This is a genomic window from Acinetobacter sp. UBA6571 (assembly GCF_002434085.1).
In the GTDB taxonomy this organism is placed as follows: Bacteria; Pseudomonadota; Gammaproteobacteria; order Pseudomonadales; family Moraxellaceae; genus Acinetobacter; species Acinetobacter radioresistens.
The window spans coordinates 1-115,343 of sequence record NZ_DJJJ01000031.1 but is presented as its reverse complement, the minus strand read 5'-3'; the positions used below and the strand labels follow the sequence as shown (position 1 = coordinate 115,343).

104 protein-coding genes, 2 tRNA genes and 2 pseudogenes are annotated in these 115,343 nt (G+C 42.4%); 54 read left to right on the top strand and 54 right to left on the bottom strand.

Annotation, left to right across the window (positions count from 1 at the left end):
* Positions 1-184: 184 nt before the first annotated feature.
* Entirely contained in the window at positions 185-346 is a 162-nt protein-coding gene (locus tag B3X18_RS05565; protein ID WP_010700325.1) for a hypothetical protein, read from the bottom strand.
* Between the two features lie 39 nt (positions 347-385).
* Positions 386-673, bottom strand: a complete 288-nt coding sequence (locus tag B3X18_RS05560) for a DUF2798 domain-containing protein (protein ID WP_005017339.1) — start codon at positions 671-673, stop codon at positions 386-388.
* A 192-nt stretch (positions 674-865) separates the two neighbouring features.
* On the opposite strand from B3X18_RS05560, the gene argS reads away from it, so the two are divergent.
* Both argS and B3X18_RS05550 read left to right on the top strand, forming a co-directional pair.
* A complete protein-coding gene (gene argS / locus B3X18_RS05555) occupies positions 866-2,656 on the top strand; it encodes an arginine--tRNA ligase (protein WP_005405335.1) in 1,791 nt (596 codons plus the stop codon).
* Positions 2,657-2,677: 21 nt separating this feature from the next.
* Positions 2,678-3,301, top strand: a complete 624-nt coding sequence (locus tag B3X18_RS05550; RefSeq protein WP_005017344.1) for an SPOR domain-containing protein — start codon at positions 2,678-2,680, stop codon at positions 3,299-3,301.
* Positions 3,302-3,369: 68 nt separating this feature from the next.
* Here B3X18_RS05550 and B3X18_RS05545 read toward each other — a convergent pair whose 3' ends face one another.
* From B3X18_RS05545 to guaA, 3 genes and pseudogenes are all read right to left on the bottom strand, one after another.
* Positions 3,370-4,023, bottom strand: a complete 654-nt coding sequence (locus B3X18_RS05545) for a glutathione S-transferase (RefSeq protein ID WP_005405336.1) — start codon at positions 4,021-4,023, stop codon at positions 3,370-3,372.
* Positions 4,024-4,122: 99 nt separating this feature from the next.
* Positions 4,123-5,004, bottom strand: a pseudogene (locus B3X18_RS05540) (pirin family protein); the annotation flags it as partial.
* Between the two features lie 253 nt (positions 5,005-5,257).
* Entirely contained in the window at positions 5,258-6,826 is a 1,569-nt protein-coding gene (gene guaA / locus B3X18_RS05535; protein ID WP_005017353.1) for a glutamine-hydrolyzing GMP synthase, read from the bottom strand.
* A gap of 309 nt (positions 6,827-7,135) precedes the next feature.
* Here guaA and B3X18_RS05530 point away from each other — a divergent pair, with 309 nt between their 5' ends.
* Positions 7,136-7,786 (top strand): DedA family protein, encoded by a 651-nt coding sequence (locus B3X18_RS05530; RefSeq protein ID WP_005017356.1) that lies wholly within the window; start codon positions 7,136-7,138, stop codon positions 7,784-7,786.
* Positions 7,787-8,182: 396 nt separating this feature from the next.
* On the opposite strand, the gene B3X18_RS05525 is transcribed toward B3X18_RS05530, so the two are convergent.
* The 3 genes from B3X18_RS05525 to B3X18_RS05515 form a co-directional block, all read right to left on the bottom strand.
* Positions 8,183-8,575: a hypothetical protein gene (locus B3X18_RS05525; RefSeq protein WP_005017358.1), complete on the bottom strand. Its 393-nt coding sequence runs from the start codon at positions 8,573-8,575 to the stop codon at positions 8,183-8,185.
* 201 nt (positions 8,576-8,776) lie between these two features.
* On the bottom strand, positions 8,777-9,166 hold the full coding sequence (locus B3X18_RS05520) for a SirB2 family protein (RefSeq protein WP_005017360.1): 390 nt from the start codon (positions 9,164-9,166) through the stop codon (positions 8,777-8,779).
* Between the two features lie 18 nt (positions 9,167-9,184).
* Positions 9,185-9,493 carry a BolA family protein gene (locus B3X18_RS05515; protein ID WP_005017362.1) on the bottom strand — a complete coding sequence of 103 codons (309 nt, stop codon included), beginning with the start codon at positions 9,491-9,493 and terminating at the stop codon, positions 9,185-9,187.
* Positions 9,494-9,764: 271 nt separating this feature from the next.
* On the opposite strand from B3X18_RS05515, the gene B3X18_RS05510 reads away from it, so the two are divergent.
* From B3X18_RS05510 to B3X18_RS05500, 3 genes are all read left to right on the top strand, one after another.
* Positions 9,765-9,840: transfer RNA gene (locus B3X18_RS05510), tRNA-Gly, on the top strand.
* A gap of 39 nt (positions 9,841-9,879) precedes the next feature.
* A tRNA-Gly gene (locus B3X18_RS05505) sits at positions 9,880-9,955 on the top strand.
* Between the two features lie 489 nt (positions 9,956-10,444).
* On the top strand, positions 10,445-11,818 hold the full coding sequence (locus B3X18_RS05500; protein WP_005017365.1) for a phosphomannomutase/phosphoglucomutase: 1,374 nt from the start codon (positions 10,445-10,447) through the stop codon (positions 11,816-11,818).
* A 45-nt stretch (positions 11,819-11,863) separates the two neighbouring features.
* On the opposite strand, the gene galE is transcribed toward B3X18_RS05500, so the two are convergent.
* The 15 genes from galE to tviB all read right to left on the bottom strand — a co-directional run bounded on the left by galE (position 11,864) and on the right by tviB (position 29,231).
* Positions 11,864-12,883: a UDP-glucose 4-epimerase GalE gene (gene galE / locus B3X18_RS05495; RefSeq protein ID WP_005404730.1), complete on the bottom strand. Its 1,020-nt coding sequence runs from the start codon at positions 12,881-12,883 to the stop codon at positions 11,864-11,866.
* On the bottom strand, positions 12,876-14,552 hold the full coding sequence (pgi, locus tag B3X18_RS05490; RefSeq protein WP_005404729.1) for a glucose-6-phosphate isomerase: 1,677 nt from the start codon (positions 14,550-14,552) through the stop codon (positions 12,876-12,878). Before pgi ends, galE begins: the two co-directional genes overlap by 8 nt.
* Entirely contained in the window at positions 14,549-15,814 is a 1,266-nt protein-coding gene (locus B3X18_RS05485) for a UDP binding domain-containing protein (protein WP_005017373.1), read from the bottom strand. Before B3X18_RS05485 ends, pgi begins: the two co-directional genes overlap by 4 nt.
* A 13-nt stretch (positions 15,815-15,827) precedes the next feature.
* Positions 15,828-16,706, bottom strand: coding sequence for a UTP--glucose-1-phosphate uridylyltransferase GalU (galU, locus tag B3X18_RS05480; RefSeq protein ID WP_005404728.1), 879 nt, complete (start codon positions 16,704-16,706; stop codon positions 15,828-15,830).
* A gap of 14 nt (positions 16,707-16,720) precedes the next feature.
* Positions 16,721-18,595, bottom strand: coding sequence for a polysaccharide biosynthesis protein (locus B3X18_RS05475; RefSeq protein ID WP_005404727.1), 1,875 nt, complete (start codon positions 18,593-18,595; stop codon positions 16,721-16,723).
* 160 nt (positions 18,596-18,755) lie between these two features.
* On the bottom strand, positions 18,756-19,931 hold the full coding sequence (locus tag B3X18_RS05470) for a DegT/DnrJ/EryC1/StrS family aminotransferase (RefSeq protein ID WP_005404726.1): 1,176 nt from the start codon (positions 19,929-19,931) through the stop codon (positions 18,756-18,758).
* Between the two features lie 42 nt (positions 19,932-19,973).
* Positions 19,974-20,627, bottom strand: a complete 654-nt coding sequence (locus tag B3X18_RS05465; RefSeq protein WP_286935176.1) for an acetyltransferase — start codon at positions 20,625-20,627, stop codon at positions 19,974-19,976.
* On the bottom strand, positions 20,627-21,235 hold the full coding sequence (locus B3X18_RS05460; protein WP_004780503.1) for a sugar transferase: 609 nt from the start codon (positions 21,233-21,235) through the stop codon (positions 20,627-20,629). The genes B3X18_RS05465 and B3X18_RS05460 overlap by 1 nt, the downstream gene beginning before the upstream one ends.
* The gene (locus B3X18_RS05455; protein WP_004780500.1) at positions 21,236-22,378 is read right to left on the bottom strand and encodes a glycosyltransferase family 4 protein; all 1,143 of its coding nucleotides are present in this window, start codon (positions 22,376-22,378) and stop codon (positions 21,236-21,238) included.
* Positions 22,378-23,532, bottom strand: coding sequence for a hypothetical protein (locus B3X18_RS05450; protein WP_004780499.1), 1,155 nt, complete (start codon positions 23,530-23,532; stop codon positions 22,378-22,380). The genes B3X18_RS05455 and B3X18_RS05450 overlap by 1 nt, the downstream gene beginning before the upstream one ends.
* Positions 23,532-24,653, bottom strand: a complete 1,122-nt coding sequence (locus B3X18_RS05445; protein WP_004780496.1) for a glycosyltransferase family 4 protein — start codon at positions 24,651-24,653, stop codon at positions 23,532-23,534. The genes B3X18_RS05450 and B3X18_RS05445 overlap by 1 nt, the downstream gene beginning before the upstream one ends.
* Positions 24,646-25,635 carry an ATP-grasp domain-containing protein gene (locus B3X18_RS05440; RefSeq protein WP_004780494.1) on the bottom strand — a complete coding sequence of 330 codons (990 nt, stop codon included), beginning with the start codon at positions 25,633-25,635 and terminating at the stop codon, positions 24,646-24,648. Before B3X18_RS05440 ends, B3X18_RS05445 begins: the two co-directional genes overlap by 8 nt.
* A 9-nt stretch (positions 25,636-25,644) precedes the next feature.
* Complete coding sequence (locus B3X18_RS05435; protein WP_004780493.1) at positions 25,645-26,904, bottom strand: oligosaccharide flippase family protein; 1,260 nt, start codon at positions 26,902-26,904, stop codon at positions 25,645-25,647.
* A gap of 2 nt (positions 26,905-26,906) precedes the next feature.
* Complete coding sequence (locus tag B3X18_RS05430) at positions 26,907-27,935, bottom strand: NAD-dependent epimerase/dehydratase family protein (protein WP_004780491.1); 1,029 nt, start codon at positions 27,933-27,935, stop codon at positions 26,907-26,909.
* A gap of 18 nt (positions 27,936-27,953) precedes the next feature.
* On the bottom strand, positions 27,954-29,231 hold the full coding sequence (gene tviB, locus B3X18_RS05425) for a Vi polysaccharide biosynthesis UDP-N-acetylglucosamine C-6 dehydrogenase TviB (protein WP_286935175.1): 1,278 nt from the start codon (positions 29,229-29,231) through the stop codon (positions 27,954-27,956).
* A 362-nt stretch (positions 29,232-29,593) separates the two neighbouring features.
* Here tviB and B3X18_RS05420 point away from each other — a divergent pair, with 362 nt between their 5' ends.
* The 5 genes from B3X18_RS05420 (at position 29,594) to B3X18_RS05400 (ending at position 34,954) form a co-directional block, all read left to right on the top strand.
* Positions 29,594-30,673, top strand: coding sequence for a polysaccharide biosynthesis/export family protein (locus B3X18_RS05420; protein ID WP_005017403.1), 1,080 nt, complete (start codon positions 29,594-29,596; stop codon positions 30,671-30,673).
* 2 nt (positions 30,674-30,675) lie between these two features.
* On the top strand, positions 30,676-31,104 hold the full coding sequence (locus B3X18_RS05415; RefSeq protein ID WP_005017405.1) for a low molecular weight protein-tyrosine-phosphatase: 429 nt from the start codon (positions 30,676-30,678) through the stop codon (positions 31,102-31,104).
* A 17-nt stretch (positions 31,105-31,121) separates the two neighbouring features.
* Positions 31,122-33,305 carry a polysaccharide biosynthesis tyrosine autokinase gene (locus B3X18_RS05410; RefSeq protein WP_005017407.1) on the top strand — a complete coding sequence of 728 codons (2,184 nt, stop codon included), beginning with the start codon at positions 31,122-31,124 and terminating at the stop codon, positions 33,303-33,305.
* 208 nt (positions 33,306-33,513) lie between these two features.
* Positions 33,514-34,218: an FKBP-type peptidyl-prolyl cis-trans isomerase gene (locus tag B3X18_RS05405; RefSeq protein ID WP_034685796.1), complete on the top strand. Its 705-nt coding sequence runs from the start codon at positions 33,514-33,516 to the stop codon at positions 34,216-34,218.
* Positions 34,219-34,264: 46 nt separating this feature from the next.
* Entirely contained in the window at positions 34,265-34,954 is a 690-nt protein-coding gene (locus B3X18_RS05400; RefSeq protein WP_005017411.1) for an FKBP-type peptidyl-prolyl cis-trans isomerase, read from the top strand.
* Between the two features lie 27 nt (positions 34,955-34,981).
* On the opposite strand, the gene B3X18_RS05395 is transcribed toward B3X18_RS05400, so the two are convergent.
* Positions 34,982-36,040, bottom strand: coding sequence for an RNA-guided endonuclease InsQ/TnpB family protein (locus B3X18_RS05395; protein WP_034672248.1), 1,059 nt, complete (start codon positions 36,038-36,040; stop codon positions 34,982-34,984).
* A 20-nt stretch (positions 36,041-36,060) separates the two neighbouring features.
* On the opposite strand from B3X18_RS05395, the gene tnpA reads away from it, so the two are divergent.
* Positions 36,061-36,474, top strand: a complete 414-nt coding sequence (gene tnpA, locus B3X18_RS05390) for an IS200/IS605 family transposase (RefSeq protein WP_005023768.1) — start codon at positions 36,061-36,063, stop codon at positions 36,472-36,474.
* A gap of 142 nt (positions 36,475-36,616) precedes the next feature.
* Here the strand turns inward: tnpA and murJ are convergent, their stop codons facing one another.
* The gene (murJ, locus tag B3X18_RS05385; protein WP_286935174.1) at positions 36,617-38,158 is read right to left on the bottom strand and encodes a murein biosynthesis integral membrane protein MurJ; all 1,542 of its coding nucleotides are present in this window, start codon (positions 38,156-38,158) and stop codon (positions 36,617-36,619) included.
* A gap of 69 nt (positions 38,159-38,227) precedes the next feature.
* On the bottom strand, positions 38,228-38,806 hold the full coding sequence (gene ampD, locus B3X18_RS05380) for a 1,6-anhydro-N-acetylmuramyl-L-alanine amidase AmpD (RefSeq protein WP_286935173.1): 579 nt from the start codon (positions 38,804-38,806) through the stop codon (positions 38,228-38,230).
* Positions 38,807-38,951: 145 nt separating this feature from the next.
* Here ampD and nadC point away from each other — a divergent pair, with 145 nt between their 5' ends.
* Entirely contained in the window at positions 38,952-39,797 is an 846-nt protein-coding gene (gene nadC, locus B3X18_RS05375) for a carboxylating nicotinate-nucleotide diphosphorylase (protein WP_034680098.1), read from the top strand.
* 8 nt (positions 39,798-39,805) lie between these two features.
* Here the strand turns inward: nadC and B3X18_RS05370 are convergent, their stop codons facing one another.
* The 5 genes and pseudogenes from B3X18_RS05370 to B3X18_RS05350 form a co-directional block, all read right to left on the bottom strand.
* Entirely contained in the window at positions 39,806-39,949 is a 144-nt protein-coding gene (locus B3X18_RS05370; RefSeq protein ID WP_005404711.1) for a hypothetical protein, read from the bottom strand.
* 356 nt (positions 39,950-40,305) lie between these two features.
* A pseudogene (locus tag B3X18_RS05365) lies at positions 40,306-42,468 on the bottom strand (phosphocholine-specific phospholipase C).
* A 284-nt stretch (positions 42,469-42,752) separates the two neighbouring features.
* The gene (gene rph / locus B3X18_RS05360; RefSeq protein ID WP_005017425.1) at positions 42,753-43,469 is read right to left on the bottom strand and encodes a ribonuclease PH; all 717 of its coding nucleotides are present in this window, start codon (positions 43,467-43,469) and stop codon (positions 42,753-42,755) included.
* A gap of 69 nt (positions 43,470-43,538) precedes the next feature.
* Complete coding sequence (locus B3X18_RS05355) at positions 43,539-44,711, bottom strand: fatty acid desaturase family protein (RefSeq protein ID WP_005017426.1); 1,173 nt, start codon at positions 44,709-44,711, stop codon at positions 43,539-43,541.
* 32 nt (positions 44,712-44,743) lie between these two features.
* Positions 44,744-45,763, bottom strand: a complete 1,020-nt coding sequence (locus tag B3X18_RS05350) for a flavin reductase family protein (protein WP_005017427.1) — start codon at positions 45,761-45,763, stop codon at positions 44,744-44,746.
* Positions 45,764-45,936: 173 nt separating this feature from the next.
* Here B3X18_RS05350 and B3X18_RS05345 point away from each other — a divergent pair, with 173 nt between their 5' ends.
* Both B3X18_RS05345 and B3X18_RS05340 read left to right on the top strand, forming a co-directional pair.
* Complete coding sequence (locus B3X18_RS05345) at positions 45,937-46,572, top strand: TetR family transcriptional regulator (RefSeq protein WP_005017428.1); 636 nt, start codon at positions 45,937-45,939, stop codon at positions 46,570-46,572.
* A gap of 136 nt (positions 46,573-46,708) precedes the next feature.
* Positions 46,709-47,344: a TetR/AcrR family transcriptional regulator gene (locus tag B3X18_RS05340; RefSeq protein WP_005017430.1), complete on the top strand. Its 636-nt coding sequence runs from the start codon at positions 46,709-46,711 to the stop codon at positions 47,342-47,344.
* 79 nt (positions 47,345-47,423) lie between these two features.
* Here B3X18_RS05340 and B3X18_RS05335 read toward each other — a convergent pair whose 3' ends face one another.
* The gene (locus B3X18_RS05335; protein WP_005023783.1) at positions 47,424-48,041 is read right to left on the bottom strand and encodes a thiol:disulfide interchange protein DsbA/DsbL; all 618 of its coding nucleotides are present in this window, start codon (positions 48,039-48,041) and stop codon (positions 47,424-47,426) included.
* 182 nt (positions 48,042-48,223) lie between these two features.
* On the opposite strand from B3X18_RS05335, the gene ubiG reads away from it, so the two are divergent.
* The 12 genes from ubiG (at position 48,224) to B3X18_RS05275 (ending at position 59,360) form a co-directional block, all read left to right on the top strand.
* Positions 48,224-48,943 carry a bifunctional 2-polyprenyl-6-hydroxyphenol methylase/3-demethylubiquinol 3-O-methyltransferase UbiG gene (ubiG, locus tag B3X18_RS05330; protein WP_005023784.1) on the top strand — a complete coding sequence of 240 codons (720 nt, stop codon included), beginning with the start codon at positions 48,224-48,226 and terminating at the stop codon, positions 48,941-48,943.
* Positions 48,940-49,635, top strand: a complete 696-nt coding sequence (locus tag B3X18_RS05325) for an HAD family hydrolase (protein WP_005023791.1) — start codon at positions 48,940-48,942, stop codon at positions 49,633-49,635. The genes ubiG and B3X18_RS05325 overlap by 4 nt, the downstream gene beginning before the upstream one ends.
* Before the next feature lie 29 nt (positions 49,636-49,664).
* Positions 49,665-50,411 carry a YciK family oxidoreductase gene (locus tag B3X18_RS05320; RefSeq protein ID WP_005017438.1) on the top strand — a complete coding sequence of 249 codons (747 nt, stop codon included), beginning with the start codon at positions 49,665-49,667 and terminating at the stop codon, positions 50,409-50,411.
* Between the two features lie 341 nt (positions 50,412-50,752).
* Positions 50,753-51,130 (top strand): RcnB family protein, encoded by a 378-nt coding sequence (locus B3X18_RS05315; RefSeq protein ID WP_005017440.1) that lies wholly within the window; start codon positions 50,753-50,755, stop codon positions 51,128-51,130.
* A 224-nt stretch (positions 51,131-51,354) separates the two neighbouring features.
* Entirely contained in the window at positions 51,355-51,711 is a 357-nt protein-coding gene (locus tag B3X18_RS05310) for an RcnB family protein (RefSeq protein WP_005023794.1), read from the top strand.
* Between the two features lie 126 nt (positions 51,712-51,837).
* Complete coding sequence (gene argA, locus B3X18_RS05305; protein ID WP_005017446.1) at positions 51,838-53,184, top strand: amino-acid N-acetyltransferase; 1,347 nt, start codon at positions 51,838-51,840, stop codon at positions 53,182-53,184.
* 310 nt (positions 53,185-53,494) lie between these two features.
* Positions 53,495-54,460, top strand: a complete 966-nt coding sequence (locus tag B3X18_RS05300) for a sulfonate ABC transporter substrate-binding protein (RefSeq protein WP_034685813.1) — start codon at positions 53,495-53,497, stop codon at positions 54,458-54,460.
* 18 nt (positions 54,461-54,478) lie between these two features.
* Positions 54,479-55,468, top strand: coding sequence for an aliphatic sulfonate ABC transporter substrate-binding protein (locus tag B3X18_RS05295; RefSeq protein WP_034688491.1), 990 nt, complete (start codon positions 54,479-54,481; stop codon positions 55,466-55,468).
* A gap of 23 nt (positions 55,469-55,491) precedes the next feature.
* Complete coding sequence (gene ssuD, locus B3X18_RS05290; RefSeq protein WP_034688489.1) at positions 55,492-56,667, top strand: FMNH2-dependent alkanesulfonate monooxygenase; 1,176 nt, start codon at positions 55,492-55,494, stop codon at positions 56,665-56,667.
* A complete protein-coding gene (ssuC, locus tag B3X18_RS05285; protein WP_005017455.1) occupies positions 56,664-57,470 on the top strand; it encodes an aliphatic sulfonate ABC transporter permease SsuC in 807 nt (268 codons plus the stop codon). The genes ssuD and ssuC overlap by 4 nt, the downstream gene beginning before the upstream one ends.
* 16 nt (positions 57,471-57,486) lie before the next feature.
* The gene (locus tag B3X18_RS05280; protein WP_005023799.1) at positions 57,487-58,281 is read left to right on the top strand and encodes an ATP-binding cassette domain-containing protein; all 795 of its coding nucleotides are present in this window, start codon (positions 57,487-57,489) and stop codon (positions 58,279-58,281) included.
* Positions 58,282-58,694: 413 nt separating this feature from the next.
* On the top strand, positions 58,695-59,360 hold the full coding sequence (locus B3X18_RS05275) for a TetR/AcrR family transcriptional regulator (protein ID WP_005023800.1): 666 nt from the start codon (positions 58,695-58,697) through the stop codon (positions 59,358-59,360).
* A gap of 38 nt (positions 59,361-59,398) precedes the next feature.
* Here B3X18_RS05275 and B3X18_RS05270 read toward each other — a convergent pair whose 3' ends face one another.
* Both B3X18_RS05270 and B3X18_RS05265 read right to left on the bottom strand, forming a co-directional pair.
* Positions 59,399-59,980: a 5'-nucleosidase gene (locus tag B3X18_RS05270; protein ID WP_034688487.1), complete on the bottom strand. Its 582-nt coding sequence runs from the start codon at positions 59,978-59,980 to the stop codon at positions 59,399-59,401.
* An 87-nt stretch (positions 59,981-60,067) separates the two neighbouring features.
* The gene (locus tag B3X18_RS05265; RefSeq protein WP_034688485.1) at positions 60,068-61,198 is read right to left on the bottom strand and encodes a TDT family transporter; all 1,131 of its coding nucleotides are present in this window, start codon (positions 61,196-61,198) and stop codon (positions 60,068-60,070) included.
* A 210-nt stretch (positions 61,199-61,408) separates the two neighbouring features.
* On the opposite strand from B3X18_RS05265, the gene ribF reads away from it, so the two are divergent.
* The 6 genes from ribF to B3X18_RS05235 all read left to right on the top strand — a co-directional run bounded on the left by ribF (position 61,409) and on the right by B3X18_RS05235 (position 67,749).
* Positions 61,409-62,410, top strand: a complete 1,002-nt coding sequence (gene ribF, locus B3X18_RS05260) for a riboflavin biosynthesis protein RibF (protein ID WP_034688533.1) — start codon at positions 61,409-61,411, stop codon at positions 62,408-62,410.
* Between the two features lie 64 nt (positions 62,411-62,474).
* Positions 62,475-65,315: an isoleucine--tRNA ligase gene (gene ileS, locus B3X18_RS05255; protein ID WP_286935171.1), complete on the top strand. Its 2,841-nt coding sequence runs from the start codon at positions 62,475-62,477 to the stop codon at positions 65,313-65,315.
* Positions 65,308-65,844 (top strand): signal peptidase II, encoded by a 537-nt coding sequence (gene lspA / locus B3X18_RS05250; protein ID WP_005017478.1) that lies wholly within the window; start codon positions 65,308-65,310, stop codon positions 65,842-65,844. The genes ileS and lspA overlap by 8 nt, the downstream gene beginning before the upstream one ends.
* Positions 65,841-66,323, top strand: coding sequence for an FKBP-type peptidyl-prolyl cis-trans isomerase (locus tag B3X18_RS05245; protein WP_005017480.1), 483 nt, complete (start codon positions 65,841-65,843; stop codon positions 66,321-66,323). Before lspA ends, B3X18_RS05245 begins: the two co-directional genes overlap by 4 nt.
* 310 nt (positions 66,324-66,633) lie before the next feature.
* Positions 66,634-67,095, top strand: a complete 462-nt coding sequence (locus tag B3X18_RS05240; RefSeq protein ID WP_034688482.1) for a hypothetical protein — start codon at positions 66,634-66,636, stop codon at positions 67,093-67,095.
* Between the two features lie 114 nt (positions 67,096-67,209).
* On the top strand, positions 67,210-67,749 hold the full coding sequence (locus B3X18_RS05235; RefSeq protein WP_034688480.1) for an NADPH-dependent FMN reductase: 540 nt from the start codon (positions 67,210-67,212) through the stop codon (positions 67,747-67,749).
* A gap of 84 nt (positions 67,750-67,833) precedes the next feature.
* Here the strand turns inward: B3X18_RS05235 and tyrS are convergent, their stop codons facing one another.
* The gene (gene tyrS, locus B3X18_RS05230) at positions 67,834-69,066 is read right to left on the bottom strand and encodes a tyrosine--tRNA ligase (protein ID WP_171077264.1); all 1,233 of its coding nucleotides are present in this window, start codon (positions 69,064-69,066) and stop codon (positions 67,834-67,836) included.
* A 63-nt stretch (positions 69,067-69,129) separates the two neighbouring features.
* On the opposite strand from tyrS, the gene B3X18_RS05225 reads away from it, so the two are divergent.
* Both B3X18_RS05225 and B3X18_RS05220 read left to right on the top strand, forming a co-directional pair.
* Entirely contained in the window at positions 69,130-70,260 is a 1,131-nt protein-coding gene (locus B3X18_RS05225) for an anhydro-N-acetylmuramic acid kinase (RefSeq protein ID WP_286935170.1), read from the top strand.
* A gap of 113 nt (positions 70,261-70,373) precedes the next feature.
* Positions 70,374-71,219: an alpha/beta fold hydrolase gene (locus B3X18_RS05220; RefSeq protein WP_034683466.1), complete on the top strand. Its 846-nt coding sequence runs from the start codon at positions 70,374-70,376 to the stop codon at positions 71,217-71,219.
* Between the two features lie 52 nt (positions 71,220-71,271).
* Here B3X18_RS05220 and erpA read toward each other — a convergent pair whose 3' ends face one another.
* From erpA to B3X18_RS05200, 4 genes are all read right to left on the bottom strand, one after another.
* Positions 71,272-71,607, bottom strand: coding sequence for an iron-sulfur cluster insertion protein ErpA (gene erpA, locus B3X18_RS05215; RefSeq protein ID WP_005017496.1), 336 nt, complete (start codon positions 71,605-71,607; stop codon positions 71,272-71,274).
* 124 nt (positions 71,608-71,731) lie between these two features.
* The gene (locus B3X18_RS05210; protein WP_005405778.1) at positions 71,732-72,736 is read right to left on the bottom strand and encodes a putative solute-binding protein; all 1,005 of its coding nucleotides are present in this window, start codon (positions 72,734-72,736) and stop codon (positions 71,732-71,734) included.
* Between the two features lie 132 nt (positions 72,737-72,868).
* A complete protein-coding gene (locus tag B3X18_RS05205) occupies positions 72,869-73,876 on the bottom strand; it encodes a putative solute-binding protein (RefSeq protein ID WP_005017500.1) in 1,008 nt (335 codons plus the stop codon).
* A 197-nt stretch (positions 73,877-74,073) separates the two neighbouring features.
* On the bottom strand, positions 74,074-75,081 hold the full coding sequence (locus B3X18_RS05200; RefSeq protein ID WP_034688474.1) for a putative solute-binding protein: 1,008 nt from the start codon (positions 75,079-75,081) through the stop codon (positions 74,074-74,076).
* Positions 75,082-75,304: 223 nt separating this feature from the next.
* On the opposite strand from B3X18_RS05200, the gene B3X18_RS05195 reads away from it, so the two are divergent.
* The 3 genes from B3X18_RS05195 to B3X18_RS05185 all read left to right on the top strand — a co-directional run bounded on the left by B3X18_RS05195 (position 75,305) and on the right by B3X18_RS05185 (position 79,245).
* Positions 75,305-77,239, top strand: a complete 1,935-nt coding sequence (locus B3X18_RS05195) for an ATP-binding cassette domain-containing protein (RefSeq protein ID WP_034688472.1) — start codon at positions 75,305-75,307, stop codon at positions 77,237-77,239.
* Positions 77,240-77,520: 281 nt separating this feature from the next.
* Entirely contained in the window at positions 77,521-77,766 is a 246-nt protein-coding gene (locus B3X18_RS05190) for a DUF2171 domain-containing protein (protein ID WP_034688470.1), read from the top strand.
* Between the two features lie 315 nt (positions 77,767-78,081).
* Positions 78,082-79,245, top strand: a complete 1,164-nt coding sequence (locus tag B3X18_RS05185) for a zinc-dependent alcohol dehydrogenase (RefSeq protein ID WP_005017515.1) — start codon at positions 78,082-78,084, stop codon at positions 79,243-79,245.
* Between the two features lie 54 nt (positions 79,246-79,299).
* On the opposite strand, the gene gyrB is transcribed toward B3X18_RS05185, so the two are convergent.
* From gyrB to dnaA, 4 genes are all read right to left on the bottom strand, one after another.
* Complete coding sequence (gene gyrB, locus B3X18_RS05180) at positions 79,300-81,768, bottom strand: DNA topoisomerase (ATP-hydrolyzing) subunit B (RefSeq protein WP_034680107.1); 2,469 nt, start codon at positions 81,766-81,768, stop codon at positions 79,300-79,302.
* Between the two features lie 45 nt (positions 81,769-81,813).
* Positions 81,814-82,896 (bottom strand): DNA replication/repair protein RecF, encoded by a 1,083-nt coding sequence (recF, locus tag B3X18_RS05175; protein ID WP_034688468.1) that lies wholly within the window; start codon positions 82,894-82,896, stop codon positions 81,814-81,816.
* 15 nt (positions 82,897-82,911) lie between these two features.
* Positions 82,912-84,060 (bottom strand): DNA polymerase III subunit beta, encoded by a 1,149-nt coding sequence (gene dnaN, locus B3X18_RS05170; protein WP_005017521.1) that lies wholly within the window; start codon positions 84,058-84,060, stop codon positions 82,912-82,914.
* Between the two features lie 95 nt (positions 84,061-84,155).
* Positions 84,156-85,538: a chromosomal replication initiator protein DnaA gene (gene dnaA / locus B3X18_RS05165; RefSeq protein WP_005017523.1), complete on the bottom strand. Its 1,383-nt coding sequence runs from the start codon at positions 85,536-85,538 to the stop codon at positions 84,156-84,158.
* Between the two features lie 662 nt (positions 85,539-86,200).
* On the opposite strand from dnaA, the gene rpmH reads away from it, so the two are divergent.
* The 5 genes from rpmH (at position 86,201) to mnmE (ending at position 90,306) form a co-directional block, all read left to right on the top strand.
* On the top strand, positions 86,201-86,335 hold the full coding sequence (gene rpmH / locus B3X18_RS05160) for a 50S ribosomal protein L34 (RefSeq protein WP_000831329.1): 135 nt from the start codon (positions 86,201-86,203) through the stop codon (positions 86,333-86,335).
* 31 nt (positions 86,336-86,366) lie between these two features.
* Positions 86,367-86,759 (top strand): ribonuclease P protein component, encoded by a 393-nt coding sequence (rnpA, locus tag B3X18_RS05155; protein ID WP_005017526.1) that lies wholly within the window; start codon positions 86,367-86,369, stop codon positions 86,757-86,759.
* Positions 86,760-86,767: 8 nt separating this feature from the next.
* The gene (gene yidD / locus B3X18_RS05150; protein ID WP_017401114.1) at positions 86,768-87,088 is read left to right on the top strand and encodes a membrane protein insertion efficiency factor YidD; all 321 of its coding nucleotides are present in this window, start codon (positions 86,768-86,770) and stop codon (positions 87,086-87,088) included.
* Positions 87,089-87,093: 5 nt separating this feature from the next.
* A complete protein-coding gene (yidC, locus tag B3X18_RS05145) occupies positions 87,094-88,848 on the top strand; it encodes a membrane protein insertase YidC (RefSeq protein ID WP_005023828.1) in 1,755 nt (584 codons plus the stop codon).
* Positions 88,849-88,950: 102 nt separating this feature from the next.
* The gene (mnmE, locus tag B3X18_RS05140) at positions 88,951-90,306 is read left to right on the top strand and encodes a tRNA uridine-5-carboxymethylaminomethyl(34) synthesis GTPase MnmE (protein ID WP_034688462.1); all 1,356 of its coding nucleotides are present in this window, start codon (positions 88,951-88,953) and stop codon (positions 90,304-90,306) included.
* 347 nt (positions 90,307-90,653) lie between these two features.
* On the opposite strand, the gene B3X18_RS05135 is transcribed toward mnmE, so the two are convergent.
* A complete protein-coding gene (locus B3X18_RS05135; protein ID WP_034688460.1) occupies positions 90,654-91,826 on the bottom strand; it encodes an MFS transporter in 1,173 nt (390 codons plus the stop codon).
* Between the two features lie 145 nt (positions 91,827-91,971).
* Entirely contained in the window at positions 91,972-92,235 is a 264-nt protein-coding gene (locus B3X18_RS05130; protein WP_005017539.1) for a metal/formaldehyde-sensitive transcriptional repressor, read from the bottom strand.
* Positions 92,236-92,288: 53 nt separating this feature from the next.
* Here B3X18_RS05130 and dmeF point away from each other — a divergent pair, with 53 nt between their 5' ends.
* Both dmeF and B3X18_RS05120 read left to right on the top strand, forming a co-directional pair.
* Positions 92,289-93,290 carry a CDF family Co(II)/Ni(II) efflux transporter DmeF gene (dmeF, locus tag B3X18_RS05125; RefSeq protein ID WP_286935169.1) on the top strand — a complete coding sequence of 334 codons (1,002 nt, stop codon included), beginning with the start codon at positions 92,289-92,291 and terminating at the stop codon, positions 93,288-93,290.
* A 98-nt stretch (positions 93,291-93,388) separates the two neighbouring features.
* Positions 93,389-94,102, top strand: coding sequence for a DsbC family protein (locus tag B3X18_RS05120; RefSeq protein ID WP_034688456.1), 714 nt, complete (start codon positions 93,389-93,391; stop codon positions 94,100-94,102).
* Positions 94,103-94,160: 58 nt separating this feature from the next.
* Here the strand turns inward: B3X18_RS05120 and B3X18_RS05115 are convergent, their stop codons facing one another.
* From B3X18_RS05115 to B3X18_RS05100, 4 genes are all read right to left on the bottom strand, one after another.
* The gene (locus B3X18_RS05115) at positions 94,161-94,430 is read right to left on the bottom strand and encodes a GlsB/YeaQ/YmgE family stress response membrane protein (RefSeq protein WP_005017546.1); all 270 of its coding nucleotides are present in this window, start codon (positions 94,428-94,430) and stop codon (positions 94,161-94,163) included.
* 206 nt (positions 94,431-94,636) lie between these two features.
* Positions 94,637-95,164: a hypoxanthine phosphoribosyltransferase gene (hpt, locus tag B3X18_RS05110; RefSeq protein WP_005017552.1), complete on the bottom strand. Its 528-nt coding sequence runs from the start codon at positions 95,162-95,164 to the stop codon at positions 94,637-94,639.
* A 216-nt stretch (positions 95,165-95,380) separates the two neighbouring features.
* Positions 95,381-96,706: a guanine deaminase gene (guaD, locus tag B3X18_RS05105; RefSeq protein WP_005023845.1), complete on the bottom strand. Its 1,326-nt coding sequence runs from the start codon at positions 96,704-96,706 to the stop codon at positions 95,381-95,383.
* A gap of 122 nt (positions 96,707-96,828) precedes the next feature.
* Positions 96,829-97,785, bottom strand: a complete 957-nt coding sequence (locus tag B3X18_RS05100) for a TerC family protein (RefSeq protein ID WP_005023847.1) — start codon at positions 97,783-97,785, stop codon at positions 96,829-96,831.
* A gap of 370 nt (positions 97,786-98,155) precedes the next feature.
* Here B3X18_RS05100 and B3X18_RS05095 point away from each other — a divergent pair, with 370 nt between their 5' ends.
* A complete protein-coding gene (locus tag B3X18_RS05095; protein WP_080633063.1) occupies positions 98,156-98,452 on the top strand; it encodes a GNAT family N-acetyltransferase in 297 nt (98 codons plus the stop codon).
* A gap of 57 nt (positions 98,453-98,509) precedes the next feature.
* Here the strand turns inward: B3X18_RS05095 and B3X18_RS05090 are convergent, their stop codons facing one another.
* A complete protein-coding gene (locus B3X18_RS05090) occupies positions 98,510-100,027 on the bottom strand; it encodes a 3-hydroxyacyl-CoA dehydrogenase (protein WP_005023851.1) in 1,518 nt (505 codons plus the stop codon).
* A 15-nt stretch (positions 100,028-100,042) separates the two neighbouring features.
* On the bottom strand, positions 100,043-100,816 hold the full coding sequence (locus B3X18_RS05085; RefSeq protein WP_005023853.1) for an enoyl-CoA hydratase: 774 nt from the start codon (positions 100,814-100,816) through the stop codon (positions 100,043-100,045).
* Positions 100,817-101,274: 458 nt separating this feature from the next.
* On the opposite strand from B3X18_RS05085, the gene B3X18_RS05080 reads away from it, so the two are divergent.
* The 4 genes from B3X18_RS05080 to B3X18_RS05065 all read left to right on the top strand — a co-directional run bounded on the left by B3X18_RS05080 (position 101,275) and on the right by B3X18_RS05065 (position 108,029).
* Positions 101,275-102,552 carry an MFS transporter gene (locus tag B3X18_RS05080; RefSeq protein ID WP_017401120.1) on the top strand — a complete coding sequence of 426 codons (1,278 nt, stop codon included), beginning with the start codon at positions 101,275-101,277 and terminating at the stop codon, positions 102,550-102,552.
* Between the two features lie 146 nt (positions 102,553-102,698).
* Positions 102,699-104,072, top strand: a complete 1,374-nt coding sequence (locus tag B3X18_RS05075) for a long-chain fatty acid transporter (RefSeq protein WP_005023858.1) — start codon at positions 102,699-102,701, stop codon at positions 104,070-104,072.
* Positions 104,073-104,390: 318 nt separating this feature from the next.
* On the top strand, positions 104,391-106,193 hold the full coding sequence (locus tag B3X18_RS05070; protein WP_005023860.1) for an acyl-CoA dehydrogenase C-terminal domain-containing protein: 1,803 nt from the start codon (positions 104,391-104,393) through the stop codon (positions 106,191-106,193).
* Positions 106,194-106,370: 177 nt separating this feature from the next.
* Positions 106,371-108,029 carry an AMP-binding protein gene (locus tag B3X18_RS05065; protein WP_017401121.1) on the top strand — a complete coding sequence of 553 codons (1,659 nt, stop codon included), beginning with the start codon at positions 106,371-106,373 and terminating at the stop codon, positions 108,027-108,029.
* 39 nt (positions 108,030-108,068) lie between these two features.
* Here the strand turns inward: B3X18_RS05065 and mpl are convergent, their stop codons facing one another.
* Complete coding sequence (mpl, locus tag B3X18_RS05060; RefSeq protein ID WP_005023865.1) at positions 108,069-109,433, bottom strand: UDP-N-acetylmuramate:L-alanyl-gamma-D-glutamyl-meso-diaminopimelate ligase; 1,365 nt, start codon at positions 109,431-109,433, stop codon at positions 108,069-108,071.
* A 272-nt stretch (positions 109,434-109,705) separates the two neighbouring features.
* Between mpl and B3X18_RS05055 the strand changes: the two genes are divergently transcribed.
* The 4 genes from B3X18_RS05055 (at position 109,706) to B3X18_RS05040 (ending at position 113,850) form a co-directional block, all read left to right on the top strand.
* Entirely contained in the window at positions 109,706-110,056 is a 351-nt protein-coding gene (locus B3X18_RS05055) for a DMT family protein (RefSeq protein ID WP_016801137.1), read from the top strand.
* A gap of 184 nt (positions 110,057-110,240) precedes the next feature.
* Positions 110,241-110,753, top strand: a complete 513-nt coding sequence (gene purE / locus B3X18_RS05050; RefSeq protein ID WP_005017582.1) for a 5-(carboxyamino)imidazole ribonucleotide mutase — start codon at positions 110,241-110,243, stop codon at positions 110,751-110,753.
* A 15-nt stretch (positions 110,754-110,768) separates the two neighbouring features.
* A complete protein-coding gene (locus tag B3X18_RS05045) occupies positions 110,769-111,890 on the top strand; it encodes a 5-(carboxyamino)imidazole ribonucleotide synthase (RefSeq protein ID WP_005023868.1) in 1,122 nt (373 codons plus the stop codon).
* A gap of 676 nt (positions 111,891-112,566) precedes the next feature.
* Positions 112,567-113,850, top strand: a complete 1,284-nt coding sequence (locus B3X18_RS05040) for a lytic murein transglycosylase (protein ID WP_005023869.1) — start codon at positions 112,567-112,569, stop codon at positions 113,848-113,850.
* Positions 113,851-113,914: 64 nt separating this feature from the next.
* Here the strand turns inward: B3X18_RS05040 and B3X18_RS05035 are convergent, their stop codons facing one another.
* Together B3X18_RS05035 and B3X18_RS05030 are read right to left on the bottom strand one after the other, a co-directional pair.
* Positions 113,915-114,310, bottom strand: a complete 396-nt coding sequence (locus tag B3X18_RS05035) for a hypothetical protein (RefSeq protein ID WP_005023870.1) — start codon at positions 114,308-114,310, stop codon at positions 113,915-113,917.
* Positions 114,311-114,476: 166 nt separating this feature from the next.
* Positions 114,477-115,343, bottom strand: an 867-nt coding sequence (locus B3X18_RS05030) for an Hsp70 family protein (RefSeq protein ID WP_286935167.1), incomplete at its 5' end; no start/stop codon positions are given.

Below are 115,343 nucleotides of genomic sequence, written 5' to 3'. Positions count from 1 at the left end.
CTCAGTGACACATTCTGAAGAATCCAGCAGGTTTATATAAAAAAGAGAAAGTTTAAATTCATCAAAACAAACCTGAGCAAAATTATATTTTATCTTTTGAGTTCAATGGTCAGATAGCTTATCAAAAGCTGGTTTTCTATTTGTATGAGCAGCAGTGAATAAGTCTAGACTAATAAACTAGAGACTAGACAGATCCGGCTCTTCTCTTACCCGACAATAAAAACTGCCAATCCCTTTGCGCTTTATCATCTTCCAGAAGCGGAATATGTTCAAACAAAAGTCCAAAATAATAAAAATTAATAAAGTCTACTATTCCCGCAACTTTTATACCTTTCATCTTAACCACGCTGAACTGCTAGAAAAACCACTGACCGCACGGAATTAATTAACGCTGAGGTGGAGATGGCGGGGTCATATCAACTAACAGGCCGGCTATACGGCGTACCAGTGGCAATAGGATCAGTACCGCTGGAAATGCAGCCAGCCAAGATAACATCCAGGCACTAAACCAGAGATGAAAGAAATTTTCGACCCAACCTAAACTGCGTAAAAGATTGATCATGGAAATTATTCCACTCATCAGGCAGGATAAAATAAGAGGTATTATCCAGGCAGCGCATGCTGCCGGTAGCTTCGGGATACTGCCGATAATGGTCGCACGCGTTTGGTTCATGGCATAACTCTAGGTTTTTAATATGAATTTATAAAATATTTTCCAGATTTCTTGAGGAAAATAAGCAGCATTATAGCATTTCCTGTAATGAAACGGCCAAAGCGCTTTTAATCCCTGTAAATGCACTCCCCCAAGCTGCTGGAAATTTGTTATATTTGCTCTCTTTCCGCGATACTTATTTTTCGACTGATTATGAATACGGCAATACAAGCAGCTCTTGATCATGCAGTACAATCCCTTCAGAACCAAGGGGTATTCCCCACTGAGTGGACCAACAGCAGTAGCCTGACCCGAACCAAAGACCGCAGTCATGGCGATTTCGCATCTAATATTGCCATGATCGGGGCAAAAGCTGCTGGTATGAAGCCGCGTGATCTGGCTGAAAAAATTCTGGCGAACCTGCCTGAAGTGGCTGACATTAGCAAAGCTGAAATTGCTGGTCCGGGCTTTATCAATTTCTTTTTAAATGCTGACCAGCGTTTTGCGGTACTCGACCAGATTCAGGCTCAAAAAGACCAATATGGTCGCACGCAGGTTAATGCTGCGAAAAAAATTCAGGTTGAGTTTGTCTCTGCCAATCCGACATCTAGCCTGCATGTAGGTCATGGCCGTGGTGCTGCTTACGGCATGACCGTCGCTACTTTGCTTGAGGCGACAGGTGCAAAGGTTGATCGCGAATATTATGTCAATGATGCTGGCCGTCAAATGGATATTCTGGCGACCTCTACTTACCTGCGTTATCTTGAACTATTAGGACAAGATTTAGTTTTTCCTAAAAATGCCTACCAAGGTGACTATGTCAAGGAAATCGCACAGGGCATTATCGACCTGAAAGGTGAAGCTTATGTACACCCAGTCGCTGATGTCTATAAAGATGTTCCGGAAGATGTTCAATATGCTGCTGAGCCAGACAGTGAAGGTAATAAAGTCGTTCTCTCTGGTGATAAAGAAAAGCATATTGATGGCCTGATTTTTAATGCCCAGCACTTACTGGGTGAAGGTTATCGAGTGTTTCACCAGGCAGCGCTTAAAGCCATTCTAGATGATATTAAAGATGATCTGGGCGAGTTCGGTGTAACGTTTAATGAATGGTTTAGTGAAGCTTCGCTCACTGAAAAAATTGATGAAGCCCTACAAACCTTGGATCAACGCGGCTTTTTATATGAAAAAGATGGCAATATCTGGTTTAAATCAACCGAATTTGGTGATGAAAAAGACCGTGTGGTAAAACGCCGTAATGGCCAGACCACTTATTTTGCCTCGGATATTGCCTATCATCTGAATAAACTGCAACGCGGTTATACTGACCTGATTGATATCTGGGGTTCAGATCACCATGGCTATATCTCGCGGGTAAAAGCTGCAATTGAGGCAATGGGTTATGACTCAAAGAAACTGACTGTTTTACTGGTACAGTTTGTGAGTTTATGGCGTAGTGGTGAAATGGTTCAGATGTCTTCGCGTTCCGGACAGTTTGTAACCTTGCGTGACCTGCGTAAAGAAGTTGGCAATGACGCAGCGCGTTTTTATTATGTAATGCGTAAATCTGAACAGCATATTGACTTTGACCTTGACCTCGCAGTCTCGCAAAGTAAAGATAATGCCGTATATTATATCCAGTATGCGCATGCACGTATCTGCCGTATGCTAGAAAAAGCCGCGAGTAATGGTATTGTTTTGAATGTCTCTACAGCACGTAGCCATGCACCGCGCCTGGAACTTGATGCAGAAACTGAACTGCTGGCCAAGCTGGCGGCTTACCCGGATATTGTGATTCGTGCAGCCAATGTTTATGAGCCGCATCAGGTCGGTAACTACCTGAAGGAATTGGCAGCGCTTTTCCACGGTTGGTATAATGAACACAAAGTACTTGGTAATGATGCTGAACTGACTCAGGCCCGTCTACTACTTTCTGTAAATGTTCAGCAAGTACTTCGTAATGGCCTGGAACTGCTCGGTGTGTCTGCACCGACTACCATGTAAAATAACAAGAGAGGTTTCCACGTGTTTGGAAAAACGCAACGCGGTGTATCTGAACGGTCAACCAAGCCAAAGCAGCCCCTGATTCCGAAATGGTTGGGGACGCTGGTCGCTATACTGGCTGTACTCTGCCTGGCAGTTATATTGATGCTCTGGAAACCGTGGGAACCGGTTAAACCGAAAAACCAGATTACCTCCGAGCACTACCAGGAAGAAACCAACAAGGATTACCGTTTCTATGACTTGCTGCCACAACAGCAGGTTACACCAATCCCTGAACAGGCTATTCCTGAGACCACTAAAGATACTGCACCTGTAGTAATCGTAGAAGCACCTGAACCAGTACAACCTGCCACGCCGGCAGATGCAGTACCAGCAGATGGTAGCCTAGATGTGACTGAAGCGCCTGTACCACGTCAGCCATCGTTTATTTTACAGGTACGCAGTTTTCCAGATCCTGACAGTGCTGATGCACGCCGTGCTGAAATTATCCTGAATGGTCTTTCTGCTGATGTCATCAAAACCACTGAAAATGGCCAAACCTGGTATCGGGTCATTTCTGGGCCGTATGACTCACAGGAAGCTGCTGTCATTGCACAGCAGACTTTACAACATAGTGGTATTGATTCAATTGTGGTAAAACGTTAGACCTGAAAAAATAGAAAAGGATGCGGCCGCATCCTTTTTTATTTATACCTGATAAATAATAAATACCGTTATACTTGAGCCTGTTCCGGGTCCCGTGCCTTAGCCTGCTGATAAGCGGGACGCACATGAATTCGGGCTAAATATTTCTGTATATTGGGATAATGTCCTTGTAGACGTGTTGCCATCGCTTCAAGCGGAAAACTCATCTGGATATCGGCAAAACTGAATTGGCCCGCGACATACTCATGCTGGCCCAGATACTGCTCTAGAAAAGCAATATGATCTTTCAAGCGTGGCTGAACAAATCCGGCCCGGATACCATCCGTAATCTTATTGGCAAGCGGACGAATCAGAAAAGGGACCCGCTCTCCTACTTTTGAAATCACCAGTTGAAACACCAGTAAAGGCATCAGTGAACCTTCGGCATAATGCATCCAGTAAATATAATCACGCAGAGCAGCAGGATCGGTTGGCTTAAAATGTGATTCTTGATCATACTGGCTTTGCAGGTATTCCAGGATTGCACCAGACTCAGCCAGTACATGACCGTCATCTGTTAAGATAGGGGCTTTACCCAATGGATGAATGGCCTTTAAACTATCTGGGCCGGTATAATCTGGCTGACGGCGATAAAATTCAATCTGATAATCTAGACCTAACTCTTCTAGAGCCCAAAGAATACGGAACGAACGGGATTGTTCCAGATGGTGTAGAGTTAGCATGGTTTTATTCCTGAGTTTATTGTGTTTATAAAAATTAAATTATCAAAACAACAGCAGTTAGCCTATTATTTTATATACTATTACCAGTCATTAGGGGACTTATTTGGCAGGACGCATTTGTCCGGGAACAGGAGGCGCTTCAAGTCGCGGTCCAGCATGACCCTCAACGTTTCCAAAACGGTGATCATGTTTCTCCCATTGCTCACGCGCCTGTCTTATTTCTTCAGAAGTTCGTGCAACCAGATTCCACCACAGGACTATTGGCGTTTCAAATGGTGCGCCGCCTATCAATAAAAGACGGGCATCTTTATTTAATTCAAGTTCAATCTCTTCCAGACCAGGGGGCAATACCAGCATATTTTGTTTATGTAATTCATGGCCGTTCACTTGTGCATTGCCTTCCAGAACAAGAAAACCATATTCAAATTGTGGATTTAAAGTAAAAACCTGCCGACTATCTTCTCTAGCTTTTAAATCAACACCGAGCAACGGACTATAAACCTGTACCGGAGAAGACTGTCCTAGAAATTCACCGACCAGTACAGTACATTGTAGCTGATCCTTTTCGACAACTGGCAACTGAGGATAATGTTCAAATTTAGGTAACATGTTGCGCTGCTCATCAGGTAAGGCAATCCAGAGCTGAGCAGCATGCATCCTGGTTTCTGACTCAGGAGAAACTTCGGTATGGGTAATTCCATATCCTGCTGTCATCAGATTGACTTGTCCCGGCTCAATGAGCTGTTCAGAGCCGATACTGTCCCGGTGCATTACCGTTCCTTCAATCATCCAGGTAAAAGTTTGCAGTCCGATATGAGGATGCGGTCCCACCTTCATGCCCTGCCCCGGTTTAAATGTGGCTGGTCCCGCATGATCCAGGAAACACCATGCACCAATCATACGTTTATAACGGCTGGGCAGAGCCCGCTGAATTACAGTGCCCTGTCCAATTTCAGCGGTACGGGTAGGTATTTCCTGTAATTGAGTTGCATGCGGCAGTATATGCTCTGCCGGCTCTATAGTTCTGGTCCCTGATTTATTCATCTTTATACTCTTATCATGTTTTATATAAAATCTGCTTGATCTGATTCGGTTATAACGTAAATTTTCTGCATAAAAAAGGACGCAAAAGCGTCCTTTTTAATAAGGGATATTTTAAGCCAGCTAACTAGAGCATTTTAAAACTGATTCATAGAAAACCCTAATAAAATGCTTCAACCTGTAAATAGCCTGTTTATTCCCATTCAATCGTAGCAGGTGGTTTAGATGACACATCATATACCACACGTGATACATCTTTAATTTCATTCATGATACGGGTAGATATACGGTCTACCAGGTCATAAGGCAAATGAGCGAAACGTGCTGTCATAAAGTCAACTGTCTCCACAGCACGCAGTGCAATCACCCATGCATAACGACGGCCATCCCCTACTACACCCACAGATTTGACAGGCTGGAATACAGCAAATGCTTGGGCAGTCTTGTCATACCAGCCACTGGCACGTAATTCCTGCATGAAAATATCATCAGCAAGACGCAGAATATCAGCATATTCCTTTTTCACTTCACCCAGAATACGCACACCAAGGCCCGGGCCCGGGAATGGATGACGATAGATCATGCTATGTGGCAAGCCTAAGGTCGTACCCAGTTTACGTACTTCATCCTTAAACAGGTCACGTAACGGTTCAACCAGTTCAAAAGCCAGGTCATCTGGTAAACCGCCTACATTATGATGCGATTTAATCACATGGGCCTTGCCCTGTTTGCTGGCAGCAGATTCAATCACATCTGGATAAATCGTACCTTGTGCCAGGAATTTTACACCGTCGAGCTTACGTGCTTCTTCAGCAAAAACTTCAATAAACTCGCGGCCGATAATTTTACGTTTTTTCTCTGGATCAACTTCGCCTGCCAATGCGCCAAGGAAGCGCTCTTCAGCAGCAGCACGGATTACACGGATTCCCATATTCTGCGCAAACATTTGCATAACCTGATCGCCTTCATTCAGACGTAAAAGGCCATTGTCGACAAATACGCAAGTTAGCTGGTCTCCAATCGCTTTATGCAACAATGCTGCTACAACAGATGAATCTACGCCACCTGAAAGTCCCAGCAATACTTTTTCATTACCAATCTGTTCACGTAACTGTTCTACACGCAAATCGATAATATGTTCTGGAGTCCATAGACCACGACAGCCACAGATCTGATGTACAAAATTGGAAAGTAACTCTGCACCTTTAGAGGTATGTGTTACTTCTGGATGAAACTGGATGCCATAGAAGCGGCGTTCTTCATCAGAAACCATAGCAATTGGACAGCTTGGCGTACTGGCAGTCACGCTAAAACCGGCTGGTAGCTGACTCACTTTGTCACCATGGCTCATCCAGACATGCAGCTGGTTTTCACGGTCTTGCAGCTGTCCGATCAGGCCATCGCGAATCAGAATATCTACTTCGGCATAACCGAATTCATGCACCACACCAGGCTCTACCTTGCCACCCAGCTGTTCGCACATGGTTTGTAGACCATAGCAGATTCCCAATACCGGCACCCCTAGCTCAAAAACCAGTTGTGGTGCACGCGGACTACCTTCTACGTGGACACTTTCAGGACCACCAGATAGAATAATTCCGTTCGGGTTAAAAGCACGAATGTCTTCTTCAGACATGTCATAAGCATACATTTCAGAATATACGCCTGCTTCACGAACACGGCGTGCAATGAGCTGGCTATATTGAGAACCGAAATCCAGAATCAGAATACGGTCTTCAGTAATTTGGGTATTGGTAGTCATGACAAACAACTATGAAAGGCAATCGAAGTAAGCGCGCTATTCTAGCATTTTTTGATGTATTAAGCACATTATTCAGACATATCAATTTTTTAAAATTTTTTGATGATGGGCTTTTTTCATAGCGGAAAAAACAGAAAATAGTCCTTAATCTGTTTTTCAAGGATTTATATTGAATGACTCTTCTCTTTCCTCAAGAGTTTATTGATATTTTTGAACTCCCTATATAAATGTATTTTTTTATATTTTGCTGCTGACTTTCAGCATAGGCACTGCTAGGATTTGGTCACCCCGTATGCTTGTTTTTTCCCCATGGAACTCCTCGATTTTATCTTACACGTTGACCAGCATTTACTCGAATTTGTCCGCGATTATGGCATATGGATTTATGCAATTTTATTCCTGATTATTTTTGTCGAAACAGGTCTGGTCGTCATGCCCTTCCTACCCGGAGATAGCCTGTTATTTGCAGCCGGTGCAATTGCTGCTTCTACCGGCATGATGGATCCATGGGTGCTGGGTATCTTGTTATTTATTGCTGCTGTACTGGGCGATACACTTAATTATCATATTGGTCGGTTGGTGGGCCCCAAAGTCTTTGAAATCAACTCGCGTTTTATCAATAAAGAACATCTGTTTAAAACCCAGCGTTTCTTCGAGCGGCATGGCGGTAAAACTGTAATATTTGCGCGTTTTATTCCTTTTGCCCGGACTTTTGCACCCTTTGTAGCAGGGGCCGGTAGCATGAACTATAAATATTTTCTAAGTTATAATATTGTTGGGGCCTTTTGCTGGGTTGGATCTTTTATTGCATTAGGTTATCTGTTCGGTAACATGCCTATTGTTAAAGATAATTTTACCCATCTGATTTTCGGTATTATTATTTTAAGTATTCTGCCTGGTATTATTGGTTTTATCCGGCAAAAAATTATAAATAGACGAACAGTGGCTGAAAAAAGTTAAGTGCTATTACAACTTTTTTATCATCATTTATACCGTATAAATATAGCCGATCTTTTAAAATGATCGGCTATATTAATTTCAAGAATACATCTGCTTTAATTCAGAAAATTAACATTAACAAGGTATTCAAAAAAAATTATAACGGTTCTATAGTACAATATCCGCCATACATCTTTAGAAGATAGACAACTCTATAACAAGAACCTGAGCTGGATAAATAATATCTAAATTATGACCGATCATAATATTGAGGATCTATCGCTTTCTGCTTCGAAATAGCGAGACCCTAAATTTAATATATGGCCGATAATTTATAGCAGCCATAGAGGCACAGTCAGTTATAACCTTTTTCTCAAATACCCATACTAAAAAGCAGAGTTATATAAATATTTTAGCTTAGGTGGTAGCACGTTTAACCAGCCGGATCGGACAGTTTTTAAACTGGGCAGCTTGTGCAATAGCTTCTTGTTCACCCAAAAGACGTGCGGTTTCAGTCCGCTTTGTATTTGAGGACTCCCCCATATTTACCGAAACAGATGGCCCGATTCCCCAGCCGCCACGGCTGCCCCAACCACCTCCAATTCCTACACCTAAACCTACACCTGTACGTGTAGCAGGTGTTACGCCCTGATCGAGATATTGTTGAATACGGTTATATTCACTCTGCAATTGCTGGCAGTTTAATGCCTGATATTGAGTGGGAGAAACATAGCTGGGTTTTACAGGGGTTGCACAGGCACTTAATAACAAAGCCGATACAGCAGCCACAGATAAATAGATTCTTTTCATTGAGAATTCCGGACTCAAAGCTTGTCTCTTTATTAAACAATCTGTCTACCAACCAGGTCAAATCATATTCAGTAAGAAATTCGTGATGAGATGGGATGGCATATATACGTGCTGATTTAATTACAAAGAAAATCTCTGAAATGAGCTCCTTTAACCGGTCTATAAATTAACCACACCGCTGCTCAAGCTGTATATGACGTGCTAAAAGTTTGGCTTAATGGTCACGAGTAAAATAATGGCAATAAAAGCAAATAAACCAATGGCCAAACCGGCTCGACGCTGTACTAATAACATAGAATCGTCCTTGCGAAAAGCCTTCATGAGCGAGGAAAACAGAACGATAAACAGAATAATCTTGGCATAAAACCAAGGCTGTACCATAAACTGATTCATCACTAATAAAATAATACCTGTTAAAATGATCAGGCTAAAGGATAAGTGCTGTAGTGCGACCAGTATCTTACGTCCGATGGGGTTTGGCTGGTTGCCCTGTGTTCCGATAAATAGGGTCAGGCCACGCAGCACAAAAACAATTAGAGCTAGTGTGGCACTGCTCATATGTATAATTTTTAAGAACAGATGAGTATCCATGTATAATTTATACTCTTGTTAAACTTTAGGTGCATGGGCGCATTCAGGACTTGCAGGTGCAATCCCCGGCCATTCAGTCGGTAAATAAGCATGAATAGCCAAGGCATGGATATTACCAGGACTCATCAAATCTGCCGTCAGAGCATAAATTTTCTGATGACGCTGTACCAATCGTAGGCCAATAAAAGACTCACTGACAATAATAACTTTAAAGTGTGTTTCTTTACCCGGGAAATAACCGCCATGACTTGAAGATTCATTAACTACCTCAAGATGAGTAGGTGACAAAGTCTGTAATCTTTCAATTAGTTGCTGTTCTAGGCTCATAACTAGTCCTCTGAGTGATTATTGGAGTGGAATTGAAGTATACGTGTTCCTCAGCCAGCTTACCTTAGTAAAATCTTTATGTTTTACATCTTTTTATAGTTATACCTCGATATAAAACCAACTACCTTGTGCTGAATGACAAGGCAAGCAGGCTAAAAGATGATAAAAGTTGAATTTAAATAGCTTAAAATGATTTTATTTTATGCAATCAGTTCAATATTCTGTAGAAAAATGTTGACCGGTATCTTCCATAATGTATTATAAGCGGCACGCGGGAATAGCTCAGTTGGTAGAGCACAACCTTGCCAAGGTTGGGGTCGCGAGTTCGAGTCTCGTTTCCCGCTCCAGATTTTTTAGTTCAAGTTTTTATAAAAACTGCTCAATATGCGGGAATAGCTCAGTTGGTAGAGCACAACCTTGCCAAGGTTGGGGTCGCGAGTTCGAGTCTCGTTTCCCGCTCCAGATTCTAAAAAGCCTCAAGTTGAACTTGGGGCTTTTTTAATGCTAATCGAATATATTGTTTTTGAGTTAAAATCAAAAAGCTAAAGCAAAATTTATAAGTTTAAAAATAAGCTATCCTTAAAATCGTATTGTTAATAAAGTCATATATTTGTGGGTATAGAATCATACCAGTCATAAGAACATTTTAGCCAAGGAAGCCGTGCTACTGGTAAAATGAGTAATGTTCACTGGCCCTATAATAAATATATAAAGACTTACCGGATAATAAGAATATAGCTGCAGCAGGTTAACCTATCCGAATTATGGATAAGTAAGATCTTTAATTTTTATATAATGCTTTTTTTATTTAACTGCTAAAGACAGGTTATATATTCAAGTTTAATTTACTTTTATGTTCTTTATTTTTTGTAAGCGTAAGTGATTGATACTTAGAATAACTTTTCGAAGGTCTATAATAAGATCCATCTTTATAAAAATTGATCATCACTCATGACTGTACTTACCTGCTTTAAAGCTTATGACATCCGTGGCAAGCTCGGAACAGAGCTGAATGAAGAGATTGCTTATAAAATTGGCCGTGCCTATGGACAGATTTATCAGCCTCAGACTGTGGTGGTGGGGTGTGATATTCGTCTTAGCAGTGAGTCTCTAAAACAGGCCACTATTCGCGGCTTAAATGATGCCGGCGTTAATGTACTGGATCTGGGTATGACTGGAACCGAAGAAGTTTACTTTGGGGCTTTTCATCTAAATGTACAAGGTGGAATCGAGATTACTGCCAGTCATAATCCGATGGATTATAACGGTATGAAACTGGTCCGTGAAAATGCACGCCCCATCAGTGCAGATACGGGTTTAAAAGATATTCAGGCTTTAGCTGAGAGTGAAAACTTTACACAGATACAAAAACCAGGAACTACCCAGTCTTATAATATTCTGCCAGAGTTTGTTGAACACCTGATGAATTATATCGAACCTGGCAAGATTCGCCTGCTTAAACTGGTCGTTAATGCCGGAAATGGTGCGGCCGGACATGTAATTGATGCTATTGAGACTAAATTCCGGACCTTAGATATACCGGTAGAGTTTATTAAAATTCATCATGAGGCCAATGGGCATTTTCCGAATGGTATTCCCAATCCGATTCTGGTTGAAAACCGTGATGTTACCCGCCAAGCGGTACTGCAACATCAGGCAGACCTAGGTATTGCTTGGGATGGCGACTTTGACCGCTGCTTCCTGTTTGATGAAAAAGGGCAGTTTATTGAAGGATATTATATTGTCGGATTGCTGGCACAGGCATTTTTGATTAAACAGTCGGGTGAAAAAATTGTGCATGATCCGCGTCTGGTATGGAATACCCTAGATATTGTCGAGCAGTACCATGGTGTTGCAGTCCAGTCCAAGTCAGGTCATGCTTTTATTAAAGATGTTATGCGGGAACACAATGCTGTGTATGGCGGCGAAATGAGTGCTCACCATTATTTTCGTGATTTTGCCTACTGTGATAGTGGAATGATTCCATGGTTACTCATTATTGCCCTGCTGTCAGAAACCGGCCAAACACTATCGAGCCTGGTTGAGCGTATGATTGAAAAATTCCCTTGTAGTGGTGAGATCAATTTTAAGGTTGAAGATACTCAAAAGACAATTGAGAATATCTTGGCACATTATCAATCACAACAACCGCAAATTGATAAGACTGACGGGATCAGCCTGAACTTTGGAGAATGGCGTTTCAATGTTCGTGCTTCAAATACTGAACCTTTGCTACGCCTGAATATTGAAATCCAGGCTGAACGGACTGCGCGACCGATGCTGCACTATATTGATGAACTGACCGCACTTATTCAGGGAAGTTAATATAAAAAATTATAAAAAACGGAGTATTGACTCCGTTTTTTCTTTTCAGGAATGATAACCTTGCGGATTTTGCTGCTGCCATTTCCAGCTATCTTTTAACATATCTTCCAAGGTATATCGTGGCTGCCAGCCCAATTCAGCCATTGCACGCGAATTATCTGCAAAGGATATTGCAACATCACCTGTACGGCGAGGAACAAACTCAAATGGAATCTTGACTTGATTCACTGCTTCAAATGCATTTTTTACCTGTAATACCGAAGATCCTTGACCAGTACCGATATTCCAGGCACGACATCCCTGTGAATTTAAACGGTTATTTAAGGCACATAAATGGGCATTTGCCAAGTCAACCACATGTATATAATCACGGATACCCGTTCCATCTACCGTGTCATAATCACTTCCATAGATTGACAATTTTTCACGGCGACCCACTGCTACCTGGGTAATATACGGCATTAAATTGTTTGGAATACCTTGTGGATCCTCACCAATCTGACCACTTTGATGGGCCCCAACCGGGTTAAAATATCTTAATAACGCAATAGACCACCGCTCATCCGCTATAGAAAGTTTCTCTAAGATCTGCTCAACCATTAGCTTGGTGTAGCCATAGTTATTGCTTGGCATACCTGTTGGCATTTCTTCTTTTAAAGGAGAGATATTGGCTTCGTCATAGACTGTAGCAGACGAGCTAAATACCAGCCGATATACCTGAGCTTTCTGCATCGCCTGAACCAGAGCTATACTGCCTGCAATATTGTTATCAAAATACACCAGCGGCACCTGCTGGCTTTCCCCAACTGCTTTCAGCCCAGCAAAATGAATAACGGCATCAATTTTATATTCATCAAATATCTGGTCAAGCACCTGATGGTCTCGTATGTCACCCTGAATAAAAACCAGTGACTTTTGTGTGAGCTGTTGTACTCGATGCAAAGCCTCTTCTGAACTGTTACTTAAATTATCAAGCACAATTACTTCATGTCCGGCTTGGAGTAACTCTACACAGGTATGCGAGCCAATATAGCCGGCTCCACCTGTGACTAAAACTTTAGCCATAATATTGACCTAATAACACTTTAATTAAACCTTGGGTAGAAGCATCCAGCTGAGAAATATTTTCCTGCTGACGATTCAGTATGGGGAGCAGTTCATTCGCAATCTGCTTACCCTTTTCCACTCCCCATTGATCGAATGGGTTAATATTCCAGATAACTGACTGTACAAAAACTTTATGTTCATAAAGTGCGATCAGCATTCCCAGACTAAATGGATTAAGTTCTTGTAACAGCAGGGTACTGCTTGGCTGATTACCTTCATACTGCTTATAGATCGGCAATTGTGCGGACTCTTCCTGATTCAGGGCTGCATTGCCAAATGCCAGTAAACGCGACTGCGCCAGACAGTTAGACAGAGCGAGGTGATGCTGTTCTACCAAGGCTTCAGCATTCTGGATATAGGTAAACTGATTAGCATTATAACGCTTGACTGGAGCAATAAAATCACAACTTACCGCTTGTGTTCCCTGATGCAGCAACTGGTAAAACGCATGTTGTGCATTTGGGCCTACCTCACCCCAGATAATAGGACAGGTATTATAATTTACCCGTTCGCTATTGCGCTGTACAGATTTGCCATTTGACTCCATTTCCAGCTGCTGCAAATAAGAGGCAAAATATTTCAGGCGGCCATCGTAAGGCAAAATGGCATGGGTCTGTATTTCCAGAAAATTACTGTTCCATACCCCGAGTAAAGCCATCAGTACGGGGATGTTTTTATGTAATGGAGCTTCCTGAAAATGCCGGTCTACTGTGTAAGCACCGCCCAAAAATTGTTTGAAGCCTTCAATTCCAATGGTTAGGGCAATCGGTAGACCAATACAGGACCAGAGTGAATAGCGTCCACCGACCCATTCCCATAACAGTAACTGGTTTTCAGGTACGATTCCCCATTCTGTCATTTTTTCAGGCTTGGTAGAGACTCCAATAAAATGACTTTTTAAAATATGGGGATGCTGGCCGAGTTCTTTTTCTAGCCATTGCCGTGCAGTCTGGGCATTTGACAGGGTATCGATGGTACTAAAAGATTTTGATGAAATAATAAAGAGGGTGGTTTCAGGACGTAACTGATGCAGCAGATCTGATAGCTGACTACCATCAATTGTGGAAACAAAGTGGACCCCCAGAGATCTGCGGCTCTGAACCTTGAAATCACCTAATGCATAAGTGGTCATCAGAGGACCAAGATCTGATCCACCTACTCCAATATTTACAACATCCCGTATTACTTCACCAGTCGCGCCGCGGAACTGTCCAGCATGGATTTTCTCGACCAACCCATACATACGTTGTAACTGTTCATGGACCTGTGCTGCCAGATCAGCATGTTTTACTTCATTTTCAGGCAACCGCAAGGCCCAGTGCATAGCTGCACGCTGCTCGGTGTAATTAATTTCCTGCTCAGAAAATAATGCATGAATCCATTCTGGTAACTTCTGCTGTTCAGCCAATGCTACCAGCTGTCCTATGACATCCTGATTTACCCGATGCTTGCTATAATCAAAGGTCAACTGTTCAATATGAATAGAATAATCATTGAAGCGGTCTGGTTCATTCTTAAATAGATCATTTAAATGCTGGGCTTTGAGTGCCTCAGCCAACTGTTCCAGCTTCTGATAGGCCGGCATATTTTTGGGAAACTCTGATGTCTGTTGTATATTCTGGTTCATATGCGCCCCACTCCTTCATAGGCAAAACCTTGGGCTCTGACATAAGCTGGGTCATAAATATTACGGCCATCCAGAATCATAGGATGTGCCATTAACTGTTTTAAACGGGAATAGTCTGGACTCCAGTAGGCTTTCCACGCTGTCATCAGACATAGGGCGTGAGCATCCTGTACTGCTTCATAAGGATTACGGCAGAGAATCAGGTCTTCACGCTTACCATAATAGTTTTCCAGATCTGGTAGAGCAGCCGGGTCATGCAGTTTTACAGTGACCTGCTGCGCCCATAAGGCTTCCAGCATGGTATGCACTGGAGAATTAATGGTACTGCTGGTATTTTCCTTAAAAGCCGCACCCCAGATTGCAACCGTTTTACCTTGCAAGTCACAGCAGTAATAATTCCATAATTTACGGAAAAGTATTTCCTTCTGCTGCTCGTTAATCTCCCAGACCTGCTGTAAAAGGCGACTGTTGGTACCACTACTCGACATAGTTTCTGACAGGGTCAGAATATCCCTGGAGAAATTATCGCCCCCGAATCCGACTCCCGGTTGTAAATAGCTTGAACCAATCCGGCTGTCAGCACCTAGGCCCAAACGTACATTTTCAATATCAATATGCAATTTTTCTGCGACCTGGGCCAAGTCATTCATATAGCTGATGCGGGTGGCGAGCATGCCAGAAATACTCAGCTTGGTAAATTCTGCATCCAGTATGGGCATGAACAGATACTGCTGGCTCAACGGAAAAAATGGTCTCAGCAGCTCACGGGTCTGGGTTTGGGCAAAATCATAATATTTTTCATCAATACCAATTACGACTTCACGTGAGTGAGTAAAACTCTCGGCCGACTTGCCCTCCTGAATCATGTCAGGCAAGTAAACCCAGGCATCTTTAGCCAGAATTTTCTGTAGTGAAGCTGTACCCTTCAAACCAAAAGTAGAACCATTGATCATTAATTTCGGGTGGATAATGGGTTGACGGCTTAAATGCTGGACAATATCTAAGGCTTCCTGAAAACAGGAGGGATTAAAACCAAAAAAATAGACATCAATATCTTCTTTTAAACTGCTTAAACTGGTCTCTTTTAAATTCCCCAAGTGTTTTTGCCGGCTCAGAAGCTCAAGTAGCTGGGTATCTAGGGTAAGACCTGGTGCACAGGTTTCTTCGAGTCCCTGACACCAGTAGACCTGGTGGCCTGTCTCTGCCCATAAAGCACTCATTACCGCGGCTTGTAAGGTTGCGCCAAATACCGCAATTTTCATAGTGCCTCCTGCTTTAAAAATTAAGTTCCTGAATTAATGCCTTAAAGTCTGTACCCAGCTGCGGATGATTAACCCCATAATGTAACACTGCCTTGAGGTAACCCAACTTGCTACCACAATCAAAAGTCTGTCCCTGCATCCGGTAAGCTTCTACTGCCTGTTTCTGCTGTAGAAGCGCAATCGCATCCGTTAACTGAATTTCATTACCGGCACCCTTGGGCGTCTGCTCAAGCAGCTGCATAATCTCTGCCGGTAAAATATAGCGGCCAATCACGGATAGATTAGAGGGCGCTGTACCAACTGCAGGTTTTTCAACAATTCCCTGCATGGCTATACTTTGCCCTGCTTCAGGTAGAAGAGAGACCTCAACAATACCGTACTGATCCACCAGCTCATCCGGTACGGCCTCTACCATGATCTGGGCAGCCTGTGCAGTCTCATAACGCTGCATCATTTGTGCCAGATCATTTATACCTTTCTCATTTTTCACCAGAACATCAGGTAACAGAACAGCAAAAGGTTCATTCCCTACTACTGCTTTGGCACAGAGCACAGCATGACCCAGCCCGAGTGGCTGTGGCTGGCGTACACTAATAACACTAATATGAGAAGGAATAATTTCAGTAATTTCTTTTAGCAGGTCAAACTTCTTTTTTTGTTCTAACGTGGTTTCGAGCTCAAAATTACGGTCAAAGTAATTTTCAATAGCTCCCTTAGACGCATGGGTTACCAGAATAATTTCTTCAATTCCAGCCTCTACTGCTTCACGTACCACATATTCAATCGCCGGGCGGTCAACAACAGTTACCATTTCTTTAGGAATAGACTTACTGGCGGGTAAAAAGCGGGTTCCCAGTCCCGCTACCGGAAGAATCGCTTTTTTAATCTGCATATTATTTCCAAAGTTTAGTTTACTGAAACAAGTCCACTGCGTTTATAACCATCAACATAATATTCAAGCTGGCCAAGTGCCCAGTCAATATCAGTCTGAATAGCTGTCATGTTATTAATACGTTCAAATACAGGTAACAGCTCGCTAAAGGTATAGTGTTTTTCAAATGACCTTAAAATACGGCTATGTTCTGTAATTTGTGTATTGTCATGATCAATCAGCAATTCTTCATATAATTTTTCACCTGGGCGCAGACCACTATAGCGAATCTCTATATCGCCTTCGGTTGTATCTTGTTCACGAACTGTTAAACCACTTAAAGATACCATCTGCCGTGCCAGATCCTGGATCCGTACCGGCTCCCCCATATCAAGTAAAAATACATCGCCACCTGTACCGAGTGCCCCGGCCTGAATTACCAGCTGTGAAGCCTCAGGAATAGTCATAAAATAACGGGTAACCTCAGGATGGGTCACAGTAATCGGACCACCTTTAGCAATCTGCTGTTTAAACAGAGGTACTACTGAACCAGATGAGCCCAATACATTACCGAAGCGCACGATACTGATCTGGGTCTGGGTCTGTTCTTCTGCCATTGCCTGACAGTATAGCTCTGCCATGCGCTTGGATGCCCCCATTACATTTGTCGGGCGGACTGCCTTGTCGGTTGAGATCAGTACAAAGGTTTCTACAGCCTTTTTAATGGCAGCATTCAGACTATTGGCCGTACCAATCGCATTATTTTTAAGACCGGCAATCGGGTTACATTCGACCAGTGGCACATGTTTATAGGCTGCAGCATGGTAAACCGTCTGTACTGCGTACTGTTCAATTACCCGTTCCAATTTCTGCTGGTCGAGCACGGTCCCTAGAATTGGAATAATCTCGCATTGGGTCGCCAGTCGCAGTTCTTTATCAATACTGTACAGGGCAAACTCGGTTAATTCATAAATTACCAGACGTAAAGGCTGGTTTTTAATAATCTGGCGGCATAATTCCGAGCCGATTGACCCACCTGCCCCAGTCACCATAACTACCTTATTATGAATGTTTTTAGCCAGAAGGTGATCAATTGGCGGCACAGGATCGCGGCCAAGCAGGTCAATAATATCTACTTCACGGATATCGGCGATTTTAATATCACCATCTACCAGCTTAGTCAGGCCTGGAAGCTCGGTAATTTTAAGCCGTGCCGGTTCCAGCTGTTTAATAATTTCGCTTTTACGGACCCGGCTAGCCGAAGGAATAGCAATTAAAATCTCTTCTATATGATATTTTTTAAGAAGCTCAAGTGCCTTTTGAATAGAATAGACACACAGGCCTCCAACAATATGACCCTGCAAGTTTGCTTTATCATCTATAAAAAATACAGGTAAGTGTTCATCTGAACGAAATAATGCTGCGGCAATCTGCTGGCCGGCATAACCAGCTCCATAAATCGCAATACGTTTACGTCCCAAACCAGATTGTAAAGCACCTTTAATGACAAAACGGATGATTGCCCGGCTAAACCATACCCAGCCAAACATCATAAAGCCGAACATAAAAGGAATAGACATCGGGATAAAAGCAGGAGAAAAATAGGCCAAGGCATAAAGTGTGCCAATCATTAACAGCATGGCAAGTGCCAGCTTGACCATAAAAAATTCATTGAAGGTACGTACAATAAAACGGTAAATACCGCAGATTGCCAGACAGATGACTCCAATAATGCTTACCAAGAAAGCGCCATGATCTAGGCCAGGTACTACCTCAACACTCAAGTCAAATTGGCGAATGGCATAACAGAGCCACAGGAGTACCGGAAAGACAATTAGATCCAGTAAGACTAGAAAACCCTGTTTAATAAGTCGGGGAGCTGATGCAAGTTTAAAAATAAGTTGTTTCACGATGATCTTCTAGTATGAATTATTTCATCAAATGCAAATCTTTATACGCCTTTGCTTTTGATAAATAAATATTTTTTACCCGAGTACTACAATAAACATGAAATATGAAAACAAAAAAGAGCCAACATGTGCGTTAATTTTATATTAGCTTCAACAACGATCAGGTATTCATCATTTTTATGACTTTTTGAATCACTTCAACTGTTTTAACTAAATTTTCAGTGCTTAAAGTCGGATGCACTAAAAACATTAAGCTGGTCTCGCCCAACTGCTTTGCTTGTGGAAGACGCTCAGCCGGTCGCCATGGTGTATGATCAAATGCATGTTCAAGATACACTTCTGAGCATGAACCACTAAAACACGGAACGCCCAGGGTATTAATTTCCTGCATGATCCGGTTACGGTCCCAGCCTTTTGGCAGGTTTTCTGGCTTCACCTGTACATAGCATTTATAGTAAGCATGTACAAACTCAGGTGGTAGATTCGGTACAGAAAAATACTGACTTTGTGCACAGGTATCTAGAATTTTTTGAGCATGTTCAGTTCGCTTCCTGGTCCATTCTGGCATTCTTTTTAACTGGATCCGGCCAATGACTGCCTGCATTTCCATCATGCGCCAGTTAGTTCCAAATGAATCATGTACCCAGCGAAAGCCTGGTGGATGCTGCTTGTGATAAATACTGTCAAAGTTCTTGCCATGATCTTTATAAGACCACATTTTTTTCCACAGCGCTTCATCATTGGTAGTGACCATACCGCCTTCACCCCCTGTGGACATAATTTTATCCTGACAGAATGACCATGCCGCAATATGACCGATGGAACCGGCTGGCCGGCCTTTATACTGTGCACCATGTGCCTGCGCACAGTCTTCAATTACATATAGTCCTTTATCAGCAGCCAGTTGCATGATAGGGTCCATATCACACATCCAGCCCGCCAGATGCACACAGATAATTGCTTTGGTATCTGGTGTTAAAACAGCTTCAATCGTAGCACGGGAAATATTTTGTGAATCCAGCTCGACATCGGCAAAAACAGGATTAGCACCGGCTGTGACAATTGAACTGGCAGAGGCCAGAAAAGTGCGTGAGGTGACAATCACATCATCCCCCGGTCCGATACCTAAAGCTTTTAATGCCAGATCAAGTGCGACCGTACCATTGGCGAGAGCAATTGCATATTTGGTGCCGGTATAGTGTGCAAATTCTTTTTCAAATTCCCGGCATTCCTGGCCTGTCCAGTAATTGACTTTATTGGAGAGCAAAACTTGAGAGACGGCACTGGCTTCTTCTTGAGTAAAGCTTGGCCATGGTTCAAATGCAGTATTTAGCATGGTACGACCTAAAATTAAATGATAATAAAAAATTAAAAAAAATTATTTCTTTTCAAGTATACGCGCCGGGTTTCCAATGACAGTAACCCCAGGAGGTACACTTTTTGTAACTACTGCCCCCATGCCCACTACAGCACCTTTACCAATGACCAGAGGGCGGTCTGGTGTACCCTGTTTAATCACGGCACCTGTACCAATATAGGCATGGTCTTCGATATGGATATTGCCATTGCATTTCACCCCAGGAGCAAAGGTGACGTAATCACCGATGACACAGTCATGAGCGACATAGCTATAAATATTGGCATGAAAGAATTTTCCAATTTTGATATTGGATGTCAGACAAGTAAAAGGACAAAGTAAACTTCCTTCACCAATATGCACCTCATCTAGAATAACTGTATTGCCTGCATGAACATCTAGATGCTGTATCTGGTCCTCATTTAAACGCTGAACCAGTTTTTCACGAACTTGACTATTCGCGATAGCAATGGTTACAGCCTTATGGGTATTTGGTGTAGCGAGAAAATCCTGATAACTTAGAACAGCATAGCCATTTAAACTATTGCCAGCTTGGCTATCATCGATAAAAACAAAGTTATCTTTGGTTAAGGTTGGAAATTGCTGGCGAACCAATGGCATAACTTCTTTACCAAAACCACTTGCACCGTAAACACCAATATATAAAGCTTTCATTATGTTTCGTCCTTGTGTTGTGAGCCAGTAAAACGTGTCATAGTCGCTTCACCCTCGGCACTGATATCATCTTTTGCTAAAACTTTATGTACCGTTTTAAACATGATTTTGAAGTCGAGCCAGATGGACTGATTTTCGACGTACCAGGTATCCAGCTTGAATTTTTCTTCCCAGCCAATGGCATTACGTCCATTGACCTGCGCGTGACCCGTCATGCCCGGTCTTACATCATGGCGTTTGGCCTGTTCAGGGCTGTAAAGCGGCAGGTATTCCATCAACAATGGGCGTGGGCCGACAATACTCATATCACCTTTGATTACGTTCCACAGTTCCGGCATTTCATCCAGACTGGTGGAGCGCAGCATTTTGCCAAAGGGGGTTAATCGCTCACTGTCTGGTAAGGGGTTGCCTTGAGCATCTACAGCATCTTTCATGCTGCGAAATTTAATCATTTCAAAGGGCTTGCCATGTAACCCGGGACGCACCTGGCGAAACAAGACTGGAGAGCCCAGATTTTTTTTCACTTTGTAAGCAACAAAGGCATAAAGTGGTGAAAGCAGGATCAGGGCGATGGAAGCGATGATAATATCGAGAAGGCGTTTTAGCATTTAGATCAAACCCATTTCTTGCATCATATGTGTGTTTACCTGATGTACATCGTATTTATGAAGTGCGATTTCTCGGGAGCGGCTTCCCATTTTAGCGATAAGCTCTGGCTGAAGAATCAGTTTCTCCATTGCTTTTACTAAACTTTCCACGGATTTTACTTCAACTAGAAAGCCGTTATCGCCATCGGTAACAGTTTCACGACAACCTGGTGCGTCCGTGGTAATAATTGCCCTGCCCATTGCCATGGCTTCTAAAACTGTACGGGGTGTACCCTCACGATACGACGGCAACACATACACCGAACTTTCTGCAATTGCAGGGCGAACATCGGATAGTTTCCCCCAGTAGTTTAATGTGTTACTGGCCACCCATTGATCCAGTTCTTGCTGACCAATGGCCGAAGGATTTTCATCAATCCAGCCCACCAGATTAAATTCTACATGCGGATATTTATGTTTTATGATTTTTGCTGCTTCGGCATATTCACGAACACCTTTATCTACCAGTAAACGTGCAATCAGCAAGAAGGAAATTTTAATTTTTTGATCAGCAGTTAGAGGCAAAGGCAATACATTAAAGTCGGCAACATTGACCCCCGAACCGTTCACTACTACTGTAGGCGTTTGAGTGTTTAAAAGCTTTAAATCCTGAAAAAGTTTTAAGTCATCCGGATTTTGGAAAAATGCCTTATGACTGTGCGACAATGCCTGCTGGTATAAACCATGAACCAGTTTCTGGAAAACACTACGCTTAGTCTGAGTTTCTACATTTTGAAATGCATAGCCCAAACCTGTAATTAAGGCATATCGATTCGGTACTTTTGCTAGCCACGCAGCGAGTGTTCCATAGATCACCGGCTTGATCGTATAAGATAAAACATAATCAGGTTTGATTTTTTTTATAAGCGTATACATGGTCCCTAAGGTTTTTAAGTCTGCTACAGGATTAGCACCTGTACGCTGCATGGAAACTTCATGTACGAAATAACCAAGTTCTAACAGTTTTTCATGCTCGGCAAAAAAATAAGTTAGATCGGGTGCAATAATATGGATTTCATAGCCGTGATTATGGATCGATTCAAGCAATTTTCCACGGAAATTTAATACTGAAGGGAGAAAACTAGAAATAATTAAAAATTTCATTATTTTAAACTCTTATCTAATTCTTTATTTTTAGCACCAATAACACTTAATAATAAAAATATTAAGCAGGGTAAAAACATCCATTTTTGTCTCATAGCAATACCTAAATTCGCTGTAGTAGTAGCTAACATTATCAAACAGATAAAAAAGTATACCCATAAAAAAATACGATTTGACTCAATTGAAGGTTTAGATTTCTCTAAGTAGGCAACGACCCCTAAAATTAATAAATAAATTAAAATAATATTGTCCAATGAAGCAATTAGTGCAAATAGTGTATGAGCTTCAAATGGTAAAGGTCTAAATAGATAGCTTAGCATTTGCATTGGCAAGCTCATTGAGGCTATATCTAAACTACTACCCCCACTTAAATTGGAATTCTGTCTTTTATCTACGTATGCATCTACATCGGACAACTCATCTGCTTCTGACAAACCAATATAATTTACCATTATAGGAATAATAAAAGCTGTAATAATAAGTGATATAGTTCCAAAAAAAACTTTTATATACAATGAGGTTCTTTTGTCGAAAATAATCGAAAAAGCAAATGCAATAGCTAGTGCAGCACCTATGTGAGGTCGTACCATAAACATAGAAAAAATTGAAAAAAATAATAATAATTTGCGATTTTTAAAATCTAGTGCAGACCATAATGCTAAACCTAATGCCATAAATGAAATAGCATCTTTTCCGAGTGCAGTAGTCCAGAAACTTATTGATGGTAAAAAAACAATTACCCAACCTAGTAATTTAATATTTTTACTTTTGTATAATGTTGCTTGCTTTATTGATCCTGCAAATGCTAATAAGCCAATATAACCAATATAACCATGTATTAAAAATTGATCAACATAAGAAAAACCAAGAAAGTTATACAAAAAGTAAGTAAAATATATTATAAAAGAGGTACCAAAATTAAACTCCCTGTTATCAAAATTTAATGCATTATAATAATATTTATTTGAATCCGCCCCAAAAGTTAAAGCAAACCATATATATACCACACAAAATAAAGTATGCCAAAGGTATAAAGACAAACTTAATTTGTAATTTATCTTAAAGTAATTACAAACCTTTAGAGATAAAATTAAAAATATAGAAAATAATATAGGTGCCCAAATAATATTTGAAAAAGCATCAAACTGATACATCACATTCCCTTTAAATAGATTTCTTCATATAAAACTACAATACGAGATAAAGGAAATTCTTTCAAAATTCGTTCCTTATTTTCAGTTATAACTTCTGAAAAATCTTTTATACTACTTAATATATCTTCTAATATACTTAAAATTTCAATTTTATCTTGTGCTATAAATTTTTCATTATTTAATAAATATTTAGAATCTCCAACATCTAATGCCGTAACTAAAGTACCAATAGCCATAGCCTCTCCTAAAACATTTGGAAAGCCTTCTGTTTTAGAATGCAAACAAAAAATATCCATTGTTTTTAGGCATTTTGGTATATCACTTCTCTGACTAAGCAAGCGAAAATTTTTTACCAAATTATTTTCTTGCAGCCATTTCATTAAAACTTCATTGTTTTCGTCATTATCACGACCAACCATCATAAACTTTAAATTGGGGAAATCTTTAACTAATAAAGCAGCAACCTCAACAAATAACTTTTGATTCTTGACTTCATTAAAACGTCCAACTGAACCAATCACAATATCTATATCTGATAGACCTAACTCTTGTCTAAGTTGCATTCTATCTTCTTCTGTCGCCACAAGTTTGTCTAACTCAAACCCATTCGGTATCACAACCATTTTACTAGCATCATACCCAACCTGAATATGTAAATCTTTTGACACATGAGCAGCACAAACAATTTTTTTAGGAATACGATACGATAATTTAGCACATATTCCTCGTAAAACGACTGTTATGCGAGATGCACCTTGAGTTACATCTGTTGTGCGGATACCCCAAATAATATTGTCAATACCAACCTGTTTAGCGGCCAAACCTCCCAAAAAGTCAGCATGGTACATCCAAGTCTGCACTACATCGGGACGAACCTGCTGTATCAGTTTTTTGAGTTTAAAAAATATTACTGGAAGCTTAAAAACAGATGTCATCCCCAATGTATACACAGGAATCCCCTGATCTACGAGAGTCTTCCCTACAACCCCCAAATCTGTTAAAGAAACAACTTCATGTTGATATTCACCTTTTTGTTGGCTATGCAGAACCAAACGCTTTAGCATCAGTTCTGCCCCTCCTACATTCAGACCAATAATAATATGAAGTACTTTTTTAGACATGCTTTTTCTCAACGAAAGTGAAAAGACCATACCCCAAGGTATCTTCGTGATGAGAGGTTTCATCAACAAAGCACCATTCTTGATTATTTTCTATATAGTAACCCTCTGATTTTCTTAACGCACTTGAGCCAAAATTCGTACCTTGGTACTCAATCAGATAAACATGATTATCCTTTAATGCTAAATCCATAGAAATATATGGGTTTTCAAGCTTAGTAAATATTTCTTTCGCAAAATCTAAAACTATAGCAGGGACATCATGGTAGTTAAACTTCTTACTACCACTAGCACGAAAGTCTCCTTCTCTTACATCTCTACGCATCGCATAAAAACGTTCACCAATCACCAATACTCGGTAATCACAAGTTAAGTCTTCTATAAAATTCTGTGTGATAAATCGTTTAAATGGCTTGTAGTAGTAACGATATAAAAGATAATTTTCTTTAGGTAATTGATACTGTCGAATAATATTTTTTATCTTACGCTTAGTGTTCAACCCAAATTGTTTTTTTTTAATACGTTCTAAATCACTCTCACTCTTAACAAGTTCGACACCGCTACTTCCAGAACCACCTACTGTTTTAAATACATAGGGAAATGCAATATCTAGTTGATCAATATCAAATAAATATTCACTAGATAAATGATCAATACCTTTTTTCTTTCTTACAGCCTCTTGAAACCCCTTGTTCTCATGAGCCAACAATATTTCATAAGATGGTGCAAGTAAGCATTGATCCTTTACAAAATACAGAACATCTTTCAAATAAGCTCGCACTTCTTCTTGTTCAAAAGAAGTGTAAATCAAGATATCATTCTGTTTAAATTCCATATGCCGAATATCTGTAATCGAAATATATTGCACATCATAATTATGAGTTAAAAAAGGTGCTGCTAAACGCTTTACATCTAAAGTATTCCAACTGTTTATAGCACTGCCAAAATAACCATTGGGTAGAGTTGCAAAATATACTTTTTTCATAGTCTTTTCTTAAATTCCAATATATTGAGTTTTTTGGTTTTCAATTTTCTTAAACATAATAAATGCAGTTGTAGCTAAGAGAAATTGACAAGAAAAAATATTGGCCGCACCACCAATGAGCCCAAAGGCTGTAATTAGTGGGTATGATGCAATTAATCCAAGAATAGATACTGTAATTGTAATCTTCATTACGATCCTATCATAACCTCTTGCTATTAAATAATTCGTCGCATAAATATGGTAAACAACAACACTCGTTACACCAGAAATTAAGATTAAAAACACAACTGATGCTTGCTTATCTGTAATACCAATCCATTGGAATACCCAAGGGTGAATGAAGGCGGCACATACTGCTAGTAACACAAAAAAACCAATATAATATTTACTATAAATATAAAACTTGTCTTTATTTCTCACCAAGTAGGGAAAAACAACAGTTGAAACAACAGAGTTAAATACATTAAGTAAATTTACAATTTGTCGAATTGCGCCAAATACACCTGCTGCATAGTTGCCTAGTAGAAGACCAACGAGAAAGGTTGTCGTGTTATTATAAAAGTTAGGCATAAATTGGTTAACAAACAAAGGAAAACCTTTATATAAGGTTGTCTTAACTTGTGCAACTCTTACCAATCGCAACCGAATAGAAAAATGTTTATAAATAATGTAATAAGCAATCAATGCACTTAGAAGATATCCACAACCAAACAATACTGGATATATCCAATAATCCTGTGGTTTATGAATAAATAAAAACACACCTATCGTAAAAGATATTTTTACCGACAAATCAAGAATTGTAATATATCTCATTCTTTCTATGCCACGAAAGAACCACTCTGGAAACATAGTATGCCCAATAAGTGTTAAGCACATAAGACAGAAAATGAGACTATCTTCTCTAAATTGAGGAGTAAAGCATATAATCGGAATTAAAACCACTAAGCTTAGTATTAACAAAGTAAACTTAGACCACAGAGTCTTACTATAAATAAAATTTAATTGCTTCTTACTATGTTTGTGTTTTGCAATTTCCCTTGTTGCAGAGAGATTAAAACCATAATCTGTAACTGCTTGAAAATACATAATCAGCGACATAGCAAGTACAATTGCACCATAGTAATGAAACCCTAATACTTTAATTAGATAGGGTAACGTTACCAATGGCAAAATAAGATTAATCAGTTTTAAAGCAGATAATGAAAAAAAATTATCAACTAAACGTCGTATATCTTTGTTTTTAAATACACGCTGTATTTTTGACATTTTTATTCAACGAGGTGGCTAACATACCATGTCATTGCCAATCCAACACCTTGCATAATTCGATATAGTGGTTCATAACCTAGCAATGTTTTGATTTTGGTTACATCTGCCTGAGAGTGTCTTACATCTCCAGCTCGAAACTCACGATATACAGGTTCTTTGGTATAAGATACACCTTGCTCATTTAACGCAGATTTAATCGCATTAAATAAGTCATTGAGTGTCGTTCGATCACCTACTGCAACATTATAGACTTGGTTTTTTGCTTCATCATTTTCAGTGGTTGCTGCCAAAATATTGGCTTGAACCGTATTTTCAATAAAACAAAAATCTCGACTGGTTTCACCATCACCATTAATAAAGACATCTTCACCTTGAATCATGGCTGCTGTCCACTTTGGGATCACAGCTGCATATGCTCCATTTGGATCTTGACGTTGACCAAAGACGTTAAAGTAACGTAAGCCAACCGCTTTAAAGCCATAAGTACGCGCAAATACATCTGCATATAACTCATTGACATACTTGGTGACGGCATAAGGTGAAAGTGGGTTACCAATATTTTCTTCCACTTTTGGTAATGCTGGATGGTCACCATAAGTTGAACTGCTGGCTGCATAGGTAAAACTTTTGACTTCTGCATCTCGTGCAGCCGTCAGCATATTTAAAAAGCCGGTAATATTGGCTGCATTAGTGGTAATCGGGTCGGCAATCGAACGAGGTACAGAACCTAAAGCGGCTTGGTGCAAAACATAGTCAACTCCTGCACAGGCTGTCTGGCAGTCTTCAAAATTCCGTATATCACCTTCATAAAACTTGAAGTTTGCCCATTGTTCAGGCTTAACGAGACTTTGCACTTCATCCAGATTATGCTGATGACCTGTGGCAAAATTATCCAGACCGACCACATTTTGGTTCAGCTTTAACAGGGTTTCCAGTAAATTTGAGCCAATAAAGCCTGCTACACCGGTAATTAACCAGGTTTTTGGTGCTTGTTGTAATTGCTCGCATACAGTTTGATATTGGCTCACGTTTATGGTCCCTATAGATTACAGACGAAGGTCAGATTCAGATTGATCCAGTACATATTTCAGGTCATATAAAATATGTGCTGACTTGCCTAGGACACGTAATGCTTCGGCACCCATGGCTTTAAACTGATCATGGGCAACGGCCAGAATCACCGCGTCATACTGCCCCTGCTCCAGATTGGCGACTGGAGTAATCCCGTATTCATGTTGGGCTTCGTTTGCGTCCACCCATGGGTCATACACATCGGCAGCAATATTGTATTCTGTCAGTTCATTAACAATATCAATAATTTTAGTGTTACGAATATCCGGGCAGTTTTCTTTAAAACTTAAGCCTAAAACCAGAACCTTGGCACCTTCAACCTGAATTTTTTTCTTGATCATGGCCTTGACCAGCTGGGTAACCACATAAGCCCCCATGCCATCATTTAAACGGCGACCCGCCAGAATAATTTCAGGGTGATAACCGATAGACTGTGCCTTATGAGTCAAATAGTATGGATCGACACCAATACAGTGTCCACCGACCAGACCTGGACGGAATGGCAAGAAATTCCATTTGGTACCAGCAGCCTGCAATACTGCTTCAGTATCAATTCCCATTTTATTAAAGATCACGGCCAGTTCATTAATCAGGGCAATGTTGACATCACGCTGGGTATTTTCAATGACTTTTGCCGCTTCAGCCACTTTAATGCTAGTCGCTTTATGCGTACCTGCCTCAATCACCAGGTTATACACCTGATCAACAAATTCAGCGACTTCAGGGGTAGAACCTGAGGTAATTTTCAAAATATTGGTCACTCGGTGCAATTTATCGCCCGGGTTAATTCGCTCCGGACTATAACCGGCAAAGAAGTCCTGATTGAACTTCAGGCCTGATACCTGTTCCAAAACTGGAATACAGGTCTCTTCAGTTGCCCCCGGATATACCGTAGATTCATACACCACCACATCACCTTTTTTAAGCACCTGACCAATGCTGGTCGAAGCTTTAACAAGTGGGGTCAAATCTGGCTGCTTAAATTCATCAATCGGTGTAGGAACAGTAACAATAAAAAAATTACATTTTTTTAAATCTTCTAACGTAGAAGAGAAACTTAGCTTCTTAGCTTGATTTAATTCTTCTGGTGATACTTCTAAAGTATGATCTTGACCACCTTTTAATTCATCAATACGCTTCTCGTGAATATCAAAACCAGTTACTGGTACTTTTTTACCAAACTCTACCGCCAAAGGTAAACCCACGTAGCCTAGGCCTATAATTGCTATTTTTAATTCAGGGAGTTGCAACATAGAACAGCCTTTATCCTTATATGTTAAAATCAACAATTTCTATAATAGAAAAACTTAGCAAGTCATTAAGGGACAGTAATATAACAGAAAAATTTCAATAGAATTTCTTGATTAAAAGTCATTTTGTTTATTTCTGTTATCTTTTGTTTTATATAAAAAATTTAAAAATAAATATATTTATATATAAAATTTTTAAATTACATTATTCTGACAAGTACACAAATTTATACAAACTATACAAACCAAGAAATTCTTCTAGTGTATTCCATGTTTTTTTCAGTTAAGATTTCTGCGCATTGAGTATCAATTTTATATTGTTCATTGAATTAAACAAATTAGAGATAAATATATAAGGGTCAAGCGTGAAATTTTACCAAGCTCTTTTTTTATTGGGTTTCGGCCTCGGTTCTACAGGATGTGCGATTACTTCAGGTTTTCAAACTTATAATTTGCCAGAAGAAGGGGTGTATCAGACTGAGCTTGGTACACCATTAAATATTGTAAAAATTACACAAGATAATTTATCCGCTATTCAACCAGCTACGGTCAATTTTCAACGTGACTATGCCCACTTGTTTCAAAATATTCCACATACCTATTTATTAAGTCCAGGAGATGTTCTTTCCATACAACTGTGGGCTTATCCAGAAATTAGCGGGAACAGTACTGATCCCACAAATGGTTATCAGATTGATCAAAGTGGATATATACATTTTCCTATGATTGGACGCTATAAAGCCGCAGGTAAAAGTTTAGTCAAAGTTAACCAAGAACTTCGTTCCCAACTTTCTCGTTATTTAAAAAATCCTGATGTCATTGCACGTGTAATCTCTTACCAAGGAAAACATATTTCAATTTTTGGAAATGTTGAAAAGTCTGGACAAATCAACTTAAATGATCAACCCATGACGCTGTATAATGCCTTAAGTATGTCAGGTGGGGCCGCAGAAAACACCAGTAATACCTACGTGCAGCTTATTCGTAATGGTATGACATATGACTTAAATATTATTGAGTTAGAACGTGCAGGAATGTCACTACATAATTTAATTCTGCAACCTAATGATACCATCTACGTCAGTACTCGAGAAAATCAAAAAATATATGTGATGGGAGAAGCCAGTAAAAATCAGGCATTATCTATACGTGACCAGGGTATGAGCTTAGGTGATGTGCTAGGTGAAAGTCAGGGCATTAATCCACTTTCAGCAAGTGCAGGGCGTATTTATGTTTTACGTACGAATCTTAATGATCGAAGTACAGAGCTTTATCATCTTGATTTAAGTAATATAGGTGATTTCGGACTAGCCAATCAGTTTAAAATGCGTAATAACGATGTCGTCTATATTGACTCGACTGGCTTAACTCGCTGGCAACGTGTCATTGGACAGATTGTTCCATTCTCTAATGCTATTTATAGTTTTGATCGTTTAGGTAACTAATAATGGCCATTAAGAATATTCTGGTTGTGTGTATCGGAAATATCTGCCGCAGTCCAATGGCAGAGTATTTTTTAAAGCAAGAATTTCCAGAGCTTCATATTGAATCAGCTGGGATTTCTGGTTTAACAGGTCACACAGCAGATGAGAAAGCTCAGCTTTGTATGCAGCGATTAGGTATGGATATGCAATCGCATATTGCCAAAAAATTAAATGCCGAGTTAATTAAAAAAGCTGATCTTGTACTGGTCATGAGTCAGAATCAGCAAAAACATATTGAACAGAGTTGGCCTTTTGCTAAAGGAAAAACCTTTCGGCTGGGCCACTGGCAGAATAAAAATGTACCAGATCCTTATCAGCATGATCAGCAGGTATTTGATGAAACCTGTGAACTGATTCAAAGCTGTATTGCGGACTGGAAAAAATATATTTAACTTTTGAACCAAGAATTATGAGCCAAAATACCACCACTGAAGATACCATTGACCTAAAGGAACTGTTTTTTTCCTTGATTGCGCAGTGGAAGTTAATTGCCCTCTGTACGATTTTAAGCCTAGTTTGTGCTTTACTTTACCTCAGGACTACACCGAATATTTATCAAGTTGATGCCATAGTTCAAGTAGAAGATAAAAAAGGGGCTTCTGCAGCATTATTAGGCGATCTGTCTGAGATGGTTGAACAAAAGTCTCCAGCACAGGCAGAAATCGAAATTTTAAAATCTCGCTTAATTCTCGGTAATGTTATCCATTCTTTAAATCTTGATGTGCAGATTTCAAGCACTGAAGACAGTTTTATACAACGTTTACTTCATAAGCCTGAATATCAAACTAAATATTCTAACCAATCAGTTGTTTTTAAAGACGGGAACAAGTCTTTTAGTATCCGTCAATTTGATGTACCCTCTTATTACTTAGACAGAAATCTACAGCTAACTTTTGAGAATAATAATTTTATTTTAACTGACACTATGACGCATGAGCCAATCTTTAAAGGTATGCTCAACCGTAGAAATCAGTTTAATTCCCAACACGGGCTATGGAAAGTTGCTATATATAGTAAGGACCAGTTAGCAGATACCTATAATATTAAAAAACTTTCCTTACCAGCCGCAGTAAATACTATTTCAGCCCCTTTTTCTGTAGCAGAAAAGGGCAAACAGTCTGGTATTCTAGGATTGAATTATGAAGGTACAGATAAGCAGTATATTACACAGGTCCTAAATGCGATATTAACGGCGTATAGTCAACAAAATATTGAGCGGCGTACAGCAGAGACAGCTCAAACTTTAAAATTCCTAGATGAACAGCTTCCACAATTAAAACAGCAGCTTGATAAGTCTGAACGTGAATTTAACAATTTCCGTGAGCGTTTTAATACAGTTGATGTCACTAAAGAGTCTGAATTATATTTAACTCAGAGCATTACATTAGAAACCCAAAAAATAGCACTTGAGCAGAAACAGGCAGAGATGGCAGCTAAATATACTGCTGAACATCCACAAATGCGTGAAATTAATGCCCAGCTTGGTGCAGTAAACAATAAAATCAATGAACTGAATGGTACATTAAAACGACTACCTGAATTACAACGTCAATACTTACAGTTATTTCGTGAAGTTGAAGTAAACCAGCAGCTTTATACCGCCCTGCTCAACTCTTACCAACAGCTTCGAGTTGTCAAAGCAGGAGAGATCGGTAATGTGCGTATTATTGATACTGCAGTTGAACCATTAGGACCAATCAAACCTAAAAAATTACAGGTTATTATACTTTCTCTATTCTTAGGTGCTTTTCTTGGTACACTGTTAGCCTTATTACGTAATATGATGCGCTCAGGCGTAAAAGATTCGAGTCAAATTGAAAATGAATTAGACTTACCTGTTTACGCAACTGTTCCTCGCTCACCTGTACAGGAGAGCCGTATTAAGCTTCTTAAAAAGAAAAAACATATTCCTATCCTTGCAGTTAAGAATAGTGATGACATTGCCATTGAAAGCCTGCGCAGCTTGCGTACTGCCGTCAACTTTGCCTTGGCCAATGCCAAAAATAATATCATCATGATCGCAGGACCTGCACCGGAAGTGGGGAAATCTTTTATTTCTACGAATTTGTCAGTGATCTTTGCACAGAGCCACAAGCGTGTTCTGCTGATTGATGCAGATATGCGCCGTGGCTATCTGCATAAGTATTTTAATGTAAATACACAGCCAGGACTGTCTGAATATCTAAATGGGCAAAATAATCTATCTGATGCAATTCATGAGACTGAAATTAAGAATTTATATATGATGAGTCGGGGGAAAAGTCCGGCTAATCCTTCTGAATTATTAAGCTCTGCAGCTTTTGGTACAATGCTAGAGCAACTTTCCAGGCAGTATGATCATATTATTATTGATACTCCACCGGTACTGGCCGTGACTGATGGAATTATTATTTCTCAATATAGTGGTGTAAACCTGATTATTGCCCGCCATGCTAAAACACAAATGAAAGAGCTGGAGATTACAGTGAACCGCTTTGAGCAGGCAGGCGTAAAAGTTAATGGCTTTATACTGAACGATATTCAGCGTACTGCGGCAGGTTATGGTTATGGTTATAACTATGCTTATGCTTATCAGGCAAAAAAAGATGATTAGATCATTTTTGAAATAATTTAAAAGCCGGAGTTTATTCCGGCTTTTTATTTTACGGTAGTAGATAGATTGTTATACAAGTTTAAAGTAGGATTTTAATGCACAGAAAAAACATATTGTTTGATTGCAAAATATTCTATGCTAAAAGAGTTAGATGACCTGATTACCCTATGGTCTATGTTAAAAGATAAAATGAACTGGAACGCCCTTTATGAGTAAAGCCTTACCTATTGCTGTTGCTGTTATCCTCGGCGGTGCTGCCCTGATCCCTGTTTACTATGCCAGCCAGCATCCTGTGACGCATACCGGTAATGTTAGCAAAAATGCCTCTTCAATCCAGAAAATCAGTTATGCGCTGGGTTATGAAGTTGCACATCAAACTCCACCAGAACTTGATGTTGACAGTTTTGTAACTGGTATCCGTCAGGGACACGCCCGTGCCAAGCCAGCTTATACTGAAGAAGAGCTACAGGCAGCGTATGTGCAGTTCCAACAAGATATGCAGAAAAAACAGCTTGAACAGGCTCAAAAAGCTGAATCTGACAGTAACAGCTTTTTGACTGAAAATGCCAAAAAAATTGGTGTACAAACTACAGCTTCAGGGTTGCAATATAAAATCGTTAAAGAGGGGACAGGTAAGCAGCCTACCGCTACTTCCCGTGTGACAGTTCACTATAAAGGCCAGCTGACAGATGGAAAAGTATTTGACAGTTCTTATGACCGTGGTGAGCCAGTCGAGTTCCCTTTAAATCAGGTCATTCCGGGATGGACAGAAGGTTTACAATTACTGAAAGAAGGCGGCAAGGCTACCTTGTATATACCTGCTAAACTTGGTTATGGTGAACAAGGTGTACCTGGTACGATTCCACCAAACAGTACTCTAATTTTTGATGTAGAACTGCTTAAAGTACAATAATAATGCACAGGAGGGTTTGACTACCCTCCACCCTTCAGGATTTTTTATGAAAAAAACACTGCTCGCTTCTATTTTAATCTCGGCCAGCTTCTCTGTCTGGGCGTTACCTGTGACCAATAAAAGTCCGCAAAAAGACCAGCTGGGTTATAGCTATGGCTATGTCATGGGTCGTACCAATGCAGATACCTTGAAAGACCTTAATCTGGAAGCTTTTATTCAGGGCCTAAAAGAAGGCTCTGAAGGCAAGTCTGCTCGTTTGACTGAAGAGGAAATGGCTCGAGCCTTAACTCAATATAAAAAGCAGGCGGAAGCTGAACAGCTGATTGAATTTCAGAAAATGGCTGCCAAAAATGGGCAGGCTGGTGCAGTATTTTTAGCAGAAAATATGAAAAAACCTGGTATTATTAGCACCAAATCTGGCCTGCAATATCAAATTATTCGAGCGGGACAGGGGAAAACTCCCAAGCCAACCTCACAGGTCAAAGTACATTATGAAGGCCGTTTACTGGATGGTACCGTGTTTGACAGTTCAATTGCACGTAGCCAACCGGTAGATTTTCAGCTGAACCAGGTCATTGAAGGTTGGTCTGAAGGTTTACAGACCATGAAAGAAGGCGGTAAAAGCCGTTTCTTTATTCCAGCCAAGCTGGCTTATGGCGAAATTGGTTCCGGTGACGCTATTCCACCGAATAGTACCTTAATTTTTGATGTAGAGCTTTTACAGATCTTGCCTTAATTTCTGTTCTTTGACATCCTCCCCGACCTAAAGGACAGGGATTCCTCCTACGAGACGCTCATGTCCGAGCGCAAGAATGTTGAGTGCTGAGTTTATATCTCTATCGTGGAATGTACCACATTCCACACACTGCCATTCTCTTATTCCAAGCCCTGCTCTACCTTTCGGACTACTGGAGCGTGAACCACAGCACGAACAAGTCTGGGTGGTATATGCCTCGTTGACTTCTTCATACCATACTCCTGCGTTCTCGCATTTATACTTGAGCATGGATCGAAGTGTTGTCCAACCTGCATCTAGGACAGACTTGGCTAGTTTGGTCTGTGCTAATGCTTTGGCATTGACATTGCCAACGAAGATTGCTGCATGTTCATTCACCAGTTTATGGCTGAATTGATGCAACATATTTTGTCGTATATTTTTAATTTTGGCATGTATCGCTTTGACACGTTTCTTATTTTTTGCACGTTGTGCAATACCAAGTCTTTGTTCGTATTGGCGATAAATTTGAGGGGCTTTGAGTTTCATCCCATTTGAACAGGTCGCTAAATCTTTTAAGCCTAAATCTATGCCTATTGATGTTTTTGCATTGGTCTTTACTTGTTGAACATTTTCAACCACTAGACATACATACCAGCGTCTACGACTGTCTTCTACAAACGAGCCTGTTTTGATATTATATTTACTTAGTCCATAACTGTCCCATAGTTTGAATTGGTGCTTGCCATATTGAATATAGCCATCAGCATATTTGATTGCTACTTTCTTGAAGGGTATCCAACCTAACGAACGCCTAGCCGATTTCTTATTACTAACACGCCATTTTAGTTTTGCTTTCTTGAATTGCTTGCGTCTTATGACTAATTCTTCTGTGACAGCCTGAATAGTTTGGCTATGCAGATTACATTCTTTAGATGCGCCTTTAGTATATTTAGCAACGTCATAAGCTGAAAAGAATTGCTGTTTTCTTTGCAGATACTTGAAACACAAATCATTGACGTAATTCCAGACAAAGTTTACCTCTAATGCTAGTTGGTCTAACTCCTTGCAATATTTGTCTTTTATGCGTAGTTTAAGTGTCTTCATCACTAAAATATATTTGGTCTATGAGTAATAGTCAAGAGATTAGGACAGGTCGCCATTGTGTTTTTAATATGCACGTTCATTTAGTCTTTGTGGCTAAATATCGTAGCGATGTTTTTACCAAAGCTATGCTTGAAACAATGCGTGATGTGTTTGAGCGTGTTTGCCTTGATTTTGAAGCAGAATTAGTAGAATTTGACGGTGAAGATGACCATGCCTATTTACTTGTAAATTATCCACCTAAAGTTGCTATTTCTAGCTTGGTCAATAGTTTAAAGGGCGCATCAAGTCGTATTTTACGCACTAAACACCCCGAAATTAAAAACAAACTATGGGGTAATGCCTTATGGTCGCCCAGTTATTTTGCAGCCAGCTGTGGTGGTGCTCCAATTTCAATCATTAAACAATATATTAAGAGCCAGCAAACACCTCATTAGTAATCCTAGCTAACCCCTACAAGGGGGACTAGCGGATTGCAGCCTTATATTACCGCCCTGAAGGGTGAGGTTTTACGGCTATCCTGATAAAAAAACCGCCTATATAGAGGCGGTTTTTTATTTATATCGTAGTAAAACTGGCTTAATGCTTGAGCTGGCGAGGATGAAAACCGCTGATCAGCAAACCAACAGCATAAGCTAGAACTCCGACTATACACAGTCCTGCCACTTCAGCCACACGTAACCACTGTGAAAGCTCGCCGTTATACCACTGTAAGCCAAACCATAAGGCAGTTGCCATTACAGTGTTGGCGACCACGAATTGTATAAACAGTTTTTTCCAGTGGCTACCGAAGCGGAAAATATTACGCTTATGCAGGTAATAGTAAAGCAGACCGGCATTGGCAAGTGCAGAACCTGAAGAGGCCAATGCCAGCGCCATATGCTCTGCATGCCAGTTGATCAGTTTAAAAAATCCAATAAAGACTATATTCAATATAGCATTGGTTGCAACTGCAATCAGGCCAACACGAACTGGAGTCTTGATATCCTGCTGGGCATAGAAGCCAGGTGCAAAGACTTTAATCAGCATAAAGGCAATTACTCCCGCACTCATACATTGCAGTGCCAGTGCTGTCATTCGGGTATCTTCCCAAGTAAACTCACCACGCTCAAATAACGCCTGAATGATCGGTGTAGAGAGCATAAACAGTGCAATACTGGCTGGAATACCAACCAGCATGATTACGCGGGCTGCCCAGTCCAGCATGCCACGGAATTTGGTCTGATCCTGCTCGGCATGACGGGCTGAAAGTGAAGGCAGGATCACCGTACCAATCGCGACACCGATTAGACCCAGCGGCAATTCAGTCATCCTTTCGGCACTATACAGCCATGAGACCGAACCATCCTGCATAAAGGAGGCCCAGATGGTGTTCAGTAACAGGTTAATCTGGGTAACTGACACCCCGAACAGTGCTGGCAGCATCAGTTTAAGAATACGTTCTACCCCTTCATGCTTAAAATCCACTTTAGGTGGAATCAGCAGTTTTTTACGCCACAGTTCCGGTATCTGAATCGCCAGTTGTAGAATACCAGCGACAACCACAGCCCAGCCCAATGCCATGATTGGCTCAGCCATATACGGTGTCAGCCACCAAGCCCCAGCAATCATCGCGACATTAAGAAGTACGGGTGAAAAAGCTGGTGTACTAAAAGAACCATAGCTGTTTAAAATACTACTGGCAAAAGCCGTCAGTGACATAAACATCAGGTAAGGGATAGTCAGGCGGAACATGTCGACTGCCAAATCAAACTTGGCCGGATCATCATGAAACCCTGGTGCATAGATATACAGAATAGCCGGTGCTGCTACCATCGCGATAAAGGTTAATAGCGTCATGACCGTCAGCAGGCAGCCAAAAACCCGGCTAATCAGAATCTGGACTTCAGCATGAGTACGACTGGTTTTATATTCAGTTAAAACCGGAATAAAGGCCTGCGAGAATGCACCTTCAGCAAACAGACGCCTGAAAAAGTTAGGGATACGAAAGGCCACCACAAAGGTATCGAAATCCTTGCCAGCACCAAATACATTAAGCAGGACCACATCACGTACCAGTCCCAGTACCCGTGACAGCATGGTCATTGCACTTACAATAAAGGTCGATCGCCACAGCGCCATGTATCCACCCAAGCCAAAAAGAAAGACGTTATTGTAATGAAAGTGCAGTAAAATTGCGTTGTAAAATCATCAATAAGATGACTGCTTTTTCTGCTTTAATAATTCCCTGAAATGTGCCCAGTCAAAATGGAGCCCTGGATCGGTTTTTCGTCCCGGCGCAATATCGCTGTGGCCGGCAATATGCTGGCCAATTTTAGGGTAAGCCTGTTGCAAGACAATCGTCACTTCAGCCAGCACCTGATATTGAATCTCGCAAAACTCAGTATCATCACTGCCCTCAAGTTCAACCCCGATAGAATAATCATTACACTCTACCCTGCCCAAATAGCTGGAGCGACCCGCGTGCCAGGCACGATCATTGAAATTGACGAACTGCAGGACTTCACCGCTACGCAGGATCAAAAGATGGGTTGAAACCTGCATACCGCGAATGGTCTGGAAATAAGGATGCGCATTCCAGTCAAGCTGGTTCTGAAAAAACTGTTCAATATAGCCCCCCCCAAATTGTGACGGTGGCAGGCTAATGTTATGCACGACAATCAGCTGGATTTCACATGGCTCGGGACGCTGGTTAAAATTGGGAGAGCTGATCTGTCTGGCCCCCATTAATTTTCCGTCAATTACCTGAAATGTGGGAGCTGTATGCATAAATTTATCCGTTTAGAAAATCTGTAGGTGTGCCTGAACCAGTGATCTGGACGCTGAAAAGCAGGATGAAAAACTGTCTCTTTCCAGTGGGACAATGCTAATATATCGCACAATTTTTACGGGTACATCACGATACGGAAATTATATGAGCATTCCTGCCTCTTTGCTTGAACAGTCGATTCAGATCAATATCCAGCAGGCCCTGCAGGAAGATATCGGTACGGGTGACATCACGGCTTTATTGACGCCTGAAGATGAACAGGCAACTGCAACTATTATCAGTCGGGAAGATATGATACTGGCAGGACAGCCCTGGGTGAATAGTCTGATTCAGACTTATGACCCTAAGATAGAAGTGATCTGGCTAAAAAATGATGGTGAGCGGGTACAGGCGAATGAGGCTTTTTTAAAACTGGCTGGCTCTGCACGCAGTCTGCTCACTGTGGAACGCCCTGTCCTAAACTTTATTCAGACTTTATCAGCTGTTGCAACCAAGGTAGCCGACTATGTTCAGCGACTTAACGGGCTGAATACCAAGCTTCTTGATACCCGCAAGACTCTGCCTGGGCTACGTATTGCCCAGAAATATGCAGTTGCAGTGGGTGGTGGACAAAATCACCGTTTGGGTCTGTTTGATGCTTTCCTGATTAAGGAAAATCATATTATAGCAGCTGGCGGTATTGCCCAAGCTATTGCTAAAGCCCATGACATTGCACCTGGTAAACCAGTTGAAGTTGAAGTTGAAACCTGGGATGAACTTAATCAGGCCTTAAACGCTGGTGCAGATATTGTCATGCTGGATAATTTTAGCACTCAGCAAATGCAGGATGCGGTTCAACATGTAGCGGGACGCTGCAAACTGGAAGCTTCAGGTAATATTACACTGGAAAATCTGCGAGAAGTTGCCTCGACAGGCGTAGATTATATTTCGATGGGTGCCCTGACCAAAGATATAAAAGCTGTTGATTTATCAATGCGTTTTAATGGCTAATACAGAAATTAATTAACAGTTTCCTCACTCTGGTCGGCAGTTTCGGCTGTCTGCCAGGCTGATTCAGCCGTATTTTTTTCTTGGGAGCGTGGATCACAGGCCATTAATGCGAATGTAATAAAAGAAATTAAAATAATAAACAGTTTCAGCAAAAGTATAGTTCCTTATAGCTTAGGTCATAATGAAAAGGTATAAAACACATTAACTTATTCAGATAGACTGCAACGCAGGTTTAAGCTTTCCTATGTATTTTATTGGTTATATTTTGTAGAGGTGGATAAATTGCTGTATCGCCTTGATTCAAGAAGGCTAATTTATATCATATATGGGGTTAAAATTATAAATTTCAATAGATTATACTTTTTATTTTAGACTCTTTAGATGCTCTTTTATATCATCTGTTCTTTTGAGCTCCTCTGGTTAGAGCCAAAAAGGAAGAGTGTGCTCAAAGCAGGAAAAGTACTGGCTATAACCGGTTTAAATAAACATTATAGCCAGCCAGTTAAGATTAAACCGAATAACCTATAAATGGATCAGAGTAAGAATCTTTTCCTGTTTCAATCCGTCCGGCAAAGCGGCGTTTGAATTCGGGCTCATTTTCTAGACTGACTGTAAAATCATACCAGCCGTACCATTCACTCATATCCAGTAACAGCTCGGTTTCCGCCGTGCGGGTTTCTATGTGCCAGGACTTGTTTAAATAGGCATTGGCCTGAATTACCAGCTTTGCTGTTTTCTGACCGTCACTTCTGATTTTTAGATATATTTTTGGTTCACACTCTTCTACACATATCCGAATTTCAGGCAGACTTTCACTATAAAGTTTGCTGTGAAGATTCCCCTGAAAACTCCGGTGAAAACCATTTGGTCCCAGTACCCACAAGTCATATCCGCCGTCATGTACAGACCAGATATCGTCTAGCTGTTTCCCTGCTTCTACCATATAACGTCGCGGAATAGCTTCCAGATCAAGCTTGTTATAAACATGAAAAACTGCTACCTGCTCGCCGGTATTCGAAAAAATTAGCTGAACCTGCTGTCGGGCCAGTTCGACCTTGGCGCTACAGTGCAAAATATAGGGTAAGGCACGTGACAGGCGTATACCAGTCTGCTGTAGTGGCATGTTCTGGTTTTTCGGTACAGTCAGCTGTGGCAACAAGGCCTGCCTTAGACGGATTGCATCTGCTTCCTGTCTGGATTTCTGCCCAGGCAGCTCAGGTAGAATGTCCAGATTAGGAGTTTTAAAATTAAAGGCGGAGGTCAAGTCACCACAGACTGCGCGGCGGTAAGGGCTGATATTGGGTTCCTGTATTCCAAAGCGCTGTTCTAGAAAACGTAAAATAGAAGTATGGTCAAAAACCTGTGAGTTTACCCAACCACCACGGCTCCAAGGTGAAAGGATATACAATGGCACACGTACGCCTGGACCATATACCCGGCCATCCGGCTTGGGTTGTGATTTGGAACCTACCACCGCAGGGTGATTGAAATATTCATAAGAAAGCTGCTGCTCGGTTAAGGTTGTTTTGCCCTGTAACTGGCCAGCCTGATCTTTTGAGGGCGCACTCGGTGATGGTATATGGTCAAAGAAGCCATCATTTTCATCAAAATTGACCAATAATACAGTCTGGCTCCAGATGTGCGGATTTTCTGTGAGGGCATTTAAAACTTCCTGGATATACCACGCACCTTGTACCGGGCTGGAAGGCCCGGGATGTTCACTATAAGTTGCGGGCGCTACTATCCAGCTCACCTGTGGTAACTGACCCTGCTGGATATCTTCTTTAAAACTGCCGAGAAACCCGCCATCTGGCATGGTATTGGCAATACCTTTATAAAGCGGCTGATTAGCATCAATTCTGGCATCGTATGCTGGACTTTTCAGGTCACTGTGACTGACGGGCTGACCAGATTGCTCATTGGCACGGCGATACTGTTTAAAACCGGCTAACGGATTATCTGTAAAGTTATCTGGCATGTTCTGGTAGACCTTCCAGCTGACGCCCGCCTGCTGTAGACGTTCAGGATATGTACTCCATTCATAGCCTTCACTTGAAGGCCCCAGTCCATCAAATTCATTTACCACGCTGGCTACGCCTGCTCCAGTTGGGCCATTGGTACCAGTCCAGATAAATTTGCGGTTCGGATTGGTTCCTGCATGCATGGCACAGTGATAGGCATCACAGATGGTAAAAGCATCTGCCAAGGCAAACTGATATTCCAGTTCCTGTTTTTTATAATACCCCATGGATTGTGGCTGCTTGTGCTTGACTCAGTCTCCCATACGGCCATGGTCCCAGGCTGCTTGTCCATCTGACCAGGAATGTGGTGTACCACTGACCCGCTGGGCATTACCTTTCGTACTGTCCAGATGATAAGGCAGAATTTTGTTCTGCTGGGCATCATACTGCTCCCAGACTGAACGGCCCTCTTTCAAGGGAATGGTAAAACGGTCCCCGAAACCACGGACTCCTTTTAAAGTACCAAAATAATTGTCAAAGGAGCGGTTTTCCTGCGTCAGGATAACTACATGTTTGATGTCCTGCAGCGTACCTGTCTCTACTTTGGCATCGATTGCCAGAGCTTTTTGAATACTGAGCGGAAAACTGGCCAGAGCGGCGGTGCCAAACAAGGTTTTACTGGTGGTTAATAAGAATTCACGACGGTCCATTTTAAGTCCTGCTGTTTGTCCAGAGATTAAGGGGCACAGTGCATTTTGCATCCAGAGGGAGAAGGCACTAATGTGCCGGAGTCGGCCTCATCTTCATTACAGGCACTGAGCAGCAGGCTGCCGGTTATGATTAAAACTAAAAATAATTTATGCATTGTCCATTACCCAATAAAGAAGTAAGGACTAGAAATACTGAAAACCGATGACGTTTATGTTATATTTTGATGTCGTTTCCATGAAATAAAAAACGCATCCGAAGATGCGTTTTGAATAGAACATGCAGCTTACCAGCCCAGCGCTTCCTGCTGTTTCTTGATCAGCTCGCTAATTCCCTGTTCTGCCAGCTCCAGCATGGCATTGCATTGGGCACGGGTAAATGGCTTATCTTCTGCAGTCCCCTGAATCTCAATAAATTCACCTGCCTGAGTCATTACCACATTCAGATCAGTCTGGCAGTTTGAATCTTCTTCATAACACAGGTCCAGTAACACCTCATCCTGATACATGCCGACAGAAATAGCCGCAACTAGCCCTTTTAAGGGATCATGTTTGATTTTTTTGCGCTCAAGCAACACATTCATGGCATCTACGAGTGCAACAGCTGCTCCAGTAATGGCTGCTGTACGCGTACCGCCATCAGCCTGGATCACGTCACAGTCGATAGTAATAGTATTTTCACCCAGTTTTTTCAGATCGACCATTGCACGCAGGCTACGGCCAATCAGGCGCTGGATTTCCTGGGTACGGCCACTCTGCTTGCCGCGTGCCGCTTCACGGTCACTGCGAGTATGGGTGGAGCGCGGTAACATGCCGTATTCAGCAGTTACCCAGCCCTGACCCTGACCTTTTAAAAAGCGAGGTACAGAATTATCGATACTGGCTGTACACAATACTTTGGTATGACCAAACTCAACCAATACTGAGCCTTCGGCATAACGTGTGTAGTTGCGGGTGATTTTGACATCACGTAATTGGTTTAGGGCACGCTGGTCAATACGCATAATCCATCCTATAGCTGGCTCAAAATTGATTGCGCGCTATTATAGCAGATGCATCTCTTTCCCGTGCAGCTACAAATTGTGCTCATTCGAAAAGCGGTTCTTCAGTAAGGTAAATGCTTCCTTCCAGCGGCCTGCCTTGACCTTTTGCAGACTACCTTCCGGTAAAGAGCATTTCGCCAGCCGGACCCATACGCTCGCAAACTGCTGCATAAAACTCGCTTCATTATAGTGAATGCCATATTCTGCACACAGAGCCTTAATTTTAGGCGCCACCTCGGCATATCGGTTAGCCGGCATATCCGGAAACAGGTGGTGTTCAATCTGGTGACTCAGGTTACCGCTCAGAATATGCAGCCCTTCCGTGCCACTGAAATTACTTGAACCACGAATCTGGCGTAAATACCACTCTGCCCGGCTTTCATTTTCAGTATTGTCTGGCTCAAAGGTTTCAGCATCTTCAGTAAAATGGCCGTTAAAAATTACCGCGGAGGCCCACAGGCTCCGAATTATATTGGCCACCGCATTTCCGGCAAAAACTGGTAAGGCATTCGGTCCGGCGATTAATGGAAAAAAGATATAGTCTTTAAGTACTTGACGGCGGACTTTCAGGCGCAGTTTTGCTGCATCTTGCCAGACCTGTTTCCAGGTTTTGGTTTTATAGACCAGTACATCTTCCAGATGCAGGTTCTGTACACCCACATACCACTCAAAAAACACCATAAGTTGGATTGCCAGTGGAATATTAAATAGAAAGCGCGGCTCCCATTTCTGTGATTCACTGACCCGAAGCAATCCATAACCGACATCATGATCCTTGCCGACAATATTGGTATAGGTATGGTGCACATAATTATGGGTATATTTCCAGTCATCTCCCGTCGAGATAGTGTCCCAGTCATAATTTGCCCCATTCAGGCTCGGGTCATTCAGCCAGTCAAACTGGCCATGCATCACGTTATGACCCAGTTCCATATTTTCAACAATTTTAGAAATACCCAGCAAGGTGGTTCCAGCCAGCCAGACTGGTAGGATCCAGCCGGCAAACATCAGCATGCCACGTGAAGCAATTTCACTATAACGGACGAAGTTGCGGATTTTATAGATATACGCCGCATCCTTTTCGCCAAGACTATCCATAACTTCACGGCGGATTGCGTCTACTTTTTCACCAAACTGCTGGATTTCTTCAGGTGTTAAATGGCGGGATTTAGAATTTAGTGGATACTGTATGGACATGTTCATGGGTGCTCTCCAATATTTTTAATTTTTTGACTCTAGAGATTAATCTCAAGCGGACTGACTGCCTGGCTGATACAAAGCTTAATCTGAACGTTGTTACCATGATCAATTTCACCGGTCAGCAGATTTCTGGTTGAGCCACTGATCTTGGTACAGGTGCAGGTATTACAGATTCCCATACGGCAACCGTGCGCAGGTCTTAAACCGGCCTGTTCTGCACTGTCTAGCAGATTACCTTTGGCCTCAAATGCCTGCTGTGAACGTATGAACCTGACTGGCTGGGCTTCTAGGGTCTCATCCATGACTGGCTGGAAATATTCCTGATGTAACCAGTCCTCTGCCTGTGCCCCATGATAAATATACTGTACCGCCTGCATCATGCCTGGCGTACCACAGGCATAGCTGTGAGTATGGGCAAAATGTGGCACAATAGCTTTGAGTAAAGCCAGGTCCAGATGCTGTTTCTGCTGGGTAGTATTGACAAAATGATAGTTGAGCTGCGGATAGGCCTCTGCTAATTGCTGGATTTCATTATGCAGGACAGTATCACGGCTAAAATACAGCAGATCGATCTGTCTCACCTTTTGTGTCATGGCTTGCTGTAACAGAGCATAAATAGCTGTAATTCCGCTTCCGGAAGCAATCAGTAAAGCAGGCTCCTGACCAGCATGCAGACAGAACTCCCCCTGTGGCTGCGATATTTCAATTACCTCGCCTTTTTTCAGCTGTGACATGGCCCGGGAAACCCGGCCCTGCACCTTAACCCCTAATATCAGCGTACCAGCATCTATAGCGATAATCGAATAACTACGCTGTAAACGTACACCTTCTACTACAACTGTGACCAGAACCGACTGCCCGGCACGATACTGTTGTGTATTAAACCGGTGGCTGGGTCTCAGTTTAATCCGGTACATGTCGGCTGCCAGAGGATAGACACTAATGACTTGTGCCTTGATCCGTTTTAAGGCCAACATCGGGTCAACCTTTTCCAGAAGAAAGTCTACAAAATCTTCACGTATCCATTGTGGCTTGTATTGCATTTGTGCGGTCATCGGTGTTCCTCTTTATGCTAGCTATTTAGTGAGTGAACAAACGTTCTTTAAGTGTACAATTGTTCACTATACGCTTTTCCATTATTCAGTCAACACCTGTACACTGATATTCGTCGTTTAAAAGTAGCTATTTTTTGCTAGACTCTTGCACAAAGTAATTTTGGGTTAGCATGATGTCGATACGTGATGAACGAAAGCAGCAGAGTCGTCAGGCCTTACTGGATGCGGCATTGCGCCTGAGTACTTCTGGTCGTTCATTTAGCAGTATCAGCCTGCGTGAAGTTGCACGTGAGGTTGGTTTAGTGCCAACTGCCTTCTATCGGCATTTTCAGGATATGGACCATTTAGGTCAGGAACTGCTTGATCAGGTCGCGCTGCATTTAAAAACAGTGTTACATCAGCTGGGTCTGGCTTATCTGTCACAGCTCGGCAGTAAATCACAGAATACCTTACAACTCTTTTTTCAGGCAGTTGACCAGAATCCTGAACCCTGGATTTTTATGATTTCTGAACGTTGGGGCGGTTCCAAGGTCGTTCGCCAGGCGATTGGCCGTGAAATTGAATTTCTAATTGATGATCTGGTCAATGACCTGCGCCGGATTGAAAGCCTCAAACATATTCAGGATGAAAATGACCTTAAGGTACTTTCTACTATTCTTACCAATCTCTCTTTTACCTGGGCCATGACCTGGATCAGTCTGTCACGCCAGCATAGTGGACTGGCCTTGAAGGAACAGCAGGAACAGTTTATGCAGCAGGCTGCGACCGAATTACGATTTATGTTCCGTGGCGTATCTAACTGGACATAGTGCCAAGCACCAATTTTTAACACAAAAATTGCTATCACCCGGCTTTTGGCTTTCTGTTATCTCAACAAATAGTTTAATTTTACAGTAAGGTAAGTACTGCTACAGTATAGCCATCGGCAAGGAACGGAAAATAGGCATGAATCCAGAGCGCCATAAACAATTTTTATTACGTAAAGAACGCATTCTTCAGGCAGCAGAGAAGCTACTACTGGAAAATAATCAGGAAATTACACTGGATGAACTGGTTGCAGAGCTGGATATTGCCAAAGGTACATTGTACAAGCACTTTAAAAGTAAAAATGAGCTATTACTGGAACTGGTAATCCAGAACGAAAGACAACTGCTGGAAATTTCCCGTGCACCTTATCGTAACTTTAGGGAATATGCACCTGCCTATATGCTGCATCACCTGCTTGCACCTGGCCGTACTATTTTACTGCACCAGCTTGAAGAGCATCTGACTATGACAGCATCGGGTCTGAATACACTCTTTGAAGAGTTGTATCAGGTACGGCAGGAACGGATTCTGGCCATTCGTGAAGTCACCGAACAATATTTAAAATCATTAAATTATGATATGTCGATCCGTGACTATCTGTCTTATATCTGGTCCCTGACTTATGGTGCAGCCCTGTTACTTAATTCTAGCTACTATCAGCGTTCTATCGGTTCACGTAAAAAACTGATTCAGCTTTATATCAATCAGGCACTTTCTTTACCAAGCCAACCGATTAATCTGGATGCTTTCGAGCTGGACAGCGAATTACTTTAAGTTCAGTTTAAATACTATCTATAAAAAAGCCGTTTCCTGCCCTGACAGAAAACGGCTTAAATAATTAAATAACTATAGACTATTTGGCTTTACGCTCTTTATTAATCAAGAAATCAAGCACCTGGGTAACTTTAGCGTCTTCACCCTGAATAATATATTTACCATTTACAACTACAGCGGGTACACCAGTTAACTGGTATTGCTGCGCCAGACGGTTAGATTGCGCCACTTTTCCGGTAATCGAGAAAGAGTTGAACATGCTGTTGAATTTACTCTCTGGTATACCGTACTTGGTAAAGAATTTTGCCTGAGCAGCCTGGTCAAAAATCTGCTGGTTGTTGACATGAATTGCATGGAATAATGGCAGATGGGTTTTTTGGCGTACACCGAGTGCCTCAGACACATAATAGCCACGTGCACCCTGTTCCCAGACTTTATTCATGGCAGCCGGAGTACGTACAAAGCGTACGTCTTTAGGTATCTTTTTAAGCCAGGCCTGCATATGCGGTTCAAGCTTAAAACAGTGCGGACAGCCATACCAGAAAAACTCACGGACTTCGATCTTGCCCGGTACTTCAACCTTAACAGGATTGGCCACTACGGTATAATCCTTGCCTGCTACGAAATTGGCTGCCATGGCACTACCTGAAAATGCCATTACAGCAGTACACAAACTACCTAAAATAAACTTTTTCATTGACGCTGAGATTCCTCTGAATTGTTATGCCGAGTTTATGAGCTCACTATAAATTAAATATGCCAGAATCGTTTTCCTTCTGTGAACTTTTTTACAGCTTTTATCGCTTTTTCTGGAATTAACGCTACACTAAGTCTGAATATTTTATTCCTGATCATTAACCGGATAATGAGGTGACTGTCATGTCGCAACTGAATGTTGATCCACAAGAAATTGCTAAATTCGAAGCACTTGCAGCCAAATGGTGGGATCAGCATTCTGAGTTCCGTCCCTTACATCAGATCAATCCCTTGCGTTTGAACTGGGTAGATGAGCTCAGTGGTGGCCTGGCTAGTAAAAAGGTACTGGACGTAGGTTGTGGTGGTGGCATTTTGACCGAAAGTATGGCGCGTCGCGGTGCGGCTGAAGTGCTGGGTGTAGATATGGGTGAAGCGCCTTTAGCAGTTGGCCGCCTGCATGCCCAGCAGGAAAATGTGCAGAATATTGAGTACCGCCAAATTCCGGTAGAACAGCTGGCTGAAGAACAAGCGGGCCAGTATGATATTGTGACCTGTATGGAAATGCTGGAACATGTACCAGATCCGGCTTCTATTATTAAAGCCTGTCAGACTCTGGTAAAACCGGGCGGCCATGTGTTTTTTTCTACCATTAACCGTAATCCGAAATCTTATCTGTTCGCTATTATTGGTGCCGAATACCTACTCCGGATGCTGCCTAAAGGTACTCATGATTATCACAAGTTTATACGCCCATCCGAGCTGGCCCATGACATCCGGGCTGCCGGGCTAGAGCTTAAACAGATGACCGGTTTACATTACAACCCGCTGACCAAACATTACTGGCTGGCACCGAATGTAGATGTCAACTATATGGTACATACCGTTAAGGAAGTCACAGAATGAAAGCTGTCCTGTTTGACCTTGATGGTACCTTAATTGACACCGCAGCTGACTTTATCCGCATTATTCAGGATATGTGCTGTGCCGAAAACTGTGAGGTGGTAGCAGCAGACCTGATCCGCACCCAGGTGTCTGAAGGTGCGCGAGCCATGGTCAAACTGGTCTATCCGCATCTTGAGGTCGATGATCCGGTATTTCTGGCACACCGTCAGCGTTTTCTGGACCTATATGGAGCAGATATTGCAGTTGAGACAGACCTGTTCGAAGGCATGTACCCTTTACTTGATGAACTGGAAGCTCGAGGTATTCCTTGGGGAATTGTGACTAATAAGCCCCGTGGCTTAAGCGAGGCTTTACTTGCTGCCCTCAACTTAACAGAACGCTGTGCAGTACTGGTCTGCCCTGAGGATGTCACCAGAACCAAACCTGATCCGGAACCGATGTACCTGGCTGCCAGACAAATTAATCTTCCGGCAGAGCAGATTATTTATGTCGGGGATCATCCGCGTGATATTGAAGCTGGTCGTAATGCAGGAATGTATACCATCCTGGCTGCTTACGGCTATTTACCGTTAAGCCACAAAGATAACTTAACGGCCTGGCAGGCAGATTGTATAGTAAATGATATTTCCGAACTGCGGCAGAAGGTATGCCAACTGCTGAAACTGGAATCAGAAAAACCCGTAGTACTTTAGACATATCATAATAATGAGGAGGTTTGCCTATGAAATACTCACAATATCAACCTCGTCCAGACTTACTGAAAAATCAGGTTATTCTGATCACGGGTGCAGGTGACGGTATTGGCCGCGCTGCTGCCTTAAGTTATGCCCTGCATGGGGCTACAGTTGTTTTGCATGGCCGTACCCTAAACAAGCTTGAAGTCATCTATGATGAAATTGAAGCACTGGGGGCACCTCAACCTGCCATTTTGCCTTTACAACTGTCCAGTGCTTCTGCACAGGATTATGAACATCTGGTCAATATTCTGGATAAACAGTTCGGACGTCTAGATGGAATTTTGCATAATGCCGGTATCTTGGGTGAGCGTATCGAACTGGCCCATTATCCAGCCGAAGTCTGGGATGACGTGATGGCGGTAAATCTGCGAGCACCCTTTGTACTAACGCAGGCCCTATTGCCTCTACTGCAAAAATCTGAACACGCTTCGGTAGTTTTTGCCAGTTCAGGTGTAGGCCGGGAAGTTCGTGAGCGTTGGGGTGCATATTCTGTTTCTAAAATTGCTATTGAAGCGGTAAGCAAACTGTTTGCTGTAGAAAACCAGCATCCGAATATACGCTTTAACTGCATTAATCCGGGCGCCACCCGAACAGCCATGCGGGCTAAGGCTTTTCCAGATGAAGATCCAAAAGTGCTAGCGACACCAGAAACAATTATGCCGGCTTATTTATACCTGATGGGTGAAGACAGCCGTCATATGAATGGGCAGAGTATCGATGCTCAGGATTAGTCTCGGATTTTATTTTTGAATCACTGTTGGGCTTAAATAAAAACAGGCTATACCAAGTTAAACTACTGCTATTGCAAAATAGGTTACAGGCATAGACGAGATCATATCTTGCTCTATGCCAAGAATGAGTAAAAGCAGAAATAAGCTTAAATATTTAAAGCAGAAATTTACCGATACATATAAATAATAATAGTATGGAGAATACTTAATTTGTTTTATATTAAGTACGCATTGTCTCTGCAATTTTAAATAATTAGTTGAATTATCTTCACAGTTTCTCTGTTTTTTTTTCGTACAGTAGATGGGTAAAGAAATTTTAAGTATGAATTTGAGGATTAAACATGAAAAAGATTATGGCTGTGCTGGCATTATCTTTCTCTACCTTCATGGCAAGTGTAGCTTTTGCAGCACCTCCTCATAAAAATCAGGACCATTCGGACCGACGTGGCGGGCCACATGGCAAGATGTTCCAGCAGGACGAAGATTCTGTCCGTGAACAGCGTCGTATGCGTGAAGAACGTGGAGTCAGTCGTCTGAAACAGCACAAATGGCAAACCGGTTATATTATGCCGCAACATTACCGGGGCAACGGTTATAAGGTTGAATATGAAAGTCATGACCTGCCGAAACCTTCGCGTAATCAGCAATGGTACAAGGTCAATAATGATTATCTGTTAGTCGATTCAGATAAACACAGTATTATCAGGATTATGGACTGATACATATTCTTCATTATTCCGTTCATCCAGAATAAAAAGGCCTAAATACAATTTAGGCCTTTTTATATAGGGCTAACTGGCTTTTTCTGTCGAGTTAATCCGTAATTTCCTTCTCAATTCCTTCATTAATTTCACAATTCAATAAAACGGCTTTCATGCTTTATATCTAATTGTTGCCTAAAGTAGCGTTATAAATTGATGAGCTTGCAACGCAGGATAAAAACATGAAAACATTACTTACAGGTATCGCTTTATCTTTGAGCGCGCTGATTACTACCAGTGCTATGGCCGCACCACAGCATTATGATCGCCCTAATACCCCACACTGGAGCCATGATGACCGTCGTTATGATGACCGCCGCTGGGATGATCGCCGCTCATCTTCACGAGTAAATCCAAGTCGTGAATGGCGCAGTGGTCAGGTGCTGCCTCGTCAGTATGATAACAACCGTTACAAGGTTGACTACCGTGATAGCCGTCACCTGAATAAGCCTGCCCGTTATCAGCAGTGGTATAAAATTAATGGTGACTATGTGCTGGTCAATGAACGTAACAACCGTATCATACGGATTCTGGGCTAATTCAGTCCTATATCGATACATATTCACCCGGGCACTGACCCGGGTGTTTTTTTGCTTTTTATATACCTGCCTGCTGTTTTTTGATTAGAATCAGCAGACTGAATAAGCAACTGGATCAGGCATATTATGAATTCTCTGGAAACCGCGAATACTACTGAACAACTCAATGTACGCTGGTTCCGGCATTCTGCTCCCTATATTAATGCGCATCGTAATAAGACCTTTGTCATCATGTTTGGAGGTGAGGCGGTCTGCCATGATAATTTCCAGCATATTATTCACGATATTGCCCTGCTCAATTCCTTGGGAATTCGTCTGGTTCTGGTTCACGGTGCCCGTCCGCAGATTAACCAGAATCTGGAACAGTTTCAGCTGAGTGCACCATTTCATAAGAACCGCCGGATTACTACACGTGAGTCTCTTGGCTGTGTCATGAGTGCTGTAGGCTCAATCCGTCTGCAAATTGAAGCCTTGCTTTCTACCGGGTTAGCGAACTCACCTATGTACGGCGCAGCTATCCATGTAGTCTCTGGTAATTTTGTCACTGCTAAACCTTATGGTATTCATGATGGTATCGATTTTCAGTTAACCGGTGAGGTCCGCTCCATAGACAGTACCAGTATTCATCAGCATCTTGAGCATAACAGTATTGTACTGCTCGGACCGACTGGTTACTCCACTACAGGCGAAGTCTTTAATCTGCTGGCAGAAGAAGTCGCAACCAAGACAGCCGTTGCCCTAAAAGCGGATAAACTGATTTTTCTGGGCCAGCAGCAAGGTCTATTAAATTCCAAACAGCAATTATTGCGTGAATTAACACCTCAGCAGCTGGACCCTTATATAGAACAGCATGAACAGGCAGATCCAACCCAGGCTTTATATTTACGTGCGGCACGCGATGCTTCTCTAGAAGGCGTCAATCGTGTTCATCTGATTTCTTATACGTATGACGGTGCGCTGATTGAAGAGCTATTTACCCGTGATGGGATTGGCACCATGATCACCGATGCACATTATGAAGAAGTCCGCACTGCCAGAATTCAGGATGTAGGTGGACTGATCAAACTGTTACGTCCCCTCGAACAAGAAGGGATACTGGTTTACCGTTCACGTGAACGGCTGGAAACTGAAATCAACCAGTTTGCTGTCATTGAGCGTGACGGTACCATTCTCGCCTGTGCGGCACTTTACCCGATTCCAACTTTGAAGAATGAAATACCTTCGGCAGAAATTGCCTGTGTAGCGGTACATCCGGCATACCGCAAATCGAATCGAGGCAGCCAGATTTTAAATTTTCTTGAAAAAAAGGCACAAGAGAATGGAATCAAGCAGCTGTTTGTACTGACCACCCGCACAGCACACTGGTTCCTAGAACATGGTTTCATGCCAGCTTCTGTTGATGATTTACCTAATACCCGGCAGGCACTTTATAACTATCAGCGAAATTCACTGGTATTTAAAAAACAGTTATAGAACCGGCCTTTATATTTAGCTTTATTTTTAATAAATATATCTTTGAACCAGAAATAAAAAGTAGAACTTTCAAGGTTTTTACTTATTATTTTTGGTTCTTCTTTAGCTCAATAATAAATTATTAATAATATTCAGTTATTTAATTAAAAATAATATTAATTTTTTAAATCATAAATACTCATAAGTTAAGCAGTTTTATATTTTAGCTTTTTTTTTCATGACTAAACGATAAAAGCTTATTTTTTTAGCATTACCGGGCATCTTAGGCTGTATGTGATTGTTAAATTTCACTACTAGGAGCACTTTTTCCATGAACAGCCAGCAAATTTCTTGGGCCCGTTCTGCCATCTTATTGACCAGTCTGGCAACTGCCCTGTTTCTAGATGGCTGTTCCAAATCTGACCCTCAGACTCAGGTCTTGAATATCGGTTTTCAAAAATATGGCATTTTACCGATTCTAAAGGCCCAAGGTAGTCTGGAAAATGCGCTCAAATCACAAGGTATAAAGATTCGTTGGGTTGAATTTCCTGCAGGTCCACAGCTCCTTGAAGGTTTAAATGTCGGAAGTGTCGCTTTTGGAGAAGCAGGTGAAGCTCCCCCTATTTTTGCTCAGGCAGCCAATTCAAATATTGTCTATGTAGCAAATCAGCCGGGCGCGCCTCATGGGGAAGCATTGGTAGTCCAGAAGAATTCTCCCATACAGTCTGTTGCTGATTTAAAAGGCAAACGGATTGCACTGAATAAAGGTTCTAATGTTCATTATTTACTGCTCAATATTTTAGAGGCGAATGGTTTAAAGCTTGAAGATATTCAGGTGATCTATCTGCCACCAGCAGATGCTCGTGCTGCATTTGAACGTGGTTCTGTCGATGCTTGGGTAATCTGGGACCCCTTCCTGGCCGCAGCAGAACAGCAACTTAGTGCCCGGGTTTTAAAGGATGGTCAGGGCTTGGTCAATAACCTGCAATTCTATCTGGCCGACCGTAAATTTGCAGAAAGCAACCCAAAAGTCATTCAGACTATTATTCAAGAATTAAACACTACGACCCAATGGGTTGCCCAGCATCAGGACGAGGCAGCCAGTCTGTTAGAACAACCAACCGGACTGGAACATAATATTTTAAAAACTTCTATTTCACGTATGGGCTTTGGGGTAAGACCAATTAGCCAGGAAGTCTCTCATGCGCAGCAGAAAGTGGCTGATGCCTTTTATGCCCAAAAATTAATACCTGTCAAACTTGATATTCAGGCTGCGATTTTAAAGCAAACACCATAACAATAAGAAGGATGCCAGATGTACTCACTCAAAAAATTTTTAATTAGCAGTTTTATAGCCTTAGGTCTGAGTGGCTGCCAGAAAACCAGTTCTGATACTGCACCGGGTCAACAGTCCGTTCAAGAAGACAACCTCAAAACCCTGGCGGTCGGATACCAGAAATCCTCACTGAATCTGTTAGTCGCTCGCCAGCAACAGCTATTTGAACAGCAGTTTCCCGGCGTTCAGGTGGCGTGGAAAGAGTTTCCAGCTGGCCCACAAATGCTGGAAGCACTGGCAGTTGGCGCAATTGATTTTGGTGCAGTAGGTAATACTCCTCCTGTTTTCGCACAAGCGGCCGGGAAAGATCTGAAATACATTGGCTATGAAGTGGTTCCCCAGAATGCACAGGCATTATTAATACCTGCAGACAGTTCAATTCGTACACTTGCCGATCTAAAAGGTAAACGGATAGCGGTACAGAAAGGTTCAAGTGCTCATGAACTTTTGGCTAAAGCTTTACAAAAGGCTGGTTTAAGCTGGCAGGACATTCAGCCCATCTGGCTTCCTCCGGCAGATGCACGGGCAGCTTTCGATAAACAGTCAATTGATGCTTGGTCGATCTGGGAACCGTACTTAAGTGCAGCAGAGCTGGATGCCAAAGCCAAGGTATTAATTGACGGCCAAGCCTTTGCACGGACTTATTCATTTTATATCGCTAACCCACAATTTATTGAGCAGCATCCCGGTGCAACTGAAAAGATCCTACAAAGTTTAAATACTGCCGATCAATGGGTACTTCAACACCAGCAACAGGCATTAAAGATTTATCAGCAAAGTACCGGCCTTAAACAGAATATTGCCCAACGGGTTATAGATAAACGGCTCAAACCCTCTCCTATTTATAGCCTTGAACCTGAAGTCGTACAGGCACAACAAGAAATTGCTGATCTCTTTCAACAGGTCAAATTAATTCCAAAATCAATCCAGGTCAGCCAAGTGGTCTGGGTCCCTACACCTAAAAACTGATTTAGACAGATAAGGATACTGACATGAAAATTTTTTGGTTTATTCCGACTCATGGTGATAGCCGCTATTTAGGCACCAGTAAAGGTGGGCGCCAGGTCGATCATGCTTATATGAAACAGATTGCAGTGGCTGTAGACAACCTGGGCTATGAAGGTGTACTGATTCCGACCGGCCGCTCATGTGAAGATCCATGGATTACAGCTGCCAGCCTAATTGATGCCACTAAAAACCTGAAATTTCTGGTAGCTTTGCGTCCTGGCGTAACCACCCCTGCTCTGGCAGCCCGTATGGCAGCAACTTTTGACCGTCTCTCAAACGGGCGGGTACTGCTGAATCTGGTTACAGGGGGTGATGAGCAAGAGCTAAAAGGTGATGGTGTATATGAAGACCATGCTACACGCTACCAGACAGCAGCAGAGTACACCAAGATCTGGCGTGAAATCTTGACCCGTTCTCATACAGGTGAAAGCTTTACTTTCCATGGCGAACGGCTAAGTGTTGATGATGCTAAACTGCTGTATCCGCCTGTACAGCAGCCTTATCCTCCGCTCTGGTTCGGTGGTTCATCTGAAGCTGCTCAAGAACTGGCTGCTGAGCAGGTCGATACTTACCTGACCTGGGGAGAACCGCCTGCAGCAGTAGAAGAAAAAATTCAGACCATGCAGGCTAAATCCGCTGCAAAAGGACGTCGTCTAAACTATGGTATCCGTCTGCATGTAATTGTACGTGAAACCAGTGCAGAAGCCTGGGCCGCAGCTGATGAACTGATTCGGTATGTAGATGACGCTACGATTGCCGCTGCGCAACAAAAATTCCGTCAGATGGACTCAGTAGGTCAACGTCGTATGGCTGAATTACATAATGGCGATAAGAGCAAACTGGAAGTATCACCAAACCTCTGGGCTGGTGTAGGTCTGGTTCGTGGAGGTGCCGGGACTGCGCTGGTCGGTGACCCGCAGACTGTAGCAGACCGTATTCAGGAATATGCAGATTTGGGTATTAATACCTTTATTTTTTCAGGTTACCCACATCTGGAAGAGTCTATTCGCTTTGCTGAACTGGTCTTTCCCTTACTGCCCTTACAGACCCGTAAAAAGCTGGCTCAGCCTAACTTGACCGGTCCATTCGGTGAGATTGTTGCCAATAATTATGTACCTGACCGGTTAGCAGATAATAAAATTGTCAAGGAAGGGGCATGATGCAAAAGAATAGTATAGATAACTACGTTTCACGTGGAACAGGTGTATTTAGAAAACATTTGCTACCTTGGTTAGTGCCCTTATTATTACTTGTTCTGTGGCAGCTTACTTCAATGAGCGGCTTACTGCAAAGCCGGATTTTGCCTGCCCCTACAGCCGTACTTACAGCTTTCTGGTCTTTACTCATCAGTGGTGAACTGTGGCAGCATGTCAAGGTGAGTACGGCCCGGGCATTGACCGGTCTTGCTGTGGGTGGAGGTCTAGGTTTATTGCTCGGCCTATTAAATGGTTCTTCCAAGGTAGCCTCGAATCTTCTGGATACTACCTTGCAAATGCTACGTAATATTCCGGCTCTGGCTTTAATTCCTCTTGTTATTTTATGGTTTGGAATAGATGAAAGTGCCAAGCTTTTTCTGGTAGCGATAGGTGTATTTTTCCCGATCTATATCAATACCTATCATGGAATCCGATCAGTTGATCCGCAGCTAATTGAAATGGGAAAGAGTTATGGGCTGAATCGTCGCCAGCTTTATCAGCAAATTATTTTACCGGGCGCTATGCCTTCTATCCTGGTCGGGCTACGCTTTGCTTTGGGTCTGGTCTGGGTATTGCTTATTGTTGCCGAAACAATTTCTGCGCAGTCAGGAATTGGCTATATGACCATGAATGCCCGTGAGTTTTTGCAGACTGATATTGTACTGGTCGGCATTCTCCTGTATGCCCTTTTAGGCAAGCTGGCAGATATTCTGGCTCAAGGACTGGAACGCTATCTGCTGCGCTGGCATCCCGGCTATCAACAATAGGAACAGGAATATACTAATGAGCAATTTAAATATACCGCTATCAGTTGATATAGAAGCTAAGCCAAGTACGAATTTTACCACTCAGCCGCAGAATGGAGCAGAAATTGTGGTTGAGCAGCTTCATAAGTTTTATGGGCAGGTTAAAGTTCTTGAGGAGCTAGATCTGCATATTCAGGCGGGAGAATTTGTAGCAATCGTGGGACGTAGCGGATGTGGCAAGAGTACTCTACTACGTCTAATTGCTGGCCTGGAAGCAGCAAGTTACGGTGAAATAAAATTCAAGTCTGCACAGAATTTTCGTGAAGGTATTACCACAGATGATATTCGGGTTATGTTTCAGGATTCACGTCTATTGCCATGGAAGACTGTCGAGAAGAATGTACAGCTAGGTTTGGCCCATAACCGTCATGCCCATGCAGTAGCTCTACTCAAAAAGGTGGGGCTCGCTGAAAAAGCCAGTAACTGGCCTGCACAACTTTCAGGCGGACAACGGCAACGTGCTGCTCTGGCTCGAGCTTTATCCCATACGCCACGAGTTTTATTACTGGATGAACCCTTAGGCGCACTTGATGCCCTTACCCGGCTTGAAATGCAAAATCTGATTGAACAGTTATGGCGTGAGCAGGGCTTCACAGCTGTTTTAGTCACTCATGATGTTGCTGAAGCAGTACAACTGGCTGACCGGATTATTCTACTGGATAAAGGCCAGATTGCTCATCATTTTAAGATTGATTTACCACGGCCCCGTAAAAAGAGTGTCCAGTTCACCGAGCTGGAGCAGCAAGTTTTAGATGCAGTATTAGCCACCTAAACTCATACACGCCAACAGCCATCTTGAGATGGCTGTTTTATACATGAGGCTATATAAACAAGATATCTTTTAACAAGAAGGTAAAGATCATAACTTCTTTTACAGTATAGTCATGAAAAACTCATTCTATACTAAATATAATTATTAAAATCAATTTCTTAAACTTATAAAAATATATTTGGTACTTTAAAAAAGATTTTTCATTTAATTTTTACAGCTAAAAATAATTTTATTTTAAAATTATTTTTTAAGCTAATTTTTTATTAACTATCAATTTATTAGGGGTTACTTTTTTTACCAAATGTTAAAAAAGATGTTTAATTCAGCATATTGGAAGAATTACTTTGCAAAATTGTGCACAAATCGACCCATTTGTCTTACAATTATGACTTTATCGATATTTGTGGGGAACAATGGAACAAAAGAAGAGCACTCAAAAACGGAATTTACTTTTAAATGCAGCTCTAGACGTTTTTTCTACCTATGGTTTTAACGGGGCAAGCCTGGATGAAATTGCTCAGCTGGCCGACATGCATAAGTCAAATATTTTTTATTATTATGAAAATAAAGAGGCTTTATATGTTGAGGTACTTACTACAGTACTCCAGAAGTGGCTGGCTCCTCTACAGTCGCTTGAAGTAGACCTTGAGCCAGCTGAAGCATTAGCTAATTATCTGATGCTCAAGATCGAGGTTTCACGTCACCAGCCTAAAGCCTCCAAGCTGTTTGCACTAGAAGTTATTCAGGGTGCGCCACATATTTTATCTATTTTAAAAGGCCCGCTAAAAAAACTATTTAAGCGTAAGGCTAAAGTGATCCAGAACTGGCAGGAACAAGGAAAAATTTCTGCAGGTATTGATCCGGAATTGCTGATTTTAAATATCTGGGCAATTACCCAGAATTATGCTGATTTTAGTACTCAAATTGAAATGGTGATGGGAAAAACGCTTAAAAGTAAAAGCACCTACCAGAGGACTATCGAACATACCATCCATCTGATGCTCTATGGTATTTTACCGCGCTCTGAATATAGCCCGGTCACGCTTTCAGCCGAAGTTTCCGAAGCTAACCAGAATTAATGCTTCAGCTCTTTAATTCTGGTCTTTTTAGTTGTTCTTTACGATTGAAATGAAAGCCTTGCTTGCTGGTATAAATCCAACAGTTTATGCGCTCCCAACAGCAGATTATTTTCCCAATCCAGATGTGCTGTGGTGTTGGCACCATCACTAATATATTTGACAGATATCAGGCGTACTCCAAGTTTTTTACAAACTTTAGCCAAGGCATAACCTTCCATATCCACCAGATCACAAGACACTTTAGGCAAGCCTGTTTCGAAGGAGTCACCAGTTCCACAGATTCCTTTAGGCAATTGATCGAAGTATGAAACCAGTTCAATACATCCTGGTATTTCCTCATCCATTGGAGTAATGCCCGGGACAAAACCTAAAGGAGAGACATCCATATCACGTTGTACAAAACTGCTGACCTCGACCAGTGAGTGGGTATCAAAGTGACTACTGCCTGCGGTACCTAAGTTAAAAAGTATTTTACATCCAGTACGTTGAATTACCTCATAGGCTTTAAATGCTGCATTGACCTTGCCAATACCGCTGTAATGAACCTGAATACCGGCCTGCTCAAACAGACCTTTAGATTCACTTGGGAGCGCCATGATGAGTGCAGATTGCTCTACCATTTAGAAAACTCGTTAAAATTTGATTATTAGAAAATAAAGTTAACTCAGGTACAAGGTACTAAGGACTGATTAATCCACTGTAAATACTTAACCCTTGTCCAGAAAACTTTTCAGGCAAGGTGAGAACAACAGGTTGCCCTGATAAAATCCTTGTACGGTCTTAGTCGCAACAACCACCCAGAGTATGATTAAAATATAGGCCAGGCTAGAGGCAATATTATGTAATATAGAGAGCTGAAGCTGCTGGCCTAGAGTGTAAATGGCCAGCGTAAACACCCCTAATGGAAAGGTTAAACCCCACCACCCCAAATTGAAAGGTAGACCTCTTTTTATATATTTTAAGGTCGTCAATACTGCAAGGCCAAGCCACCAAAGCCCAAACCCCAATAGAATCAAGCTGCTGGCGGTACCTGCATACTGCAAAAACATGCCTAAATCTTTCTGTCCAATAAAAGTTAAAATGCGTGGTGCCTGTGATCCTAAGCTCAGTAAAGCCAATGCACCCGTTCCAATAGGACCTAATGCCAGCCAGCTGCTAATGGCCATATCCTTAGAAGGTAACTGATGCAGGGCAAGTCTTAACATCAGAATAGTTAATATGGCAAAAGCTGGCAGTACTGAGATCCCCCATAACCCATAACTGGCCATCAATATAGCCACTGTCTGCTGGCTTATAGCCAGATATTGTACTAATACTCCACCTGAGTTTGCTGCCACCTCACAGGCTACAATTGGTAATAGCCAGATCGCTGTCATACTATGTAACTGGTGCTGCTGGCAACTAAACATACAAAAAGGTATTAACCAGGCAATTCCCACTGCCATAACGACATCGATATACCAAAGCAGTTTGGCTATTTCTAGTGCAGAATCGCCATATAGCGGCAAACCGTATTTTAAAAATCCATTTACAATAGTGGCCAAGCCCATAGGAATAGCACCCAGAAACAGACTCATGTTTGAATGAAAAAAGATTTGTCTGGCTTCGGTGGGATAGAACAACCAGCGCAGGCTATAAAGCAGACTAAAGCTGATAAATAAGATAATATTGATTTGCCAGAGGAAAGCACCTCCCAACCACAGATTAATTGAACCAGATGACAGTTCAGGTAAAATAAGTGCTACTACACCCGTTCCCATAGTGACGGTAAACCAGTTAGGTGTGAATTGACGAATGATATCTCGTGGCTGCCCTAGCTGTTCAAATGGCCTGTTCATTACTGTACCTGATTGAATTTTTAATGCAGCACTAATTATAAAAAGGCCTAAATATAAATAAAACTGATTTATCTATATTATATAAATCAATAAAAATGATATTTAATTTATTGATCAGCCAAAAAAATGAGTAAAAACACAACAACAAGACGAAACTGTGAGAATATGGCAATATATGACCTTTCAAATTTTGCACTGATTTCTTCGCCCATGAAGCTGCTCCGTCTGAATGCCCTGATGCCCGATTTTCAGCTGCCTGCAACCGCAGTGACAATTGGCAATTTTGATGGTGTCCATCTTGGACATCAGGCCATGATTGCTCAGCTTAAAACTATTGCTGCCCAGAAGAATTTAAAAGCACTGGTTATGCTGTTTGAGCCCCAACCACTAGAATACTTCAAAGGCTACGAAGCCCCTCCCCGTATCAGCTCACTACGTGAAAAAGTAGAGTATTTGACTGAACTTGGTGTGGACTATATTGCTGTAGCCAAATTCGATGACCAGTTCCGTAGCATGAGTGCAGAAGGCTTTGCGTCCCTTTTAAAAGATAAGCTTCATGCTCATAGCCTGGTATTGGGTGATGATTTTCATTTTGGAAAAAACCGGCAAGGCAATAGCGAATTTCTAAAAAACTATGGCTTTGCAGTCACTAATCTGAATACTGTCGACTTTCAGGGAGAGCGAGTCAGTTCGACACGGATCCGGCAGGTATTACAGCAGGGTGACCTGACTCTTGCTGCCCAGCTTTTAGGACGTCCCTACAGTATGGTGGGTCGAATTCAGTATGGTGACCAGATTGGGCGTACCTTAAATTTCCCGACCATTAATGTAGGGATGAACCGGCATAAGCCCTGCCTGCATGGGATTTATGCGGTAGAAGTAATCTCTGAGCATAGTTCTCTTGCTGCCAGAGTACGTCTGGAACACCCAGATTTACCCGGAATCGCAGGTTATGGACCGGAGAGTTTATTTGGTGCCGGACATGTGGGAACACGGCCCGCAATTCAGCAGCAACAGCCAGAGTGGCGATTAGAAGTACACTTTCCTGAGGTTTCTGCTAATCTGTATGGCTTGCTGGTGCGGGTCACTTTTTTAAAATATCTGCATGGTGAAGTAAATTATCCTTCGCTTGAAGCATTAAAGACCGGAATTGATAATGATGTAGCCAAGCTCATTGAGTTTCGTAGAAATACCCCCAAATTCCCTGTTTAAATTCTGTTTTTTTGATTGTAAAACCCGTCAGCGTTCAAGCTGATTGAACTGGAAGACAACTTGCATGAGCGATAAGCAAACTCCTGAAAATGCTGTGGATTATAAAGCCACACTAAATCTGCCGGGCACTGAATTTGCCATGAAGGCAAATCTGGCAGTACGTGAAGTAAAATGGTTAGAAGAGTGGTACGCCGACAACATTTATCAGCAGATTCGCACATCGCGTATTGGCAAGAAAAAATATATTCTGCATGATGGCCCTCCCTATGCAAATGGCACAATTCACTTGGGTCATGCAGTCAATAAAGTCTTAAAAGATATTATTGTTAAAAGTCGCACATTATCTGGCTTTGATGCACCTTATGTTCCAGGCTGGGACTGCCACGGTTTGCCAATTGAACTCAAAGTTGAAGAAAAAGTAGGTAAAGTGGGCGAAAAAGTTGATGCAGCCACTTTCCGTAAATTATGCCGTGAATATGCTTCACAACAAATTGATCTGCAGCGTAACGACTTCAAGCGTCTGGGCGTACTGGGTGATTGGGATAATCCTTATCTGACCATGAATTACAAGCAGGAAGCAGATATTGTTCGTGCACTGGGCCAGATTCAGAAAAATGGTCATATTCAGCCTGGCTTAAAGCCGGTGAACTGGTGCATGGACTGTGGCTCGGCACTGGCTGAAGCTGAAGTTGAATATGAAGATAAAAAATCTGATGCAATTGATGTCGGTTTTAGTGTCGTTGACTTAAAAGACTTATCTACCCGTTTGAAGGTAGAAATTGATGTGCCTACTGATATTGTTATCTGGACCACAACACCATGGACCCTTCCGGCTAACCAGGCAGTTTCAGTACATGCTGAAATTGAATATCAGCTGGTACAGACCCAGACAGACAAAGGCTTACACAATCTGATTCTGGCCAAAGATCTGGTAGAGTCTGCTGTAGAACGTTATAAGCTAGAAAACCCGGTAGTACTGGCCGATTTTACCGGCGCAGTGATTGAAAACCTGCAACTCCAGCACCCACTTCTGGCAGATCGCCAGGTTCCGGTCATTTTAGGTGAACATGTGATTGCAACCAGTGGTACGGGTGCAGTACATACTGCGCCTGGCCATGGTGTAGATGACTATAAAGTTGGTCTGCTCTATCAGCTGAAAGTCGATAATCCAGTGGGTGGTAATGGAGTATATCTGCCAACTTCACCACTTTTCCCGGGTGTACACATCTATAAAGCCAATCCGCAAATCATTGAAGCCCTTGGTGCAGCAGGCCGTTTGTGGGCACATCAGCCAATTCGACACAGTTATCCACATTGCTGGCGCCACAAGACTCCTATTATTTTCCGTGCAACGCCTCAATGGTTCATTAGTATGGATCAGCAAAATTTACGTCAGGGTGCACTGGATGCGATTGAAAATGACATCGAATTTGTACCAAGCTGGGGTAAAAATCGGATTGAATCCATGATTGATGGCCGCCCGGACTGGTGTATCTCACGTCAGCGTACCTGGGGTGTGCCAATTCCGTTTTTTGTACATAAAGATACCAATGAGCTGCATCCACGTACTCCGGAACTGATCGAAGAAGTTGCCAAGCTGATTGAACAGGAAGGTATTGATGCCTGGTTTAACCGTGAAGCGAAAGACTTTATTGGTGATGATGCTGAGCATTATAATGCCGTACGTGACACGCTGGATGTCTGGTTCGATTCAGGTACAACCCACTATGCAGTACTTGACCAGCGCGAAGATCTGGAAAGCCCGGCTGACCTTTATCTAGAGGGCTCAGACCAGCATCGTGGCTGGTTCCAGTCATCCCTGCTGACGTCTATAGCGATTCATAACCGCGCGCCTTACAAAGCCTTACTGACTCATGGCTTTACAGTAGATGAAAACGGACGCAAACTATCAAAATCGCTAGGGAATTATATCCCGCTAGATGACATCATCAAGCAGCTGGGAGCTGATGGTCTACGACTGTATGTTGCTTCAAGCGACTACCGCTATGAAATTGCAGCAAGTAAAGAAGTCTTTAACCGTGTTAGCGACAGTTATCGCCGTATCCGTAATACTCTACGCTTCCTGCTGGCCAATCTAAATGGCTTTAAGCCAAGTACTGATGCACTGCCAGTAGACCAGCTGATTGCATTGGATCAGTATATCTTGCAACGTGCGCATGAGGTTCAGCAGAGCATCCTTACTGCTTATGATGAAATGAACTTTCATGTCGTCTGTAGCTCACTAACCAATTTCTGTATTAATGATCTGGGCGGTTTTTATCTGGACATTATTAAAGACCGTCAGTACACCACCAAAACCGACTCGCAGGCACGTCGCTCTGCGCAGACTGCGTTATATCATATCGTACAGGCCTTTATCCGCTGGATGAGCCCAATCCTGAGCTTTACTGCACAAGAGGCTTGGCCACTGATTCCTGAGCAGTCAGAAAAATATGTATTTATGAGCGAGTGGTATCAGATTCCGGTGGCCTCAACAGCCAATCTGATTTCTGAAGAAAACTGGCAAACATTAATTACAGTAAAATCTGCAGTAAACAAACAGATTGAAGCAGCACGTAACGCTAAACTGGTCGGCTCTAACCTCTCTGCCAAGGTTGAACTCTGGGCCCAACCAGCGTTAAAAAGTATTCTGGACCAACTGGGCAATGAGCTGCGCTTTGTCCTGATCACCTCTCAGGTTATTGTTCATGACTTTGAGAAAGCAGGTGAAAGTACCGAGCTCGAAGGTCTGCGTGTCAAAGTTTCAGCGGCAGAAGGTGAAAAATGCGCTCGCTGCTGGCATGTACTGCCTGATGTTAATACACATGCAGGTCATCCAGGTATTTGCGGACGCTGCCTAATTAACCTTCCTTCTGGTCAGGGCGAAGAGAGAAAATATGCCTAATACACCGCAAAGAAAAGGCTGGTTCCAGTTCTATCCACATAATCTGGTGTGGATCGGGCTGGCAATTGTTGCCATTATTCTGGATCAATGGACCAAATGGATTGCAACAAACCATCTGAACTATGCCGATCCGGTAGCCGTACTGCCCTTTTTAAACTGGACGCTGCTACATAATTATGGCGCAGCATTCAGTTTTCTGTCTGATGCCGGTGGCTGGCAGCGTTATTTATTTACCGGACTGGCGGCTGGAGTTTCCTTGCTGTTTGTTTTCTGGCTAATGCGTATGCCAAAACATCTGGTCATTTTACCAATGGCTATTGCCCTGATTCTAGGGGGCGCCATCGGTAACCTGATAGACCGGGTCAGTCTGGGATATGTAGTAGATTTTATTCATGTCTACTATCAGAATAGTCACTTTCCTGCATTTAATATTGCTGATAGTGCCATCACTCTTGGAACAATCCTGTTATTAATCGATACTTTCTTTCTGGAAAAACACCGGATTCAACGTGCAGAGGCAACAAAATGACAGAGTTACTCAACCCGAATGAAGATACCCGAATTGAAGAAGGTTCTCAGGTAGAGCTGCACTTTTCAGTTGCCATTGAAGATGGTGTGGAAATAGATAATACCCGCAGCCGTGAGGAGCCGGTGAGTCTGGTGATTGGTGACGGTAATTTACTGCCAGGCTTTGAACAGGCTCTTTTTGGTTTAAGGGCAGGTGACCGCCGTACTGTACATTTACCGGCAGAAGATGCCTTTGGACCGTGGAATCCGGAAAATATTCAACGCTTTGATACGGTCAAATTTGAACAACGCCCTGTGGTTGGCCAAATGATCGAGTTTGAAGACAAAGCCAAAAGCAGCCTGTACGGTGTGGTCAGATCAGTGAATGATGACATGACCGAGATAGACTTTAACCATCCGCTGGCAGGTAAAAATATCAGTTTTGAGGTTGAAATCTTCAAGGTTACACCAGCAGGTCAGCAAGGTATTAAACTCATCTAGACGCTGCCTAAAATCAATCATTCTGAAGCCGGTCTGTCTATGACCGGCTTTTTTATTATAAGTAAAATATAAACTGAATATTTAAATCTCTAGCCAGTTTACTGATCATTTAAATGATCAGCAGGTAGTTTTTCTAAAGGTCTATATAATAAAAAGCGATGAATGCAGCTTCTCACTTGGCTATATATCAGGCTAGAATTCAATCAGCCATAAAGACTGGCAGGTATCTAAAAATACACTTTATCCCAGTTTTAATTATAAAAATTATTACTCAGCTTAAGTGCTGTATGATTAAAAACAATGAGTTGTTATGCTGACACTAACTGTTTTATTACGTTGTCTTTCTAGCGCAATACGCGAAGCATTATTACAAACCCTGAATGAATGTGCCCAGCACCAGATTGCCCAAGTCCAAGTATCTCATCTTTTTTTACAGCTCTTAAAGCAACCCGAACCAAATGAATTAATCTTTTTATTAGACCGTTATGATATTTCTGTCTTGGAGCTCAGGCGGCAACTGAACACAGCTTTACTTTCAGTACATATTCAAAAACATAGTACATTGGTGTTAAGTGAAGCTTTAATTATTTTATTACAACAGGCCTGGCAGTTTTCCCGGACAGAGCAATGTCCGCAGATTAATATATTTCACCTTCTACAGGCATTAATGGATACAGATATTTTATTATGTCAAAAAGCTTGTTCTCCAGTCATAGATCAGTTCGAACGATCTGAAATATTGAATAGCCATCTAACGATCATACCTGCTTAAAAATCAAACTAGTTCATAAGTTTTGATGTTTTAAAATAGAGATACAAATTCTGTCTAGGCGCTTTCCAAAAAAATAATTAGTTTAATAAAGATCATGCCCAACCGGAAAATATCATGAAAATCTATATTATTGTAGGCAGCATACGTGAAGGTCGTACTGCTATTAAGGTGGCCAAATGGATTCTCGAGGCTATTGAGAGTTTTGACTATAACACCCTGGAAACTGAAATCGTTGATTTAAAAGAATGGGATTTGCCTGTTTTTGCCGGAAGCCATCCGCCCATTACAGGTATCTATGACCAGCCAAAACAACAGCAATGGGCAGAAAAAATTTCCGAAGGTGATGGCTTTATTTTTATTAGTCCTGAATATAATCATGGTTATAGTCCAGCCCTGAAAAATGCTCTGGATTACTTAGGTAAAGAATGGCAAGGCAAACCTGCTGCCTATGTGGGTTATGGGGCAACCAATGGTTCACGTTCAATTGACCAGTTACGCCAGGTCGGGACCTATCTGGGTTTAATCGACTCTAACGCTACTCTAGAAATTCGTGATATTTTCAAGCGTAACCAAACTGAGCAGTTTGAAGGTAATGAAGCCGAGATTAAGATCCTAAGATCAGTGATAGAAAAACTGATAAATCACGCTATTTAGCAATATATCCTATAGTTCAAATGATTCTGTCAAATAAAAGTGATAAAAAAGCAGGTCCAGAGACCTGCTTTTTTATTCATCTATTTAGTCAGTAAAGGTAACTTTAGCAATCGCCTTTTTGCCTGCCTGAATAATATAAGTTTTATTTTCTTTTACTGAAAAGTCTGCATCTACTACTTCCCAGTCAACTTTAACGGCGCCCCGCGCTACAGCATCTTTAGCCTGCGCTGCATTTTTAGTTAAACCCGCAGTACGCAAAATGGACACAATAAACATCTCACCACCAAAGTCGGCACGAGAAATAGTTACTTCAGGTGTGCCTTCTGGCAATTCACCTTCAGTAATAATATTTCCTGCACCTTTATGCGCATTGGCCGCTGCTTCACTGCCATGGAAACGCTCAACCAGTTCCAGTGCCAGAATACGCTTGATTTCCTGCGGATTACGGCCTTCTGCCATCTCTTTGAGCAGTTCTTGAATTTCAGGCATCGATTTAAAGCTGAGCAGTTCAAAGTAACGTTCGATCAGGCTGTCTGGCATCGACAGTACCTTTTGGTACATTGCACCTGGTGCATCAAATACACCGATGTAATTGCCCAGAGACTTCGACATTTTCTGTACACCATCCAAGCCTTCTAGAATTGGTACGGTAATACAGACTTGAGGCTCTTGATGATAACGGCCTTGCAAGGTACGGCCCATTAACAGATTAAATGTCTGGTCTGTACCGCCAAGCTCAACATCCGCTTCCAGAGCAATCGAGTCATAACCCTGCACCAGCGGATATAAAAATTCATGAATCGCGATCGGCTGCTGACTGCTATAGCGCTTGGTGAAATCATCACGCTCCAGCATACGTGCAACGGTCTGCTGGGAAGCCAGTTGAATCAGATCAGCCGCAGTCTTGCTGGCAAACCATTCTGAGTTGAACACTACCTTGGTTTTATTTGGGTCAAGAATTTTAAAGACCTGTTCCTGATAGGTTTTGGCATTTTCCAAAACCTGCTCACGCGATAATGGCGGACGTGTTGCGCTCTTGCCGGTCGGATCACCGATCATGGCAGTATAGTCACCAATCAGGAAATATACATCATGGCCTAAATCCTGAAATACTTTAAGCTTATTAATTAAAACCGTATGACCCAGATGCAGGTCAGGGGCAGTTGGATCAAAACCCGCTTTAACTTTAAGGGGACGGTTTTCTTTTAATTTCTTCAGAAGATCTTCTTCAGAGATAATTTCATGAGTGCCTCGTTGAATGAGGGCAAGTTGTTCTTCAGCCGGCAGGAAATTTGACATCACAAAACCCAAACACATCAGTTATACAATTTGTGAGATATACTAACACTTTTTCAGCACATTGCAGGCTTAAGAATCATCATGACAGCGATCTATATCGGGGTAATGACCGGCACCAGCATGGATGGTGTCGATATCGTTGCTGCTTCTTTTGATCCTCTCCGGCTCCACGCTACCCTGACATTACCATTCGATCCGGAATTACGTGACGAGCTGATGGCATTAACCCTGCCAGATGATAATGAAATTGACCGGATGGGAGCTGCTGATGTTGCTCTGGGCCAACTGATCGGTCATGGTATTAACCAGATGATTGAAAAAAATGCTCTGGACCGTAGCCAGATCAGGGCCATCGGTTCACATGGCCAAACTATTCGTCATCGTCCTGAACATCATTTTACCCTACAGATTGGTGACCCTCATATTATTGCCGAACTGACTGGTATTGCAGTGGTATCTGATTTTCGTCGTCGTGATATGGCAGCCGGTGGCCAAGGTGCACCGCTCGTGCCGGCTTTTCATCAGGCCCTATTTCAGCATCCTGAAATTCACCGGGTGATTTTAAATCTGGGAGGTATTGCCAATGTCAGCCTGTTACCCGCTGGTCAGCCCGAGAAAGGCTATGGGTTTGATACCGGTCCGGCCAATATCCTGATGGATGGCTGGTGTCAGCGTTATACAGGCCATCCTTATGATGAAAATGGCAGTTGGGCTGCTTATGGCCAGCCAATTCGTGCTTTACTGGAACGCTTGCAAGCGCATGAGTATTTCTCGAAAGAACCTCCAAAAAGTACCGGACGTGAAGACTTTAATCTGGACTGGCTGGATGAGCAGATACAGGACTGGCGTAATGACGATCTGGGGTATAATGAGCTGGAAGATACACCTGAAAATGTACAGGCTACTTTATTAAAGCTGACTACAAGGGCAATTAAAAAAGCCATTTACCGTTCAGGACTGGATACAGGTGAAGTATATGTATGTGGCGGCGGTGCTTACAATGCACATTTATTAGACCAGTTACGCTGGCGCCTGCGCAAGCATCAGTGGAGTGTGCAGACTACTGACAGTCTGGGCCTTAGTCCAACCTGGGTAGAAGCAACAGCATTTGCTTGGCTTGCTATGCGGTTTGTACAGCAGCAAAGTGGTAACCTGCCTGCTGTTACCGGTGCACAAGGCTTTCGCATTTTAGGCAGTATGACTGCAACCTGATTAGACGAGCTATAAATGAGCTAAAGCATACCTTCTGGTGAAGATACACCGCAGTGATTTTTACTAAAATATATGACTAAACAAAAATTCAAAGTAACAATAAGAGAAAAAAGATGATTGATTTAAGTAAACAGCGCCTTGAGCGTTATCATCGTGGTGAACTGAGCTTTGACCTGATCGATAGCGGTCCGCTAGAAGGTGAAGCTGTGGTACTGCTCCATGGCTTTCCCGAAACGGCACAATGCTGGGATCAGGTCCGGGTTCAGCTCAATGCAGCAGGTTTTCGTACCTTTGCACCGAACCAGCGTGGCTATAGCCTTGATGCACGCCCTGAAGGACGTCAGGCTTATCGGATGCAGGAGCTACTTCAAGATCTGGATCTGCTGATTGACCAGATTAACCAGCCAGTGCATTTGGTTGGCCATGACTGGGGAGCAATTGTGGCATGGGAATACGCTATGCATTACCCTAAAAAATTAAAAAATCTGGTGGTGTTATCTGTACCTCATCCGGGTGCTTTCCTGCGTGCCCTGCTTGCCTCGGACCAGCTATTTAAATCTTATTATATCGGGTTATTTCAGCTGCCTAAATTGCCAGAATTATTATTTGAAAAATTTCCAAAAATAGGTCTGGGTTTACTTAAAAATTCAGGGATGACCAAGCAGCAACTGGAAATTTTCAAAACAGAAATGCTGGAACAGGGCCGTTTAAGTTATAGCCTGAACTGGTATCGGGCACTACCTTTCAATGCCCGTTTCCAGCGATTCGATCCGGTCACTGTCCCTACTCTGTTTATCGGCGGTACCCAGGATGTGGCTATTAGTGATGCTGGCGTTAAACTAAACCAGCGTTATGTACAGGCGCCGTACCGTGAAGTCATGTTAGAGGCCAACCACTGGCTTCCTGTGCAGCAAGCTGCTGTAGTCAGCCAGCTTATCCTGGAGCAGATTCAGGCTTAACTACAATGATAAAAAAACCCATCTCAGGATGGGTTTTTTAAACAGTTATCTTCTAGATTGAAAATGAAGATCCGCAACCGCAGGTCGTAGTAGCATTCGGATTCTCAACGATAAAACGTGATCCTTCCAGTCCCTGAATATAATCAACCACTGAACCTACCAAATACTGGTAACTTAGTGAATCTACCAGCATGGTTACATCGCCATTGGTAAATTCAGCATCATCTTCATTCATGCTTTCGGCAAAGTTAAAACCGTAAGAGAATCCTGAGCAGCCGCCTCCTGTTACATAGACACGTAACATTAAATCCTGATTCCCTTCGCTTTCACGGAGTTGGCGCACTTTATTTGCAGCATTATCTGACAACACAAGAGCTGGGGCATTCATACTGGGCGTTCCTCAACAAATTCATCTGCCTTAAAAGGCAAAGGCCATATATTTAAAGTATAACATACTCAATATATGGCCAGCGCCTGAACTTTAAAGTTTATCCTGAGTTATTTTATCAGGTTTATTTATAGTTCTCATCCTGTAGGCTGCATTCAAAATTACTGCGGTCTTCTTTACAGCGGAATTGCCATAACAGCTTCATCATGCGCTTGTCATAAATACCACGTCTGGTCAGGTCAATCCGTGATTCACGCATCAGTTTCTGGTAACCCGGCTTATCTGCTGCTGGTATATTCATCCAGTATTTCTGTGGAATATCCGCCTTCATTTTTCCAAGAATGCTAAATGCACGTGGTAACTGGGTTTTGACCCATTCCCGCGATTTTTGTCCATAGCCTGCGGGGAACTTGTCTGGGCGAATAATCAGGTTTCCTGTTACCTGCAGAATTGGATAATTAACAATAGCGCCTTTGGTACCGAGACCTTTATGTAATTCCAGCGGTTTAAACACGGCTGCCGGCGCGCCGATAATATCGACCTGGCGGTTATTGAACTTGCTGCCAAAATTAGTTACATCGGCACTAACTGCCTGCGCACCGATTTGCTGAACCATAATCTTCTGGGCTTCATCATAATCAAGAACTGCAATTTTTTTGCCAGCTGCTTTAGCAACTGTATTAATACTACGGTTATTTACCATCAAGAATGCATCGCCGACCGGAATAACCCCTGCAACTTCATATTTACTATTGGTCATATATTTAGCAAAAGTCGGGCTGGCTAAGCCTTGCATAACCTTAACAGCCAACTTAAGGTCCGGAATAGCTCCGATTGCATCTAGAGAACCGGTAAATTTATTAAACTGTCGGCCGCGCATACCGGTGACACTAATTCCGTCACATTTCCCGGCTTTAAAATCTTCAGCAATCACTGCCTCATTCTGGCCTACACGCAGTTCGATATCTGCCCCCCAGTTTTTAGCAGCAAGCTGATAGTCTTTCATCAAAGCATATACATCGCCATTTTTACCGACCAGATCAAAAACACAAAAAACCTGTTTTGCCTGAGCTGCTTCTGCTGCCATTAATATTCCTGCACCCAGCACAAGTGCTTTAGTCCATTGCATAATTTTATCCTTTTAATTTTATTTTTTCTTATTTTCTGTTTTCTATCTGGCAGCTGAGTACTGACCTTACATGCCTATAAAAATACAGACAAAAAAGCCCGGTTTATAGCCAGGCTTTTTAACTTCTATAATTTATTCGCCTGCCATAGAGCATTCGAAGTTGGCTTTATCGACTGCACAGCGAGCTTTCTTCAATACTGCCATCATATTTTTGTCATAAATACCCTGTCTGGTTAAATCCATACGGCCATCACGTAACATCTTCTGGTATTTAAGCTTGTCTTCAGCACTTAGATTCATTTTATATTTACCCGGAATACCGGCTTCTAAACGCTGAATCATTGAAAAGCTTTTTGGTAGCTGTTTGGCAAACCAGGTACGTGATTGCTGACCAAAACCAGCCGGGAATTTATCGGCTCGCAGGACCAGATCAGCGGTTACCTGTAATACCGGGAAATTCATCATCGCGCCATTACTGCCCAGACCTTTATAAATTTCCAAAGGTTTATAAGCATAAGCCGGCGCACCGACCATATCGACCTGGCCATTATTAAATTTGGCCACAAAGTTAGATACATCAGACAGGACTGCCTGTGCTCCAATACGCTGTACCATAATTTTCTGGGCATTGTCATAGCCCAGTACTGCAAACTTCTTACCTGCTGCTTTCTCAACAGAATTAATATTTTTATCACGTACAAAGATATAAGCTGAACCTAAAGGTGATACACCGGCAACTTCATATTTATTGCCACCCAGAGTTGTAGTCATTTTGCCGGCATTACGGGCATCCAGTACATAAGAGATTGCACGTTGGGCCACAGCATTACTTGGCACAGCACCCAAGGCATCAATAGAACCCACGAATTTGTTATACGGACGGGCGCGCATTGAAGTCATAAAAACTGCATCACATTTACCTGCCTTGAAATCACTGTCCGCTACAGCTTCATCCTGACGTGGAACCAGGTTAATATCTGCTTTCCAGGATTTTGCAGCCAATGCCCACTCTTCCATCATTTTGTAGGATTCACCAGATTTACCCAGTAAATCGAAGACGCAAACATCTACTTTGGCCTGAGCAGTGCCTGCCAGACCTAAAAGTGCAGTGGTAACAGCAGTCAGTACTATTCTTTTCATTGTTTTCTTCCTTTTTTGAGATTTTATTCTCGAACTTCCCTTACATTGCAAGATATTACCCAGCTTTATTTAAAAAAAATAGAGTATTTGCTCCATTTTTTTAAATTGTGATCTATCTCTGCATTTTTTAAGTAATTAAAATTTTCTATCTATACTTATATTCAGGAAATCAATAGCTATAAAACTGTCATTTTGTATTATTCGCCCGAAAGTGAACACTCAAAGTTAGTCCGCTCTACTGTGCAGCGCGCCCTTTTTAACACACGCATCATGGTCTCATCATAAATGCCCTGACGGGTCAAATCGATGCGGCCTTCACGTAATAAACGTTGATAAGCAGTACGGTCTTCAATGGACAGCTGAATTCGTAATTTTGCAGGAATGCCTGCTTCAAGGCGTTGTACCATAGCCATGCTGCGAGGCAACTGTTTTAAGAACCATTGACGTGACTTGGCAGCAAAGTCCTGTGGAAATTTATCTGGCCGGATAATCAGGTCTGCAGTAACATTGACTACCGGGAAATTGATCATGGCACCGTTTGGACCCATGCCTTTATAAATTTCCAAAGGCCGGTAAGCATACGCAGGCGCTGCAACAATATCCGCCTGTCCATTATTGAATTTACTAACAAAATTCGAAATTTCTGAGGCCACCGGCTTGGCATTAATACGCTGTACCATGATCCGTTGAGCAGCATCATGCCCAAGAACTGCAAATTTTTTCTTGGCGATTTTTTCAACTGTATTAATATTACGGTCTTTTACAAAAATATAAGCTGCGCCGAGCTGACCGATTCCGGCAACTTCATATACCTGTCCCTCCAGTCTGCTCACCAGACGTTTACTATTACGCTGATCCAGAGCATAGCTGATGGCCTTTTGGGCTATTGCATTACTAGGTACCCCACCTAGGGCATCAATTGAACCAGCAAATTTGTTAAAAGCACGAGCACGAATAGAAGTCATATACACACCATCACAATTTCCAGCTCGAAACTCACGCTCTGCCTGTGCCTCATCTGCTACAATTTTTAGTCCGACATCAGCATTCCAGTTCTTGGAAGCCAGCAGCCAGTCTTCCATCAATTTATAGGACTCGCCAGCTTTGCCCAGCAAATCAAAAACACAGATATCTACTTTGGCTTGGGCTGAATGAGCAAATAAAAAAAGTGAAGCAGCAGCTAACAGAATTTTTCCCTTATTCATCTTATTCATCCTGAGTCTTATTGTTTAAATGAGGGCTTTATCACTATAAACAGCTTAACTGTACAAAAATAGAGCATTCACTCTAATTTCCGATAAAGTGTTTTTGTGTTGAGTCAAATTATTAGATGAAATTCATATTCTTTTGCAGAGACAGGTGATTTTTTGTTTTTCCTGGCAGATATCCTTTAAAATGGCCTACCTCTGATAATAGATTTGCGTATTCATGATTCAGCTTGACCAACTTTCGATTCGCCGCGGTGGCCGTATACTCTTTAAAAAAGCGAGCATGCAACTGCATCCAGGCTGGAAGATTGGTCTGACCGGAGTTAACGGCGCCGGTAAATCTACTCTGTTTTCGGCATTGCTCGGCAATATGTCGGCCGATGAAGGTTCTCTAAGCCGTCCTGCGGTATGGACAGTTGCTCATATGGCACAGGAAGTCGAAGCACTGGATATGGCAGCACTGGATTTTGTATTATCAGGTGATGAAGAATATTGGGAAATTCAGGCAAAACTGGAACAGTCCGACCAGCTATCTGATCATGATATTGCCCATTTACATGGCCGCTTTGACGAGATTAATGGTTATTCGGCTCCTGCCAAGGCAGCACAGCTTATGGCAGGTCTGGGCTTTTTCGAATATCAGCTAAAACTGGCAGTATCCAGTTTTTCTGGGGGATGGCGTATGCGTCTGAATCTGGCCCGTACCCTGATGAGCCGCTCAGACCTGCTTTTGCTGGATGAACCGACTAACCACTTGGACCTTGATGCCATTTTATGGCTGGAAGACTGGTTAAATGCCTATGAAGGTACTTTGGTCCTAATCTCACACGACCGTGATTTTCTTGATGCTGTCACTGATCATATCCTGCATATTGAAAATCAGGAGCTTACTTTATATACCGGAAATTATTCCACTTTTGAACGGACCCGTAGTGAACGTCTGGCCCAGCAGCAACAGGCTTATGAAAAACAGCTGGAAACCCGCGCACACCTGCAAAAATATATTGACCGTTTTAAGGCACAGGCCACCAAAGCACGTCAGGCACAGAGTCGAATCAAGCAACTGGAGCGAATGCAGGAACTTTCGGCTGCCCATGTCGATACGCCCTTTACGTTCAGTTTTCGTGAACCTAGCAAAATGAGTTCACCCCTACTGACATTAGAACATGCGGATATTGGTTATGGGGAAAAACTGATTGCCACCAATATCCAGATTCAGATTACGCCTTCAAGCCGTATTGGCCTGCTGGGAATGAACGGAGCAGGTAAATCTACTCTGATTAAATCACTCGTAGGTGATCTCCCCCTACTTAAAGGTTTACGTCATCCTTCAGAACTGCTCAATATTGGCTATTTTGCCCAGCACCAGATGGATGCCTTAGATGGCCAGGCCAGTCCTATGCTGCAACTGGCACGAATTGCCGACAAGAAAATCAGTGAGGCCAGCCTGCGCTCTTTTTTAGGTAGCTTTGGTTTTAGTGGCGAACGTATGGATACACCCAGTGAAAGTTTTTCGGGTGGAGAACGGGCCCGCTTGGCTCTGGCTCTAATTGTCTGGCAGCGTCCAAATGTCCTGATCCTTGACGAACCAACCAACCATCTAGACCTGGATATGCGTCACGCATTAACTATGGCTTTACAGGACTTTCAGGGTGCGGTAGTTCTGGTATCACATGAGCGACAGCTGATTGCTAGTGTTTGTGACGAGTTATTACTGGTACATGACGGTCGTATGACCGAGTTTGAAGGAGACCTTCAGGATTATGCTAACTGGCTACGTCAGACCCGTACACAAATCATGAAACAGGGCCAGCAGCCTGCTGCACCAATCCAATCTGTAGTTGTGGATGTACCTGCCATTTCCAAAGTTGATAAAGAAGCACAGCGTAAAGAAGCTGCACGCCGTCGTGATATAACTCGCCCGGTCCGCAAGAAAATCGAACAATGCGAAGCCCGTATTGAAAAATTACAGCCGCGTCTTGAGACACTTGAAACCGAACTAGGTGATTCATCGCTCTATCATAATGACCGCAAGAATGATCTGCTTAAACTGATGAATGAACAGACAGAACTCAAGCTCGCTTTAGCCAAGGCAGAAGAACAGCTTCTGGAACTAATGATGGAGCTTGAAGAGCTGGAACAATCATTTCAGTAATCTAATTCTATATAACCTGATTTTAAATAAAATCAGGTTATATTCTTAAAAAATTAATTTTAAAATCATTTTTGCTACAGTTTTATAATAACTTTATATTTTATTAATAAACCTTACATAAGTATTACCTAAAAAGATTTCTTTATTATTTTTAATCCTCTAAATTATTTAAATTAATTATTCATATCTGAATAATACTAGAGATAGAGATTATTCATAAATATTTTTTATTTTTGAATAATCTAAATGACTTAAACTATATAAGTAAAGGAGAAAGAAGCATGGCAACAGGTATCGATCTCAGTCAAATTACTCAACATGCAGAAGTTTTAGGTTCAGATAACGAACATGTAGGCCGTGTTGACCACCTAGAAGGTGAAGATCAACTAAAACTTATCAAGAATGATGAAGACAGTGATGGAAAACATCATTTAATTCCTCTGACTTGGGTACAGGAAGTCAGCAATAATCAGGTAATTTTAAACCTGACAGCCAATGAAGCAAAACAGCAATGGCAAGCTGTATAATATAATTTAACATTATATTAATAAAAGGATTACTCTATTTAAAGGTAATCCTTTTATTTTATTTAAAAATATTTTTTTAAAATAAAAATAATTAATTTTAAAATGTAAAGAATCATTTCGGTTAATTGCTACTTTAAATCAACATTATTTTACCTAAGCCTTGTATATGTACATTTTTTCAACAGGCTAAATTGTTTTTTTATACATAAGCTTACCTCATGACGCTGCATTATGAATGACAGGTCAGTTTTCTTACTCAACAAAATTTTTACATGATTCTGCTGACTCTAAAAATAAACCAGAGAGGAAATAAGAATGCGCGCTCTTACATATCATGGTGCTCGGGATGTCCGGGTAGAATCTGTTCCTGATCCGATCATTCAAGAACCGGATGACGTTATTTTGCGAGTTACTGCAACTGCAATTTGTGGTTCTGACCTGCATTTATATCGAGGTAAAATTCCGGCCACTAAAGATGGTGATATCTTTGGCCACGAATTTATGGGTGTAGTAGAGGAAGTTGGTCCGGCAGTCACTGAAGTAAAAAAAGGCGACCGGGTAATTATTCCTTTTGTGATTGCCTGTGGTAGCTGCTTCTTTTGTGAACATGATCTGACTGCGGCCTGTGAAAATACAAATACGGGTCGGGGTGCTATCTTAAATAAAAAGCAGATTCCGCCAGGTGCTGCGCTGTTCGGCTATAGCCATTTATATGGTGGAGTTCCAGGTGGGCAAGCTGAATATGTACGTATTCCTAAAGGAAACGTAGGGCCATTTAAAGTACCAGGTTCTTTATCTGATGAAAAAGTTTTATTTTTGACTGATATTTTGCCTACTGCCTGGCAAGCAGTCACCAATGCCAAAATTGGTAAGGGATCAAGTGTTGCAATTTATGGTGCAGGACCGGTAGGCCTGCTCTCGGCCGCCTGTGCACGTATGCTGGGTGCCGAACTTATCTTTATGGTAGACCACCATAATTACCGTCTACAATATGCAAGGGACACCTATGGTGCCATTCCGGTTAATTTTGATGAAGTCGATGCAGCTGAATTTATTATTAGCAATACGCCGGGCTACCGTGGTGTAGATGGGGTAATTGATGCTATCGGTTTTGAAGCCAAGGGCAGCATGCTAGAAACCGTCATGACCAACTTGAAGCTTGAAGGTTCGAGTGGCGCTGCATTACGTCAATGTATTGCAGCTGTACGTCGTGGCGGCGTAGTAAGCGTACCGGGTGTTTATGCAGGACCAATTCATGGCTTCCTGTTCGGTGATGCATTCGATAAAGGCTTAACCTTTAAGATGGGACAAACCCATGTACATAAGTTCCTGCCACAATTACTGGAATTTATTGAAAATGGTGACCTTTCCCCAGAAGTAATTATTACCCACCGTATGAACCTGTCTGAAGCCGCTGAAGGCTATCGTATATTTGATAAACGTGAAGAAGACTGTCGTAAGGTAATCCTTACTCCTTAATAATAAGATATAAAAAAGCGCCTTCTGGCGCTTTTTTATTGAGCAGTGATGAGATTAAGCATCAATATCGGCATTCAATGCATTTTCTTCAATAAATGCACGACGTGGCTCGACATCGTCTCCCATCAGGCAAGAGAACATACGGTCTGCTTCAATTGCATCATCAATAGTCACTTGCAGCATATTACGATTTTCCGGGTCCATCGTGGTTTCCCAGAGCTGCTCGGCATTCATCTCACCCAGACCTTTATAACGCTGAATCATCATGCCACGGCGTGAGTCCTGCAAGATGAACTGCCAGACCTGATGGAAATTACTGACCTGTACACGACGCTCACCTTTTTCAAGATAAGCACCCTCTTCAATCAGGCTGAACCAGCTTCTTGAATTCTTGAGCAGTCGGGCATATTCGGCAGAGCCCAGCAATCCGGCATCAAGCAGATAATGATGTGGCAAGTTATGCACATAAACAGTGATCCGTGGCCAGTAAAGCGCCGAGGACTGACCATCTGCATCAATACGTTCAAATTTTTCAAGACTCAATTCAGGACGTAAGCTAGACTGCATGTCTGCAATACGTGAACGTAACTGTTCACCCCATTGCTGGACATAACTTTCATCATGGTTCTGGTCCATTTTAAAAGCTTCTAGCGCCAAGAGACCATCAAGCAAGGTCGCAGGATAACGCAAGGTTAATCGGTGCAGACTCTTTTGTGAAACCTGGTAATCCTGAATCACCTGAGCCAATGCCTGTCCATTAATTGCTGGCGCATCGGCACTGACATGCAGAGACAGATCATCAATTGCATTGGAAATCAGATAGGTTTCCAGAGCATCATTATCTTTAATATACTGTTCCTGCTTGCCTTTTTTCAGTTTATATAAAGGCGGCTGAGCAATATAAATATGACCCCGTTCTACCAGTTCAGGCATTTGACGGAAGAAGAATGTCAACAGTAACGTACGAATATGTGAACCGTCGACATCAGCATCTGTCATGATCACAATCTTATGATAACGCAGCTTGTCCGGATTATATTCCTCACGTCCAATACCACAGCCTAATGCCGTAATCAGTGTACCGACCTCAGCAGAAGAAATCATCCGGTCAAAACGGGCACGCTCTACATTTAGAATTTTACCCTTTAACGGTAAAATCGCCTGCATTTTACGGTTACGGCCCTGCTTGGCAGAACCGCCTGCCGAATCACCCTCGACTAGAAACAGCTCAGACAAGGCGGGATCTTTTTCCTGACAATCAGCCAGTTTTCCAGGTAAGCCGGCAATATCCAGTGCACTTTTACGGCGTGTCATTTCACGGGCTTTACGTGCTGCATCACGGGCACGTGCTGCATCAATAATTTTACCTGCAATAGACTTGGCTGCTGCCGGGTTCTCAAGCAAATATTCAGAGAACGCCTTATTCATCGCCTGTTCGACTGCCGGTTTAACTTCACTGGACACCAATTTTTCTTTGGTTTGCGAAGAAAACTTAGGATCTGGAACTTTAACTGACACAATAGCAGTCAGTCCCTCACGTGCATCATCCCCTGTTACTGCAACTTTTTCTTTCTTAAGAATATTCTCATTCTCAAGATAGCTGTTCAGGCCACGGGTTAGTGCTGCGCGGAAACCAGCCAGATGGGTACCACCATCTTTTTGCGGAATATTATTGGTAAAGCAGCGTACATTTTCCTGATAAGAATCATTCCACTGCAACGCCACTTCAACACCAATTCCATTTTCAGCCTGAGTGGTGAAATGGAAAATTTCATTCAGGTGATTTTTACCTTCATTGATATATTTAACAAATTCGGACAGACCACCTTCATAGTCAAATACATGTTCAAGGTTAATGCGTTCATCGCGCAGAACAATACGGACACCGGCATTTAGAAAGGACAGCTCACGCAGACGGCGTGCCAGAATATCGACATTAAAAATAGTCTGGCTAAAGGTTTCAGCACTCGGCCAGAAACGGACTTTAGTACCTGTACGTTCAGTTTGTCCCACGACACGTAACGGATACTGAGGTACACCGTGCTGGTATTCCTGCTCATGTATCTGTCCTGCACGCTGTACAGTCAGCTCAAGCTTGCTCGACAAAGCATTAACAACCGATACACCTACACCGTGCAGGCCACCAGAGACTTTATAACTGTTATCATCAAACTTGCCGCCCGCATGCAAAATTGTCAGGATTACCTCTGCAGCAGAGACACCCTCTTCCGGATGGATATCGGTTGGAATACCCCGGCCATTGTCAGATACGCTCACAGATTCATCTTCATGAATGGTCACCAGAATTTCATCACAGTGTCCAGCCAGTGCTTCATCAATCGAGTTATCGACCACCTCGAATACCATATGGTGCAGCCCTGTCCCATCGTCTGTATCACCAATATACATACCAGGACGTTTACGCACTGCGTCTAGGCCACGTAATACCTTGATACTAGAGGAATCATAAGCCTTTTCTTGGGTGTGTTCTGTTGGAGAGGCAGATTGAGATTCTGAACTCATGGTTTCTCCCTAGTGTAAAATGGATCAATCCAAAGATGGGTTAAATCATTGCTGAACGACACTGACTTGACCGTGTTCAACATGGAATAATTGATAGGAAATAGACAGATCATGCAAATGCTGCTGTACCGATTTATGCTCTAGAGTGGTAATAAAAACTTGACTACCAAGTTGGCTCAATCGCTCAATTAAACGTTGTTGTGCGGTTAAATCTAATTCTGCCGTCAGATCATCTAATAATACCACAGTTTCCTTATTGCTCGCATGCAACATTGCAATCTGAGAGAGTTTTAAGGCCATAATTAATAGTTTTTTTTGTCCTCTTGAAAGAATGTTATCCGCATCTCCAAGTGGTGTTTTCAAGCGCAGGTCTGCCCGGTGTGGTCCATACTCGGTATAGCGTCTATCCAGGTCTTTCTGATGATATAACGTCAGGTCCTGATAAAGCCCCTGCTCACTATGAAAACCGGATACATAGTCTAGCTCAATCTCCAGATCAGGTAAAAGCTGGCTTAAATCCTGTTTAAAATAAATCTTCCATTGCTCCATCACCTGTGAACGTTGAGCATGGAGCAATTCACCATAATTGGCCAACATCTTGTTCCATGGATCAAGCTCATCCACACTTAGAGTTTGGCGGGATTTAAGCAGACTGTTACGCTGCTTGAGTGCGCGAGAATAATATTGCCATGTCTGATAAAATTCAGGTTCCACGTGGAACATCAGCCAGTCCAGTAACTGTCGCCGCGGTTTGGCTCCATGGTCAATGATATCCGTACTGAGTGGGTCGATATATTGTAATGCCAGCATTTTAGCAAGCTGACCCTGAGTTGCGACCGTATCGCCATTCACTTTAATTATCTGCTCACCCGAGAGCATTTTTTGCATGCCAATTTTCTCGGTAGCAGACTGTGCAAATACAATCGTGTCTGAAGCACCACTCTGAATGTAGTGTTTGGGAATATAAGTTCGAAAAGAGCGGCCTGTGGCCAGCAAATGAATCGCCTCAAGAATCGAGGTTTTGCCTGAACCATTGGCCCCGTAAAAAACATTAAACGGCTGCAACTCAGAGAGTGCAACCGCTGAAAGGTTCCGGACACGTTCGATATTTAAACGCGTAATATACATAAAATAGCTTTAAGTCTAGACACGCATTGGCATGACAACATAAGTCTGGTCCTGCTGGGCAGGGTCTTGCACCAGCACAGACTGATTGGCTTCAGTCATGGTCATAACAACATCATCGCCATCTAGTACGTTCAGCACTTCAAGCAGATATTGTGCATTAAAAGACATTTCTAGCGGAGAGTTATTATATTGAATAGCCAGATCCTCAATCGCTTCATCCTGCTCCGGGTTGTTGGCTCGAAGCTGTAATGAATCTGCATTAAAATTGAGGAATACACCACGCAATTTTTCATTACTAAGAATCGCCACCCGTTGCAATGACTGTTTAAATACGTCATGCGCGATCTGGACAGTTTTATCACCACCACGTGGAATAACGCGACGATAATCAGGGAATTTCCCGTCAATCAGTTTAGTCGTGAAACGTACTGTAATCTCGCCCTGTTCCTTGTCACGGCTTGGGGTTTGAATTGTAACATTTAACAGTTCACGGCCAATCAGTAACGTAAGCTGTTCATCTTCAATGCTGAGCAGGCGTTGCAGTTCTGCTACTGCCTTACGTGGAACAATTGCCTGCACTGGCTGGGAAGCGGTAGAAGATGCCAAGGTTTCACACAATGCGAGACGGTGACCATCGGTAGTTACAGCACGCAATTGAGTTTCATCAATTTCCAGTAATGTGCCGGTTAGGTAAAAACGGACATCCTGCACTGCCATTGCAAAAGCAGTTTTTTCAAACAGACGCTTGAGTTCACGCTGGGTGACTTGAACCTGAGTACCCTGACTATTGTCATGATTAAGTAAAGGATAATCTTCAGCAGGTAAGGTTCCCAGTACAAAACGGCTATTTCCAGACTTTAAAATGCAGCGCTGGTCTTCAGTAATTTGTAAATCGATTAAAGCAGCACTTGGTAGTGACTTACAGATATCCATGAGTTTACGCGCCGGCACAGTAGTTTCACCCGGCTGTAAACAGGCTCCCTCACTTAAGCCGGTACTGGCCACCAGCTCAACTTCCAGGTCAGACCCGGTGATTGTCAGAGCCTGCGGACTCGCCTGAATTTTAACGTTTGAAAGAATGTTCAGGGTATGACGACGTTCGACCGCCCCTACCACATGTGATAGAACATTGAGTAAGCTCTCTTTAGCGATTTTCAAACGCACGATTCATTCCTCTAACAACTGAAGACAGATAAAAAAATAATTTTTAGCAGTGTACTATGCGGCAGTTTCAAGCACTTTGCAAGAATCCGGATTGATCAACTCTGCAACAGGCGCAGCAGGTTTTTATAATCCTCATTAAAAATCGGATCTTCAGCACGGAGGCTCTGGACTTTTTCGCAGGCATGCATGACTGTACTATGATCTCGCCCGCCAAAAGCCATGCCAATTTCTGGAAAACTGTCACCAGTTAATTCACGTGCCAAACCCATTGCTAATTGACGAGGGCGTGCATAAATTCGGGTTCTTTTAGGCCCGACCAGCTCTTTGAGGGGAATACGAAAATACTCACTCACCACACGCTGAATATTTTCTACACTAATAGTTCGGGCCCGGATCGCCAAAACATCTTTTAAGGATTCTCGTACCACGTCCAGATCAATTGCGGTTCCCTTAAACCGAGAAATAGCGACGACCTTGTTTAAGGCGCCTTCAAGTTCACGAACATTGGCAACCACCTGCTGTGCAATAAATAAAGCACAGTTACGGGGTAAGTCAATCTCATTGCTTTCAGCTTTTTTCAGCAGGATTTCTATCCGTGTTTCAATATCTGGCGGCTCGACTCCAACAGATAAGCCCCAGGAAAAACGGGAAACCAAACGTGGATCCAGTTCAGTCAATTCTTTCGGATAGCGGTCTGAAGTTAAAATAATCTGCTTGGATTCATCCAATAAAGCATTAAAGGTATAGAAAAACTCGACCAGACTTGCCTCTTTACCCGCTAAAAGATGAATGTCATCGACCAATAATAAATCCAAGGAACGACAGTTCTTTTTGAATTCTTCCACCTTGCCACGCTGTAAAGAACTGACAAAATCCTGTACAAAACTTTCTGCAGTCATATACATGACACGTGCATTGGGTTTGGCCTGTAATAGCGCATTACCGACAGCCTGCATCAGGTGTGTTTTACCCAAACCGGTAGGTCCATACAAAAACAAGGGATTATGCTGGGATGCACCAAGCTGTGTCAGTACTTTGCGGCACGTTTCTGCTGCCATCTGGTTAGAGCGCCCTTCTACAAAAAGTGCGAAAGTGAAAAGTGGATTTAAAAGACGCTTCTTATTCTGTTTGGCCGGTTCAGCTTCTTTTTCCTTTTTAGGACGCGATACCGGCATAGAAGCCGGGTGCTCTAATGCAGCCGTAGTGGTGGCTGGCTGCTCTGCTGCTGATAAAATAGCGCCGGGCCGGGAATCTACTAAAATCTCAACCTTACGTACACGGCCTTCCGACATTTGTTCAGCTAGAATTGTGATTAATTCCAGATGATGCTCTTGAATATATCGGGTCCAATAAGGATTAGGCGCATATAAACGTAAAGTATCCTCCAGTTCTTCAGCCACCAGAGGACGAATCCACATCGCAAAGATATTATCAGAGAGCTCTTGTCGCAAGCGAGTTAAGCAGTCCGTCCAAAGCATGTGAATCCCCTATCTTCATGTTTTAAATTTAAATTGAACTACAGCACCCCTTGCGAGGGGTGGCCATTCTAACCAAGTTATCCACATCTGTCATGGGTCATTTCTAAAGTTTTGGCCAAAAAAGAAACTTTCTGTTTTAAATTTGAATTTAAACCACATGTGGATAAAGTTTTCCATAACCTGTGGATAAAATATATCACAAAGTTATCCACAATTCATATAAATTATAAAAACATAGTTATCCACAATATAATCATCTGATATTAGAATATAAAAGTATCATTTCCACAGAAAAAAGCCGCTCTAATAATAATAATAAATTTAAATTTTAAAATTTGAATTTAATAATAACGATGCAATCTGGTGTGGATAACTTAACTTACAATGAATTTAAATTCAAAACCAGCAGCCTAACTCAGAAATACAAAATATTGTTTATAAAACTGTGGATATTTTTAGTTTTTAAATAAATGTATTTTAAAATAAATGGTTTATATTGTGTATAAGTTTTAAATTTTATCTCTCTCATTTTTATATTTGTATATTTCTCTATTCTTGGAATTACAATCAAAATTGAACAAAAGACGGGTTTTCATTGACAGCGTAAAGATTGCACAATACAATCGCGAACCTTTATAGAAAGATCATTTTGGAGTTTCGACATGAAACGTACATTCCAACCATCTGAATTAAAGCGTAAGCGCGTTCATGGTTTCCGTGCTCGTATGGCTACTAAAGCTGGTCGTCAAGTATTAGCTCGCCGTCGTGCCAAAGGTCGTCACAGCTTAACTGTTTAATTTCAGTTTAAGTTTAAACGACTTGGGTGTCATGACACTTTATAGCTTCAGCACAGCTGTACGTATCCGCTGTGCTGCAGATTACAAAAGTGTGTTTGATGGTGCGCTTTTTAAAGTGCATCAACCCCACTTCTTATTTCTTGCCAGACCGACCGAATTGCATCATAGCCGTTTGGGTATTGTTGTGGCCAAGAAAAAAGTGCGTCGTGCACATGAAAGAAATCGGATAAAACGACTTGCTCGCGAAAGTTTTCGCCTGCATCAGCAACAACTGGAATTATTAGATATCGTAGTAATGCCTAAAATAGGTATAGAAGATATTTCTAATGCCGAGTTGCACCAGCAACTACAGATAGCTTGGCAAAAGTTACAACGCCAGGTTAAAAAACACCGAAAAATAGCTGTTTCTTCCTCACAAAACTAGAGATACCAATGAGACGTTTATTGCATTGGTTGATACGTTTCTATCAAATTGCGATTAGTCCGCTGCTTGGACCTCGTTGTCGTTATATTCCAACTTGTTCTCAATATTCGTTAGAAGCCATTCATGCGCATGGCGCGATGCGTGGCGTGTGGTTGGCCGGTAAACGTATCTGTCGCTGTCATCCGTGGGGTGGTTCTGGCTATGATCCTGTTCCCCCAAAAGCAATTCGTTTTATTTCATTTCAGCAAATAGATTCTCAAACCTTTCACGTTGCTGTACCCTTTCGTGATCGTTTTTTGAATCAAAATCACTCTAACCACTTGGGGTAATAGATATGCAACAATGGGCCAGGTTTGCAATTCTCGGGGCCATGTTTGTCGTCGCATATTTGCTCATTTTGGCGTGGCAAAAAGATTATGGTCATGCAGAGACAGCGCCGCAGCAACAGGCAGTCGTTTCGCATGAAGTATCTGCAGATTTGCCAAATAGCCAAGCGGCATCAGCTTCTTCTGATGTACCGCAAGCAAATATTGCAACGCCACAAGCAACAGATGTAACTGCACCTGTAAATCAGCAGCTGATTTCAGTACAGACTGACCTCTATCATCTTTTGATCAATCCAAAAGGTGGGGATATTGTACGAATTGAATTACTGAATCATGACAAGAATAAAGACAGCGATCAGCCGTTTGTCATGCTGGAAAGTGATGCCAAGCGTACCTATGTCGCACAATCTGGTCTGATTGGACTCAATGGTCCAGACAGTAACCGTAGCGGCCGCCCGGTATATGAGGTTGAAAAAACTTCTTATGACTTGCTTAAAGATGCTCAGACTGTCAGTAAAGATAATGGTAAAGCAGTAAAAGTACTGACTATACCGATGGTCTACAAGACTGCTGATGGTGTAGAGATCATTAAGACCTTTACCTTTAAGCAGGGCGAATACCCGATCGTGGTCAACCATAAAGTGGTGAACCGTAGTCAGCAAAACTGGCAGGGTCAGATGTTTGGCCAGATCAAACGTGATAATTCTGAAGATCCTGGTAAGTCTGATCAGGGGATCTTTACGCTGGGTACCTTCTTGGGCGGTGCCTGGGGCACACCAGAAGAGCATTACAACAAGCTCAAGTTTGATAATTTTAATGATGAAAAGCTGAATGTTGATGCAAAGGGTGGCTGGATTGCTGTAGTACAGCATTACTTTGTGAGTGCTTGGATTCCGGGTCAGCTTAAACTGACTCAAGCCAATGGACAGCCATATGCTGCCAAGCTCGAATCACGCAAATCAGCTGATGATATGAATATCATTAGTTTTACTTCGCCAACTATCAATGTGCCAGCCGGTACGGTTGCTGAAGTAGATGCAACCTTCTACTCAGGTCCAAAGATTCAGTCCGAGCTCAAAGATCTGGCAGTAGGTTTGAACCAGACTGTAGATTATGGCTGGTTATGGCCAATTGCTAAATTATTGTTCCTGGGTCTGCAGTTCTTCCATAACATTGTCGGTAACTGGGGTTGGTCAATTATCCTGCTGACTATACTGGTTAAACTTATTCTTTGGCCACTGTCATCCAAGAGCTATCGCTCTATGGCGAAAATGCGGGTAATTGCACCAGAAATGCAGCGCATGAAAGAAGAGTTCGGTGAAGACCGTATGCGTTTCTCTCAGGAAATGATGGCGCTCTACAAGCGCGAGCAGGTCAATCCTCTCTCAGGTTGTTTACCGCTCTTGCTGCAAATGCCGATTTTCCTTGCCCTATACTGGGTATTGATGGAAAGTGTAGAACTGCGTCATGCGCCATGGTTTGGCTGGATTCAGGATTTGTCGGCGATGGATCCATGGTTTATCTTGCCGTTAGTCATGGGTCTGACTATGTTTACTCAGCAATCACTGAATCCGCAGCCAGCTGATCCAATGCAGGCAAAAGTCTTTAAGATCATGCCGATCATTTTCACGGTATTTATGCTGTTCTTCCCAGCAGGACTAGTACTGTACTGGATTGTCAACAATAGTATTACTATCTTGCAGCAATGGTTTATTAACCGGAGCGTGAAGAAAGAACGCGAAAATGGTGTTGAAGTGATTTAATAATCCATTCAGCTCACTTGATCGATGCTGAATAAATCCGTCCAAGATGATAATCTTGAACGGATTTTCTTTTGCTGTTTTTAAAATTTTTAGGTGATCAATATGCTCAACTCCACCACAATTGCTGCGATAGCGACTCCACCTGGCCGTGGTGGTGTTGGGGTAATTCGCCTCTCAGGTCCGAAAGCCTATATGATTGCCGAACAGTTAACCCAGCGGTCTCTACCAAAAGCCCGCATGGCAGCTTTTCGGCAGTTTTATGATGCAGAGCAGCTGGTAATGGATGAGGGATTGGTTATCTGTTTTCCAAATCCCTCATCATTTACTGGAGAAGATGTTGTTGAGCTACAGGGTCATGGTGGACCGGTAATTCAAAATGCCCTGCTCTCCCGACTATTCGAGCTGGGTGCCATAGCGGCCAAGGCTGGCGAGTTTTCCATGCGTGCCTTTGAAAATGGCAAACTTGATCTGGTACAGGCCGAAGCCATTGCTGATCTGATTGATGCCACGTCACAGGCAGCTGCACGCTCTGCAGTACGTTCTTTACAAGGTGCTTTTTCTGTTAAGGTGAATTCTGTATTAGAGAAGCTTATTCATTTACGTTTACATGTAGAAGCGGCGATTGATTTTCCTGAAGAAGAAATTGATTTTCTCGCTGACGGAAAAATTCTCAAGCTGCTGGATGATGTTGCCAGTTCAGTCACGCTGGTACAGCAATCTGCACGTCAGGGCCAGTTACTGCGAGAAGGCTTACAGGTGGTCATTGCCGGAAAACCAAATGCCGGTAAGTCTTCGCTCTTAAATGCATTAGCAGGTAATGACCGCGCTATTGTTACTGATATTGCTGGAACAACCCGTGATGTACTGCATGAAAAGATTAGTCTGAACGGTCTACCCATTACACTCACAGATACAGCAGGTTTACGTGAAACCGGTGATATTGTAGAACAAGAAGGGATACGTCGCGCAATTAAGGAAATTGAACAGGCTGACTTACTGTTACTGGTCTATGATTTGAGCCAAGGTGAAGATCCTCTAAAATTAGCCCAGAATTATTTTGCTGAACATCTGGAGCCTAAACGGCTTATACTAATTGGAAATAAGTGTGACCTCATTGGGGTCCAGCCAGAAGCAGGACAATATCAGGGTTTTCGTCATATCAGTGTATCTGCAAAAATGGAAACCGGCGTCCAGATGCTCATAGAAGCGATTACAGACCATGCCGGCTTCCAACCAGAAGAAGATACCTTTATTGCCCGAACACGGCATCTGGACGCAATGAAGCGTACACAGGTATATCTGGCTGAGGCACGTGAGCAGCTTACAGATTTTCATGCAGGTGAGCTGGTAGCCGAATCATTACGGCTGGCCCAAAATGCTTTAAGTGAAATTACTGGTGAATTTAGCGCCGATGACCTGCTTGGGAAAATTTTCGGGTCTTTCTGTATCGGGAAATAGTTCAAAAGCAAGTGAACTCATTATCAATAAATTGATAAGTTATTTAAGCCGGTCTTAGGACTCTTTATAGAGAATTAAAACCCTACCTTCATCAGAGTTGGCCGGCTTTTAATCTCTATTAATAATTTGCCAGAATTTTTATAAAAAGTATAAGCAATGAGCTAAATTTTAATATTAGTAACTCCAAGACTTAATAGAAAATTTTACCTGAATCAGGTTTAGATAAAATTTATGGAATTCCAAATATCTAAATAATATTTCCAGTGAAAATGATTAAAATATAATAAATTAAGCTGATTTAGGATTTGATGACTGCTCCATTCTGCTAAGCCATAAAGTTCAGGTAATTATGATGAAACTATTTTTTTAGGCCAGAGTAATAAGGCCAGACAGAGCAGCGCTATGCTTGCACAGAAACTCAGTACCCCGAATGTTAATCCAAAATGATCAGCCAGATAGCCTACGGCAATAATTGGTACAATTGTGCCTAGATAACCGATAAAAAGATAAGTTGACATAACCGCAGCACGATTACGTTCATGAGTCATGCTGTGAATCAGACCAAATGCACCCATTAACCCTAACCCATGTCCTGCGCCGACCAGAAGGTCACTGATGAAAAATAGTGGGCTCCATTGCGAAATCATACACAAGGCCAGTAAGATCAGACTGAACATTAATGTACCCACACCCAGATTCAGGCTTTTAATGGGTGATAGTGAGCGTGCAAAAAACTGTACAACAGCAGAGGTAAGTAAAATACTGGCAATTGCACTGCCACTTACCAGCGGGCCATGCCATGGAATTAAATCTTTCACAAAAGAAGGTGACAGTGAAGCAAATAAACTAAAAGCACCAAAAGCAATAAAGGCAGTCAGACCGGCAATAAAAAACAGGGTCTTGTAATGTGACTCAGGAATTTCCAGATGTGGCGCTATAGAAAAATTCTGCCGTTCGAATTGAGGTGATTCAAGGCGGGCCAAACCTAACAGGCAAAGGAAAGCTACTGCAATCACCGGCAAATAAGGACTTATAAGAGGCTGATCAGAAAACTGGGCAATCAGTCCTCCAATAAAGGGTCCAAGCCCGAAACCAATCACAGTAATCACTGAACTGAGTTGCGGTGCATAAAGTTTATGTTGATCAGGAATCGTCGTAATCAGGCCAAGCATGGCTGAGGTACTAATCAGTCCAGAAGCAATCCCGATCACAAATCGCCCTGCCATCAACCAGTAAATATCAATGGCAACCGCAGAAAGTGTTAATCCACAAATCACGATGACTAAACCGATTTGCAGTGTACGGAGAAAACCCAAACTGTTACTGGTACGACCAAAGAACAGTAAAGTGGCAAGACAGCCAAACATATAGGCGACGAAAATATAAGTAATGTGACTTGGCAGTAAATGCCATATTTGCTGGTAAATCGGATAAAGCGGGCTAGCGAGCGCTGTTCCAATGGTACCAGTACATAAGGCAAGGCTTACCATAAGAAATGGATGCCAAGATTGTTGTTTCATAAATGAAAAGATCAGATCGTAAACAGGAATGAACCTAATAGTAGTCTGAAGCCTTCGAAAAATCGAAAGTAAATAAGTAACCTGGATTAGTGCCTGTCATAAATCTGGAACCTTACTATTTAGATAGCCAGGATCTATGGCCAGATCAGGTATAACGCTTAAGCAACTTGAGAAACTCGGCCAGTTCCTTTTCATTATCATCATTTTGTTTGATTACATGTTCACGTAGATGAGATTCAATCAGCTCATTCATCAGGCCATTTACTGCACCTTTTATAGCTGCCACCTGCTGTAATACTTCAATGCAGCTTTTATCTTCTTGCTGCAACGCAGTTTCTACAGCTTGAAGCTGCCCTTGAAGCCGCTTGACTCGATTTAAAATTTTCTTGTCCTGATGTAAATGACCCATGCATGACCTCTAAAAATAATTATACTAGGGGGGAGTATATGGAATAAACTGTTATGCAAAATTTTAACCTATCCCGACACCATAAACACCAGTTTGATCAGGGGAATCCGCTCGCCCAGAAACGAATCCTGTGGGCTACACTGTTAACCGGTTTCATGATGCTACTCGAAATAAGTGGTGGCTGGCTATTTAACTCTATGGCTTTACTGGCTGATGGCTGGCATATGAGTTCACATATGTTGGCTTTGGGGCTCGCTTATCTGGCTTACCGCGCGGCGCGTCACTATGCAAATGACCAGCGTTTCAGTTTTGGAACCTGGAAAATCGAAATTCTGGCAGGCTACAGTAGCGCCATTTTATTGATTGTTGTAGCTTTATATATGGCGGTTCATTCAGTTGAACGTCTGATTTTTCCGGTTGCTATTCACTATAATGAAGCAATTCCGATCGCAGTACTCGGCCTATTGGTAAATCTGCTTTGTGCCTGGCTCTTGCATGATCATACTGACCATCACCATCACCATCACCATCACCATCACCATCACCATCACCATCACCATCATGAACATGAACATGAACATGAACATGAACATGAACATGAACATGAACATGAACATGGTAAGCATAGCCATGATTTAAATCAAAAAGCTGCTTTCTTGCATGTGGTTGCTGATGCGGTGACATCGGTTTTCGCTATTATTGCGCTTCTGGCCGGAAAATATTTCGGCTGGGCCTTTCTGGATGCCGTCTTGGGAGTTGCCGGTGCTGTATTGGTAGCGCGCTGGGCTTGGGGACTTATAAGAGATACAGGCCGAACCTTGCTGGATGCAGAAATGGATCATCCGGTAGTCGCTGAGATTCGTGAGGTTATTGTCGGTTTACCAGTAAAAGTAGAGATTACTGATCTGCATGTGTGGAAAGTAGGCCGTGGAAAATTTGCCTGTATTTTGGCTTTGGAAACCCAAGATGACCTGAATGCTGATCAGGTTCGTGATGCATTAAGTATTCATGAGGAAGTGGTGCATATTTCGGTTGAAATCAATATGCCGTTGTAGATGTTCCACGTGAAACCTTCCTTAGTTAGTTAAAATATTTTGTTAAAAATATGTTTAAAAAGAGCCAAAAGATTAAAATTAGGCAGGATTAACCTAAAATGAGCCATCCACGCATGAAAAAATTATTAATGCTAGCGCTAGCTGGAATACTCAGTAGTAGCTGCTTTGCCAATGTAGAGTCAGTACAGAATAATTTAAAGCAGCATTATCCTAACCTGAAATTTGAGCAGATTCAGTCTACTGAGATGAATGGAATCTATAGTACAGTGCTAGATGGCCAAGTAGTTTATGTGGGTGAAGAAGCCAATCATATTCTAGTTGGTTCCATGATACGTCTTAAGGATCAGCAGAATCTAACCAAAGATCTGGTGCTTAAGCAAAATAGTATTGACTGGAAACAGCTGCCTTTACAGGATGCGATTAAAACAGTGCGAGGCAGCGGCAAGCGTCAACTTGCCGTCTTTTCTGACCCAAATTGTCCATATTGCAAAAAGCTTGAGACTGAGCTTGCCAAACTTAATAATGTGACGATTTATACTTTTATTTATCCGATCAAACCACAGTCGGTAAAACCGGCTAAACAGGTATGGTGTTCGGATAGCCGTACAGTGGCTTGGCAAAACCTGCTAGTTAAAGGAATACAGCCCACTGCCAATACCAGTTGCACTAATCCGATTGAGCGGAATTTGAGTCTGGGAAAATCACTGGGCTTGCAAGGTACTCCGGCAATCATTTTCTCAAATGGTTTTAAACTGATGGGGGCTTATCCGGCGGAACAGATTGAACAGGCTTGGCAGGAATTTGGCTTATAAGCTATAGCCATAAAAAAGCACCGGAAACGGTGCTTTTTTATTTTAATTTTTAAATTATTTAAGGATGATGATTTACACGTGAACGCTTGGTAATCATGTTATAAATAAACAGGATGATCAATGCACCCACGACTGATGCAATAAAGCCTGCAGCCGAGTTTTCATCATAAAGGCCGAGCATACGGCCACCATAGGTAGCTACCAGTGCACCAGCGATCCCTAATAAAGTGGTAACGATAAAGCCTGCCTTGTCATTACCAGGATGAATTGCTCGTGCAATTAGCCCTGCAATGAAACCGACGATAATAGCAACAATAAGTGACCACATACGCGTTCTCCTTCTTATCTTTTCTGATGTGATGTCTGGAACATGTACGCTTATTATCATTGAGCATGTATCAAATTTTAAAAAGTGCCATAATGCTACTTCCTGTTGAGTTTTTGTGCCGATAGGGCATCAATACGATAAAACTGCTAAAGAACGTATAAAAAAAGTGGCCATAGGCCACTTTTAAGTATCAGGAATTTAGAAAACTAAAGACCAATTTCCCCAATAAAAGGAATGTGTCGATACTTCTGGTCATAATCCAGACCATAGCCAACAATAAATTTATCTTCTACTTCAAAGCCTAAAAATTTAACTTCAAGTTCAATTTCACGGCGTGATGGTTTGCTTACCAGGGTGCAGAGTTCGATTGAATTAGGATTACGGGTTTGCAGAATTTCCAGAACTTTACTTAGGGTATTGCCTGAGTCGATGATATCCTCGACTACCAGAACATCTTTACCCCGGATTTCCCCGTCCAGATCTTTCAGGATTTTTACATCACGACTTGAAGTAGTGCCTCCCCCATAACTGGAGACGGTCATAAAGTCCAGTTCATGTGGTTTATGAATGGCACGGCATAAATCTGCCATGAAAATGACCGAGCCACGTAACAGTCCGATCAGAACCAGTTCCCGGTCACTTTGTGCATAGTGAGCATCAATTTTTGCACCAAGCTCTTTGACTTTTGCCTGAATCTCTTCAGCAGAAATCAATACGCTCATTTCAATGGTCATGGGCAGATCCCTAAAAACGAGTAAAATGAAAAAATAAAAAAGGTGTTGACCTGCAACACCTCGAATAGGGAAATTTTAATGCAATTTTTCATTCTGTGCATCCTTTTCAGAAGCCAGAATGTGAATTATCTGTTAGTTGAGGGCCGATCAGACTTGAGCAGGACTGCACAGGCTAAAGCCAATACTCCCCATTTAAAAAGACTGCTACCAGGAACTCTAGACTGGTTCTGCTTTGCTGTAGGCCTTTTGTCCATAGATATAGGTTGCTTCAACATTACGATCATCTCCTAATGTAAACAGGGCAAACAGGCTGTCTTCTAGTCCCTTGCTATGTTCCTGACGCAGTTTCTGTAAAGTTGTTGCCTTCAGGTCGAGTACTATAAAGTCAGCTTCTTTACCTAAATCGAAATTACCCAGTTTGTCCTCTAGGTTCAATGCACGTGCGCCCCCCAGTGTAGCGTGGTAGAAAGCCTCAAGCGCAGAGAGCTTGTTGCCCTGTAACTGCTGGACTTTATATGCTTCATTGGCTGTCTGTAACAGGCTGAATGATGTACCTGCACCAATATCAGTCCCGAGGCCAACCTTTACCTGTTTTTGCCAGGTTTTAGACAATGGAAACAGCCCGCTTCCTAAAAACAGGTTCGATGTTGGGCAGAATGCGATTGCAGATTTACTCTGGTGCAGACAGTCCCATTCCTGCTCCTGCAGATGAACACAATGTGCAAATACACTGCGTTCTCCAGTCAGCCCGTAATGATGATAAACCTCCAGGTAACCCTGCTGCTCAGGGAACAATTCTTTTACCCAAGCAATTTCATCCAGATTTTCACTCAAATGGGTATGTATATAGACATCCGGAAATTCTGTTTTTAATTTCCCCGCCAGCTGCAATTGTTTCGGTGTAGAGGTAGGCGCAAAACGTGGTGTAATAGCATAGAGTGCCCGGCCCTTGCCATGCCATTTTTCAATGAGTGCCCTGCTATCTTCATAGCTGCTCTGGGCCGTGTCACAAAGTGCTTCGGGTGCATTACGGTCCATCATGACCTTACCTGCAATGAGCCGCATCTGGTACTGTGCTGCCTGCTCAAATAATGCATCTACTGATTGCGGATGCACCGTACAGAAAACCAATGCAGTGGTGGTTCCATTTCTAAGCAGTTCTTCTATAAAAAAATGGGCAATCTTGCTGGCATGTTCAGGATTTTCAAACTGCATTTCAGTTGGAAATGTATAAGTATTAAGCCAGCTCAGCAGTTGCTCGCCATATGCACCGACCATTTCACTTTGCGGATAATGTATATGGGTGTCAATAAAGCCAGGAACAATCAACTGTTCAGGATAATGTTCTACCAGAATACCGGCAGGTAATTGGGTCTGACCCTCTTGCCACGGGCCAAACCAGACTATTTTTCCCTGTTCTGTAATCAGCAGGCCATCTTCTAAATAACGGACCTGATGAGCCAGATCGGTAGGCTGGGCTACAATCTGCCGAATATCTAGAAAACGCCCGCGAATGGCTGTGGAAATGGGAAGTGAAGACATGGTTAAAACCTGCAAGTTATACTTTTTTCAACCGATTTTAACCGTAACTCTCAGCGACTGTATACCGTTATAATGCGTAAAACGGTTAAGTCAGAGCCTTAACCGTTTAAACTATCTGTGGACTATTGTGGTAGCTGCTTTTGGTTATAACGGTATGACATCCAGCCGGTAATGGTGAGCACAACTGCAATAAAGCCTAGAGAAATCCAGATTGGCATATGGAATACGTCAAGCAGAAGCATTTTTGCGCCAATAAACAGCAGGATTACACCTAAACCATAAGGAAGGTAATGCATTTTTACTGCAGCACCAGATAGAAGAAAGAACATGGCACGTAAACCGAGAATCGCCATCAGGTTTGCTGTAAGAACAATAAACGGATCACTGGTGACTGCGAAGATTGCCGGAATAGAATCTACTGCAAAAATTACATCAGAGAACTCAACCAGAATCAATACTACGAAGAGCGGCGTCAACCATAACTGGCCCTGTTTACGTACCCAGAATTTATGACCTTCGAGCTGCGGGGTAATACGAAAATGCTTACGCAGCCATTTCAGTAAGGCCATCTCTTCAATATTGGGGTCATCATCTTGCCCTTTCAGAAATTTATAGCCGGTATATACCAGGAAGGCACCGAAGATATAAAGTACCCAGGAAAACTCCTGTACCATCCATGCCCCAATAAAGATAAAAATGGTCCGCAGGATAATTGCGCCCAGAACCCCATAAAGCAGGACCTGTTTCTGCAAAGCAGGTGGAATGGCAAATGCCGAGAAAATCATTAGCCAGACGAACACATTATCAATAGCCAATGATTTTTCCAGTAGATAACCGGTAAAGTATTCCATGGTTTTCTGGTTGGCTATTTCAATTCCGCTGCTCTGTTGCAGATAAAACCAGAGACCTGCACCAAAAATCACTGAAATGGTTACCCAGGCTGCACTCCACCACGCAGCCTGCTTCATAGGAACAGGCTGATCCTGATGCTGTCTGAAACCTAAAAAATCTACCAAAAGCATGACTGCAATTATGGCAAAAAATACCAGATACAATCCCATACTGCCGATTGATTCCATCACTATCTCCTCATCCGGCATACGGGCACAAAAAAACCTTGACCTGCTGCCAGATGTGTTTATTCATCTGTGTCAACATGATCAAGGTCTTGCCTACACCAGGGTTAGAACATCCTGATGCTCAGATACCGACTTTTTGCAAAGTGTATTGACGATATCTGACACGCAACCGAACGCGATAAAAAACTATCGGCTACGCTTGGAGGAGGCTACTCCCCTTGTCAAACTAAAATTCTGTCTCAAATAGAATGCTCTATTTGAATATGTGTAGAGTTGCACATTTTTTAACAAAGTGCAATTTAAAAAAATAACTCAAATCAACGGTAATTGTTGTCTGGATGTGGCATGTTAAAACAAATTGACAAGATTCATGAAGGAGAAAAGTATGGAAGTTCAGCATTATGAAAATGACCAGCGCGGTGCCTTTATTATTCCTGAAAATGGCGAACGCTTGGGCGAGCTGACTTATGTGTGGCAGGGTGAGGACAAATTTGCTATTGATCATACCTGGGTCAGTCCGGCAGCACGTGGCCGAGGCGTGGCACGCGAACTGCTTGATGCTGCAGTTGCTTATGCACGTGAGAAACAGGTCAAGATTATTCCAGTCTGCTCTTACGTAGCTACCATGTTTCAGCGTGAGAAAAGTTTTGCTGATGTAGCTGTCTGAGTCTTGTATCTGAACAGGTACTGCTGCTACAAGCAGTACCTGAGAGACTTTAAAGGATTATACAGTCGTGACCAATGGCAGTTTTAACTGAACACGACGGCGTAACCATGCACTCGGACGATAACGTGGATCACGGCTAATTGCAGACATACGGTCCAGAATAAGCAGAATTTTATCTGCTCCCAACTTGTCACCCCATTCAATCGGGCCATAAGGATAGCCCAGACCCAGACGTACTGCAGCGTTAATATCCTCAACACTGGCCACACCCTGCTGGGCAATGTCACAGCCCAGATTAACGATCATGGCCAGTACACGCTGTGCTACGAAGCCGGTACTTTCCTGAATCATGCTAAGTGAAGTGCCATCCAGATTAAAAATGGAATGTGCTGCTGTCTTATGTTTTGAGTCAGTGATGAGGGTTGGCATAAGAGTACGATGTTTATTAAAACCGTATAGCAGGTCAATACACACTACCTGTTTCGGATTTACCTGATAGCGTAAGGCCGCAGTCGTTGCATCTTCACCATAGCTGGCAATGAGCACTAAAGCCTGTTCAGAAGGCTCTGGACCTGTTTCTAGCGTTACGCCCTGCTGTTCCAGATAATCTTTTAAAATACTCTGGTCTTTTTCAAGGTCTGCTGCAATCCAGACAGTTGGATACTGATCCAGCTTTTCTACAAAAACTGCCGGGTCTTCTCCCTGCTTTTCACCAGTCGTATAGTCATAAAAACCTTTACCGGTCTTTCTGCCCAGCTGTTTGGCTATATATCGCTGCCGGGTAATAACACTTGGACGATAACGGGCTTCTTCATAGTACTGATGATAAATTGACTCACTCACCGGATGGGAGACATCCATCCCGGTCAGGTCTACCAGTTCAAATGGACCCATTTTAAAACCGATACCATCACGGTAAATCCGGTCAAGCTCGGACACTGAAGCCACATTTTCAATCAGCATGGCATAGGCCTCACTGCCAAAGGCTCGGCCCGCATGATTAATGATAAAACCCGGGGTATCCTGTGCTTTAACCGGATGATGACCCATTTTGACAGAAAGCTGCATGAGTGCATCTACAATATCCTCACGGGTATTGAAGCCCTGAATGACTTCGACAACTTTCATCAGCGGTACAGGGTTGAAGAAATGGTAACCCACGATCTGTTCAGGACGCTTGCAGCCAGCAGCAATTGCAGTAATAGATAAAGAAGAGGTGTTAGAAGCCAGAATGGTTTGTGTACCCACCAGGCTTTCTAGCTGCTGCATGAGCTGCTGCTTGACCTCAAGATTTTCAACAATTGCTTCAACAATCAGGTCACAGTTTTTGAGCTGTTCCAATTCGGTCGCTATACTAAGATGGCTCAAATCCTGATTGGCTTTTTCCTGACTGAATTTTCCTTTACTGGCCAGCGTATTTAAAGTCTTGCCGAGTTTTTCTCTGGCTTGCTCTGCAGCCCCTGCCTTGGCATCAAACAGTATTACATCGTGGCCAGATTGGATTGCAATCTGGGCAATACCTGCGCCCATAGTACCTGTGCCAATAATTCCGATCTGCTGAATTTGAATACTCATGTTTCTATCCCTGAATTATTTACCCTGATAATTTGGTTTTCGTTTTTCAATAAAAGCCTGCATGCCTTCTTTCTGGTCTTCGGTATCAAAGAGTAACTGGAAGGATTTACGCTCTAGCGCCAGGCCCGCATGAAGAGGTACATCTTCGGCCATCAGCGCAACTTCTTTAATCTGTTCCAGCGCGACAGGAGGCAATTTAGCTATGGATTCAGCCATTTTGAGGGCAGCTGGAATCGCATTGTCTTCTTCAACTAACTGGGACACTAAGCCCATTTGTAAGGCTTCTTGAGCTGGAACCAGACAGCCAGTCAATATCATGCGCATGGCCTGGAATTTGCCTACCGCACGGAACAGACGCTGGGTACCACCTGCCCCTGGCATTACACCAACTTTTACCTCTGGTTGTCCAAATACCGCTGTCTGGCTGGCAATAATAATATCTGCATGCATGGCCAGCTCACAGCCTCCACCCAAGGCATAGCCATTGACTGCAGCAATGACCGGTTTTGGACAGCTGGCAATTGCCTGCCAGTAACGCTCACTGCGACGTTGCATCATCTGAACTGCATGAGCATTTGCCAACTCTTTTAAATCTGCGCCTGCTGCAAAGTCCTGTTCTCCGCCTGTCAATACAATGGCACGAATTTCCGGGTCATCGCTGAGTTGATTAAAGATTTGTGCCAGCTGAATCCTCACTTGGGTATTTAAGGCATTTTTTGCTTCTGGACGGTGAATTTTAACTACAGCTACATAGGATTTTAAATATTCAACCTGAACGACCTGTTCCATTTTATCTCCATTGTTTCGTTATGCGGAAATATGTTTTATTAAAAATAAGTTTATTCTATAGCCAATGCAATGCTTTTTTAATAAAAACTTAGCTTAATAGGCATTCTTGGCTTCTTTGTAGTGTTTTAGGAAAAACACTTGAGCAGTTTATGGGAATATGATTTTATATTTCGTATTATGAAATAAAATTTTGGATTCATCTGAAGCTGGTTTATTTCATTAATATCCGACTCATATAAAAACTTAATTCAAGACAAAAGCTGCTGCAGTGACGCAATAGCAGAAACCATAAAGATAAGCCTCTACAGCCCAGGAGGAAAACTAGAAAAAATATTAGGAATTTGATGAGCCTGTTCTATCACCGGTATATCTAACTATATGACATCACTTCTAATCGCTGTTTAATAACCAAAACAATAATTTGCTGTAAGCAATAAAGATAATAAGGAAAATTTAATATGGAAAAGGTTTCACCTTTAATAATAGAAGAGGTTTCAGTACCACCTGCTAAAAAGGTCTGGATGACCGCATTTATATTTTCATTTCTGGTTTTACTGGTCGATGGCGCTGATATTGCATTTTTAGCCTATAGCCTGACCAGTCTTAAAGCCGAATTCGGATTGACCTCGATTCAGGTAGGTGCCTTGGGCAGCTGGTCATTGATTGGCAGTGCAGTAGGTGGCCTGATTGGCGGCTGGGCCTGTGACCGTTTTGGCCGGGTACGTATTATTGTGATTTATCTGGTAATTTCATCTGTTCTATCCTGTGCATTAGGTTTTGCAGACTCCTATTATCAGTTTGTTATTTTAAGAACGCTGGCTGCGGTCGGACTGGGTTCATTATACATTGCCTGTAATACCTTAATGTCAGAATATGTGCCTACCAAATACCGGACTACGGTACTTGCGGCGCTAATGACCGGTTTCACTATGGGATCTCTGGTGGCCACACTGTTAGCCGGCTGGATTATTCCGGCTTATGGCTGGCGAATGCTGTACTGGATTACTATCGTTCCCATCTTTCTCTCGGTTCTGATTCATTTTATGGTACCAGAGCCGGAATCCTGGAAAAAATCCATTGCCTTAAAGCTGAAGAAAGCCGAACAGCTGGCACAAACTATAAAAACCACCAATCCATATAAAGATATATTTAAAGAGAGAAAACACCGCAAGATGTTTTTACTCTGGTCATTAAGCGCGGGTGCATTACAGTTTGGTTATTACGGTATGAGTAACTGGTTACCATCTTATCTTGAGGCCGAAGTCGGCATCAAGTTTAAAGAGATGACCATGTATATGATCGGTACATTCCTGATCATGATCTTTGCCAAGGTTGTAGCAGGGATGGTCGCCGACCGTTGGGGACGCCGTGTAGTTTTTGCTTTTGGAACCATGGGTACGGCGCTGTTTATTCCTGTTCTGGTCTACCTTAATACACCTGCCAATATTTTATGGCTGATGTTGCTGTTCGGTTTTCTGTACGGTATGCCATTTGCTATTAATGCTACTTACATGACCGAAAGTTTTCCAACATCTATTCGTGGAACAGCGGTTGGCGGTGCATTTAATGTCGGGCGAATTGGAGCAATTTTTGCGCCTGTTACAATTGGTATTTTTGCTCAGAATGGCTCTATTGGAACCGGCCTTCTGGTAATGGGGGCTGCTTATTTTCTATGTGGCCTGATTCCGTTGTTATTTATTAAAGACCGCTTATATGATCCGCAAAAAGCTGATTAAAAAAGAATTCACAAAGCAAAAATCTACTTTTAATTAGATTTTTTATTAAAAATGCAAGACAAATTAACAGATTAAGAAGAATTTTTATAAATAAAAAACCATGATCAATAACCGATCAGATTCCATATAAGAAAAGGATCACAAGAATGAGAAAGACAGTAATCGCTACAGTAATTGGAACATTATTTAGCCCAACACTTCATGCGGCAGCATTTGACCGTACTGGCCAATCAATCTCCAGTTTTTTACAGCCGGGCAATTACTTTGAAGCCACTTTAACGGTCAGTGATACTACACTCAAGGGCCAAGAGGCTGGCACGACAAATACTGACCGTATGATTGATGATATTGCCAATACTGATTATCGACCGGCGGCTGCATTCAAATTGCAGCTTGCACCACAATTTTCATTTGGCCTGATTTATGATCAGCCTTTTGCTTCAGACAGTGAATACTCAGGAAATAACAGTTTCACTGCTACTCCGCAGGATCAGGTGGTACTGCCAGGAATTACAACTGGCAGTCTGGCTGAGGCTACAGATGGTCAGATACCTGAGGGACAAACCCTGTCACAGGTAAATACACAAAATTTGAGCTGGATCATGGGCTATCAGCCCAATAAAAACTGGAATATTTATGCAGGGCCGGTTTATCAGACTTTTAAAAGCGATATTCAACTGCGGGGGGCCACTTACAGCTTATATAACGGTTATAACTTTCAGGCCGAGGAAACAGGAGATTGGGGCTGGCTTGCCGGCTTCGCCTACCAGATTCCTGAAAAGGCTATCAGGACTTCCTTAACTTACCGCTCTGCAATCACCCACAAGATTAATGCCATCGAAGAAGCACCACTGATTGATATGCTGAGTACCCGGTCCGGACGAGATTATGTGGGCAATTATCTGCAACAGCTGGTAGCTCTTGGCCAGATTTCTCCGGAGCAGCAGGCTGCCATTAATAGTATCGTTGCCCGTTTACCTTCTGCAGGGGAGTCTGGAACCACCAAATTTGAATCACCGGCTTCGCTTAATTTTGAGTTCCAGACTGGTTTACGGCCGGGCACTCTTCTGTTTGGTAATGTGCGCTGGGTAAACTGGGATGACTTCGCATTTCAACCTTACCGCTTTGGCGCAATATCTGAAATAGTCGGTGTGCTTTCTACGCCCAGCCGGCCGGAGGGATTTAATCTGGTGCGCTATTTTCATGACCAGTGGTCAGCGAATTTAGGTATTGGACAGCGTTTTAGCTCCAAATGGAATGGTTCTGCTTCTATAGGATGGGATTCCGGTGCTGGAGAATATGTATCTACGGGCGGTCCAATAAAAGGTTATTACAATATTGGACTGGGCTTTCAATATAGCCCTGTCACGTCATATTTTATTTCTGGAGGAATGAAATATACCTGGCTTGGAGACGCCAAGGGGCAAGTCGGTGCACAGGCAGGAAGTCAATACTATGTCAGCGAATTTAAAGATAACCATTCTATCGGCTATGGATTAAAGATTGGTTATCGTTTCTAGTCAGCTAATGGCACAGCCTGTCTCATCCAATAGAACCAATAAGAAGTGCAGCTTATTTAAAGTAAATCCTAAGCCACTTGATTAGTAAAAATAAGATGACTGCTTTTCTGAGTATATTTAAAAATTTTAGCTAAAATTTAATTTCTTGATATGAAATTTTTTGTAATAGCTATTCTTATGCTTCACTGGATTTTCAAGATTTCTTAAATTATGATGGAATAAAACATAACTGAATTTCACAGTGCGAAATATTATTTACAAATAGCTTGAGCCGTACAGATAGAAATTCAGACTACAAACCCGATAAGGATATGGCCGATGCCGAATTATATTGCACCGCTACGCGACATGAAATTTGTTCTCAATGATTTTTTAAACTTTGAACAGAGCTATCAACAATATCCGGCTGCCCAAGATAACTTTAGTGCAGAGATATTAGAGCAGTACTTGGAAGCTGCAGCAGATTTTTGCCAGAACGAACTTTTACCACTTAACGGTATTGGTGACCAGCAGGGCTGCAAGCTGGAAAATGGTGTAGTAACCACGCCAGACGGTTTTAAAGATGCCTATAAAAAATATGTCGAGCTGGGTTTTACTTCACTCACTGGCGATGAGCAGTATGGCGGGCAGGGCTTCCCTACCCTATTCCGTATTGCAATTTCAGAAATCATTACTTCAACCAACTGGGCTTGGGGCATGTACCCTGGACTCTCACATGGAGCCATGCGCACTATTGAACATCATGGTTCCGAACAGCAGAAGCAGCACTACCTTACCCGGCTGATTTCGGGGGAATGGACAGGTACTATGTGCCTGACCGAATCCCATGCGGGTTCTGATCTGGGTCTGATCCGGACCAAAGCAGTGCCCAATGCGGATGGCAGTTATGCTATCAGTGGTGAAAAAATCTTTATTTCTGCTGGGGAACATGACCTGGCTGAAAATATTATTCATATTGTACTGGCACGTTTACCAGATGCTCCTGCGGGTACCAAAGGAATCTCCCTGTTTATCGTACCTAAGTTTAATTTGGATTCGGACGGGAATATTGCCGAACGTAATGGCGTGGTGTGTAGTGCACTTGAACATAAAATGGGTATTCATGGAAATGCGACTTGTGTACTGAATTTTGATCAGGCTAAAGGCTTTCTGATTGGGCCGGAAAACCGGGGCCTAAACTGCATGTTTACCTTTATGAATTCGGCACGGATCGGCACTGCAATTCAGGGACTGGCTGCTTCTGAAGCTTCTTATCAGGGCGCACTGGCATATGCCAGAGAACGCCTGGCAATGCGCTCTCTGGCTGGACCCCAGCACCCAGAACTGCCGGCTGACCCAATAATTGTGCACCCGGCAGTACGCCAAATGCTATTAACTCAAAAAGTCTTTGCAGAAGGCTCGCGTGCCCTTGCCTATTACTTATCTACTTATGTCGATATGGCCGAGTTTTCAAATGATGAAGATGAAAAGAAACAGGCAGAAAACAAACTTGCCCTTTTAACCCCAATCGCCAAAGCATTCATGACCGAAACGGGGGTAGAGTCGGCCAAGCATGGGATGCAGATTTTTGGCGGACATGGTTATATCGCTGAACATGGAATGGAACAAATTGCTCGTGATGCACGGATCGCCTGTCTTTATGAAGGAACAACCGAAATTCAGGCAATTGACCTGCTGGCACGTAAGGTAATTGGTTCTAAAGGTAACTTGCTCAAAGCCCTGACCGATGAAATTCAGGAGTTTACTGCGCAGCATCAGCAGCACGATAAGTTCTCTGCTCAGGTGCAGCAGCTTGAGCAGCTAGTCAAGGAATGGTTAGAACTGACCAGAGACGTGGTGGATAAAATGCAGCAGAGACCAGAAGAAATTGGTGCCGCAGCAGTCGATTATCTTTATTTCTCCGGATACACCGTATTTGCCTATTTGTGGGCAAAAATGGCGATTGTAGCGGAAGATAAAATTGCTCAGGGCGATACAGATCCTTACTATCCGGCCAAGGTAGCTACGGCGCAGTTTTATTATAGCCGCATTCTAAACCGTACCTTAACCCATGCGGCAATGATCCGTTCTGGAATGGATACCCTATTTGAACTTAATCCGGAACAGTTCAAGTTTGATTAATGACTTTGACTCGACAGGTGTGTAATTCACACCTGTTTTTAAAATTCAAATATAAAGATCATTTTGAAGCTGCTCGCAATGAGCAGTAACTAGCTCCATGAGAATAGCCTGATTGAAAAATAATAATTCTGAATAGAAAACTGCTTTGATCTAAAGCGCACAATAAAGGATAGAGCAATGACAGAGAATGTCTGGTCAAATGAATATAAACAATGGAATATTGCCCCAACTATTCAACTGCCTGCACGGCATGTGACTTTACTGGATTTCTGGGAAAATAGTTTTCAAAAATTTAGCTCGCGTACTGCATTTATTTTTAAAGATAAAAAATTCTCTTTCGACGAGATTGAGCAATATAGCCGTAAATTTGCCAGCTTTTTACAACATCTTCAACTACCTCAAGGTAGCCGCATAGCAGTGATGATGCCGAATATCATTCAGTATCCCATTGTATCACTGGCTGTCATCCGGGCCGGTTATATACTGGTCAATGTTAATCCACTTTATACCGCACGTGAACTACACTATCAGCTTAATGACGCAGGTGTCTCTGTACTGGTACTGCTCGACCAGTTTATGCCTGTCTACCAGCAGGTCAAAGATCAGCTTGCTATACAGCATGTGGTGATTACAGCTGCGCCAGATTTACTTGTTGATCCTGCTGAAAGACCTGAAAGCCAGCAGGAAGCACAAATATTCAGTTTAAAAGATATTCTCTCTGAAACTTTACCGGAGACCTATCTTCGTCCCAAGCTTGATCAAGAGGATACTGTAGTACTGCAATATACAGGTGGAACGACTGGAGTTTCTAAAGGTGCAGAGCTGACACATCGTAATATTATTGCCAATCTACTGCAAAATAATGCAGTGTTTTGCAGTTACTTCGGTGACCGTGATGCCTATGCAGATGAAGTCACGATCTGTGCCCTTCCGCTGTATCATATTTTTGCCTTTACCGTGTGTTTATTGCACAGTACATTAAATAAAGGCTATGCCACAGTGCTGGTAGCCAATCCGCGCGATCTGTCTGATCTGGTGCATTGTTTTAAAACATATCAGCCTGCAGTTTTTCCAGCAGTAAATACCCTGTTCAATGCACTTATTAATCATCAGGAGTTTAAAACACTCGACCATAGCCATCTGCGCATCACCACAGGCGGCGGCATGACTGTACTTAAATCTACTGCCGATGCCTGGCAGAGAATTACCGGCTGCATGATCCGTGAAGGCTATGGTTTGTCTGAAACATCACCAGTGGCTACATTTAACCCTCCGGCATCCACTACATTCAGTGGTTCAATTGGCATTCCACTCCCGGCAACAGAAATCAAAATTCTGGATGATACAGGACAGGAAGTAGTACAAGGCGAAAAAGGCGAGATCGCTATACGGGGACCGCAAGTAATGAAAGGTTACTGGAATCTGCCTGAAGAAACAGCAAAAGTCATGACAGTAGACGGGTTTTTCCGCAGTGGCGATATTGGCGTCATGGATGCAAAAGGCTATGTACGAATTATTGACCGTAAAAAAGATATGATTCTGGTTTCAGGTTTTAATGTCTTTCCCAATGAAATCGAGGCTGTATTATCACAGCATCCCAAAGTGCTGGAAGTTGCAGTGATTGGGGTAGCAGATGAAAAATCTGGGGAAGTACCAAAAGCTTTTATTGTCAAAAAAGAACAGTCTTTAACAGCAGAGGAAATCCAGTCTTATGCCCGAGAAAATTTAACCGGCTACAAACAGCCACGCTATATCGAATTTCTGCATGAACTGCCTAAATCAACGGTGGGCAAAATTCTGCGTAAGGCACTCAGGCAGGATGCATCACTACAGTAGAGAGTCATAAAAAAGCGGGTGTTAACCCGCTCTTTCAGTTTAGCTTTGTAATGCTGCCAACAGTTTCTGATGCAGTCCGCCAAACCCGCCATTCGACATAATCACCACAGCATCACCCTCACCTGCTTCCTGAACTATACGCTGGATAATTTCATCCAGAGAACGGCTCACCTGTGACTTATTTGGAGCAGCCTCGACTACAGGTTGCAGATCCCAGTCCAGGCCTTCTGGCTGATACCAGATTACCTCATCTGCCAGGCGGGCCGAGTGGGCCAGTCCGTCTTTATGGCTACCCATACGCATAGTATTTGAACGCGGTTCAATAACCGCCCAAAGGCGCCGTTCACCCAGACGTTTACGAGCACCATCCAGTGTCGTTTCAATTGCAGTGGGATGATGTGCAAAGTCATCATAAACTTCGATACCCCTGAGCGTACCCAGCAGCTCCATACGGCGTTTGACACCCCCAAAACTGGACAGTGCTTCACACGCCTGAACAATACTGACACCCACATGCTGTGCAGCAGCAATGGTAGCCAAAGCATTGGCAACACTATGCTGGCCTGTCATGGACCATTGAACTTCAGCAATAACCTTACCCTGCTCCAGCACCTTAAAATGGCTGCCATCTGCTTGAATTAGTTCTGCATAGAGTTCGGCTTGGGTATCGGTATCCAAACCGGTACGTATAACAGGTGTCCAGCAGCCCATTTTCAGTACTTCATCAATATGGGTTTCAGTAATAGGCGCAATAATCCGGCCAGTGCTTGGAATGGTGCGCACCAGATGATGAAACTGTTTTTGAATGGCAGCCAGATCATCAAAAATATCGGCATGGTCAAATTCGAGGTTATTCAGGATTGCTGTTTTAGGATGATAATGAACGAACTTGGAGCGTTTATCGAAGAAAGCCGAATCATATTCATCTGCCTCGACTACAAAGTACTTGCCCCCGCCCAGCCGTGCGCTCTGGCTAAATCCAAGGGGCACACCGCCAATTAGAAAACCGGGATTTAAACCGGCCTGATCCAGTACCCAAGCCAGCATGGTGGTGGTGGTGGTTTTACCATGAGTACCCGCGACACCGAGTACATGTTTACCCTGCAATACATGATCAGCCAGAAACTGTGGTCCCGAAATATAAGGCAGACCGGCATCTAGCATATATTCAACAGCATCAATTCCACGCTTCATGGCGTTGCCCACAATGACCAGATCGGGATGTGGCTGTAAATGGCTGCGATTATAGCCCTGCATTAAGGTAATGCCCGCATTCTCAAGCTGGGTAGACATTGGCGGGTAGACACTCTGGTCTGAACCGGTCACAGTATGCCCAAGATCACGTGCCAGAAGTGCCAGTGATCCCATAAATGTGCCGCAAATACCTAAAATATGCAGATGCATAACTCACCCTCTCTACTACTTTTGACACATCACTTGATCTTATCGTGTTGTTGTCGTGATCGATTAAAATTGTCAGCAACGATAGCAAGGCTATTCATGAAAAGATAGTTGTTCTTATAGTCGTTATAAGGCTTTCAGGGATTTTTTATCAGATCTGATTACTGTTGCCCCGCTATTAAATTATTACGATAAAAAATCTGGTTAAAATATTTGTCGAATTTTTCAAATAGATTAAAGTCTTTACTCTCCTGTACCGTCTTGTATAAATACCCATGAATCCAAACCTGTACCTGCCCCTGCTGTTATTGATTATTTCGAACTGCTTTATGACTCTGGCCTGGTATGGGCATTTAAAATTTTTACATGGTGTACCGTTATGGCAGGCTATTTTATTTGGCTGGCTGATTGCACTGCTTGAATACAGTTTTATGATTCCGGCAACACGTCTTTTATCCCAGTATGGATGGAGCTTGGGCCAAATGAAGATTACCCAAGAAGTAGTCACCTTACTGGTATTTGTTCCTTTCATGATTTTTCTGTTTAAGCAGCCGTTTAAGTTGGACTATTTATGGGCAGGTTTATGTCTGTTAGGCTGTGTTTATTTTATCTTTCGCAGCCAGTAAGAATTTTTTAACTATTTTAATAAAGTTTCTCGGCTGCTTCCTGAAAAATCATAAAAAACAGCCAGCAGCTATAAGGTTAAATGGTCGTGAGCGCAAAAATCAGTCTATAATAGAGGGCTACTTATTCATTTAAAGCTTGGCTCTGGTCGAGATCTCTTTTTACCTAGTCTCTGGAACATTAGCAATGAATGCGGTCGCAACTGACGCTCAACCCCTAGTCGGAATTATCATGGGCTCCCAATCGGATTGGGCTACCCTCGAACATACTGCCAATATGCTCAAGCAGCTTGGTGTCCCTTTTGAAGCTGAAGTCGTCTCTGCACACCGTACTCCAGACCGTCTGTTTGAATACGCTGAAACAGCTCGCGATCGTGGGATTCAGGTCATTATTGCAGGAGCTGGTGGAGCTGCACATTTACCTGGAATGTGTGCAGCCAAAACCGATCTACCTGTACTGGGTGTTCCGGTTAAGTCCTCAATTCTAAATGGTGTAGATTCCCTGTTGTCTATTGTACAAATGCCGGCAGGTATTGCAGTCGGTACCTTGGCCATTGGCCCTGCAGGTGCTGCCAATGCCGCTATTATGGCCGCCCAGATTCTGGGTTTGACCCGTCCCGAAATTGCAAAAAATGTAGCAGGCTTCCGTGAAGCGCAAACTGCAAAAGTTGCGGGTAATAATATTCCAGGTCAGGGTTAAGACAGGATCGATATCATGAATAAGACTATCGGTATTTTTGGTGGCGGCCAGCTCGGCCGCATGATGGCCCAAGCTGCCTTACCACTCAACATTCAATGTACGTTTTTTGAAGCCAACCATAACTGCCCTTCAGCAATATTGGGTCAGGTCTTTTCTGAGCATGACGTGCAGGGTCTGGAAAAATTTATTGAAAGTGCAGATGTATTTTCCCTCGAATTTGAAAATACGCCTCTCGCGGATGTTGATACTCTCTTGCAGAGCAAACAGCTTTATCCACCACGTCAAGCATTGGCTACTGCTCAGAACCGTCTGCTAGAGAAGGCACTGTTTGACCAGCTGGATATACCAGTAGCGCCGTATCGTGCAGTAGATTCTTTGTCGAGCCTACAGCAGGCTGTAACCGAGTTGGGTCTACCGATTGTACTGAAAACGGCAACTGGAGGTTATGATGGTAAAGGGCAATTTGTACTGCGCGAGCAAGAGCAGATTGAACAGGCTTGGGCTGAACTGGGTCCGGCCAAATCTTTAATTGCAGAAAGCTTTGTAAAATTTTCCCGTGAAGTTTCAATTATTGCGGTACGTGGACAGAATGGTGAAGTTAAGAGCTGGCCATTAGCTGAAAATCATCATCATCATGGTATTTTGTCACATTCGATTATACCTGCACCGAATAGTGAGCAGTTACAGCCGGTTGCTCAGGATTATATTACCCGGCTGCTGAATCATCTGAACTATGTAGGTGTACTGACACTTGAGTTATTTGTGACAGAAGCCGGTCTGTATGCCAATGAAATGGCGCCAAGGGTACATAACTCGGGGCATTGGTCAATTGAAGGTGCAGTCTGTTCACAGTTTGAAAACCATATACGTGCTGTTGCAGGCCTACCGCTCGGTTCTACAGAAGTGCTTCGCCCTACGGTGATGGTCAATATTATTGGGCGATATCCTGATGCCGCACAGGTACTGGCTTTAAATGGTGCGCATCTGCATATGTATAACAAGGAAGAACGGCCGGGGCGTAAACTCGGTCATATTACCTTAATGCCAGTTAATCATGCAGAGCTGACAGAGCTATGCCGTCAGCTGGCGAAAATATTGCCAGAGCCATTAGCCTTGACTCAAGATATGAACATTTAAACCTTAAACTGTTGCTAAAAAAAGCGGTCATTTTAGTGACCGCTTTTTTTATAGCTGTCATTACGGCATGATTGCGCCTCTTTTTTATTAGCTATGAATATCTTTAATTTTTTAAGTTTTATTTAATATCTGAATCGCGTCAGATTCTTCAATAGTTACTGAATTTATCAACTCAATATTCAACTGAAAAAAGTAGCTTCACATATAGAGTTTATGAAATTGGGAAATAATATTTAAATTTAGATTTATGAATTCATTTTATTGAATTTAAATTTTCTATTTTAAGTTTGAATTCAAAGTTTCATGCCGGTTGGCTTGTGGACAAACTTTAAATTTAAAATTAGAAAATAAATTTTGAATTTAAAACTAAAAAAATAAATTCAAAATTCATCTTGTTGAGCGTAACCATTCTTTAGCCAGTGCATTCGTATTGATAATTATCTATAAATTTAAAAGAGATTATTTGAATTCAAATTAATTTAAGATGGATTTTTAATTTGAATTTAAAACTATCTTTATAAATTTAAATGCTGAAGGGTTGTGGATAAAATTTTTAAATTTAAAATGAATTTAAAACAGGAAATTTTGACTTTAAATTTACGTTTCAAAACTTCCATTTTGACTTCAGAATGCTATGGTAAAAACAATAATTTAAATTCAAAGTGATAAGGATCTTATGCGCCACTTTGCTCTAATTTTTTCTACCGCTTTTTTGAGCGTGTCTCAGGTTAATGCTGAATTAATTATTAATGGTCAATCGAGTTCTACTTCGGTAACAGCAACATCTGCTATTTCAAATGCCTATAGTCCACAAAATAATTTTCAGGCATGTCTGGGCAACTTGCGTTCACAGGCTATATCTGCTGGAGTAAACGGAAGTACTTATGACCGTTATACCCAATCTTTAACACCTGATTATTCAGTAATCGACAAGCTAAATTATCAGCCAGAGTTTTCTACACCAATCTGGGATTATCTGTCGGGTCTGGTGGATGAAGAGCGAGTACAGGCAGGCCGAACAAAACTGGCACAGCATGCAGAGGTACTCAAGCGTGTTGAGGCAGCTTATGGTGTACCAGCCGAAACAGTAGTGGCAGTATGGGGGGTAGAGAGCAACTTCGGTGATATTTCAGGAAGTTATCCCTTGTTACAAGCGCTTGGAACATTAAGCTGTGAAGGCCGGCGCCAAAGTTATTTTCGTGGCGAGTTTTTTGCAGCCATGCGAATTTTACAACGTGGAGATTTACGTGAAGAGCAATTAAAAGGTTCATGGGCAGGCGCTTTTGGCCATACCCAATTTATGCCTTCGACCTATGAGGAACTGGCGGTCGATTTCGATGGAGATGGCCGGCGTGATTTAGTCTCAAGTACTATAGATGCCTTGGCTTCTACAGCAAACTTTCTAAAAAAACGCGGCTGGCAAACCGGTATGCCTTGGGGATTTGAAGTCAAACTTCCTTCAGGTTTTTCTGCACAGGGAGAAGGGCGGCGTAATAAAAAAGCTTTAAACAGCTGGGTAAATCGCGGATTAACTCGTACTGATGGTACTGCACTGGTTCAGGGAAACCTTTCAGGTTCTACACCAGCAGGTTTGATGATGCCGGCAGGTGAAAATGGACCGGCTTTTCTAGTATTTAAAAATTTTGATGCAATTTATAGTTATAACGCGGCAGAAAGTTATGGGTTGGCGATTGCCCATTTGTCTGACCGTTTACAAGGACAGGGACCTTTTTTGACGGCTTGGCCAACCGATGATGCCGGAACATCACGTGCGGAGCGGCGTGAAATTCAACAGTTTTTATTAAGAAAGGGTTATGACATCGGGGCAGTAGATGGACTGATCGGTGATAAAACCCGGCAGGCCATTCGTCAGGAACAGCAACGTTTAGGATTAAATCCAACCGGACGGGCGGGGCAGCAAATTCTGCGTGCTCTGCGTGCTGAATATATTATGCAGTAAAATCTAAAATTAAAGCAGCGAAATATTTCGCTGCTTTTCATGAATATAAAAGTCGGAAAATAATTTAAATTATTTCATCATCTTCGTCTGGTGTAATCATCGCCTCTAGCAAGTCCATAATAACGGCGGTAACATCTTGGCAAACTTCATGGTCATTTAAAATTTCAGATGCAGTGATGGTAATTTCAGTATCACTTGGCAAAAGTTTTTGTTCTTCTTCAATGAGCTGTTCAATAGGTAACAAGGTCTGCTTGATAGAGAAATGTAAAATATCATTAAATTCAATATTTTCATCTTCAAGTTCAATCGCACAATCATTTAAGTAGGGGAGCAGTACTGAATAAAGATAGGGCTTTAAGTCTGTAATATTAAATAACTCAATATCACGCGATTGCTCAATAGTGCTGATATGATCATTTGCTTCAATCAGAATATGATAGTAACTCACCTGAATATCCATCTTTGTTCCCCTCTAGCTGTCTTAACCATATCATGAAAATGATCTGTAACTAGACAGGGTAATATCCATACATAATATTGCAAGGCTTTTTACCGGAAAACCCTAAAACTATAAACAAGAAAAAACCGCGCCTGAGCGCGGTTTTTTTGAAAGTTAAAGTGAAAAATTATTTTTTATCATCTTTAACTTCAGTAAATTCAGCATCAACGACACCGTCATCAGCTTTTTGTTGCTGACCAGCATCACCACCCTGGAAAGCATTCGGATCAAAGCCTTGCGCACCACCCTGAGCACCTTGAGCGGCTTCATAAGCACGCTGGGTGATTGGCATAATGATGTTTTGTAATGCTTCAGTTTTTGCCTTAATAGCGTCAACATCATTTTCTTTAGTTGCAGCTTCAAATTCAGCAACTGCTGTTTCAACGGCAGTTTTCTCATCAGCCGTTACTTGCTCGCCCAGATCTTTTACTGCTTTTTGTGCAGAAGAGATCAGTGCATCCGCTTCATTACGTGCTTTCGCCAGTTCTTCAAACTTGCGATCTTCTTCCGCATTCGCTTCCGCATCTTTAATCATTGCTTCAATTTCAGCATCAGACAAACCTGAGTTTGCTTTAATCTGGATCGATTGCTCTTTACCAGTACTCTTGTCTTTTGCAGAAACTTTCAGGATACCGTCAGCGTTAATGTCAAATGACACTTCAATTTGCGGTACGCCACGTGGAGCAGGTGGGATATCGCCTAACTGGAAGTTACCCAACAATTTATTTTGTTGAGCCATTTTTCGTTCACCTTGGTAAACCGAAATATCTACTGCAGGCTGGTTATCTGCCGCTGTAGAGAACACTTGTGATTTCTTCGCAGGAATCGTCGTGTTTTTCTCGATAATTGGAGTCAACACGCCGCCCATAGTTTCAATACCCAGTGTTAACGGGGTTACATCTAACAATAGTACGTCGTTCTTGTCACCAGACAATACAGCACCTTGAATCGCAGCACCAATTGCAACTGCTTCATCCGGGTTTACGTCTTTACG

Excerpts from the sequence above, each read along its gene's own strand:
- B3X18_RS05545 (WP_005405336.1), bottom strand. The coding sequence starts at position 4,023 with ATGCTAACTCTACACCATCTGGAACAATCCCGTTCGTTCCGTATTCTT.
- B3X18_RS05270 (WP_034688487.1), bottom strand. The coding sequence starts at position 59,980 with ATGGTAGAGCAATCTGCACTCATCATGGCGCTCCCAAGTGAATCTAAA.
- B3X18_RS05100 (WP_005023847.1), bottom strand. The coding sequence starts at position 97,785 with ATGGAATCAATCGGCAGTATGGGATTGTATCTGGTATTTTTTGCCATA.
- ampD (WP_286935173.1), bottom strand. The coding sequence starts at position 38,806 with ATGCATACAGCTCCCACATTTCAGGTAATTGACGGAAAATTAATGGGG.
- B3X18_RS05530 (WP_005017356.1), top strand. The coding sequence starts at position 7,136 with ATGGAACTCCTCGATTTTATCTTACACGTTGACCAGCATTTACTCGAA.
- galU (WP_005404728.1), bottom strand. The coding sequence starts at position 16,706 with ATGCAGATTAAAAAAGCGATTCTTCCGGTAGCGGGACTGGGAACCCGC.
- B3X18_RS05560 (WP_005017339.1), bottom strand. The coding sequence starts at position 673 with ATGAACCAAACGCGTGCGACCATTATCGGCAGTATCCCGAAGCTACCG.
- dmeF (WP_286935169.1), top strand. The coding sequence starts at position 92,289 with ATGCAAAATTTTAACCTATCCCGACACCATAAACACCAGTTTGATCAG.
- B3X18_RS05240 (WP_034688482.1), top strand. The coding sequence starts at position 66,634 with ATGCTGACACTAACTGTTTTATTACGTTGTCTTTCTAGCGCAATACGC.
- murJ (WP_286935174.1), bottom strand. The coding sequence starts at position 38,158 with ATGGCGCTGTGGCGATCGACCTTTATTGTAAGTGCAATGACCATGCTG.
- pgi (WP_005404729.1), bottom strand. The coding sequence starts at position 14,552 with ATGAACCAGAATATACAACAGACATCAGAGTTTCCCAAAAATATGCCG.
- B3X18_RS05340 (WP_005017430.1), top strand. The coding sequence starts at position 46,709 with ATGAATCCAGAGCGCCATAAACAATTTTTATTACGTAAAGAACGCATT.
- B3X18_RS05500 (WP_005017365.1), top strand. The coding sequence starts at position 10,445 with ATGACTGTACTTACCTGCTTTAAAGCTTATGACATCCGTGGCAAGCTC.
- B3X18_RS05035 (WP_005023870.1), bottom strand. The coding sequence starts at position 114,310 with ATGGATATTCAGGTGAGTTACTATCATATTCTGATTGAAGCAAATGAT.
- guaA (WP_005017353.1), bottom strand. The coding sequence starts at position 6,826 with ATGACTACCAATACCCAAATTACTGAAGACCGTATTCTGATTCTGGAT.
- B3X18_RS05410 (WP_005017407.1), top strand. The coding sequence starts at position 31,122 with ATGAGCCAAAATACCACCACTGAAGATACCATTGACCTAAAGGAACTG.
- B3X18_RS05135 (WP_034688460.1), bottom strand. The coding sequence starts at position 91,826 with ATGAAACAACAATCTTGGCATCCATTTCTTATGGTAAGCCTTGCCTTA.
- nadC (WP_034680098.1), top strand. The coding sequence starts at position 38,952 with ATGAGCATTCCTGCCTCTTTGCTTGAACAGTCGATTCAGATCAATATC.
- B3X18_RS05515 (WP_005017362.1), bottom strand. The coding sequence starts at position 9,493 with ATGAGCCTAGAACAGCAACTAATTGAAAGATTACAGACTTTGTCACCT.
- B3X18_RS05205 (WP_005017500.1), bottom strand. The coding sequence starts at position 73,876 with ATGAAAAGAATAGTACTGACTGCTGTTACCACTGCACTTTTAGGTCTG.
- ssuC (WP_005017455.1), top strand. The coding sequence starts at position 56,664 with ATGATGCAAAAGAATAGTATAGATAACTACGTTTCACGTGGAACAGGT.
- galE (WP_005404730.1), bottom strand. The coding sequence starts at position 12,883 with ATGGCTAAAGTTTTAGTCACAGGTGGAGCCGGCTATATTGGCTCGCAT.
- lspA (WP_005017478.1), top strand. The coding sequence starts at position 65,308 with ATGCCTAATACACCGCAAAGAAAAGGCTGGTTCCAGTTCTATCCACAT.
- B3X18_RS05070 (WP_005023860.1), top strand. The coding sequence starts at position 104,391 with ATGCCGAATTATATTGCACCGCTACGCGACATGAAATTTGTTCTCAAT.
- argA (WP_005017446.1), top strand. The coding sequence starts at position 51,838 with ATGAATTCTCTGGAAACCGCGAATACTACTGAACAACTCAATGTACGC.
- ileS (WP_286935171.1), top strand. The coding sequence starts at position 62,475 with ATGAGCGATAAGCAAACTCCTGAAAATGCTGTGGATTATAAAGCCACA.
- tnpA (WP_005023768.1), top strand. The coding sequence starts at position 36,061 with ATGAGTAATAGTCAAGAGATTAGGACAGGTCGCCATTGTGTTTTTAAT.
- B3X18_RS05130 (WP_005017539.1), bottom strand. The coding sequence starts at position 92,235 with ATGGGTCATTTACATCAGGACAAGAAAATTTTAAATCGAGTCAAGCGG.
- B3X18_RS05520 (WP_005017360.1), bottom strand. The coding sequence starts at position 9,166 with ATGGATACTCATCTGTTCTTAAAAATTATACATATGAGCAGTGCCACA.
- B3X18_RS05045 (WP_005023868.1), top strand. The coding sequence starts at position 110,769 with ATGAATAAGACTATCGGTATTTTTGGTGGCGGCCAGCTCGGCCGCATG.
- hpt (WP_005017552.1), bottom strand. The coding sequence starts at position 95,164 with ATGACCATTGAAATGAGCGTATTGATTTCTGCTGAAGAGATTCAGGCA.
- B3X18_RS05185 (WP_005017515.1), top strand. The coding sequence starts at position 78,082 with ATGCGCGCTCTTACATATCATGGTGCTCGGGATGTCCGGGTAGAATCT.
- B3X18_RS05315 (WP_005017440.1), top strand. The coding sequence starts at position 50,753 with ATGAAAAAGATTATGGCTGTGCTGGCATTATCTTTCTCTACCTTCATG.
- B3X18_RS05350 (WP_005017427.1), bottom strand. The coding sequence starts at position 45,763 with ATGACCGCACAAATGCAATACAAGCCACAATGGATACGTGAAGATTTT.
- B3X18_RS05470 (WP_005404726.1), bottom strand. The coding sequence starts at position 19,931 with ATGCTAAATACTGCATTTGAACCATGGCCAAGCTTTACTCAAGAAGAA.
- ribF (WP_034688533.1), top strand. The coding sequence starts at position 61,409 with ATGAAGCTGCTCCGTCTGAATGCCCTGATGCCCGATTTTCAGCTGCCT.
- B3X18_RS05055 (WP_016801137.1), top strand. The coding sequence starts at position 109,706 with ATGAATCCAAACCTGTACCTGCCCCTGCTGTTATTGATTATTTCGAAC.
- B3X18_RS05280 (WP_005023799.1), top strand. The coding sequence starts at position 57,487 with ATGAGCAATTTAAATATACCGCTATCAGTTGATATAGAAGCTAAGCCA.
- B3X18_RS05335 (WP_005023783.1), bottom strand. The coding sequence starts at position 48,041 with ATGAAAAAGTTTATTTTAGGTAGTTTGTGTACTGCTGTAATGGCATTT.
- B3X18_RS05095 (WP_080633063.1), top strand. The coding sequence starts at position 98,156 with ATGAAGGAGAAAAGTATGGAAGTTCAGCATTATGAAAATGACCAGCGC.
- B3X18_RS05355 (WP_005017426.1), bottom strand. The coding sequence starts at position 44,711 with ATGAACATGTCCATACAGTATCCACTAAATTCTAAATCCCGCCATTTA.
- purE (WP_005017582.1), top strand. The coding sequence starts at position 110,241 with ATGAATGCGGTCGCAACTGACGCTCAACCCCTAGTCGGAATTATCATG.
- rpmH (WP_000831329.1), top strand. The coding sequence starts at position 86,201 with ATGAAACGTACATTCCAACCATCTGAATTAAAGCGTAAGCGCGTTCAT.
- B3X18_RS05435 (WP_004780493.1), bottom strand. The coding sequence starts at position 26,904 with ATGTCAAAAATACAGCGTGTATTTAAAAACAAAGATATACGACGTTTA.
- tyrS (WP_171077264.1), bottom strand. The coding sequence starts at position 69,066 with ATGTGTTTGGGTTTTGTGATGTCAAATTTCCTGCCGGCTGAAGAACAA.
- B3X18_RS05395 (WP_034672248.1), bottom strand. The coding sequence starts at position 36,040 with ATGAAGACACTTAAACTACGCATAAAAGACAAATATTGCAAGGAGTTA.
- B3X18_RS05465 (WP_286935176.1), bottom strand. The coding sequence starts at position 20,627 with ATGAAAGCTTTATATATTGGTGTTTACGGTGCAAGTGGTTTTGGTAAA.
- B3X18_RS05325 (WP_005023791.1), top strand. The coding sequence starts at position 48,940 with ATGAAAGCTGTCCTGTTTGACCTTGATGGTACCTTAATTGACACCGCA.
- B3X18_RS05200 (WP_034688474.1), bottom strand. The coding sequence starts at position 75,081 with ATGAATAAGGGAAAAATTCTGTTAGCTGCTGCTTCACTTTTTTTATTT.
- B3X18_RS05190 (WP_034688470.1), top strand. The coding sequence starts at position 77,521 with ATGGCAACAGGTATCGATCTCAGTCAAATTACTCAACATGCAGAAGTT.
- B3X18_RS05275 (WP_005023800.1), top strand. The coding sequence starts at position 58,695 with ATGGAACAAAAGAAGAGCACTCAAAAACGGAATTTACTTTTAAATGCA.
- B3X18_RS05225 (WP_286935170.1), top strand. The coding sequence starts at position 69,130 with ATGACAGCGATCTATATCGGGGTAATGACCGGCACCAGCATGGATGGT.
- B3X18_RS05460 (WP_004780503.1), bottom strand. The coding sequence starts at position 21,235 with ATGCTAAAACGCCTTCTCGATATTATCATCGCTTCCATCGCCCTGATC.
- rnpA (WP_005017526.1), top strand. The coding sequence starts at position 86,367 with ATGACACTTTATAGCTTCAGCACAGCTGTACGTATCCGCTGTGCTGCA.
- B3X18_RS05485 (WP_005017373.1), bottom strand. The coding sequence starts at position 15,814 with ATGAAAATTGCGGTATTTGGCGCAACCTTACAAGCCGCGGTAATGAGT.
- gyrB (WP_034680107.1), bottom strand. The coding sequence starts at position 81,768 with ATGAGTTCAGAATCTCAATCTGCCTCTCCAACAGAACACACCCAAGAA.
- yidD (WP_017401114.1), top strand. The coding sequence starts at position 86,768 with ATGAGACGTTTATTGCATTGGTTGATACGTTTCTATCAAATTGCGATT.
- B3X18_RS05320 (WP_005017438.1), top strand. The coding sequence starts at position 49,665 with ATGAAATACTCACAATATCAACCTCGTCCAGACTTACTGAAAAATCAG.
- mpl (WP_005023865.1), bottom strand. The coding sequence starts at position 109,433 with ATGCATCTGCATATTTTAGGTATTTGCGGCACATTTATGGGATCACTG.
- ssuD (WP_034688489.1), top strand. The coding sequence starts at position 55,492 with ATGAAAATTTTTTGGTTTATTCCGACTCATGGTGATAGCCGCTATTTA.
- B3X18_RS05075 (WP_005023858.1), top strand. The coding sequence starts at position 102,699 with ATGAGAAAGACAGTAATCGCTACAGTAATTGGAACATTATTTAGCCCA.
- mnmE (WP_034688462.1), top strand. The coding sequence starts at position 88,951 with ATGCTCAACTCCACCACAATTGCTGCGATAGCGACTCCACCTGGCCGT.
- dnaA (WP_005017523.1), bottom strand. The coding sequence starts at position 85,538 with ATGCTTTGGACGGACTGCTTAACTCGCTTGCGACAAGAGCTCTCTGAT.
- recF (WP_034688468.1), bottom strand. The coding sequence starts at position 82,896 with ATGTATATTACGCGTTTAAATATCGAACGTGTCCGGAACCTTTCAGCG.
- tviB (WP_286935175.1), bottom strand. The coding sequence starts at position 29,231 with ATGTTGCAACTCCCTGAATTAAAAATAGCAATTATAGGCCTAGGCTAC.
- B3X18_RS05345 (WP_005017428.1), top strand. The coding sequence starts at position 45,937 with ATGTCGATACGTGATGAACGAAAGCAGCAGAGTCGTCAGGCCTTACTG.
- erpA (WP_005017496.1), bottom strand. The coding sequence starts at position 71,607 with ATGAATGCCCCAGCTCTTGTGTTGTCAGATAATGCTGCAAATAAAGTG.
- rph (WP_005017425.1), bottom strand. The coding sequence starts at position 43,469 with ATGCGTATTGACCAGCGTGCCCTAAACCAATTACGTGATGTCAAAATC.
- B3X18_RS05300 (WP_034685813.1), top strand. The coding sequence starts at position 53,495 with ATGAACAGCCAGCAAATTTCTTGGGCCCGTTCTGCCATCTTATTGACC.
- B3X18_RS05245 (WP_005017480.1), top strand. The coding sequence starts at position 65,841 with ATGACAGAGTTACTCAACCCGAATGAAGATACCCGAATTGAAGAAGGT.
- yidC (WP_005023828.1), top strand. The coding sequence starts at position 87,094 with ATGCAACAATGGGCCAGGTTTGCAATTCTCGGGGCCATGTTTGTCGTC.
- B3X18_RS05295 (WP_034688491.1), top strand. The coding sequence starts at position 54,479 with ATGTACTCACTCAAAAAATTTTTAATTAGCAGTTTTATAGCCTTAGGT.
- B3X18_RS05310 (WP_005023794.1), top strand. The coding sequence starts at position 51,355 with ATGAAAACATTACTTACAGGTATCGCTTTATCTTTGAGCGCGCTGATT.
- B3X18_RS05450 (WP_004780499.1), bottom strand. The coding sequence starts at position 23,532 with ATGTATCAGTTTGATGCTTTTTCAAATATTATTTGGGCACCTATATTA.
- B3X18_RS05525 (WP_005017358.1), bottom strand. The coding sequence starts at position 8,575 with ATGAAAAGAATCTATTTATCTGTGGCTGCTGTATCGGCTTTGTTATTA.
- B3X18_RS05120 (WP_034688456.1), top strand. The coding sequence starts at position 93,389 with ATGAGCCATCCACGCATGAAAAAATTATTAATGCTAGCGCTAGCTGGA.
- B3X18_RS05415 (WP_005017405.1), top strand. The coding sequence starts at position 30,676 with ATGGCCATTAAGAATATTCTGGTTGTGTGTATCGGAAATATCTGCCGC.
- B3X18_RS05090 (WP_005023851.1), bottom strand. The coding sequence starts at position 100,027 with ATGAGTATTCAAATTCAGCAGATCGGAATTATTGGCACAGGTACTATG.
- B3X18_RS05210 (WP_005405778.1), bottom strand. The coding sequence starts at position 72,736 with ATGCAATGGACTAAAGCACTTGTGCTGGGTGCAGGAATATTAATGGCA.
- B3X18_RS05445 (WP_004780496.1), bottom strand. The coding sequence starts at position 24,653 with ATGTCTAAAAAAGTACTTCATATTATTATTGGTCTGAATGTAGGAGGG.
- B3X18_RS05455 (WP_004780500.1), bottom strand. The coding sequence starts at position 22,378 with ATGAAATTTTTAATTATTTCTAGTTTTCTCCCTTCAGTATTAAATTTC.
- argS (WP_005405335.1), top strand. The coding sequence starts at position 866 with ATGAATACGGCAATACAAGCAGCTCTTGATCATGCAGTACAATCCCTT.
- B3X18_RS05440 (WP_004780494.1), bottom strand. The coding sequence starts at position 25,635 with ATGAAAAAAGTATATTTTGCAACTCTACCCAATGGTTATTTTGGCAGT.
- B3X18_RS05235 (WP_034688480.1), top strand. The coding sequence starts at position 67,210 with ATGAAAATCTATATTATTGTAGGCAGCATACGTGAAGGTCGTACTGCT.
- B3X18_RS05195 (WP_034688472.1), top strand. The coding sequence starts at position 75,305 with ATGATTCAGCTTGACCAACTTTCGATTCGCCGCGGTGGCCGTATACTC.
- B3X18_RS05080 (WP_017401120.1), top strand. The coding sequence starts at position 101,275 with ATGGAAAAGGTTTCACCTTTAATAATAGAAGAGGTTTCAGTACCACCT.
- B3X18_RS05085 (WP_005023853.1), bottom strand. The coding sequence starts at position 100,816 with ATGGAACAGGTCGTTCAGGTTGAATATTTAAAATCCTATGTAGCTGTA.
- B3X18_RS05065 (WP_017401121.1), top strand. The coding sequence starts at position 106,371 with ATGACAGAGAATGTCTGGTCAAATGAATATAAACAATGGAATATTGCC.
- B3X18_RS05405 (WP_034685796.1), top strand. The coding sequence starts at position 33,514 with ATGAGTAAAGCCTTACCTATTGCTGTTGCTGTTATCCTCGGCGGTGCT.
- ubiG (WP_005023784.1), top strand. The coding sequence starts at position 48,224 with ATGTCGCAACTGAATGTTGATCCACAAGAAATTGCTAAATTCGAAGCA.
- guaD (WP_005023845.1), bottom strand. The coding sequence starts at position 96,706 with ATGTCTTCACTTCCCATTTCCACAGCCATTCGCGGGCGTTTTCTAGAT.
- B3X18_RS05115 (WP_005017546.1), bottom strand. The coding sequence starts at position 94,430 with ATGTGGTCACTTATTGTTGCTATTATCGTCGGTTTCATTGCAGGGCTA.
- B3X18_RS05220 (WP_034683466.1), top strand. The coding sequence starts at position 70,374 with ATGATTGATTTAAGTAAACAGCGCCTTGAGCGTTATCATCGTGGTGAA.
- B3X18_RS05040 (WP_005023869.1), top strand. The coding sequence starts at position 112,567 with ATGCGCCACTTTGCTCTAATTTTTTCTACCGCTTTTTTGAGCGTGTCT.
- B3X18_RS05400 (WP_005017411.1), top strand. The coding sequence starts at position 34,265 with ATGAAAAAAACACTGCTCGCTTCTATTTTAATCTCGGCCAGCTTCTCT.
- B3X18_RS05265 (WP_034688485.1), bottom strand. The coding sequence starts at position 61,198 with ATGAACAGGCCATTTGAACAGCTAGGGCAGCCACGAGATATCATTCGT.